This window comes from Streptomyces sp. NPDC037410 (assembly GCF_055602235.1).
The window spans coordinates 1-108,645 of the sequence record NZ_JBVJWR010000016.1 but is presented as its reverse complement, the minus strand read 5'-3'; the positions used below and the strand labels follow the sequence as shown (position 1 = coordinate 108,645).

Sequence of the window (108,645 nt, the reverse complement as noted above, 5' to 3'; positions counted from 1 at the left end):
ACATCTTCTGGCCGTTGAGGACGTACTCGTCGCCGTCCTTGACGGCCTTCGAGGTGATCGCCGACACGTCCGAGCCGAGGCCCGGCTCCGACATCGAGAAGGCGCCGCGCGTCTCGCCGGCCGCCATCCGCGGAAGGAAGTACTCCTTCTGCTCCTGGGTGCCGTGCTGCTTGAGCATGTACGCCACGATGAAGTGGGTGTTGATGATGCCGGAGACCGACATCCAGCCGCGGGCGATCTCCTCCACGCACAGCGCGTAGGTGAGCAGCGACTCGCCCAGGCCCCCGTACTCCTCGGGGATCATCAGGCCGAAGACGCCGAGCTCCTTGAGCCCGTCGACGATCTGCTGCGGGTACTCGTCGCGGTGCTCGAGCTCCGTCGCGACCGGGATGATCTCCTTGTCGACGAAGTCCCGGACGGTGGCGAGGATCTCCTGCTGGACATCGGTCAGACCGTGGGTCTGGGCGAGTCGCGCCATGGCTTACTTCTCCGACTTCTTGGAAGGCTCGATGAGCTCGGGGCGGCCGGGCTGCTCGCCGCCGCGCGCGTCGATGTACTCGGCGGTCGGGACCATCACCTTGCGGCGGAAGACGCACACCAGGGTGCCGTCCTGCTTGTAGCCCTTGGTCTCGACGTAGACGATGCCGCGGTCGGTCTTGGACTTCGACGGGGTCTTGTCGAGGACCGTCGTCTCGCCGTAGATCGTGTCGCCGTGGAAGGTCGGCGCCACGTGCCGCAGCGACTCGATCTCCAGGTTGGCGATGGCCTTGCCGGAGACGTCCGGCACGGACATGCCGAGCAGCAGCGAGTAGATGTAGTTGCCGACCACCACGTTCCGCTTGAAGTCGGTCGTGTTCTCCGCGTAGTTCACGTCCATGTGCAGCGGGTGGTGGTTCATCGTGAGCAGACAGAAGAGGTGGTCGTCGTACTCGGTGACCGTCTTTCCGGGCCAGTGCTTGTAGACGGCACCGACTTCGAACTCTTCGTAGGTACGGCCGAACTGCATCGGACTCAGGCCTCCGGGATCTCGAACTTGCTGGTGCGCTGCATGCCGGCGGCGCGGCCCTTGCCGGAGATGACCAGGGCCATCTTGCGGGAGGCCTCGTCGATCATCTCGTCGCCGAGCATCGCGGAGCCCTTCTTCCCGCCGGCCTCGGACGTGTAGTAGTCGTACGCGTCGAGGATCAGCTCGGCGTGGTCGTAGTCCTCCTGCGAGGGCGAGAAGATCTCGTTCGCGGCGGCGACCTGGTCCGGGTGGAGCACCCACTTGCCGTCGAAGCCCAGGGCCGCGGCGCGCTGCGCGACCGCCTTGTAGCCCTCCTGGTTGCGGATCTGCAGGTAGGGGCCGTCGATCGCCTGGAGGTTGTTGGCGCGGGCCGCCATCAGGATGCTCATCAGGATGTGGTGGTACGCGTCCGCCGGGTAGCCGGGCGGCTGCTCGCCGACGACGAGGGACTTCATGTTGATGGAGGCCATGAAGTCGGCCGGGCCGAAGATGATCGTCTCGACGCGCTGGGAGGCCTGCGCGATCGCGTTGACGTTGGTCAGGCCCTGGGCGTTCTCGATCTGCGCCTCGATGCCGATCTTGCCGACCTCGAAGCCCATGGTCTTCTCGATCTGCGTGAGCAGCAGGTCGAGGGCGACGATCTGCTGGGCGTCCTGGACCTTCGGCAGCATGATGCAGTCGAGGTTCTGGCCGGCGCCCTCGACGACCGTGACGACGTCACGGTAGGTCCAGTGGGTCGTCCAGTCGTTGACGCGGACCACGCGGGTCTTGCCGGTCCAGTCGCCCTCGTTCAGGAACTTCACGATGGTGTGCCGGGCCTCGGGCTTGGCCAGCGGGGCGCACGCGTCCTCCAGGTCGAGGAAGACCTGGTCGGCGGCGAGGCCCTGGGCCTTCTCGAGGAAGCGCGGGTTGGAGCCGGGGACCGCCAGGCAGGAGCGGCGGGGGCGGAGCCGGTTCACAGGGCTGGTCATGCGAGGACCTCCGTACTTTCCAGGGGGCTGAGCTTGTTCGCTTGCCGGATCTCGTCGACGATACGGCCGATGATCTCCGTGATACCGAAGTCCTTCGGTGTGAAGACGGCGGCGACACCCGCGCGCTTCAGTTCTGCGGCGTCGGCGTTGGGAATGATTCCACCGACGATGACCGGGATGTCGAGGGCGCCCGCCTCACGGAGGCGGTCGAGGACGTCGGGGACCAGCGCGGAGTGCGAGCCGGAGAGGATCGACAGGCCCACGCAGTGCACGTCCTCGGCCAGGGCGGCGTCGACGATCTGCTCGGGGGTCAGCCGGATGCCCTGGTAGACCACCTCGAAACCGGCGTCACGCGCGCGTACGGCGATCTGCTCGGCCCCGTTGGAGTGCCCGTCAAGGCCCGGCTTGCCGACGAGCAGCCGCAGCCGCCCGACGTTCATGTCCTCGGCGGTCCTGGCCACCTTCTCGCGGACCAGGGCGAGCGGCGTGCCCGCCTCGGCCGTCACGGCCACCGGGGCGGAGGAGACGCCGGTCGGGGCGCGGAACTCGCCGAACACCTCGCGCAGGGCCCCGGCCCACTCGCCGGTGGTGACCCCGGCGCGGGCGCACTCCAGGGTGGCCTCCATGAGGTTCTCCGTGCCCTTGGCGGCCTCCTTGAGGCGCTCCAGGGCCTTGCAGGGCCGCGGGTGGTTGAACGGCGGCTGGTAGCGGTGGTCGCGCCAGGTCTTCATCGAGCCGACGACCCGTGCCTCGACGGCCGGGTCGACCGTCATGATCGCCGTGTCCAGGTCGGCCGTGAGGGGGTTCTCCTCGGTCGACTGGAAGATGTTGACGCCGACGATCTTGTCCTCGCCGGCCTCGATCCGGGCGCGCCGGTCGGCGTGCGAGGAGACCAGCTGCGACTTGAGGTAGCCGGACTCGACGGCGGCCATCGCGCCGCCCATCTCCTGGATCCGGTCGATCTCGGCGAGGCACTCCTCGACGAGGGCGTCCACCTTGGCCTCGATGACGTGCGAGCCGGCGAAGATGTCCTCGTACTCCAGGAGGTCGGACTCGTGGGCGAGCACCTGCTGGATGCGCAGCGACCACTGCTGGTCCCAGGGCCGGGGGAGGCCGAGGGCCTCGTTCCAGGCCGGGAGCTGCACGGCACGCGCGCGGGCGTCCTTGGAGAGGGTGACGGCCAGCATCTCCAGGACGATCCGCTGGACGTTGTTCTCCGGCTGGGCCTCTGTCAGGCCGAGGGAGTTGACCTGGACGCCGTAGCGGAAGCGCCGCTGCTTGGCGTCCTCGATGCCGTACCGCTCAAGGGTGATCTTGTCCCAGATGCGGCCGAAGGCGCGCATCTTGCACATCTCCTCGATGAAGCGGACGCCCGCGTTCACGAAGAAGGAGATGCGGGCCACGACCTCGCCGAAGCGGTCCTCGGGGACCTGGCCGGAGTCGCGGACCGAGTCGAGGACCGCGATCGCGGTGGCCATCGCGTACGAGATCTCCTGGACCGGCGTGGCCCCGGCCTCCTGCAGGTGGTAGCTGCAGATGTTGATCGGGTTCCACTTCGGGATGTGGTTGACCGTGTACGCGATCATGTCCGTCGTGAGGCGGAGCGAGGGGCCGGGCGGGAAGACGTGCGTCCCGCGCGACAGGTACTCCTTCACGATGTCGTTCTGGGTGGTGCCCTGGAGCTTGGTGATGTCCGCACCCTGCTCCTCGGCGGCCACCTGGTAGAGCGCCAGCAGCCACATGGCGGTGGCGTTGATGGTCATCGAGGTGTTCATCTGCTCCAGGGGGATGTCCTGGAACAGCCGGCGCATGTCACCGAGGTGCGAGACGGGGACGCCGACCCGGCCGACCTCGCCGCGGGCGAGGATGTGGTCGGGGTCGTACCCGGTCTGCGTCGGCAGGTCGAACGCGACCGAGAGGCCGGTCTGACCCTTGGCGAGGTTGCGCCGGTACAGCTCGTTGGACGCCTCGGCGGTCGAATGACCCGCGTACGTCCGCATGAGCCACGGCCGGTCCTTCTGGCGCTCTGTCATCTTCGGGACCTCAGATGTTCCGGAAGCGGTTGATGGCGTCGATGTGCTGGGCCCGGAGCTCCGGGTTGCTGACGCCCAGGCCCTCCTGCGGGGCGAGCGCGAGGACGCCGACCTTGCCCTGGTGGAGGTTGCGGTGGACGTCGTACGCGGCCTGGCCGGTCTCCTCCAGGGAGTAGACCTTCGACAGCGTCGGGTGGATCTTGCCCTTGGCGACCAGGCGGTTGGCCTCCCAGGCCTCGCGGTAGTTGGCGAAGTGCGAGCCGATGATCCGCTTCAGCGACATCCACAGGTAGCGGTTGTCGTACTCGTGGTTGTAGCCGGACGTGGACGCGCAGGTGACGATCGTGCCGCCCTTGCGGGTGACGTACACCGAGGCGCCGAAGGTCTCGCGGCCCGGGTGCTCGAAGACGATGTCCACGTCCTCGCCGCCGGTCAGCTCACGGATCCTGGAGCCGAACCGCTTCCACTCGCGCGGGTCCTGGTTGTTCTCGTCCTTCCAGAACCTGTAGCCCTCGGCGTTGCGGTCGATGACCGCCTCGGCGCCCATGGCCCGGCAGATGTCGGCCTTCTCGGGGGAGGAGACGACACAGATCGGGTTGGCGCCGCCGGCCAGGGCGAACTGCGTGGCGTACGAGCCGAGTCCGCCGCTCGCGCCCCAGATGAGGACGTTGTCGCCCTGCTTCATGCCGGCGCCGTTGCGGGAGACCAGCTGGCGGTAGGCGGTGGAGTTGACGAGGCCGGGGGCCGCCGCCTCCTCCCAGCTGAGGTGGCCGGGCTTCGGCATCAGCTGGTTGGACTTGACGAGCGCGATCTCGGCGAGGCCGCCGAAGTTGGTCTCGAAGCCCCAGATGCGCTGCTCGGGGTCGAGCATCGTGTCGTTGTGGCCGTCGGAGGACTCCAGCTCGACCGAGAGGCAGTGCGCGACGACCTCGTCGCCGGGCTTCCAGGCGTTGACGCCCGGGCCGGTGCGCAGGACGACGCCCGAGAGGTCGGAGCCGATGATGTGGTGCGGCAGGTCGTGGCGCCTGGTCAGCTCGGAGAGGCGGCCGTAGCGCTCCAGGAACGCGAAGGTCGACACCGGCTCGAAGATCGAGGACCAGACCGAGTTGTAGTTCACCGAGCTGGCCATGACGGCGACCAGGGCCTCACCGGGACCGAGCTCGGGGAGGGCGACCTCGTCCAGGTGGAGCGACTTGCGGGGGTCCTTGTCGCGGCTGGCGAGGCCGACGAACATCTCCTGCTCGTCCTTGTGGACGGTGATGGCCCGGTACGAGTCGGGCAGGGGGATGTTCGCGAAGTCGGCGGACGTGGCGTCCGGCGACTGGATCGCGGCCAGGATTTCCTTCACGGGTTGCCTCCGGCGGTGAGCGTCCTGAGGGAGGGACGCCTGAGGGTTACGGCGGGACGTGCTGCTGTGGAGGTGTGCCGTCGGTTCGGCTCGGTGGTGCGGTGGCGGCGCTGTGTGGTGGAGCGCGGGGTGCCTGTGACGCAGGCGTCCGGGCGCACCGGCCGTCGGCTGGTGGGGACAGCCGGAGCACGAGGTGTGTTCTCTGCGCTCCGGCCGCCCGGACAACATCAACGTATGGCACGCCGTGTCACCTGACAAGGCACTGCGTGCCAACAATTTCACTCAGATGCAATCTGCCCGTCACGGATGAGCGATGATCGATCGAAATGGCGGCTGAGCTGCGGGAACGCACAGAGGGCCGCCCCCGGAAATCCGGGGACGGCCCTCCTCGTCGAGCGTGTCAGGCGCCCTTGAGCGCCTGCTGGATGGTCCGCATGACCTCGTCGAGCGGAGCGTCCGTACGCGCCACGGCGACCACCACGTCGCCCGTCGTGGACGCGGTCGCGGCGGCCGGCGGCTCCGGGGCGGCCGACTCCGCCGGTACGGCGGCGGTGCCGCTCCCGGCGGGCACCGGGCGGGCGCCTATGCCCGAGCCGAAGGTCTCCCGGACGATCGCGAAGGCGTGGTCGAGCTGGGCCTCCACGTCACCCTGACCGCCCGCCCGCAGCCAGCGGCGCAGCACGTGGTTGTGGGCGGTGACCACCGCCGACGCGGCCACCTCGGCGAGCAGCGGGTCGTCGTTGCCGTCGTGGTGGTCCCGCTCGTCGAAGTGCCCGAGGAGGTAGCGGGTGAACAGCCGCTCGTAACGGGCGACCGAGGCGATCTCCCGCTCCCGCAGGGTCGGCACCTCACGGGTGAGCCGGTAGCGCTCCACCGAGACCGCGGGGGACCCCGCGTACATCTTCATGACTTCCTTGATGCCCCGGCACACCGTGTCGAGCGGGTGCTCGTGCGGCGGCGCGGCGTTCAGCACCGCCTCCGCCCGCACGAGGGTGTCGTCGTGGTCAGGGAAGATCGCCTCTTCCTTGGACCGGAAATGCCGGAAGAACGTCCGCCGCGCGACCCCGGCCGTGGCCGCGATCTCGTCGACGGTGGTCGCCTCGTACCCCTTGGTCGCGAAGAGCTCCATCGCGGCCGCGGCGAGCTCCCGGCGCATCTTGAGCCGCTGTGCGGCGGCACGGGTGCCCGCCGCGCTCTCCGGAGCGTCGGACGGGGACGTGGCACGGGGTGTCTTCGCGGCCTTGGGCATGGTCCGAACGTACTGCATCGGAGGTGGAGTGTGCCCAGGTGGGGGCGGGGAGGCCCCCGGGGCACCGGCGGTGCCCGGGGGACTCAGCAGTCCGCCCCAGCCGGCGGTGCGGGACTCAGCGTCGGGCATATTCGCGGAAGCCGCGACCCGTCTTGCGGCCCAGGCAGCCGGCCGCCACCAGGTGCTCCAGGAGCGGGGCCGGGGCGAGGCCCGGGTCGCGGAACTCGCGGTGCAGCACCTGCTCGATCGCGAGCGAGACGTCCAGACCGACCACGTCGAGCAGCTCGAACGGGCCCATCGGGTAGCCGCCGCCGAGCTTCATGGCCGCGTCGATGTCGTCCAGGGTCGCGTAGTGCTCCTGGACCATCTTGATCGCGTTGTTCAGGTACGGGAAGAGCAGCGCGTTCACGATGAAGCCGGCGCGGTCGCCGCAGTCCACCGGGTGCTTCCTGATCTTCGCGGTCACCTCGCGGACGGTGGCGTGGACGTCGTCGCCGGTCAGGACCGTGCGGACGATCTCGACCAGCTTCATCGCCGGCGCCGGGTTGAAGAAGTGCATCCCGATGACGTCCTGCGGGCGCGTGGTGGCGCGGGCGCAGGCGATGACCGGCAGCGAGGAGGTCGTGGTGGCGAGCACCGCGCCCGGCTTGCAGATCTTGTCGAGCCGCCCGAACAGCTCCTGCTTGACCGCCAGGTCCTCGGCGACCGCCTCGACGGCCAGGTCGACCTCGGCGAAGGCTTCGAGCGAGCCGGCCGGGGTGATCAGGGCGAGCGTCTCGTCGCGCGCCTCGCCCGTCATCCGGCCCTTGTCGACCGAGCGGGCCAGGGACTTGGCGATCCGGGCCTTCGCGGCGTCCGCCTTCTCCTGGGAGCGGGCGGCGAGCACCACCGCGTACCCGGCCTTCGCGAAGACCTCGGCGATGCCGGAGGCCATCGTGCCCGAGCCGGCGACGCCGACCGAGCGGACCTCGCGGCCGCTGCCGGCCTCGGCGGAGGCGAGCGGGGTCAGCGCGTCGCGCGCCACCTCGCCCGAGCCGGGCGCCTCGTACGTGTAGAAGCCGCGGCCCGCCTTGCGGCCGGTCAGACCGGCCTCGCTGAGCTGCTTGAGGATCGGGGCCGGGGCGTGCAGCCGGTCGTGCGAGGCCGCGTACATGGCCTCCAGGACCGTACGGGCGGTGTCGACACCGATCAGGTCGAGCAGCGCCAGCGGGCCCATCGGCAGGCCGCAGCCCAGCTTCATCGCCGCGTCGATGTCCTCGCGGGAGGCGTACTTGGCCTCGTACATGGCCGCGGCCTGGTTCAGGTAGCCGAAGAGCAGCCCGTCCGCGATGAAGCCGGCCCGGTCGCCGACCGCCACCGGCTCCTTGCCGAGGTCCTGGGCGAGCCGCGTGACGGCGTCCACGGCCTTCGGGTCGGTCAGCACGGAGGAGACCACCTCGACCAGCCTCATGGCCTGGACCGGGGCGAAGAAGTGCAGGCCGAGGACCCGCTGGGGGTGCGCCGAGTCGGCGGCGAGCCGGGTCACGGACAGGGCGTTCGTGCCGGTGGCCAGGATCGCGTCCGGCCGGACGATCCCGTCCAGGGCCCGGAAGACCTCCTGCTTCGCCTCGTACGACTCGGGCACGACCTCGATCACGAGGTCGGCGTCGGCGGCCGCCTGGAGGTCGGAGAAGGTACGGAAGCGGGCGAGGACGTCCTGCCGCTCCTCCTCGGTGATCCGCTCACGGGCCACCGCGCGGGCGGTGGAGGCCTCCAGGGCGGCGACGGCCTGGGCGGCCGCGGCGTCGTTGATGTCGATGCCGATGACCTCACGGCCGGCCCGGGCGAGGACATCGGCGATACCCGTGCCCATGGTGCCGAGACCGACGACGGCGATGGTGGAGAGAGGGGTGTCCATCAGGGGACTCCAGAGGAAGAGTGACGACTGAGGCCAGTGCGCGCGCGAAAGGCGCGGGAAAGTGCGGGGGCTGTGCGTGGAAAAGAGGGCGGTGCCCTGAAGAGAGGTGAGACGGACTCTGTCCCGGAGTCACGTCGAAACTGCCGAACCGACCAGCGAACACAACGGCTGCGTCACCAGGCCGTTGTGGAAAGCGCGGGTGGTGCCCGCTCACCTGAGACTAACCGGCCGGTAACGAGCGCGCCAGTCCCGGGAAGTTGGGAAAGTGTGATCTGGATCGCGGATAGGGTTCGGATTCATGGAAATCTCCGAGGACCCGGAATTCTGCTCGATGATCGATCGATTGCGGGACGAGATCGAGAATGACACCGGAGAAGTCGCGGCGGCATTCACGGAACTCTCGGAACGCGCCGCGACAGGGGATCGCGAGGAACTGCACCGCGTCCTCACCGCGCCCGGACAGCCGCTCTGGGCCCGGGAGATCGCCGCCTACGCGCTCGGCGTCGCCGGCGACCCCCGGGCCTTCGAGGCCCTCGTGCTCCTCCTCAACCACCGCGACCCGGAGCGCTGCGTCACCGCCGCCCACGCCCTGGTCCGGCTCGGCGACCCGCGCACCGCGCGCGCGGCCGCCGCCCTCGCCACCAACGAACTCCGCGTCGCCTACGCCCTGCTGCCCGTGCGGCTGCTCGCCGAGCTCCGCGCCCCCGAGTCCGCGCCGGCCCTGATCACCGTCCTCGGACGGCGACTTCGGGCCGACGACCCGCACTGGCGCGTCGGCCTCGCCTGCGTCGAGGGCCTCGGCACCCTGGGGGACGCCCGGGCCCGCCCCGCCCTGGAGGCGGCCCTTCCGCACCCCCGGCTCGGCGCCGCGGCCCGGACGTCACTTCAGCGACTCGACACCCACTGACGTGGGACGCCGGCGGGCCGGAACCAGCGTCCCGACCGCCGCGAGAACGGCCGGGAGCGCCGCCACGGCGAAGCACACCGACAGCGGCAGCCGCCCGACCAGGAGACCCGCACCGGCCGTCGCCGCCGTCGTGCCCGCGTTGAACGCGGTGTTGACCCAGGCGCCGGCCCGGGTGCGCCTCTCCTCCCCGGCGGCCTCGTCGGCCAGGAGATAGGCGCTGGTGAGCGCCGGCGCCACGAAGAGACCGCCGAGCGCCACCCAGCCGACCAGCGCGTACGGATGCGGGGAGAGCCCCGCCACCGCAAGCACCGCACCGAGGGCGAGCGCGAGCACCGACAGGCGCACGGCCGTGGGCATCCGCCACGGCACCGCGCCGTACACGAGGCCGCCGACCGCGCTGCCCGCCGAGAGCGCCGCCGCCGCCCACGGCACCGCCCCGGGGCGGTGGTGTGCGTCGGCGAACGCGATCACCAGGAGTTCGACGGCGCCCAGGCACATGCCGACCCCGGCCGCCACGGCCACCGCCTTCAGCAGCCCGGTTCCGGGCCCGCCGCGCCGGCCCTCGACCGACTCCGTCGTCCCGGCCTCCTGCTTTCCAGGCTTCTGCGTCCCGGTCTCCTGCGTCCCGGGCTTCTGCTTTCCGGCCCCGTCCCGCACCACCGGTGAGGTGACGAGCGCGAGCGTGCCCGTCAGGACGAGCCCGGCGCTCACCGCGAGCCCGGCCGGCGCCGAGGCGTACCGCACGAGCAGACCCACCAGCAACGGGCCCGTGACGAAGAGGAGTTCCTCCGCCACCGTGTCCAGGCTGTACGCGCGCCGCAGCAGGTCGCGGTCGGTCAGCATCCCGCTCCACAGCGCCCGCGACACCGGGCCGAGCGGCGGGGGCAGCGCCCCCGCGGCGGCGGCCAGGACCACGAGGGCGACCGGCGGGGTCGAGGGCCGGGCCGTCGCCACCGCGAGCACGACGAGCAGCAGCGCGGACCCGGCGGCCAGGGGTACGAGCGCGCGGCGCGGCCCGAAGCGGTCGACCAGGGCGGCACGCGCGGGCGACAGCAGGACACCGGTCAGCCCGAACACGGCCATGACCGTGCCGGCCGCGGCGTACGAACCGGTGGCGTCCTTGACGGAGAGGACCAGGGAGAGCGGGGCGACGCCGTAGCACAGCCGCCCCAGGAGGGCCGCACCGAAGGTTCGGCGGGCGTGCGGGGTCCGCAGCACCGCGGCGTACGTGGGCGCGGGGGAGTGGACAGGGGAGATCACGGACATGACGGAGTTCCTCGGAAGAGGCGCCGGGCAGCGGCCTGCGGCGCCTGGGTGTGCGGGGACGGCGGGACACCGGGCCCGGCTGGGCACGGTCGTCGGATCGCCGACTCCTACGCACGGAAGAGGAACATGCGCGTCAACGTAGCAGACGGAGCTCCGCACCGGCCTCGCCGTGGGCCGCGGCCGCCTGCTCCGGTATCAGCGCGAACGCCTCGATCTCCACGAGCAGTTCCGGCCGGACCAGGGCCGACACCTGGACCGCAGAGCTCGCCGGCAGCGGCGCGCCCGCGAAGTGGGCGTCCCGCGCGTCCCGCACGGCCGGGAGGTGGGCCACGTCCGTGACGAAGTACGTCAGCTTCACCACGTCCCCGAAGCCCGCGCCGGCCGCCGCGAGGCAGCGCTCCAGGTTCGCGAAGACCTGGTGGGCCTGGGCCGCCGCGTCGCCCTCCCCGACCACGGCGCCGGAGGCGTCCAGGGCGCACTGCCCGGATATCGCGACGAACCGGCCCGTGCCCCACACGACGTGGCTGTACTGGGGGCTGGGTGCGAGGCCGTCGGGCGCGGGCACGTGGGTGAGGTGGCTCGTCATGTCCCACATCCTCGCGCACCCCACTGACAGTGCCCGCGACCCCTTGCGGGGCGCGGGCACTGCGGGACTTCCAGGTGATCAGCGCGCGTGGCCGAGGAGCCCGTGGAGGGCGACGCCGACCGGTTCCGCGCGCAGGGCGCCGGCCCGCTTGCCGGCCTTCTCCGGGGTCGTCGGCGCCGCCGCGGTCACCGGCTCGGGCTCGGGCTCGGGGAGCGCGGCGCAGACCGCGTCCACCTCGGTGTCGCCCTCGCCGCGCGGGACCTTGCCCGTGGCCAGGTAGGCGGCCAGGTGCTCGTCGAGGCAGTCGTTCCCGCCGAGGGTGATCCCGTGGTTCCCGCCGCCCTCCTCGACGACGAGGCTGGAGCCGCGCATCAGGCGGTGCAGGGCGACCCCGCCCTCGTACGGCGTGGCCGCGTCGTCGGTGGCCTGGAAGATGAGGACCGGCGGCACCTGGTCGTTGGTGAGGTCCGGCGGGGTCAGGGAGTCCACCGGCCAGAAGGCGCAGGGCGCGTTGTACCAGGCGTTGTTCCAGGTCGAGAACGGCGCCTTCGCGTGCACGTCCCAGTTGTCCTTGCGCCACACGTTCCAGTCGCGGGGCCAGGCCGCGTCCCGGCACTGCACGCTCGTGTAGACCGAGTAGCCGTTGTCGGCGGCCGCGTCGGCCTCCCCGTACCGCTCGTAGGCCTCCTTCAGCGGCACCGGGTCCGCGTCGTTGACGTACGCGGCGAAGGCGCTCGCCAGGCGGGGCCAGTAGCCGTTGTAGTACCCGCCGGGCAGGAAGGTGTCCTCCAGCTCGGCGGGGCCGACCTCGCCGCCGGCCGGGGTCGTGCGCAGCGCGTCGCGCATCCGGTACCAGGAGGCCTCGACCGCCGCCGGGTCGGTGCCCAGCTTGTACACGGCGTTCTGCTTGGCCACCCAGGCCATGAAGTCCTTGTGGCGGTTGTCGAAGGCGTAGTCCTGCGCGATGTTGTCCTCGTACCAGACGCCGTGCGGGTTGACGACGGAGTCGAGCGCCATCCGCCGCACCCGGTCCGGGTACAGGCGCGCGTAGACGGAGCCCAGGTAGGTGCCGTACGAGTAGCCGAGGTAGTTGATCTTCGGTGCGCCGAGCGCCTGGCGGATCGCGTCGAGGTCCCGGGCGGTGCTCACGGTGTCGATGTACGGCAGCACGTCCGCGTACTTCGTGCCGCAGGCCTCGGCGAAGGACTGCGCCCGCTCGACGGCCGCCCGCTCGGCCGCCGCCCCGGTCGGCACCGAGTCCGGCCGCACCGGCTTGAAGTGGCCGGGCTCGCAGTCGAGCGCGGGCTCGCTCTTGCCGACCCCGCGCGGGTCGAAGCCGATCACGTCGTACTCGGCGGCCACCTTCGGGGGCAGCGAGGCCGCCACGTACCCGGCCATGCCGCGCCCGCTGCCGCCGGGCCCGCCCGGGTTCACGAGCAGCGGGCCCTGGAAGGCCTTCGCGGTGTGCGGGACGCGGGTGAGGGCCAGGGTGATCTTCCGCCCGGCCGGGTCGTCGTGGTTGAGCGGCACCTTCAGGGTGGCGCACTGGAGCGTGGGGTACGCCTTCGTGGTGCAGTCGCTCCAGGCGAGCCGGGGGAGCGGTCGGGGGGTCGGTTCGCCGGCTTCTGCGGGGGCGGCGGGCAGGACGGTGACCGTCCCGGCGACCAGCGCTCCAGCGGCGATCAGCATTCCTGCGCGTGGGGTCATAGGGCGTTTGTGTCCCGAACCGGCGCCGAGGGGACCGGTTTCGGCGAGAGTTGACCCGAACGGAGGCGGATCCGACGGCGCGTCAGGCGACCGGTCCGATCATCGGACCGGTCGGATCAGAGGAGGGTGAGCTGCTCCGGGGCGGCCGCCGCGGCGGGCTCCTCCGGTACGGGGATCCGGCGCGCCGCGCCCCGGTGGGCGGGTCCGATGCCGAACTCGGCCGCCAGCTCGTGCACCTGACGGGTGATCCGGCGCTGGTACCAGGTCGGCGCGTAGGCCCCGTCCGCGTACATCCGCTCGTACCGCCCCACCAGGCCCGGGTGGTGCGCGCGCAGCCAGGCCATGAACCACTCGCGGGCGCCCGGCCGCAGGTGCAGCACGAGCGGGGTGACCGAGCTCGCGCCGGCCTCGGCGATCGCGCGGACGGTCGCGCGCAGCTGTTCGGGCCGGTCGCCGAGGAAGGGCACCACGGGTGCCATCAGGACCCCACAGTCGATGCCGTGCTCGCCGAGGGTGCGGACGACGTCGAGGCGGCGCTGCGGTGAGGGGGTGCCGGGCTCGATCGTCCGCCAGAGCTCCTGGTCGGTGAAGCCGACGGAGACGGAGATGCCGACCTCGGTGACCCGGGCGGCCTGGGTGAGGAGCTCCAGGTCGCGCAGGATCAGGGTGCCCTTGGTGAGGATCGAGAAGGGGTTCGCCCGGTCCCGCAGCGCCGTGAGGATGCCCGGCATGAGGCGGTAGCGGCCCTCGGCGCGCTGGTAGCAGTCGACGTTGGTGCCCATGGCGATGTGAGCGCCCTGCCAGCGGGCGGAGGCGAGCTGCCGGGCGAGCAGCTCCGGGGCGTTGATCTTGACGACGATCTGGGAGTCGAAGCCGAGGCCGGTGTCGAGGTCGAGATAGCTGTGGGTCTTTCTCGCGAAGCAGTAGACACACGCGTGCGTGCAGCCCCGGTACGGGTTGACCGTCCACTCGAACGGCATCCGGGAGGCGCCGGGCACCCGGTTCAGGATCGAGCGGGCCCGGACCTCGTGGAAGGTGATGCCCCGGAACTCGGGGGTGTCGAAGGTGCGGGTGGTGACCGCTTCCGTGCCGAACAGGGCGATGTCGGCGGGGGCGGCAGGGGTGTCGCCCAGATTGTCCCAGCGCATGGACGCCTCCTCGATGGCTCTGCCTCGACCGTTCGCTCAGAATAGAACACCTGTTCCCTTGATCGTCGCAACCCGGATTTCGCCCCCCGCAGCCCACGTGGTTCGCTTGGCCCACACCCCCTGAGGAATCACGAGCTGGAGGAAGTCAATGGCGCAGGTCGAGGCCACCACGGAACGGATCATCGCCGCGGACGCGGAGACGGTGTTCGACGCGCTGGCCGACTACAGCGGCACGCGCGCGAAGCTGCTCCCCGAGCACTTCAGCGAGTACGAGGTGCGCGAGGGCGGCGACGGCGAGGGCACCCTCGTCCACTGGAAGCTCCAGGCCACCAGCAAGCGCGTCCGCGACTGCCTCCTGGAGGTCAGCGAGCCCACCGACGGCCGGCTCGTCGAGAAGGACCGCAACTCCTCCATGGTCACCACCTGGACCGTGACCCCCGCCGGCGAGGGCAAGTCCCGCGCCGTCGTCACCACCGTCTGGAACGGCGCCGGCGGCATCGGCGGCTTCTTCGAGCGGACCTTCGCGCCCAAGGGCCTCGGCCGCATCTACGACGCCGTCCTCGCCAAGCTGGCCGACGAGGTCGAGAAGTAACGCCCGGAGCGTTCACCGATTCGAGTGGATCGCCCGCACCCCCGTACCGGCGCCCCCGCGCGCCGGGGGGCGCGGGCCTTCTCGTAAACGCGCTGATGAGCGACCCAAGTGCGCCGTCGCGCAGGGACGTTCATCCCCCGGATCGCCACCGTCCTCCCGTACCGCCCGACTTGCTCCCCCTTCGGGTGCAATGCGAAGAATGGCGCGGCGCAGACGCCGTGACGAGGGGAGCAGACACGTGGGTGCGATCACGATCGTGAAAGGCCTTGAGGGGGACGCGGATCCGCTCGCCCCGGACGGGCCGGCCACCGACCTCGCCCCACCGCCCGAGCCGGGACCCGCCGCGCTCGACCCCCGCCGCGTCCGGCTCGTCTTCTGCGGCCTCATGCTCGCGCTGCTCCTCGCCGCGCTGGAGCAGATGATCGTCGCCACCGCCCTGCCGAAGATCGTCGGCGAGCTCCACGGCCTGGACCGGATGTCCTGGGCGATCACCGCCTACCTGCTGACCTCCACCATCGGCCTGCCGGTCTACGGAAAGCTCGGCGACCTCCTCGGCCGCAAGGGCGTCTTCCTCTTCGCCATCGTCGTCTTCGTCATCGGCTCCGGCCTCGCCGGCTGGTCCCGCACGATGGACCAGCTCATCGCCTTCCGGGCGGTCCAGGGCATCGGTGCCGGCGGTCTCATGATCGGCGTCCAGGCGATCATCGCCGACATCGTCCCCGCCCGGGAACGCGGCCGGTACATGGGACTCATCGGCGCCGCCTTCGGCCTCGCCTCCGTCGCCGGACCCCTGCTCGGCGGCTTCTTCGCCGACCACGTCTCCTGGCGCTGGTGCTTCTACTTCAACGTGCCCTTCGGGCTCCTCACCCTCGCCGTCGTCGCCGCCGTCCTCAAGCTCCCGAAACCCACCGCACGCGCGCGCCTGGACGTCCTCGGCGCCCTGCTCCTCGCAGCCGCCTCCACCTGCCTGGTCCTGCTGACGAGCTGGGGCGGCACCGAGTACGCCTGGGACTCCCGGGTCATCCTCGCCCTCGCCGCGGGAGCCGGCGGCGCGGCCGCGCTCTTCCTGGTCGTCGAGCACTTCGCGCCCGAACCGCTCATCCCGCTCCGGCTGTTCCGCGACTCCGTCTTCACCGTCACCGCCCTCGTCGGCGCCGTCATCGGCATCGCGCTCTTCGGCGCCGCCAGCTACCTCCCCAGCTTCCTGCAGATGGTCGAGGGCGCCAGCGCCACCGAGTCCGGCCTGCTGATGCTGCCCCTCATGGGCGGCATCGTCATCGCCTCCGTCGTCTCAGGACAGCTGATCAGCCGCACCGGCCACTACAAGATCTACCCGGTGACCGGCGCGGCCGTCTCCGCCCTCGGCATGTGGCTGCTCTCCCGCATGGACACCGACACCCCGCGCCTCCAGCACAGCCTCTGGCAGGCCGTCCTCGGCACCGGCATCGGCCTCGTCATGCCGGTCCTCGTGCTTGCCGTGCAGAACTCCGTACGCCCCGCCGACCTCGGCACCGCCACCAGCGCCCACAACTACTTCCGGCAGATCGGCGGCAGCGTCGGCGCCGCCGTCTTCGGCACCCTCTTCGCCTCCCGGCTCGACGACGCCCTGAGCGACCGGCTCGCGGGCGTCCTCGCCCAGGGCGGCGCCACGCGACCGCCGTCGGCCGAGTCGATCACCCCGGGGACCGTCCGCACCCTGCCGCCGGCCCTGCGCGACGCGTACGTGCAGGCGTACGCGGACGCGATGCCGCGGATCTTCCTCTACCTCGTGCCGGTCCTCGTGCTCGGCCTCGTCCTCGCCTTCTTCCTCAAGGAGAAACCGCTGGTGACCCACACTCCCGCCACCGAGGCCCCCACCACCCCCCTCCCGCATGCCCGCCACGCGGCCACCGCCCCGGCCGCCGCCCCCGCGCCGCCGCACTCCGGGGTGCCCGTCTGCGGCACCGTCCAGCACCACGACGGCAGCCGCGTCCCCCGGGCCGCGCTCACCCTCATCGACGTCCAGGGCCGGCAGATCGGCCGCGGCGCCAGCGGCGAGGACGGCCGCTACGCCCTGAGCGTCCCCGGCGGCGGCGCGTACGTCCTGATCGCCGCGGCCGGCGGGCACCAGCCGCAGGCCGTCTCCGTCACCGTCGGCGACCGGCCCGTGGAGCTCGACGTGGTCCTCGGCGGCGCCGGGCGGCTCGCGGGCAGCGTCGTCACCGCCGACGGCACGCCCGTACGGGACGCGGCCGTCACCCTCACCGACGTACGCGGCGAGGTCGTCGCCTCCACCCGCAGCGGACGCGAGGGCGGCTACGTCATCGGCGAACTGGTCGCGGGCGAGTACACGCTCGCCGCCAGCGCCCCCGCCTTCCGGCCCGCCGCGCTCCCCGTGAGCGTCCAGGCCTCCCGCGAGACCCGCCAGGACATCGAACTGGCCGGCGGCGCGGTGCTCCGCGGCACCGTGCGGGCCGGGGGAGGGCGCCCCGTGGAGGACGCCCGGGTCACCCTCCTCGACGCCGCGGGCAACGTCGTCGACACCCTCACCACCGGCGCCGACGGCACCTTCCGCTTCATCGACCTGTCCTCCGGCGAGTACACGGTCATCGCCGCCGGGTACCCGCCCGTCGCCACCGTCCTCCAGGTGGCCGGCGGCGGCCGCACCGAGCGCGACCTCCAGCTCGGCCACGAGGACTGAGCCTTCCGCCGTCAGGAGGAGGCGGTCGTCGTCGCCCTGCGCAGCGCGCTGATGCAGGTGCCGATCGCCTCCTGGAGGGCTTCGAGGCGCTGGAGCATGTCCTCCTCGTAGATGTCCTCTTCCATCACCTCGTCGAGCGTCAGCTCCTCGAAGACCTTCGTCGCCTTCTGCAGGCTGCTGTAGAACTTCGTCCGCCGCTCCTGGACGCGCAGTGCCGGGTCCTCCTCGACCGCCTTGGCGACCAGGCCCTTCACCGTGTCGTAGGCCTCGCCGGCCCACTCGCCCGCCTCCTCCGAGTCGTCGAGCTCGTCGAGGAGCGACAGGTGCCGCTCGGCCTCGGCCCGCAGCTCGGCCGGCGCCTCCACGGTCTGCCCGGCGGGGGTCCTGATCTGGCCGTTCTCGACGATCTGCCGCACGTACCCGATGCGGTCGGCCGCCTTCGCCTCGTTCGCCACCGCCTTCTTCAGGTCGTCGGTACGGGCGAAGGCGCGGGCCATCTCGGTCTGCAGCGCCGGATCGTCCTTCATCCGGTCGAGCAGCGCCCCGCGCGCGGCCTCCGCCGTCCCCGGGTCGGCGAGGATCGCCGCCCGCAGCGCCGTCGGGTTCTCCGCGACCTCCAGGGCCTTCGTCGGCCGGATGCCCTCGGCCTCGGCCGCCGCGCTGATCGCCTGGCCGCGCACGGAGGACGCGCTGTTGCGGGAGGTGTAGTACGAGAGCCAGACGTCCGCGTCCGGCAGCTCGATGTCCTCGCCCGGGACCAGGACCTCGAACTGCGGGACCAGGCCGTCGTCGGCCGCCATGTCCCAGGCCTTGTAGTAGCGCATGACCCGCTCGGGCGAGCACCCGGCGAGTTCCGCGAAGGCCTTCGCGGAGACCTTCGTCGCGGCCGTCCCCTCGGCGGGCTGCCCGCCGGGCCGGACGCTCCGGGCCACCTTCAGCGCGAAGGCCCAGCCGCCGGTCCGCGCGTAGACCCCGAAGTCGCGGGCGTCACGGACGACGACGGGGGCGTGATCGCGACCGTCGTGGGCGTCGGAGCCGTCCGTGTCCTGGGAGTCCTGAGGGTCCTGGGCGACCGGGGAGCCCTGGGCGTCCCGCGTGTCCTGGGGCTCCTGCGTGTCCCGCGGCTCGGGGTCCGACGGCTCCCAGAACTCCGGCTCCTCCGCCATGACGGGCCCCGCGAGGTCGGTGGCGACCACGGGCTCGGACTCGACGGGCGCGGATTCGGACGGGGTCATGGCGATGGTCACCGAGAGCTCTCCGGAAGGTCGACGAGGACAACTGCGACAGACAGCCTATACGCACCTGTTGGCGATGTTTCGTCCGTTTCGGAAACCGCCGATCGGGTGGTGTGCCCGGCTGCCACTGGTCCACTCCAACGGTGGTTATCCACAGGGGTGGTGGGGCTGCCGGGCGGCGCGTACGGTGCCAGGCATGAAGATCCTCATCAGCGCCGACATGGAGGGCGCGACCGGTGTGACCTGGCCCGCCGACGTGCTGCCCGGCACGCCCCAGTGGGAGCGGTGCCGCGCGATGTTCACGTCCGACGTGAACGCCGCCGTGCTCGGCTTCTTCGACGGCGGCGCGGACGAGGTCCTCATCAACGAGGCGCACTGGTCCATGCGCAATCTGCTCCTGGAGCGGCTCGACGAGCGCGCCGAGATGCTCACCGGCAAGCACAAGTCGCTCTCGATGGTCGAGGGCGTGCAGCACGGGGACGTCGACGGCATCGCCTTCGTCGGCTACCACACCGGCGCGGGCACCGAGGGTGTCCTGGCGCACACGTATCTCGCCAACTCGATCACCGGGGTCTGGCTCAACGGCGAGCGGGCGAGCGAGGGCCTGCTCAACGCCCATGTGGTCGCGGAGTACGGCGTGCCCGTCGTCCTCGTCACCGGCGACGACCTGACCTGCGAGGACGCCCTCGGCTACGCGCCCGAGGCGCCCAAGGTCGCCGTCAAGGACCACGTCTCCCGGTACGCGGCGGTGTGCCGCACCCCGGCGCGGACCGCCGCCGACATCCGCGCCGCCGCGAAGACCGGTGCCGCGCTCGCCGTCCGGCACGATCCGGTCCGGGGCGGCCCCTTCACCGTGGAGCTGGAGTTCGACGCCGAGCACCTGGGCGCCGCCGCCACGGTGGTTCCCGGCGTGGCGCGGAGCGGCGAGCGGCGCGTCGCGTACACCAGCGAGACGATGTACGAGGCAATTCGCACGTTCAAGGCGGTCACGACCATCGTCTCGGCCGCGGTGGAGGAGCAGTATGGCTGAGGAGGTCCGCGGCCCGGACACGACGGCGCTCGACGAGGTGGTCACCTTCACCTCCGAGCTCATCCGCATCGACACCACCAACCGGGGCGGCGGCGACTGCCGCGAGCGCCCGGCCGCCGAGTACGTCGCCGAGCGGCTCGCCGACGCCGGCATCGAACCCACCCTCCTGGAGCGGACCCCCGGCCGCACCAACGTCGTGGCGCGGATCCCCGGCACCGACCCCTCGGCCGAGGCGCTCCTCGTCCACGGCCACCTGGACGTGGTGCCCGCCGACCCCGCCGAATGGAGCGTCCACCCCTTCTCCGGCGAGGTCCGCGACGGGGTCGTGTGGGGGCGCGGTGCCGTCGACATGAAGAACATGGACGCGATGGTCCTGGCCGTGGTGCGCTCCTGGGCCCGCCAGGGCATCCGGCCCCGCCGCGACATCGTCCTCGCCTACACCGCCGACGAGGAGGCCAGCGCCGAGGACGGCTCCGGCTTCCTCGCCGACCGGCACGCGGCCCTCTTCGAGGGGTGTACGGAGGGCATCAGCGAGTCCGGCGCCTTCAGCTTCCACCCCGAGCCGCGCATGACCCTGTACCCGATCGCGGCGGGGGAGCGGGGCACCGCCTGGCTCAAGCTCACCGCCCACGGCCGCGCCGGCCACGGCTCCAAGGTGAACGAGGAGAACGCGGTCACCCGCCTCGCCACCGCCGTCGCCCGGATCGGCACCCACACCTGGCCGGTCCGCCTCACCGCGACCGTCCGCGCCGCCCTCAGGGAACTCGCCGCGCTGTACGGCATCGACGTCGACACGCACGCCCCCGACCTCGACGTCGACCTCCTCCTCCACAAGCTCGGCCCCGCCGCCGCGCTCGTCGCGCCGACCGTCCGCAACAGCGCCAACCCGACGATGCTGGAGGCCGGCTACAAGGTCAACGTCATCCCGGGCCAGGCCGTCGCCTACATCGACGGGCGGATGCTGCCGGGCGCCGAGGAGGAGTTCGCCGCGACCATGGACCAGCTCACCGGCCCGGACGTGGACTGGGAGTTCCACCACCGGGAGGTGCCCCTGGAGGCCCCGGTCGACTCGCCGACCTTCGCCAAGCTGCGCGCCGCCGTCGAGCGCTTCGACCCGGCCGGGCACGTCGTGCCGTTCACCATGTCCGGCGGCACCGACGCCAAGCAGTTCTCCCGGCTCGGCATCACCGGGTACGGCTTCTCGCCGCTCCGACTGCCCCCGGACCTCGACTACGGAGCGCTCTTCCACGGCGTCGACGAGCGGGTCCCGGTGGACGCCCTGCACTTCGGCGTCCGCGTGCTCGACCACTATCTGAAGTCCGCGTAGGACCACTGCGAGGGACAGAGGGGGACCGGACCCATGACAGGGGGAGACGAGATGGACACGACCACGGCCGGGTACGGCAGCTGGCCGTCGCCCGTGGACGCCGCGCTCGCCGCGGCGCACGACGGACGGCCCGACTTCCTCGGCGCCGTCGGCGACGAGCTCTGGTGGACCGCGCCCCGCCCCGCCGAGGGCGGCCGCCGCGCCCTCGTCCGGCGGCGCGCCGACGGCACCGAGGAGAGCCTGCTGCCCGCCCCGTGGAACGTGCGGAGCCGCGTGATCGAGTACGGCGGGCAGCCCTGGGCGGCCGTCCCGCGCCCGGCGGACGGACCGCTCGCCGTCTTCTGCCACTTCCCCGACCAGCGGCTCTACGCCTACGAACCCGACGCCGCCCCCGGCGCGGAGCCGCGGCCGCTCACCCCCCTCTCCGCCGTCGGCGGCGGACTGCGCTGGGTGGACCCGGTGATCCACCCGGAGCGGGGCGAGGTGTGGTGCGTCCTGGAGGAGTTCACCGGCCCCGCGCCCACCGACGTCCGCCGCGTCCTCGCCGCCGTCCCCCTCGACGGCTCGGCCGCCGAGGACCGTGCCGCCGTCCGTGAACTCTCCGACGGACGCCACCGGTTCGTGACCGGACCCCGGCTCTCCCCGGACGGCCGCCGGGCGGCCTGGATCGCCTGGGACCACCCCCGGATGCCCTGGGACGGCACCGAGGTCCAGCTCGCCGACGTCACCCCCGACGGCACCTTCCGCGAGGCCAGGACCGTCGCCGGCGGGACCGCCGAGTCGATCCCGCAGATCGACTGGGACGCGGCCGGGAGGCTGCTCCTCGTCAGCGACCGCACCGGCTGGTGGAACCTCTACCGCGCGGAGGCCACCCCCGACGGGGGCCTCACCGAACCGGAGGCGCTCTGCCCGCGCGCCGAGGAGTTCGGCGGACCGCTCTGGCAGATCGGGCTCCGCTGGTTCACGCCCCTGGAGAACGGGCTGATCGCCGTCGTCCACGGCAGAGGGTCCCCCTCCCTCGGGATCCTCGACCCCGAGCGCCGCGAGCTCGTCGACGCCGGCGGACACCGCGTCGAGTGGGCCGCCACCCTCGCCGCACACGGCACCCGGGTCGTCGGCGTCGCCGCAGGACCGCACAGCTCCGCCGAGCTCGTCGAGCTCGACACCTGCACCGGCCGCAGCCGCGTCGTCGGCGCCGCGCACACCGACGCCGTCGACCCCGCCTACCTCCCCGAGCCCCGCGTCCGCACCTTCACCGGCCCCGGCGGGCGGGAGATCCACGCACAGGTCTTCCCACCCCACCACCCCCGGTTCACCGGGCCCGCGGGCGAACTGCCGCCCTATGTGATCTGGGCCCACGGCGGGCCCACCGGGCGCGCACCGCTCGTCCTCGACCTGGGGATCGCCTACTTCACCACGCGGGGCATCGGCGTCGCCGAGGTCGACTACGGCGGCTCCACCGGCTACGGCCGGGAGTACCGGGAGCGGCTGCGCGAGCAGTGGGGCGTCGTCGACGTCGAGGACTGCGCCGCCGTCGCGCGAGCGCTCGCCGCCGAGGGCACCGCCGACCCCGCCCGGCTCGCCGTGCGCGGCGGCAGCGCGGGCGGCTGGACGACCGCCGCTTCCCTCGTCTCCACCGACGTGTACGCCTGCGGCACGATCATCTACCCCGTCCTCGACCTGCGGAGCTGGGCCACCGACGAGACCCACGACTTCGAGTCCCAGTACCTCCACGGACTGATCGGACCGCTCGACGAGGTGCCCGCCCGCTACAAGGAACGCTCGCCGATCGAGCACATCGACCGCGTCACGGCGCCGTTCCTGCTGCTCCAGGGCCTCGACGACGTCATCTGCCCGCCCGTCCAGGCCGAGCGCCTCCTCGCCCGCGCGGCCGGCCTGGGCGTCCCGCACGCCTACCTCGCCTTCGAGGGAGAGGGGCACGGCTTCCGCAGGGCCGACACCATGATCCAGGCCCTGGAGGCCGAACTCGCCCTGTACGTACGGACCTTCGGCATCGACCGTACGGACGTACCGGACCTGGAGTACCGCACATGACCCCGGTGAGCCCTCTGACCAGGGCCGAACGGCTCGCGCCCGGGGCACGGGTCGCCGTCGTCGCCCCCAGCGGACCCGTTCCCGGGGAACGGCTCACGGCGGGGCTCGACATCCTGCGCGGCTGGGGCCTGGAACCGGTGGTCGCCCCGCACGTCCTGGACACCCACCCCACGATCGGCCACCTCGCCGGCGCGGACCGGGCCCGGGCCCGCGACCTCACCGAGGCCTGGTGCGACCCCACGGTCTCCGCCGTGCTCTGCGCCCGCGGCGGCTTCGGGGCCCAGCGCATGGTCGACCTGGTCGACTGGCAGGCGATACGGGAGGCCGGGCCCAAGGCCTTCGTCGGCTACAGCGACGTCACCGCCCTGCACGAGGCCTTCGCCGTCCGCGCCGGCTTCGCCACCCTGCACGGACCGATGGTCGCGGCCGGCACGTTCCTGTCGGACCCGCGCACCCAGGAGTCGCTGCGGGCCACCCTCTTCGAGCCCGGGACCGTCCTGACGCTCGGCCTGGACACGGGACGCGCCCTGGTGCCGGGCCGCGCCCGGGGCGTGACGCTCGGCGGCTGCGCCAGCCTCCTCGCCACCGACCTCGGCACCCCGCACGGGCGGACCTCGGCGCGCGGCGGGCTGCTGCTCCTGGAGGACGTGGGGGAGGAGCCGTACCGCCTCGACCGCATCCTCACCCAACTGCTGCGCTCCGGCCTGCTCGACGGGGTCGCGGGCATCGGCCTCGGCTCCTGGGAGGAGTGCGGTCCGTACGAGGAGGTGCGGGCGGTGCTCGCCGACCGGCTCGGCGGCCTCGGGGTGCCGGTGGTGGAGGAGATGGGCTTCGGGCACAGCGCGACCGCGCTCACCCTGCCGCTCGGCCTGCCGGCCGTACTGGACGCGGACGCGGGGACGCTGACGCTGGAGGAACCGGCCCTGCACTGACGGGGCCCGGGCCCGGCTCCAGCACGTCAGGCCCGAGTGCTGACCGGGACCGGGCCCCGACGCGGAGCGTCCGGCTGTGACGACCGCGCCCCCGTCCCCAGGGAGGTGGGGGCGGGGGCGCGGTCGTGGGCCGGGGCGGCTAGCTCGCCGTCGCCTCGGCCGCGTCGACGGCCGGGGACCGGTCCTCCGCCTCCGACGGCCGCGACACGACCCGTTCGAGGGCGGCGTACGCGACCACCGCGACGACCAGGCCGGTGACCGCGTCGGACAGCTGCGGCGCCCACCAGTGGGCGGCACCGCCGGCCGCCGCGCCGGCCGCCCAGGCCGCGAAGGCCGTCGGACGGACCGCCACGGTGGGACGCCGGTCCATCGCGCCCCGGCCGCCGCGGGCGAAGAACATGTCGGCGATGAGCACGCCGCCGAGCGGCGGCACGAACACGCTCAGGATGACCAGCCAGCTCAGGAAGTGGTTCCAGACGCCCGCGAGCGCGGCCACCGTACCGATGACACCGAGGACGATCGTCATCAGGCGCATCGTCGTGCCGGTCAGGTGCGACCAGCCCAGGGCGCCGTTGTACAGGCAGTGGCTGCACACGGAACCGAGGTTGACGAAGACGAAGACGGCCGCGATCACGTTCAGGACCCCGGAGTTCTCGCCGGTCAGGATCGGCAGGAAGTCGCCGCCCGACGTGCCGGCCGAGGCGATGGCGCCCGCGGCGACGACCAGACCACCGGTGATCTGGGCGACGAGGCTCGCGACCGGGAACGCGCTGACGGTCGCGAGGACGGCCTGCCGGCCGTTCTTCGACCAGCGGGTGAAGTCCGCGGTCATCGTGCCCGAGTCGGCGAACGTCGCCATGATCGTGGAGACGGCGGCACCGAAGGTGAGCGCGGACGCGCCGCCGACGCCCTCGTACGAGAACACGGCACCCAGATCGTGGTCACGGGCCACGATGACCAGGGCGATGACACCGGCGATGACGAACAGCGGCGCGGCGACCGCGCCGAGCCACGACAGCGCCTTGATGCCCAGGTAGGTCAGGCCTATGAAGCCCAGACCCGCGAGCACGGTGACGAGCTGCTCGTGCCAGCCGAACGACGCGTGCAGCGTCGCACCGGTGGCACCGGTGTTGAACGCGAACCAGCCGACCACGATCGTGGCCAGGAACGCGGAGGCGATGACGTAGCCGCCGCGTCCGAAGGTGCGTGTGGCCTGTAGCGAGAAGCTCTCGCCGGTGGTTCCGGCCCGGTGGCTGAGGATCCCCACGTACAGGAGCATGACGAGGTTGGCCACGAGGATGGCCGCGAGCCCACGCCAGAAGCCCAGCATGGCGACGACCACGCCGCCGGGGATGGCGTTGGTCAGGATCATCGGGAATCCGAACCAGACGGCCGAGACCGTCAGGAGCGACTTCCGGCGTTCGGCCGGTACCGGGCTGTGCTCGAACTCGTCGTCGAGTTCCCGGTCCGCGGACGTGTCCGCTTCCGCGGCGGAGCGGTGAGTTTTCATCGTGAGTGGGCTTCCGGGCGGGCGCTCTCGCGCGTCAGGAGGAGGAGCCGCCGAACGCGTCGGCGAGGGCGGTGGCAGCCTTGGTGAAGACCTCGGCGGGCGGGTGGGTGATGCCGGCGCCGATCATTCCGATGCCGGCGTCCTTGTGGGCGATGGCCGTGTTGATGATCGGCAGGATCCCGGTGTCGAGGACCTTGCGGACGTCGATGCCGGTGGGCAGGCCCTGGAAGTCGAGGGCCGGGATCGTGACGTTGGGGTTCTGCGCCGTGGTGATCTCGCCCATGTCGCGGGTGTAGCCCATGGCCTCGGCCACGGTGCCGCCGACCAGCGCGACGATGGCGGGCGCCGCCGACATCGCGAAGCCGCCGAAGCCGTACGTCTCGGTGATCGCGCTGTCGCCGATGTCGAGGCCGGAGTCCTCCGGCTTGTAACCGGCGAACATGGGGCCGATCACCTTCTGCGCGGGACCGGTGAACCACTGGCCGGGCAGGCCGGCGACGCGGATGCCGAACTCGACGCCGTTGCGGGCCATCGTGGTGACGATCGTGGAGTCCGCCACGCCGTTGGCGGCGTCGAGCGCGGCCTTGGCCATCGCCATCCACGTCGGTCCCGAGAAGTAGTCGGAGGAGGCGACGAAGTCGAAGACCTCCTTCTTCTGCTCGGTCGTGAAGGAGGACCGCAGCAGACCCGGCGCGAGCGCCTGGAAGAGCAGCAGGGTGCCGGCGCCGTTGCGGTTGTGGCACTCGTCGCCCATGTGGAGCGCCTGGGACAGCAGCAGGCGGAGGTCGACGGGACCGGTGAACTCCACGGCCTCCTTGAGCATCGGGCCGAAGACGTCCCGCATCCAGACCAGGCGGTCGATGACGCTCTGGTCGTTGGCGCCCATCCGCAGGATCTTCGCCATCTGCTCGGACAGGTTGGTGTACGCGGTGTTGCCGTGCGTCTCGTTCTTCACGATGTGCACGTACATCGAGGCGGAGGTGACGCCGGCCATCGAGCCGACCGAGTCCGCCTCGTGACACGGCTTGAAGGTGATCCGTCCGGAGGCGGCGGCCTCGGCGGCCTCGTCGAGGTCCTTCGCCAGGCCCTCGAAGACGATCGCGCCGGTGACGGCGCCCTTCATCGGGCCGTTCATGTCCTCCCAGGCGATGGGCGGGCCCGAGTGGAGGATCGTGGTGGGGGTCATGCCGGGGACGACGTCGAGGGCGCGGCCGAAGCCGATCAGCATCGGGCGGGCGGCCATGATGCGCTCGACGGCCTCGGCGTTGGCGGCCTCGATCCGCGCGGCGAGCTCGGGGCGCTCCAGCGCGTCGAGGGCGCGGGCCGCCTCCGCGTTGCCGCCGCCGGGCGGGGTCCAGTCCAGGGTGGAGACCTTGGCGTCCTGGGCCTTGATGTCGGCGTCGAACATGGCGAGGCCGACGTTGACGACGCTCAGGTCGGAGGCGAACAGCCGGGCGGCCGGGGTGGGTTCGGTGATCTCGGTGCTCATGCCTGTGCCTTCTTCGCGATCTCACGGGCGAACCGGCCCGTCTCGGTGGAGCTGAGGGTGACGGTGACGCCGGCCGCGCGCAGGGCGGCGCTCTGGGCGGCGACGGAGGGGGTGTCCAGGTCGGTGCCGAGGACGTACGCGACGATCTCCAGGTGACGGCCGGCGTCCTTCGCGAGGCGCAGGGCCTCCTCGATGGCGGGGAGGGTGGTGCCGACCGGGTCCTCGTGGGAGCCGAAGCCGAGGACGAAGTCCATGACGATCGCGGCGACCTCGGGGTCCTTGGCCTCCTCGACGATGCGTTCGATGCGCAGGGCCGGGTCGATCATCGGGTGCGGACGGCCGTTGGTGAAGTCGTCGTCGCCGAAGTCGAGGAAGGTGTGGCCGCGCGAGGCGGAGCCGGCCGGGAGGCGGAAGTCGGCGTTCTTCTGGATGTTGGACCAGACGTCGAGCCCGGCGTCGCGCACGGCGTACATGGTCTCGTCGCAGAGGGTGCCGCCGCAGAACAGGCCGCGCACGTACGTCTGGCCCTCGGCGAGGCGGGAGACGACCGCCTCGGCGGCGGCCTCGGCGTCGAACTCCTCGACGGAGGAGCCTTCGACGCCGGCGAGCTCGACGGCCTTGCGGGCGGCCTGGAGGCTGCCGGCGGCGAAGTGGCCGCCCGCGGCGGTGACCGCCTCCTCGGAGCCGTCGATGAACCAGACGACGACCGGCTTGCCCGCGGCGGCGACCTCGGCGAGGACCTTCTTCTCGACGGAGGCGGCCGGCGGCTTGGAGACGAGGACGATGACGTCGGTGGCCGGGTCGGCGGCGAGCGCGCGGATGCCGTCGACCATCATGATGCCGCCGACCTGCTCGGAGAGGTCCCGGCCGCCGGTGCCGATGAGCTGCGAGATGCCGCCGCCCAGGGCGTGGACGCGGACGGAGACCTCCTGCGAGCCGGTGCCGGAGGCGGCGACGATGCCGATCGAGCCCGGGCGGACCTTGTTGCCGAAGCAGAGCGCGATGTTGTTGACGATCGCGGTGCCGCAGTCCGGGCCCATCATGAACAGGCCCTTGTCGTGGGCGAGGTTCTTGAGCGCGATCTCGTCCTCGACGGTGACGTTGTCGCTGAACATCATCACGTGCAGGCCGCTTTCGAGGGCCTTGCGGGCCTCCCGGGCGGCGTAGGCGCCGTTGACGGCGATGACCGCGAGGTTGGCGCCGTCGATGCCCGCGGCGGCGGAGGCGATGGTCCGGTAGGTGACCTCGCCGCCGTCGGCGGAGGCGGGAGCCTTGCGGGTGAGGAGGTCCTCGATCTCCGCGAGGAGCGCCCCGGTGTCGGCGCCGTCCTCCGCCACCAGGACGATCATGAGGTCGCCGCTCTCGGCGGCCCGCAGCTCGTCGGTGAGCAGGCCGAGGTTCTCCAGCACCCCCTTGTTCATCTCGGTGCCCATGGCGGTGAACGCCTGGTCCACCCCGTCCAGGCCGTTGGCCTTGGTCGAGACGGACATGAGGGACACGGAGTCGAAATAGGTGTTCTTCCGTACGACTGCTGTGATGCTCACAGCGGACCTCGCAGTTCTTCTTCCAGACGGAGCCCGGCCACGAGGCCGGACAGGGTGTCGCCGCCCGAGGTGTGGCCGATCGCCAGCACCTTCCGGACGGGAACGTTCAGGTCCCGCGCCGGGCGGCGTTCCGCCAGCAGACGCAGGAGGTCGAGGAGTTCGGCCCTGGCCCGGCCGTCGGCCGCCTCGCGCACCGTGGCGAGACCGAGGTCCGTGGTGCGGCGGCCGTGCCCGGCCAGGACGTCCCGCAGGACGGGCGGGAAGCCGGCGAGCCGACTGCCCGGCAGGGCGGCGAGCAGGGCGAGTCCGGTGAGGAAGTCGTCGCCGGCGGGGGTCAGTCCGGGGCCCAGGCCGAGCAGGGCGAGGACGCCGCGCCGTGTCAGGTCGGCGTCGTCGGCCCGTACGCCCGCGACGAGCGTCGTACGCCCGTCGTCGAGGGCGCGGGCGACGGCGGCCTCCATCGGCCCGGCGCCGGGGGCCGCGCCGAGCATGCCGCCGGGTGGTCCGTACGCGTGGCAGAGCCGGTCGAGGAGGGTGGCGGCGGCCGCGAGTTCGCCGGGCGGGAGGACGGTGAGGGAGGGTATGACGGGGTGCCACGGGCGGGCTCCCGCGGTGCTGACGCGGAGCGGGGGGCGGGGGTGCGGACGGTCGAGGGTGACGCTCCCGTGCCCGAAGGCGACGCTCCGGCCGGCCTCGACGCCCTGCCCCGCCCAGGCGGCGAGGCCGGTGACCAGGGTCCGGGGCGCGTCACCGCCGTCGCGTGCGGCGAGGGCGATGAGCATGCCGTCCGGGGTCAGCAGGTTGACCACCCGGGCGAAGACCGAGTGGACGGAACCGGCGCCGGAAAGCCCCCGCAGGCGGTCGAGCAGCAGGGCGTCGCCGGATCGGGTACGGAGATGCTCGGGCGCCCTGGCGACGCCGGGCGGCAGGGCGTCGCCGGGCCGCGACCGGGGGTCGCCGAGTGTCCGGGCGTCGGCGGACCGTGGCCGGGCATCGCCGGGCGTCCGGGCGTCGCCGGCATGGCTGTGGCACCTCACCGTGCTCTCCTCGTCGCCGTACGTCGGTGACCGCTCCGGCCCCCTTCCGGTCATCCAATATTGGTATACCATTCTGGGTCTCATAAGCGAACACAAGCACCGCAAGGGAAATCGCATGCGCATCGTCGTCGCTCTCGGAGGAAACGCACTCGCCCGCCGCGGGGAGCCGATGACGGCCGACCGCCTGCGCGCCAACGTCCGGGGCGCCTGCCAGGCCCTGGCCGGTCTGGCGCGCGAGCACGAGGTCGTCATCACCCACGGCAACGGCCCCCAGGTCGGCCTCCTCGCCCTCCAGAACCTCGCCTACCAGGACGTCGCGGCCTACCCGCTGGACATCCTCGGCGCGGAGACCCAGGGCATGATCGGCTACGTCATCCAGCAGGAGCTCTCCAACGCCCTGGCCGGCGAGCGCGAGGTTGCGGCCGTCCTCACCACGACCGAGGTCGACGAGGCCGACCCGGCCTTCGAGCGCCCCACCAAGCTGATCGGCCCCACCTACTCGGCGCAGGACGCCGCCGAGGCCGCGGCCGAGTACCGCTGGACGATCGCCCGTGACGGCGGCGCGTTCCGCCGGGTCGTCCCGTCGCCCGAGCCGCTGCGCATCATGCAGGCGCCGCTGGTCAGCACGCTCCTGGACAACGGCACCCTGGTGGTCTGCGTGGGCGGCGGCGGTGTGCCGGTGCGCACCGACTCCAAGGGCCGCCAGATCGGCATGCAGGCCGTCGTCGACAAGGACGCGGCGAGCGCGGCGCTCGCCGCCGACCTGAAGGCGGACATGCTGATCATGCTCACGGACGGCGACTTCGTGAGCCAGAACTGGGGCACCCCCGAGCAGCGGGACATCCTCACCGCCTCCCCGGAGGGTCTGGCCGAGCTCGCCTTCGCCGAGGGCTCGATGAAGCCCAAGGTCGACGCCGCCATCCGCGTCGCCCGGGCCGGCGGCCGCACCCTCATCGGCCCCCTGGAGCGCCTCGACGACCTGATGGAGCGCCGCGTCGGCACGGAGATCCGCGCCGACGTGCCCGGCGGTGTGGTGTACGTGGGGGAGTGACGGCCGACAGCGCGGGCGGGGCGCTCATTCGGTATACCGTTTGATCATGAGCCGCGGCGCCGGGTCCCTACTCCGCGGCCGTCCTGCGCTGGTGCGCGGCGACCTCTTCGCGGCTCGTCTCCAGGTGGCGCAGGGCCATCTCCTCGACGCGCTCCACGTCCCGCGCCTCGATCGCCCGGTAGAGCTCCGCGTGCTCCTCGGCGACGACGGAGAGGTCGTCGTGCTGCGCGAGCAGCCAGCGCATCCGGCTGCGCAGCGTCGCGTTGAGCTCGTTGAGCAGGGTGTTGTCGGCCAGTTCCGTGACGGTCTCGTGGAAGTCGGCGGCCGCCCGGCGGGCGGCCTGGCCGTCGCCACCGGCGGCCGCCGCCAGCTCGGCGTCGAGGTCGGCGCGGAGCTTGGCGAGCCCCGCCCGGGTGCGGCGCTGCGCGGCGAGCCGGAAGCCGAGGATCTCCAGGGCGGACCGCACCTCGCCGAGGTCCGCGATGTCGGACGCCGTGAACTCGCGGACCACCGCCCAGGTGCGCGGGCGCGGCGTGACCAGGCCCTCCGCGACCAGGTCCCGCAGGGCGTCGCGGACGGGCAGCCGGCTCACGTCGAGCTCGGCCGCGATCTCGCGCTCCACCAGCCTGCTGCCGGGGGCCCGGGTCCCGTCGATGATCTGATCGCGCAGCGTGCGCGTCACCCGCTCCGATTCGGGTCTGAATTCCTCAGCGCCTGTCATGCCGCCATTCTCCCATCGAGGGCCGGGCGGTGATCCGCGGGACCCGGCGGTGGGTGCGGACGGAAGCCGGGCGAACTCGACCTCACCGATCCCGAGGGGAGTTACGTCGGGCAGCGCGTCCTCGCCTGGTACCGGCGCTCAGCCAGAAGCTGTACCTCTCCGGCGACGGCGAGCTCGTCGACAACCGTGCGGACGTCGTCCGCGGCTCCCGCACGTACAGCAACCGGCTGATCCCGGCGAGCCATTCGGAATCCTCGCTCGCCGGGACGATCGGGCTCCCCGCCAGGAGGGCAGGATCGGTCAGAGCGCCGCGTACCCCGGGCGGACGACCTCGCCGATCAGCCGCTGTCGCTCCGGCAGCGGCAGGAAGGCGGCCTCCAGGGCGGCGACCGTGAACTCCTCGAAGACCTCGGGGCCGTACCCGAACGCGTCCGCCATGTGCTGGAACTCCTCGCTCATGGTGGTGCCGGAGACCAGCCGGTTGTCGGTGTTCAGCGTGATGCGGAAGCCGAGGCGGCGCAGCTCGTCGATCGGGTGCGAGGCGTAGTCCTTCGCGGCGCCCGTCTGGAGGTTGGAGGTCGGGCAGACCTCCAGGGCGATGCGGTTGTCCCGGACGTACGAGGCGAGCCGGCCCAGCGTCCCGTCCTCGGCGATGTCGTCCGTGATCCGCACGCCGTGGCCGATCCGCTCGGTGCCGCAGACCTGCACGGCCTCGTGGATCGACTCCGCGCCGACGGCCTCGCCGGCGTGGATCGTGTAGTGGCAGTTCTCCCGCTTCAGGTGCTGGAAGGCGGGGAGGTGGCGGGCCGGCGGGTTGCCGATCTCGCCGCCGGCTATGTCGAAGCCCGCCACACCGTTGTCCCGGTGCGCGACCGTGAGCTCCGCGATCTCCAGGGAGCGGTCGGTGTGGCGCATGCCGGTGAGCAGCGTGCGGACGGTGATCCGGCCGCCCGCGCGGCGCTCGCCCTCGCGGAAGCCGTCGTTCACCGCCTCGACGACCTCGTCGAGGGTGAGACCGCCCTCCAGGTGCTGCTCGGGGGCGTAACGGATCTCGGCGTACACGACGCCGTCCGCGGCGAGGTCCTCGGCGCACTCGGCCGCGATGCGCGCGAGCGCCTCGCGGGTCTGCATGACCGCGCAGGTGTGGGCGAAGGTCTCCAGGTAGCGCTCCAGCGAACCGGAGTCGGCGGCGTCCCGGAACCAGACCGCGAGCTCGGCCGGGTCCTCGGTCGGCAGCGCGGTGTAGCCGCACTCCTGCGCCAGCTCGACGATGGTCGCGGGGCGCAGCCCGCCGTCGAGGTGGTCGTGGAGGACGGCCTTGGGGGCCCGGCGGATCCACTCGGAGACGGTGGCGGCGGCGGGCGTGGCAGGGTTGTCAGACAAGTGCATGGCGGGGAAGTGTACGCCACGGGCGAGGCGGGTGCTGTGACGGCCGCGACAGGGGGCCGGGCCCAGGGGTGGGGGTCGGGGGGCCTTGACCGCGCGGGGCGCGGGAAGGCCCACCGGCGGCGGGCCGGGCCCGGGTGTCTCCGCACGGTGCCTTGGGCGACTGCCGGGCGGTGCGTGTTCGCGGTCCGGGTTTCCGGGCGGCTCGCGGCCCGGGGCTTGGCGGGGAAGTCTCCCCCGGGCGCTCGCCGCGACTGCCCGGCGGCCGTGGTCCCGAGCCGGGCTCCCGGGGCGTCGCCGCGACTGCTCGGCGGCCGTAGTCCCGGGCCGGGCTCACGGGGCCCCGCTTCCCGTGCCCGGCGCGACTGCGCCCGCCCCTCAGTGCGACTGCAGCACCGGCAGCGGGACCGTGCCCGTCGGGAGCATGTGCTTGGCCGCCAGGACCGGGGTCTCGCCGACCCGGACGACCTGGGTGATCAGGACCGCGGGCGTGTCCGCCGGGCGGTCCAGCTGCTCGCCGCGCCGCCGTCCGAGCAGCGTCGCCGTGATGCCGCTGTGCGCGTTCAGCGCCGTCTCCCGCGAGGCCCCGACCAGGACCGCGAGCATCGAGACCGCGGCCCCCGCGCCCGTCTCCGCCGCCCGCAGGGCCCGCGCGAACTCCGGGTGCACCCGGTCGAGCAGCCCGTCGGGCGCCGCCCACTCGTGGCTCAGGGCCGCCGTCGTGCCCTCCCCGGTGAGCAGCGACTCCCAGAACCGCAGCTCGGCCCGGGCCGGCGCGAGGAGGTGCTGGGTGGTGAAGTCGGTCGGCTCCTCGACGGTCCTGAGCAGCGCCCGCACCCGCAGCGGCGCGCCCGCGCCGATCAGCTCCTCCAGCGGCTGGACGTGCTCGAAGCCGCGCCGGGGCGGGCGGTCGTTGACCGTACGGCCCACCCCGCGCCGTACCGTGAGGACTCCGTCCTCCTGGAGCAGCAGCAGCGCCTCCCGCAGGGCCGGCCGGCTGACGCCCAGCTCGGCGGCGAGCTTCGGCTCGGAGGGGAGCGTGGAGCCCGGCGGGTAGGTGCCGTCGTGGACGGCGTCCGCGATCCGCTCGTAGAGCGCCACGACCGGTCGCCGCCGCTGTCCGCTGACCGCCACGGCCCCTCCTCGTCTCGTCCCCGGCCGGTTCTTCGCCGGTCCTCGCACCACGGTAGTCGGCCCACGTTGTCTGACAAGTCACCCGTATGGCCCTGCTCGCCGTCACGGGGAGGCCCCGCGCGTCCCATTCTGGTCCCACGGCTGTGGCCGGGTACGACCGACGGCACACGATGCAGGAGAGGGGCCGGGCATGAGTCCCAAGGAGACGCCACGGACATCGGGCGGGGGCACGTCCCGGCTGGCCGGAGCCTTCACCCCGGGGCGGATCGCGATGCTCGCGGTCGCCGTCCTCACCCTGGTCTTCATCTTCGAGAACACCCGTGAGGTCAGGATCCGCCTGCTGATCCCCGAGGTCACGATGCCGCTGTACGTGGCGCTGCTCGTGACCGCCGTCCTCGGCGCCGCCTGCGGCTACTACGTCGCCGCCCGGAGGCGGAAGTGAGGCGGGCCACCGCCGTCGGCGTCGGCGCGCTCCTGGCGCTCGCGGCCGTCGCCGCCTCCTCGGCGGAGGACGCCGCCGCACCCGGCGACGAGGCGGGCACACGGCCGATGCCGGATTTCCTCGGCCGGGGCCTGTGGCGGGTCTTCACCCACCTGGACCGCCGGACCCGGCTCGATGTCCACGACGTGAGCGGCCGCGACCGGCGGGTGCTCTGGCCGCCGCGCTGGGAGGTCTGCACCCAGTACCCGGCGCCGGGCACGGCCCTCGACCGGCGCACCACGGTCATGATCGGAGTCGTACGGAAGGGAGAGACCTGCCCGCCCCGCGTCCGCGACGCCCGCCGCTGAGCGCTGCCGCGCGGGTGCGGGACGGTGCGGGGTCGTGGCCGTGGCCGTACGAGCCCGTGCCGCGCCCGTCCCGCTGAGCGCTGCAGCGCCGCTGCGGCGCGGGGCCGTGGCGGGGGCCGTAGAAGTGGCCGTGCCCGCGCTCGTACGAGCCCGTCCCGCGCCCGTACGGTGCACGAAGGACGCTCTGTCGCCGTACGGGCCCGTGCCCGGCCCGCACGGGCCCGCGCACCGCCTAGCCTGGCCCCATGTCCGACGATCACGGTACGTACCTCGCCGCCGGGCCCCGCGTGGGCCTGCGCCCCTTCTCCCCGGACGACGCCGAGGAGTTCACCGCCCGCGCCCGCGAGAGCCGGGAGCTCCACCGGCCCTGGCTCTTCCCGCCGTGCACGACCGAGGCGTACGAGGCGTACGCGGCCGCGCTGATCGGCAATCCGGAGCGCGCGGGCTTCCTGGTGTGCGAGCGCGCCGACGGCGGCGCGCTCGCCGGCTTCGTCAACATCAACAACATCGTCCGCGGCGCCTTCCGCAGCGGCGCCCTCGGCTACGGCGCCTTCGCGCACGCCGCCGGACGCGGACTGCTCACCGAGGCCCTCGGGCTGGTCCTCGACCACGCCTTCGGGCCCCTGGAGCTGCACCGCCTGGAGGCGAACATCCAGCCCGGGAACACCGCCTCCCGCGCCCTCGTCCGCCGCCTCGGCTTCCGCCTGGAGGGCTTCTCGCCCGCGATGCTGCACATCGACGGGGCCTGGCGGGACCACGAACGCTGGGCGATCACGGCCTCGGACTAGCGCTTGCGGTTGATCTTCATCATGTCGAGGTCCGTCACCGTCGAGCGCAGCGCCTTGTACCCGTGCCCCAGCTCCCCGAGCGCCGTCTCCACCCGGTCCTCGGCGATCGCGCCCGCCATCTCCTCGCCGTCCTCGGCGTCCGAGACGACGACGAGGCGGTACGAGAAGGCCTTCAGCGTCCGGTCGTAGGCCAGCGAGCCCTCCTCCGTGAACTCCATCGCCGCCATCCCGTGGTCGTCCACCTCGGCCAGCAGCCGCGACCGGCTCTCCTCCGACAGACCGTCGAACGTCCCGCGCACGATCACCCGGTAGGTGTGCTGCGTACCCATTCCTCGTACTCCCTGTGCCCTGCCCGCCGACCGCCACGGCGGCGGTCCGACCTTGCACACTACGGCGACGCGCAGCGTCCCCGCCGGGAATATCCGGGCCGCCGCCCGCGGGTCCTTTGCCGAAGCCTGACGTGGAGAGCCCCTGGTCAGGACCGGCTCCGGCGTGTTCCATGGATCGATGACGACCGTACGACGTGCCGTACTGACGCTGCCCGCAGCCCCGTTGGGCCCGGACAACCCTCTCCCCGCACTGCGGGCCCCCGCCGGCGCCGGGGCCCACGCGGTCGACGCGCGGACCCTCGCGGCGCTCCCGCGCGACATGGCCCGGGGCCTCGGACGGGCGCCCCTGCGCAGCCTGCTCCCCGCCCCCGTGCGCGACGGCTACGGCCGCGACCGCACCCCCGCGGACCTCGACACGATCGTGATCGAGAACGACCGGCTCCGGGTGACCGTCCTGCCCGGCCTCGGCGGCCGCGTCCACTCCCTGCACCACAAGCCCACCGGACGCGAACTCCTCTACCGCAACCCGGTCCTCCAGCCCGCCGCCTTCGCCCTCAACGGCGCCTGGTTCTCCGGCGGCATCGAGTGGAACATCGGGGCCACCGGCCACACCACCCTCTCCTGCTCGCCCCTCCACGCGGCGACCGTCCGCGCCCCCGACGGCGGCCCGATGCTCCGCCTCTGGGAGTGGGAGCGCCTGCGCGACCTGCCCTTCCAGGTGGACCTGTGGCTGCCGGAGGGCTCCGACTTCCTGTACGTCGGCGTCCGCGTCCGCAACCCCCACGAGCGGACCGCCCCCACCTACTGGTGGTCCAACACCGCCGTCCCCGAGGAGCGCAGGGTCCTCGCGCCCGCCGACGCGGCCTGGCACCACGGCTACGACCGCGGCCTGAACCGCCTCCCCGTGCCCGTCACCGAGGACGGCACCGACCGCTCGTACCCGCTGAACGGCGCCCACGCCGCGGACTACTTCTACGACCTGCCGGACGGGCAGCGCCGCTGGATCGCCGCGCTCGACGCCGACGGCCACGGACTCGTCCAGACCTCCACCGACGCGCTGCGCGGCCGCAAGCTCTTCCTGTGGGGCACCGAGCGCGGCGGCCGCCGCTGGCAGGAGTGGCTGACCGAACCCGGCACCCCCGGCTACGCCGAGATCCAGGCCGGACTGGCCCGCACCCAGCTGGAGCACCTGGAGCTCGCGGCCGGAGGGGAGTTCAGCTGGCTGGAGGCGTACGGGCCGCTCGCCGCCGACCCCGCCGCGGCGCTCGGCGACGACTGGGCGGCGGCCCGCGCGGACGTCGAGCACCGCCTGGAGGCGGCACTGCCGCGCGCCGCGGTCGACGCGGCGTACACCGCCTGGCGGGAGGGCGCCGCGGACACCGAACCGGAGACCCTCCTCGCGGCCGGCTCCGGCTGGGGAGCGCTCGAAGTCCTGCGCGGGGGACACGCGTTGCCCGGTACGCCCTTCCCCGAGTCGACGCTCGGCCCCGACCAGGAACCCTGGCGGGAGCTCCTGCGCACCGGTGTCCTGCCGCCCCCGGCGAAGGGCGCGGGACCCGGCGCGCCGCTGGTCGCCGCCCCCTGGCGGGACATGCTGGAGACCGCCCCCGCCGACCCCTCCACCGAGTACCACCTCGGCATCGCCCAGTGGCACGCCGGAGACCGCGCCCAGGCGGTACGGAGCTGGGAGCGCGGACTCCACCGGGCCGAGGTGCGCTGGCCCCTGCTGTACTGCCTGGCCGTCGCCGACCGGGAGGACGGGCACCCGCGGCGGGCCGCCGAGCGGTTCGCGGAGGCCCTGACCGACCACGAGGACCACGACGGGGGAGAGCCGGTGACCGCCGCGCTCGGACGCGAGGCCGTGGAAGCCCTGCTCGCCACGGGCCGGCCGGGCCCCGCCCGGGAGCTGTGGGCGCGGCTGCCCGGCGAGGTCCGGGGGAGGGGCGCCTTCCGCCTCCTGGAGATCCGGATCCTGCTCGCCGAGGGCCGGGCGGGCGAGGCCCGCGCCGTCTTCGACGAGGGCTTCGAGGTCGCGGACCTGCGCGAGGGCGCGGAGGTCCTCGGCGAGCTCTGGGCGGAGCTCACCGACGAACCCCTGCCGGACGCCTACGAGTTCAGGATGCGCCCGCACTGATAATGATGCGGGGAGCGGGGGCGGTCAGGACACCCGGCACAGGATCTCGCCGTGCGGGACCATGAACCAGGCGTCCTCCTGCGCGCCCCACTCCCGCCAGGCCTCCGCGGTCGCCGCCAGTTCGGCGGCGGTCGCGTGGCCGCCGTCCACGGCCAGTCCGGCGTAGCCGGAGGCGGTCGTACGGTCCGCCCACAGGCCGCTCCACCAGTCGCGCTCCTCCGGGGTGGCGAAGCACCAGGTGGCGGCCGTCGTCGTGATCTCGGTGAAGCCGGCCTGCCGGGCCCAGGAGAACAGCCGCCGTCCCGCGTCCGGTTCGCCGCCGTTGGCGCGCGCGACCCGGTGGTAGAGGTCCAGCCACCCGTCCAGAGCGGGCCGTTCGGGGTACCAGGTGAAGGCCCCGTAGTCGCTGTCGCGTGCCGCGACGACACCGCCGGGCCGGCACACCCGGCGCATCTCGCGCAGCGCCCGGACCGGGTCGCCGACGTGCTGCAGCATCTGGTGGGCGTGCACGACGTCGAAGGAGTCGTCGGGGAAGTCCAGGGCGTGGACGTCGGCGACGGCGAACTCGACGTTGTCCAGGCCGCGTTCGGCGGCGACCGCGCGGGCCTTCGTCAGGACGTCCTCGGCCGCGTCGACCGCGGTCACCCGGCCCGGAGCGACCAGCGCGGCCAGGTCGGCGGTGATGGTGCCGGGCCCGCAGCCCACGTCCAGGACGTCCAGGCCCTTGCGCAGTTCGGGCAGCAGGTAGGCCGCGGAGTTGGCGGCGGTCCGCCAGCTGTGCGAGCGCAGGACCGACTCGTGGTGGCCGTGGGTGTAGACGGCGGAGGCGTGCGTCATCGAAGCGACTCCCTCGGTGTGGGTGCGTGCCTCCACCGTACGCAGGTATGTCGCATGATGAGACCAGCGTCTTGAGATGTGGACATCGGTCAGGTCAACAGATCGCGCCGGTACCGGAGTTCCTCCAGAACCCGGCCGCCCGTCCCCTCCCACACCGCCGTCCCGTCCGGCCGCCACCCGGCCGCCTCGTAGAACCTCCGCCCCCGCGCGTTCCCCGCGAACACCCACAGGGACGCCGCCCGGAACCCGGCCGCGACGAGCGCCTCGGTCGTCGCCGACATCAGCGCCCGCCCGACGCCCGCGCCCCAGACCTCCGGCAGGACGTACAGTGCCGCCAGCTCGGCCGTGCCGTCCGGGCAGGGCCGGAAACAGGAGAACGCGACCACCCGCCCGTCGTCCCCCGTCGCCACGAGGACCGTGGGCCGGCCCGGGGCCGCGAGACGGTCGCGCCACACCGAGGCGCGCTCCTCCGTGTCGAGAGCGTCGAGGTACGGGTCGGGGACCAGGCCGCGGTAGGCGGCCCGCCAGGACAGGACGTGCGCGACGGCTAGGGCCGCGGCGTCCTCGGGAAGCGCTTCACGTATCGACATGCCGCATTCTGGCCCCGGCGGCACCCCGGACACCCCTGGATATCGGCGGACTCCGCCGACCTGACGAACCCTCGTATGACAGCACCGTGAACAGACGCTCCGGAGCGCCCCCGCCGCCCTAGGGTGAGCCCGTCGACCGCCTTCCCGCCTGCCGAGGAGTCCCGTGCCGTACTCGCCCGCGCCCGCCCGTCGCTCCCTGCTCAAGCTGCTCGCGGCGGGCCCCGCGGTCTCCGCGCTCGGCGGGCTCGCCGCCGTCGCTCCCGCGTACGCTGGTCCCATGGACGTCGTGGCGGATGCCGCGCCCGGCATCGTCAAAGCCCTCCCGCCGGAGTACTTCACGGTCCGCGGGACGAACGCCGAGGCCCGCTACGAGACCTTCGCGGACACCGGCCTCCTCACCCCCGCCGAGCGCTTCTTCGTCCGCAACCACACCTCCACCCCCGTCGTCGACGCCGCCGACTGGCGGCTGACGCTCTGGGGCGACGGACTCCACGGCCGCAGCCCCGTCCACTTCACCTACGGGCAGCTGCGCGACCTGCCCTCCGTCACCCGGACGGCCCTGATGGAGTGCGCCGGAAACGGCCGCAGCCTCTACGCCACCCAGCAGGGCCGGCCGGTCACCGGCACCCCCTGGACCCTCGGTGCCGTCGGAGCGGCCCGCTGGCGCGGCGTCCGCCTCGCCGACGTGCTCCGGCTCGCCGGGATCGCCCACGACGCCGTCGACCTCCAGCCGCGCGGCCTGGACGACCCGTACGTCTCCGGCGGCGTCGACTACGGCCGGGTCCGCCGCCCGCTGCCGGTCGCCAAGGCGCTCGACGACGTGATCCTCGCGTACGAGATGAACGGAGAGCCGCTCCCGTACGACCACGGCCACCCGGTCCGGCTCGTCGTGCCCTCCTGGGTCGGCATCGCCTCCATCAAGTGGCTCGGCGACATCGAGGTCTCCACCAGGCCGCTCAGCTCGCCCTGGTCCACCGAGTGGTACCGCCTCTTCGGTGACGCCTATCCCGCCGGCGGGAGCGCCCCGGTCAGCCGCCAGACCCTCAAGTCCGCCTACCAGCTGCCCTTCGGCGCCACCCTCGAAGCCGACAGCCCGCACACGCTCACCGGCCGCGCCTGGTCCGCCCTCGCCCCCGTGCGGACCGTGGAGGTCTCCACCGACGGCGGCGCCCACTGGCGCCACGCCCGGCTCCACGACACCCCGCGCCGCGACGGCTGGGTCCGCTGGAGCGTGCCATGGCGCCCGCACGCCGCCGGACAGGTCACGCTGCTCTCCCGTACCACCGACGCCGCCGGGAACACGCAGCCCGACCAGGCCGTGCACAACACCCAGGGGTACCTCTTCAACGCCGTCGTGCGTCACCCGGTCACCGTCGTCTGAAGGGGCGAAAACCGCCGAACCTTCGTATAAAGGGCACGGGGGTGCCCGCCCGGCGCCCCCGTGCTCAGGAGGTACGGGAGATGCCGCAGACGGCTCCGGAAGGCCGCGGCCCGGTGCGCGACGGACCGCGGCACACGGCTCCGGAAGGCCGCGGCCCCGTGCGCTACGGGCCTCCCGCACCCGACACGGGCCTCGACACCGGCCTCCCCGTGCTGCCCGGACTCGCCGGGCTCCTCGCCGCCGCTGCCGGGCGCACCGCCCCCGAGCCGCCCGGCGGCGGGCCCGTCCTGCGCGAGGCCGCCGCCGGCTACTGGTGGCGCCGCGGCCTGCGGACCCACCCCGAGGACGTGGTGGCCGCCCCCGGCGCCCCCGCCCTCCTCCTGGCCCTGATCGCCGCCCACGGCGGCGATCTCCTGCTGCCCCGCCCCTGCCCCGCCTGGTGGACCCCGCAGGCCCGGCTCCTCGGCCGCCCGGCGTACCACGTGCCCACGTCCGCCGAGGCCGGCGGCGTCCCCGACCCGTACGCCCTCCTGGAGACCGTCCGGCGGATCCGGGCCGAGGGTGGCGACCCCCGGGTCCTGCTGCTCTCCGTCGCCGACGACCCCACCGCCACCGTCGCCCCGCCCGAACTCGTCCGCGAGGCCTGCGAGGCCGCCGTCGCCGAGGGCCTCCACGTCGTCAGCGACGAGACCTGGCGCGACACCCTCCACGACCCGGGCGGCACGGTGCTGCTCAGCCCCGCCGAGATGTGCCCCGCCGACGTCACCGTCCTCGTCGACCTCGGCGGCGCCCTCACCCCCGCCGCCTGGCCCTGCGCCGTCGCCCGCTTCCCGCCCACCGACCCGTCCCGCGCCGACCGCTGGACCGACCCCAGGGCCCGCGTCCTCGACGTGCTCACCGCCCTCGGCGCCCTCGTCCCCGGGCCCGTGGCCCCCGCCATGGCGCACGCCCTCGACGAACCCGGGGACGTCACCGCACGGGCCCGGCGCGCCGCCACCACCCACGGGCGGCTCGCCGGCGCCGCGCACCGCGCCGTCCTCGCCGCCGGAGCCCTGGCCCGGCCCCCGCAGGCCGGCCGCCACCTCTACGCCGACCTCGGGCCGCTGCGCGCCGGGCTCGCCGCCCGGGGCGTCACCGACTCCCTGGAGCTGGAGAGCCACCTCACCGCGCGGCTCGGCGCCCCGGTGACCGGCGGCCACCGCTTCGGCGACGAACTCGGCGCGCTGCGCGTCCGGTTCGGCACCGGCATGTTCCTGGGCACCGGCGAGGAGGAGCGGGCCGAGGCCCTCGGGGCGGCCGATCCGGTGGAACTGCCCCATGTGGCCCGCGCGTTGGAGGACTTCGGAGGGGCCCTGGAGGAACTGCGGTGACGGCGACGAGGGTTCCGGTGGTGTCGGAGAGGGCGGCCTCCGTCGGGCGCCGACGTCCCGCGACCGCCACGCCCCCTCCCCGTCGCGCCGAGCCCGAGCGGAACGGAGCCCGCAGATGACCGAACGGACGGCACCGCCCGCACGGACCGGAGACACCGCGGCCCCGGCCCCGCACCCGGCCCAGGCCCCGCACCCGGCCGCGCACCCGGCCCCCGCCCCGCACCCGGGCCAGGCCGCGCCACCCTCGGCCCCGGCCGGACCCGCCCCGGCCCCCGCCCCGCCCCCGGGCCAGGCCGCGCCACCCTCGGCCCCGGCCGGACCCGCCCCGGCCCCGCACCACCCCGGCCAGGCCCCGGCACCCGCCCCCGTCCTCCAGCCCCTCGGCCGGCTGCGCCACGACTGGCCCCGGACCTTCGCCGACCGGCTCACCGCGCCCCTGCCCGGTGTCCGGGCCCTGGCGCGGTTCGCCCGCGAGGGAGCCGTGCGCCCCCGCCCCGAAGGGCTCCGGGACATCCCGCTGCTGCCCTTCGAGCCCGGTCCGCTGCCGCCCGCCGGGCCCGACACGCTCGCCGTCACCTGGGCCGGGCACGCCAGCTGGATCCTGCGCGTCGGCGGACTCACCGTCCTCACCGACCCGGTCTGGTCCCGCCGCATCTTCGGCACCCCGGCCCGGCTCACCCCCGTCGGGGTCCGCTGGGAGGACCTCCCGCGCGTCGACGCCGTCGTCATCAGCCACAACCACTTCGACCACCTCGACGGCCCCACCCTCAAGCGGCTGCCCCGGCACACCCCGGTCTTCGTCCCCGCCGGACTCGGCCGCTGGTTCACCCGCCGCCGGTTCAGCCGGGTCACCGAGCTCGACTGGTGGGAGGCCGCCGAACTCGACGGCGTCCGCTTCGACTTCGTCCCCGCCCACCACTGGTCCAAGCGCACCCTCCTGGACACCTGCCGCTCCCTGTGGGGCGGCTGGATGCTCACCGACCGCACCGGGCACCGGATCCACTTCGCCGGGGACACGGGATACGGCCACTGGTTCGCCGAGATCGGCCGCCGCTACCCCGGCATCGACCTGGCGCTGCTGCCGATCGGCGCGTACGACCCCCGCTGGTGGCTCAGCGACGTCCACACCGACCCGGAGGAGGCGGTCCGCGCCCACCAGGACCTCGGCGCGCGCCGGATGGCGCCCATGCACTGGGCGACCTTCGTGCTCTCCGCCGAGCCCGTCCTCGAACCCCTCACCCGGGTCAGGGCCGCCTGGGAGAAGGCCGGTCTGCCCCGCGAGGACCTGTGGGACCTTGCGGTCGGCGGCTCACGGGTGCTCGTGCCCTGACGGGACCTCAGGGCCCGTCCTCCGGATCCGCCGCCACAGTGCCGGGACCGCGCTGATCAGTACCGTCAGGCCCACCGCCGCGACCACTCCCTGCCAGGGCTCGGGGAAGAGCGAGCCGCCCAGGATCCCGATCAGCTGGTACGTCGCCGCCCACGCCAGGCACGCCGCCGCGTCCCCCCGGACGAAGCGGCGCAGCGGCATCTCGGCGAGCAGGCACGCCAGCATCACCGGGATCCGCCCCGCCGGTACGAGCCGGGACAGCACGAGCACCGACACCTGGTGGGTGTCGAGCCGCTCCTGGGCGTGAACGAGCCGGTCGGGCGTCACCCGGGAGCGCAGCGCCGCGAGCCACCGGGAGCCGTTGCGGGAACGGACCCCGCGCTGCCCGAGCCAGTACAGCGCGGTGTCGCCGAGCAGCGCGGCGGACGCCGCGACCAGGAAGACGTAGAGCAGCGAGAACGGCGAGGAGTGGTGGAAGGCGACCACCGCCGCCGAGCTGACGATCGCGCCCGTCGGCACGACCGGCACCAGCGCGCCGAGCGCCACGAGCAGGAACAGCGAGGGATAGCCGACCGCCTGCTGCGTCGACTCCGGCGGCAGCTCGCGCACCGCCGTGACGAGCCCGGTGAATCCGAGGGTCACCGCGCGACCTCCGGCCGCACCCGGTCGCCGTGGCCGAGGAGGTGGACCGCCACCTTCGGCGCGAGCCGGGCCGCGTGCCGTACGAACTCGTCGCCCGGCGCGTGGAACTCGTGCGGCCGGACCGCGTCGAGCCCGATCGGCCAGTACGTGCCGAAGTGCACCGGCACCGCCGCCGCCGGCGAGAGCGCGGCGAGCGCCTGGGCCGCCCGCCCCGCGTCGAGGTGGCCGTGCCCGAGGTACGGCCCCCAGCCGCCGACCGGCAGCAGGGCCACGTCCACGGGGCCCACCGCGTCCGCCATGCCGTCGAAAAGGCCGGTGTCCCCGGCGAAGTACGTCCGGGCCTCGCCCTCGACGACGTACCCGAGGGCGGGGGAGCGGTGCGGCCCGACCGGCATCCGCCGCCCGTCGTGGAGCGCCGGGACGGCCCGTACCGTCACGCCCTCCACCGTCACCGCGTCACCCGGCTCCACCTCGGTCAGCCGCAGCCCGTTCCTGTCGAGCCGGCGAAGCCCCGGTACGGCGGCGGCCGCGCCGCGCGGCACGAGGACCCGCGTCCCCGGCGGGAGCTGGGCGAGCGAGGGGAGGTGGAGGTGGTCGGCGTGCAGGTGCGAGACGAGGACGGCCTCGGCCAGGGCGGCCTCGGGCGGCGGCAGGGCGCCGCGCCGCCGGCGCAGATGGGCGAGCCGCCGGGCGAACAGCGGATCGGTGAGGAAGCGGACCCCGGAGTCCTCGACCGTGCAGGTCGCGTGACCCCACCAGGTGACCTCCACCGGCATGCCGCCCTTCTGCTGTCCGTCTCGTCAGACGTCTGTCGTAACGAGGGTAAATGTCCGGAGCGTGCTCCGGAGGATGTTCGGGCGTCACCTTCCGGCAGTAGGGTCTGGCCATGGACGACGTTCGGGTGGCGGCGATCGCCAGCCTCACCCCGCTCGAAGAGCTGGACAGCGACCCCTTCCTTGTCGACACGCGCGGTCAGCACGCGGTGTGCGCCCGCTGGGCCGTCGACCAGGGGTACGTGCTCGCCCGTCAGCTGTTCTGCTACGGAATCCGCCCGGACGACGCGGCGCTCTGGGCCGACGTGGAGGCAGGGACGGTGGACCTCTTCGTGGCCCCCAACGAGCGGGTCCTCGCCCGCGCGTTGACCTCCGTGCCGGGCTTCCGCGCCGAGTGCGAGCGGCGCGGGGTGCGGGTGGAGACCGTCGGACTTGACGAACCCCCGTACGACACGGCGGCCAGAGCGGGGGTGCACCGGCGGCTTTCGATGCCCACGGCCGGGTACGACGGCTCCTGAGGCTCCTTGCCCCGAGGTCCTGACGGGCCCGTTGTGCCACGCTTGAGGCAGGTAACGGGCGAAAGGTGAAGCGCGCGTGGGTGAGGGGCGATGGGGTGGCGCCGACCGCTGGCGGTCCGCGGGCAGGACACTGGCGCGCGTGCTCGTGGTCTGGGCGGTGTCCACGCTCACGATGCTCGTCCTCGCCGGGCTGCTGCCCGACTTCCAGCTCCAGTCCGCCGACGGCGACAGCTTCACGCGGACCGCCCTCACCGCCGCCACGGCCGCCGGCGCGTTCGGTCTGCTCGGGGCGCTCGTGTGGCCGGTGATCGTGCGGGCACTGCTGCTCGTCCCGGCACTCGTCCTCGGCCTGCTCGTCTTCTTCCTCAACGGCTCGCTGCTGCTCATCGCGCTATGGGTGATCCCCGACGGGCGCGGCGCCGCCGCCCCCGAGACCGCCGTCGTGGTCGCCGCCGTCATGTCCGCCGTCGCCTCCGCCACCTCCACGGCCCTCGCCGTCCGCGACGACGACGCCTACCGGCGCCGGCTCTACCGGCTCACCGGCCGCACCCGCCCCCGCGACCCCGGCGACTCGGCGGGGGCCGTGCCCGGCACGGTCTTCCTCCAGCTCGACGGCGTCGGCCACCACGTGCTGCGCGGCGCCGTCGCCGACGGCCTCATGCCGACCGTCGCGGCCTGGCTGGACGCCGGCCACCGGCTCACCCCCTGGCGCACCGACTGGTCGAGCCAGACCGGCGCCAGCCAGCTCGGCATCCTGCACGGCTCCAACGAGGACGTGCCCGCCTTCCGCTGGTACGAGAAGGACACCGGCCGGCTCATGGTGTCGAACCGTCCGGCGAGCGCCGTCGAGCTCCAGCGCCGGGCCGTGCTCCGCACCGGGGACGGCGGTCTCCTCACGGTCGACGGCGCCTCCCGGGGCAACCTGTTCAGCGGCGGCGCCGACCAGCTCGCCCTGGTCCTGTCGATGGCGGCCCGGCGCGGCCGCCGCAACCGCTCCCGGGCCGGCTACTTCGCCTACTTCTCCGACCCGGCCAACGCCGTCCGCACCGCGGGCTCGCTCGTCGCCGAGTGCGTCCGGGAGATGTACCAGTCGACGCGGGCGCGGCTGCGCGGGGAGACCCCGAGGGTCTCGCGCGGCGGCACGTACCCCTTCGTCCGCGCCTTCGCGACGGTCGTCGAGAGGGACGTCGTGGTCTCCGCCGTCATGGGCGACATGCTGGCCGGGCGGACCGCCGTCTACGCGGACCTCGTCGCGTACGACGAGGTGGCGCACCACTCGGGACCGCACGGCCGGGACACGGACCAGGTCCTGGCGCGCCTCGACCGGGCGATCGCGCTCATCGCCACGGTCGCCGAGCACGCCCCGCGTCCGTACCGGATCGTGCTGCTCTCCGACCACGGGCAGAGCCCCGGCGAGACGTTCGAGTCGGCGTACGGTCTGTCGCTCAAGGACCTCGTACGGGCCGGGTGCGGGCTGCCGGTGCCGCGGCGGGTGCGGCGCACGCGTAGCGGGTCGGAGGCGCGGGACGCGGCCAGGGACGCGCTGCGCAGCGCGCTGCACCGGCCGGTGGACGAGAGCGGCGAGACGGCGCGGGAGCTGCCCGCCCGGCCTTCGGAGCCCGTGGTCCTGGCCTCCGGCAACCTCGCTCTCGTCTCCTTCCCCGACGCGCGCCACCGGATGACCCGCGAGGAGATCGACCGGCGCCATCCGGCGCTCCTGCGGACCCTCGCGCACCATCCGGGCGTCGGCTTCGTGCTCGTGGCGAGCGCCGAGCACGGCTCGGTGGTGCTCGCCCGCGACGGGGTGGAGGTGCCGGTCGCCGAGCTCGCGGACGACGGACCGCTCGCGGTCTTCGGGCGGGGCGCGGCGGCGGCCGTGCGGCGCACGGACGGCTTCCCGCACGTCGCGGACATCATGGTCAACTCCATGTACGACCCGGCGACGGGAACCGTGCACGCCTTCGAGGAGCAGATCGGCTCGCACGGCGGCCTCGGCGGCGAGCAGTCGCACGCCTTCCTGCTGTCGCCGCCGGACCTGTCGCCGCCGGTCGGCGCGGGGGAGGAGCTGGTCGGGGCGGAGCGGGTGCACCGGGTGCTGCGGCGCTGGCTGCGCGAGTCCTCGGGCCCTCAGGTGCCGATCGGTCCGGGGGTGTCGGTGGAGATTTCCCCGTCCGCACGCGAAACGGAATCAATTCTTCCGGTCGAGGGGCCGGTCGCGCCGGACAAAAACCACTGATTTGGACGCCTGTTCGTCACTACCGGACGATGGTCCGGATTTGTACGACGGAAGGCGCACCACCCCATGAGCACGGCCACCACAACTCCACAGCGCGAGCCCGGGACGGACACCGCACCCGCCGACCGGCACACCCGCCGCTTCGGCCTCCCGATCGCGACCGCCCTGGTCATGGGCAACATCATCGGCGGCGGCATCTTCCTGCTGCCCGCCTCCGTCGCCCCGTACGGCACCGTCAGCCTCGTCGCCTTCGGCGTCCTCACCCTCGGTGCGATCGCCCTCGCCCTCGTCTTCGGCCGGCTCGCCCACCGCCTGCCGCAGACCGGCGGACCGTACGTCTACGCCCGCGCCGCCTTCGGCGACTTCGCCGGCTTCCTGGCGGCCTGGAGCTACTGGATCACCGCCTGGGTCTCCAACGCGGCCCTCGCCGTCGCCGCCGTCGGCTACCTCGACGTGGTCGTCCCCATCCACGCATCCAAGGCCGCCACCATCGCCGCCGCCCTGGCCTTCCAGTGGCTGCCCGCCCTCGCCAACCTGGCCGGCACCCGCTACGTCGGCGCGGTCCAGATCGTCGCGACCGTGCTCAAGTTCGTCCCGCTGATCCTGGTCGCCGTCGGCGGACTCTTCTTCTTCGACAGCGCCAACCTCGGGCCCTTCCACCCCGGCGAGGGCGGCACGCTCGGCGCGGTCTCCGCCTCCGCCGCGATCCTGCTCTTCAGCTACCTCGGCGTCGAGTCCGCCGCCGTCAGCGCCGGCGAGGTCCGCGACCCGCGCCGCAACGTCGGCCGCGCCACCGTCCTCGGCACCCTCGGCGCCGCCGCCGTCTACCTCCTCGGCACCCTCTCCGTCTTCGGCACCGTCCCGCACGACAAGCTGGTCACCTCCACCGCGCCCTTCTCCGACGCCACGAACGCCATGTTCGGCGGCTCCTGGGGCGGCACCGCCGTCGCCTGCATGGCGATGGTCTCCATCCTCGGCGCCCTCAACGGCTGGACGCTGCTCAGCGCCCAGGCCCCCTACGCCGCCGCCCGCGACGGGCTCTTCCCGAAGGTCTTCACGGTCAAGCGGCGCGGTGTGCCGACGGCCGGCGTCCTCGTCACCGTCGTCCTCGCCTCGCTCCTGACGGTCTACAACTACACGGCCGGCACACAGGGCGTCTTCGAGATCCTCGTCCTCGTCACCACCTTCACCGCCACCGTGCCCTACCTGCTCTCCACCGCCGCCCAGATCTACTTCCTGCTGTCCGGGCAGTCCGAGAAGGTCTCCCGCGCCCGGCTCGCCCGCGACGCCGTCCTCGCCCTCGCCGCCTTCGGCTTCTCCCTCTGGCTGGTCGCCGGTTCGGGCTACGCGGCCGTCTACCAGGGCGTCCTGTTCCTCTTCGCCGGCGTCCTCGTGTACGCCTGGATGGCGGCCCGCAAGCAGCGCGCCGCCGCGGCCGCGGAATGACCGCCGGGGCGGTGAATCCGACGCCCTGACGTAGGCCGCCCGGGCGGATCACGGGCCGGGGGCGCGTGCGCGTCCCCCGGCGGGGCAGTACGGATCACCGTGAGCCCCGCCCACCAGTCGCCCGCCGCGCCCGCCACCCCGGCGGGGCGCCGGGCGCGCCCGGACCGGGGCCGTCACCGGTGGATCGCGCTCCTGCTCGTCCTCGCCGCGCTGTTCGGCGCCGGGGCCGCCGGTGCGCTCCCCGTCGCAGAGACGCGCCCCGCGGCCGCCGCCGCCCCGGCCTCCGACCCGGGCGGCGAGACCCACGACCACGGCGCCACCGAGGCCGGACTCCCGGACCGGGCCCGACGCCCGGGCACGGGCCTCCGTCCCGCCGGGCCCGGCCCCCGGCCCCAGGGCCACCGCCGGAATCCGGCACCCGCCCCCGACCCCTCCCCTGTCCCCGCCCCGCGCGGCGACGCGCTCCGGTGCGTGGTGATGCGCTGCTGAGAGGCCCCCGCCTCCCCGCAGTCCAGCGACATCACCCCCGCACCACGAGGAGCTTCGCCATGCCCGTCGACCCGTACGCCGTCCTCCAGGCGCTGCTGCGCGCCGAGGCCTCCCGCGCCCGGCGCGCCGAGCGCACCGCCCCCGAGCCCGCCGCACCGGCACCGGCCCGGACGCCCGAGCCGACCGCCCGCCGGGAGGACCCGGTCCACCACGAGGACCCCCTGCACTGACCACCGGCACCGGCCTCCCGGAGCCCGCCTCCGGGAGGCCGGGTCAGAACGGCGCAGGCATCGGCTGTGCGCGCCCGCTCAAGCCGCTCCCGCAGCCGGCCCCGTCAGGCCGCCTCCGCCACGTCGATCGTCCGCGCGCCCCGCCTCGTGTGCAGCCCCACGAGCAGCGCCGCCGTCCCGGCGAGGGACGTGAGCGCCACCAGGGCCGGGACGAGGCCGACCAGCGGGCCCGCCGCCAGGCAGCACGCCCCGCCCACGGCCAGGGCGGTCGGCCGCCGCCCGGACGTGCGCAGCACGATCGCGGCGCCGCCCAGCAGATAGACGCCGACGCCCCCGGTCAGGGACCAGGCCACGACACCGTGCAGCGGCTCCGCGAGGCCGTAGTGGGCGGTGTCGGCGACCTGCTGGAGGACCTTCTTCATCCCGAGCGCGGTGAGCACGATCCCGGCGACCAGGGGCAGGTGCAGGAACGTGTACACGTCCCGGGCGAACCGGGTGCGGTCGTCGCCGTCGAGCGCGAAGAGACGGTGCTCGGCGGACTCGCCCAGCTGCCGGAAGTACAGCCGCCACAGCCCGGCCGAGAGCAGCAGCCCGGCGGCCGAGGCGCCGAGCACGGCGTACGAGAGGTGGAAGCCGGCGACGCCGACGCCCATCGCCACGATGGACTCACCGAGCGCGATGATCACGATCAGACCGTGCCGCTCGGCGAAGTGCCCGGGGGAGTTGACCCGCCAGCCGGAGGCACCGGTGACGTAGATCCCGCCGTAGTCGACGGCCACCGCCCCCAGCCACCACAGGAGTTGGGCCCGGCCGTCGTAGGCGCAGCCGATCAGCAGCAGCACGAGCGGCGGCAGCACGGACGACAGGGCCGTCCGCCGCAGGGTGACCCGCAGCGCGGCGTCGCCCGGGCTGGAGAGCCAGTACGAGGTCAGGTGCAGGATCCGCACCGCGCCGTAGCAGAGCACGAACACCAGAGGCGCCGGGAGCCCGGCCGCCGGGTCCGCGAAGACCTCGGGCACGGCGATGGACACGATCAGGACGACGGCCATCACGGTGACGAGGACGCCGAACACGGCGCCGGAATCGGCCCGTACGACATTGCCCAGCCAGGCGAAGGCGCACCAGCACCACCACAGCAGCGCGAGGACCACCATCGCGCCGACCGTCCGCACCGGCGAGGGCGCGGCCGCCATCAGGGCGGTGACCTGGGTGATCGCGTACACGAACACCAGGTCGAAGAAGAGCTCCGCGGGCGTCACCTTGTGATCGTCCCCGGTGGCCACCATGGCCCGTTCCCTGTTCCACGCCATCCGTGTTCTCCCCCTTCGGGGCACCGGTTCCGGCCACCCCGGCGGGAAGACTACTCACCCCGGGGGAACGGGCGACACGGCCGCCCGGAGAACGGCATCACCCCGGGCGTGACCTCGCGCATTACCCGGCAGGTAATCGACCCCCCGCCCGCCGCCCGGCATGCTCATGAACACCGGAACCCGGGCGGCGCACTCCGCTCGGGCTCCGGGCCCACCACCAGCGCGAACGTCCCCTTCGGAGGGTGATCCACCATGTCCCAGGCCCTGCACCGATCTTTGAGGATCGCCCGCACCACCCGCCCCCAGTCCGCGGTGCGCCGTTTCCTCGCCCTCGACGCCGTCGTCACCGGGGCCAACGGGATCGCCTACCTCGCCGCCTCCGGCCCCCTCGGCGAACTCCTCGGCGTCGACGCGGGACTCCTCCTCGAACTGGGCGTCTTCCTCACCGCGTTCGCCGCCGGCGTCGCCTGGCTCGCGAGCCGTCCACAGCCCCCGGCGCTCGCCGTGAAGGCCGTCGTCGACGCCAACGTCCTCTGGGCCGTCCTCAGCGTCGTCGCCCTCGTCGCCTGGCTGGAGCCGACCACCGCCGGCCTGGTGTGGACCCCGATGCAGGCGGCCACCGTCGCCGGCTTCGCCGCACTCCAGTGGGCGGCGCTCAGGGCGACTGCGCGGTGAGCGACCGGAGGTACGCGACCGTCTCCGGGTCGGCCGGGAGGAACGTCTCGATGGCCAGCTCGGCGACGGTCACGTCCATCGGCGTGTTGAACGTCGAGATCGACGACACGAACGACAGCACACGCCCGTCGTGCTCGATCCGCAGCGGCAGCGCGAAGTACGGGTACGGCTCCGCGTCCGGCCGGTCCTCCGGATCGATCCGCTCCGGCAGCGGATAGCCCGCCACCTCCTCGTACAGCTCGCGCAGCGCCTCCGAACGGGCCAGCGCGATCTGACGGTCCATCTGAGCCAGGAGGTGGCCCCGCCATTCCCGCAGGTTCCGGATCCGGGGCGCCAGGCCCTCCGGGTGCAGGGTGAGCCGCATCGCGTTCATCGGCGGGGTCAGCAGGTGCTCCGGAAGCCCGGCGAGCAGCAGCCCGATCCCCCGGTTGGCCGCCACCACCGTGTACGTGCCGTCCACCACCAGGGCCGGGTACGGCTCGTACCCGTCGAGCAACTGCTGGATGCCCCAGCGCAGCGTCTCCAGGCGCGGCGCGTCCAGCGGCGACTCCGCGTACCGGGGCGCGTATCCCGCCGCGAGCAACAGCGCGTTCCGCTCGCGCACCGGCACGTCCAGGTGCTCGGCGAGCTTCAGGACCATCTCCTCGCTCGGCCGGGAGCGGCCCGTCTCCACGAACGAGATGTGCCGCGCCGAGGAGTCCGCGCGCAGCGCGAGCTCCAGCTGGCTCAGCCGCCGCTGCTCACGCCACCCGCGCAGGAGCGGCCCTACCCCCGTGTCGCTCACGACAGTTGTCATGGCCAGACGGTATCCCAGAGGTGGACCTCGGGTAGTTTCTCCCCGGGGCCGCTGTCCGTCACCCCGTCACCCCGCACCACCGACCGGAGGGAGCAGCGCCGTGTCCACACAGCCGCTGTCGCAGAAGGAGATCGAGGACCGCCTCAGGGAGCTGCCCGGCTGGTCCGTGGACGCCGACCGGCTCACCCGGACCTACCGGCTCGGCGACCACTTCGCGGCGACCGCGCTCGTCGTCCACGTGGCCCAGATCCAGCAGGAGCTGAACCACCACTCCGACCTCACCCTCGGCTACAACACGGTGACCCTCGCCGTGAACACCCACGACGCCGGCGGCGCCGTCACCGAGAAGGACTTCGAACTCGCCGACCGCGTCGAGCAGATCGCCCCCGGCCACGGCGCGACCTGACGGCATTACGATCACGGGCATGGCGGATACCGTGCTCGACTACGAGGCAGAGGCAGCGCACTACGACCGGACCCGCGGCGGGGAGCCCAGGGCCGAGGCGGCCGCCGAGGCCGTCCTGCGGCTCGTCCCGCCCGGCGCCCGCACCCTGCTCGACCTCGCCTGCGGCACCGGCCTCGTCACCGAACGCCTCACCCGGCCCGGCCTGCGCGTGTACGGCGCCGACGCCGCCCACGCCATGGTGCGGGTCGCCGCCGACCGGGCGCCCGGCCGCGCCGTACGCGCCGACGCCCGCCGGCTGCCGCTGCCCGACGGGTCCCTGGACGCCGTCGCCGCCGTCTGGCTGCTGCACCTCGTCCCCTTCGCGGCGGACGTCGTCGCCGAGGCGGCCCGGGTCCTGCGCCCCGGCGGCGTCCTCGTCGTCACCGTCGACAAGGACGCCGCCCATGACGTCGGCAGCGACATCGACGCGATCCTCCGCCCGCACCGCTCGGCCGGCACGGCCTCCGACCGGGCCGACCTGATCACGGCCTGCGCGGCCGCCCACGGTCTCGACCCCGCCCCCGGCACCCGCTTCACCGGCCACGGACAGGGCAGCAGCCCGCGCGACACCGTCCGGAAGCTGTGCTCCGGCTACTTCGCCTCCTGGTTCGACGGCGACCCGGCGACCACCGAGACGCTCGCCGCCGCCCTGACCGCCCTCCCGGACCAGGACCGCCCCCGAGCCGACCCCCGTTACCGGCTCGCGAGCTTCGTCAGGCGCGGCTGAACCCGTCACGCCCCCGGTCCGCCCCACGCCCCCGCCGCGAAGGCGGCGAAGGAGCGCGGCTCGCGGCCCAGGACCCGCTTCACGCCGTCCGTCGCCGAGGCGTTGTGGCCGTCGAGGAGTGTGCAGAACAGGGCCGCGAGCCACTGCGCCTCGCCGGCCGGGAGCCCGAACCCGGCGAGCAGTCGCGCGTACTCCTTCCGTCTCAGGCCCTGTTCGAAGCCCTACGCTTGCGCACCATGGACGCACTCGCCGGACTCCTCGACGGGCCACGCGCCAAGGGCGCCTTCCTGCTCCGCATGATCATGGAGCCGCCGTGGTCCGTGCGCATCGAGGACGAGGCCCCGATCTGCCTCATGTGCGTCACCGACGGCGAGGCCTGGATCGTCCCCGACACCGGCGCACCCGTCCTGCTGCGCCCGGGCGACGTCGCCATCGCCCGCGGCCCCGAGCCGTACACCGTCGCCCACCGCCCCGACGCCCCGCCCCACGCCAGGATCGGCCCCGACGGCGGCTGCACCACCCTCTCCGGGGAGCCGCTCGCCCAGTCCATGCGCCTCGGCGTCCGCACCTGGGGCAACGCCCCCGACGGCGGCACCACGGTCCTCGTCGGCACCTACCTGATGGACGGCGAGGTCGGCCGCAGGCTCCTCGACGCCCTGCCGGGCCTGGTGCACCTGCCCGCCGACGTGTGGAACTGCCCGCTCATGCCCTTCCTCGACGAGGAGATCTCCCGCGACGAACCCGGCCAGAGCGTCGTCCTCGACCGGGTCCTCGACCTGCTGCTCATCGCCGCCGTCCGCGCCTGGTTCTCCCGGCCGGGCGCCGAGGCCCCCGCCTGGTACCGCGCGATGGGCGACCCCGTGGTCGGCCGGGCGCTCCGGCTGCTCCAGAACGACCCCGCCCACCCGTGGACCGTCGCCTCCCTCGCCGCGAAGTCGGGTGTGTCCCGGGCCGCGCTCGCCCGCCGCTTCACCGAGCTCGTCGGGGAGCCCCCGATGGCGTACCTCACCGGCTGGCGGCTCGCGCTCGCCGCGGACCTGCTCCGCGGCACGGACGCCACGGTCGAGTCCGTCGCCCGGCAGGTCGGCTACAGCGGCGCGTTCGCCCTGAGCGCCGCCTTCAAGCGCGTACGGGGCGTCAGCCCGCAGGAACACCGGGGCCGCGGCTGACGGGCCGCCTGGTCGGGCGGCCGGCTCTGTCGCCGGAACCGTTGCCGGGCCCGCCGCAACCGCCGCCGGGCCTGTTGCCGGACCGGCAACATTTCTCGCGTTCGCGGCCGCCCCGTCGCACCCTGGTGCCATGAGCCAGCATCACGCGTCCCACCACGGCCACCAGCACGGCACCGGTCACGGTCACGGCCCTCACGACCACACCCACCTCGACTGGAGCGAGATGGCTCCGCTCCTGGAGCGGCAGGCCGAGATCGCGAGCCCCGCCTACGCGGAGGCCGCCGCGTGGCTCGGCACCCTCGCGCCGGCGCAGGGCGTCCGCCGGATCCTCGACGTCGGCAGCGGTCCCGGCGTGGTGACCAGCCTGCTCGCCGATGCGTTCCCGGCCGCCGAGGCCGTCGCCGTCGACGGCGCCCCCGAACTCCTCGCCCTGGCCCGGGCCCGCGCCGACGCCCGCAACCTCGGCGCACGGGTCTCCACCCGCCACGCCGAACTCCCCGAGGCGATCGGCACCCTGGGGCGGGCCGACCTCGTCTGGGCGGGCAACTCCCTGCACCACATGGGCGACCAGAGCGCCGCGCTCGCCGAGTTCGCCGGCATCCTGAACCCCGGCGGGCTCCTCGTCCTCGTCGAGGGCGGGCTGCCCCGGCGGCACCTGCCCCAGAACATCGGGATCGGCAGGCCCGGCCTTGAGGCACGGCTCGACGCCGCCCACGCCGACTGGTTCGGCGAGATGCGCGCCGAGCTGCCCGGGGCCAAGGACGAGCCGGACGACTGGCGGGCGCTGCTCACCGGCGCCGGCCTCACCCCGGCCGGCACCCGCACGTTCCTCGTGGACGTCCCCGCGCCCGTGTCCCCGGCCGTCCGGGAACTGGCCCTCGCCCACTACGAGCGTCTGCGGGACGGCCTGGCCGCGCGGCTCGACGCCGACGACAAGGAGACCCTCGACCGGCTGCTCGACCCGGCCGACGCACTGTCCCTGCACCACCGCACGGACCTGTTCCACCTCACTGCCCACACCGTGCACACCGCCCGCAAGGGCTGAGCCCGCACCCGGCCCGGGTCAGGACACCGGCTCCAGCCGCCACCACTGGAACGGCGAGTCGGTGTCCTCCCACTGCCGGACGTTCCCCCCGTCCTCCTTCGTCTCGTCGGCGACCTCCAGGAACAGCCCGCTGATGAAGCTCACCAGGGCCACCGTCCCCGGCGACTGGAGGTCCTGCTCGATGATCCACTCCTGCGCGCCGAAGTTGTTGGCCCTCCACTGCTGGATGCCGGCGCCGTTCTCCGTGGACGCGTTCACCACGTCGAGCCGCTTGCCACTGGCCGCGTTGACCAGGTGGTAGAGCCCGCCGCCGTTCGGCACGGGCGTGATGTGCCAGTGCTGCCCGGGAGTTCCGCTCTCCGTGCCCTGCTGCGCCTTCGCGCCGCTGCGGCTCGACCCCTGGTACACCTCCAGGAGCAGCCCGCTCGCCACGTTCCGCACCCGGTAGAGGCCCGCCTCCACGGGCTCCGGGGCACCGCTCACCGTACCGACTCCTTCTCCTCGCCGGGCAGTTGCACCGCGCGGCCGTCACCGCCGCGCGCAGCCCCCAGGGACCGTCTCCGACTCTACGTCCCGGGTACGACAACGGCCCCGGCCGCCGCCCGCGCCCGGCGCACCGGCTGGCACGATGGGCCGGTGACCGATCCCGATCTCCGTACCCTGCTCGACGACCCCGCCGAGGTCCTGCGCCATGACCGCGCCGAGCTCCGTGCCCGCCTCGCCGCCCTGCCGGACGATCACGGCGGCGTCGGCCGCGAGGTGTTCACCCAGGCCGAGGCGGTGTTCGGGAGCGCCCCGGCGACCTCCGCCGAGTTCGCCTCCTGGCTGCACTTCGCCGCGACCGTCCTCGGCCACCGCGAGTACGCCGAGCGCGTGGCGGCCGCCGAACCCGGGCTGCCGTGGCGGACGGTGTGGGCCTGGTGGCGTCCGGTCGGCGCGCACGAGGCCGCGCCGAACCTCAGCGGAGACCGCTCCGCCGAGGTGTACGAGGCCGGGGGCGTCCCGCTCCTCAAGGTCTGGGCCCTGTGGTGCGAGGACACCTGGTTCGACCTGGCCACCGGCACGCCCCGGCCCGCCCCCGCCGAGGACACGGCCGAACCGTACGAGGAGAGCGAGCCGGACGGACCCTGGCTGTTCGACGGCGACGACGAGTCCTGGGCGCTGCGGAGCCCCGATGCCTGGGAGGAGCCGATCCCGCTGGACGGCGGCCGCTACGTCTTCCTCGACGCGCGCGGAGTGGCCGTCGTGGAGCAGAACGACACGGCCCTCGCCGACTGGCCGACGGGCGGCGCCGATTCCTCCGAACCGGCACCGGCGGACGGCGGGCCGTGGTTCCGGCCGGGCACGAGGAACGCGGACGGGCCGCTCACGGCGGCCCGGCTCGACGGGGTCTTCGGCCCCTCCGGGGTCCTCCGCGTCCCGGCGACCGACCAGCCCGCCGCCCTCACGCACGCACCGACCAGGACGCTGCTCGCCGAGGCCGGACTGCCCCGCCACTGGGCGGCCGGCGTCACGTCCTTCGCGCTCGCCGACGAGCCGCTGGGCCCGGGCCCCGGGGGCCTGCTGCGGGTCGGCGCGTTCGACCTCGGCTACTGCGATCCCGGGGAGGTCTTCGTCCACCCCGGGACCGGTGCCGTCTCCCTGCGCCAGCCGGACGGCAGCCACGGCCCCGGCGGCGACGCCGTCTTCCCGCTCGTCCGCGACCTGGAGTCCTTCGTCCGGTTCCTGGAGGGCGTCCGCCGTCACATGGGCGCCTGCTGGGACCCGTACCCGGGGGAGGAGGGCGTGAAGGACTTCCTCCGGGCGATGGAGGCCGTCGACGCCGAGGCCCTGGCCGAGGGCGCGCCCGGCGCCGAGGTCTGGGAGCACCTCTTCGCCTCGATCACCGAACTCGGCGTGGACGGCTACTGAGCCGGGGGACCGCCGGGGCGCCGCGACGGGCGGCGGCCGAGGCGCGACGTACGGCTAGCGCCGCGACGTACGCCTGCCGAGCCGGCGCGCCGCCGCAGCGGTGCGTCGGCCCCACCCCCTCCGTGTCCTTCAGGCGCCGACGTTGAACTCCGCGGGGTTCGGGCCCAGGCGGCGGCTCTCGTCGAGGGCGGCGATGGCCGCCAGGTCCTCGGCGTCCAGCTCGAAGCCGAAGACGTCGATGTTCTCGCGGATGCGCGAGGGGGTGACCGACTTCGGGATCACCACGTTCCCCAGCTGGAGGTGCCAGCGCAGCACCACCTGCGCCGGGGTCCTGCCGTGCTTGCGGCCGATCGCGACGATCGCCGGGACCTCCAGGAGGCCCTTGCCGGAGCCGAGCGGCGACCACGCCTCGGTCGCGATGCCGTACCGCTCGTGCACCTCGCGCGACTCCGGCTGGGTGAGCTGCGGGTGCAGCTCGATCTGGTTGACGGCGGGCACGACCGAGGTCTCGCCGATCAGCCGCTCCAGGTGCTCCGGGAGGAAGTTGGAGACGCCGATCGCCTTGGCGCGCCCGTCCGCGAGGATCTTCTCGAAGGCCCGGTACGTGTCGACGTACGCGTCCTTCGCCGGCACCGGCCAGTGGATCAGGTAGAGGTCGACGTAGTCGAGGCCCAGCTTGTCGAGGGACTCGTCGAAGGCGCGCAGCGTCGAGTCGTGGCCCTGCTCGCTGTTCCACAGCTTCGTGGTGATGAACAGCTCCTCGCGGGCGATCCCCGAGGCGGCGACGGCACGGCCGGTGCCCCGCTCGTTGCCGTAGATCGCGGCGGTGTCGATGGAGCGGTACCCGGCCTCCAGGGCCGTCGTCACGGCGGCCGTCGCCTCGTCGTCCGGCACCTGCCAGACACCGAAGCCCAGCTGCGGCATGTGCACGCCGTTGTTCAGGATGACCGAGGGAACGATGCTGTCCGTGCTCACGTGGGATGGATCCTTACGTCGTCGTCACTGGCTGTACGGAGGTACTCCCACCGTCAACGACCACGGGCCGTTCCGCATTCCAACCGGCCGGTCAGCCGTACAGCGCCTCGACCTCCGCCGCGTACGCCCGCTCGATCGCCTTCCGCTTCAGCTTCAGCGACGGGGTGAGCAGCCCGTGCTCCTCGCTGAACGGATGCGCCAGGATCCGGAACGTCCGGATCGACTCGGCCTGCGAGACCAGCGTGTTCGCCGCCACCACCCCGCGCCGGATCTCCGTTTCCAGGGCCGGGTCGCGCACCAGCTCGGCCGGGGAGAGCGGCGCCCGCCCCTGCATCGCAAGCCAGTGCTCGACCGCCTCCTGATCGACCGTCACGAGGGCGGCGATGTACGGCCGGTCGTTGCCGACCACGATGCACTGGGAGATCAGCGGATGCGCCCGCACCCGCTCCTCCAGGGCGGTGGGGGAGACGCTCTTGCCGCCCGAGGTCACCAGGATCTCCTTCTTCCGCCCGGTGATCGTCAGATAGCCGTCCGCGTCGAGGGCGCCGAGGTCCCCGGTGGCCAGCCAGCCGTCGTTGAGGACGGCGGCCGTCGCCTCCGGGGCGTTCAGATAACCGGAGAAGACCTGGCCGCCGTGCAGCCACACCTCGCCGTCCTCCGCGATGTGGACCGTCGTCCCCGGGACCGGCTGGCCCACCGTGCCGTACTTCGTCCGCCCGGGCGGGTTCGCCGTGGCGGCCGCCGAGGACTCCGTCAGGCCGTACCCCTCGAAGACCGTGATCCCCGCGCCCGCGAAGAACAGCCCCTGGCGGCGGTCCATGGCCGAGCCGCCCGACATCGCGTGCCGCACCCGCCCGCCCAGGGCCGCGCGCACCTTGACGTAGACCGTCTTCTCGAAGAACTGGTGCTGCACGCGCAGCGCCGCCGACGGCCCCGGACCGGTCCCGAAGGCCTTCTGCTCCAGCGCCTCCGCGTAGGCGACGGCCACCTCGACGGCCTTGTCGAAGGGGCCGGCCTTCCCTTCGCCCTCCGCCTTGCGGCGGGCCGCGTGGAAGACCTTCTCGAAGACGTACGGCACGGCCAGGACGAAACTCGGCCGGAACGCCACCAGGTCGGGGAGCAGCTCGGCCGCCGCCATCACCGGCTGGTGCCCCAGCTTCACCCCGCCGCGGACCGCCGCGACCTCCACCATGCGCCCGAAGACGTGCGCGAGCGGCAGGAACAGCAGCGTCGAGGCCTGCTCGTCGGGCCGCGAGCGGAACACCGGCTCCCAGCGGCCCATCACCATGTCCGTCTCGAACATCAGGTTCGCGTGGGTGATCACACAGCCCTTGGGGCGGCCGGTCGTCCCCGAGGTGTAGATGACCGTCGCGATCGTCTCCGGGGTCACCGCCCGCCGGTGCCGGTGCAGGACCTCCTCGTCGATCCCCTCGCCCGCCGCCGTCAGCTCGCCCACCGCGCCCGCGTCCAGCTGCCACAGCCGCTGGAGCCGGGGGAGCCGGTCGATCACCGAGCCGATCGTCATCGCGTGGTCCTCGTGCTCCACGACGCAGGCGGTGACCTCGGCGTCGTGCAGCATCCAGTAGACCTGCTCGGCGGAGGAGGTCGGATAGACCGGCACGGGCTGGGCGCCCAGCGTCCACAGCGCGAAGTCGAACAGCGTCCACTCGTACCGGGTCCTGGCCATGATCGCGACCCGGTCGCCGAACCGCACGCCCTCCGCGACCAGCCCCTTCGCGAGGCCCACGACCTCGTCCCGGAACCGCGCGGCGGTCACGTCGTGCCACTGCCCGTCCGGGCCCTTCCGGCCGAAGGCGATCCGGTCCGGGTCGGCGAGGGCGTGGTCGAACACGGCGTCCGCCAGACCGCCGACCTGAGGCGCCGCCTCGACGGGCGGCACGGTGAACTCGCGCACTGACCTGCTCCTCGACGGCTCGGTGGCTGGAAAAGCCCGTTGTCGCGCTCCGTACGGCGCGGGTGACGGTACCCCACCCGACCGGCCGGTGGGAGGTCCTTCACCAAGCCGCGACATTCCGTGTTCGTACAGGTCAGGGCAGGTGAGGCGGCCAAGTGGAGGGGATCACGGGGCGGTTACTGACCGGCCAGTAGGCCCTCCGGGAGCGAATCTCCACGGAATCTGTACCGACCACTCACGCCCCCGCCCCCGAAGCACCGGGCCGGCGCCTTCTCGCCACCCACCGGGTTCGCCGGGTCGCCCCCGCTCAGCGCGGCCGGTGCTGAGCCCCGGCCTCCCCGCTCAGCGCGGCCGGTGCAGTCGGTCGCCGCCCGCCAGGATCGCCTCCGCGAGGGCGTCCGCCGCCTCCTGGGTCTCCCCGCCCCGGCGCCCCTTGCGCAGTACGAAGCCCACGTCCCCGAGCTCCGGGAGCCCCGCGCGGACCGGCACCGGGACGAGCCCCGGCGGCACCAGGCCCCGCGTGTGCGCCATCACCCCGAGCCCCGCCCGGGCCGCCGCCACGTTCGCGCTCAGGCTGGAACTCGTACAGGCGATCCGCCACGCCCTCCCCTGCGCCTCCAGGGCCTCGAGCGCCCGCGCCCGGGTGATCCCCGGCGGCGGGTACAGGATCAGCGGCACCGGCCGCTCCGGATCGAGCCGCAGCCCCGGCGCGCCGATCCAGATGAGCGTGTCCTCCCAGACGAGCCGGCCCTCGCTCTCGGCCCCGCGCCGCTTGGCCAGGATCAGATCGAGCCGGCCGGCCGCGAGCCGGGCCTGGAGCGTCCCGGACAGCTCGACCGTCAGCTCCAGGTCGACCTCGGGGTGCTCGCGCCGGAAGGACTCCAGGATCTCCGGCAGCCGGGTCGTCACGAAGTCCTCGGACGCCCCGAACCGCAGCCGCCCCCGCAGCCGCGTCCCGCCGAAGAAGGCCGCCGCCCGCTCGTGGGCCTGGAGGATCGTGCGGGCGAAACCGAGCATCGCCTCGCCGTCCTCCGTCAGCTCCACGCGGTGCGTGTCCCGGGCGAACAGCGGACGGCCCGTCGCCTCCTCCAGGCGCCGCACGTGCTGGCTGACGGTCGACTGGCGAAGGCCGAGGCGGTCCGCTGCCCGCGTGAAGCTCAGCGTCTGGGCCACGGCGAGGAAGGTGCGCAGCTGGGTGGGCTCGTACACCCCTCGACGTTATCGCGGAACACGATGACAGTCAGAGTGCTGTACGGGATTCCCGATCACCGGCCGGTGGAGCAGGATGGACGTGCGCGACCCCCCAGCAGAGCAGTGGAGCCCATGACCCCCCGTACGCCCGGCCGCACCGCGCGCCGCCCCCTTCGCCCGCCGTCCCGGATACCCGTCGACGGGTACGTCCTCGCGCTGCTCGGCACGGTCGCCCTCGCCGCGCTCCTCCCCGCCTCCGGGGCCGCCGCGACCTTCACGGAAGGCGCGTCGACCGGGGCCGTCGCCCTCCTCTTCTTCCTCTACGGGGCCCGGCTCTCCACCAGCGAGGCGCTCGACGGCCTCCGGCACTGGCGGCTCCACCTCACCGTCCTCGGCGCCACCTTCCTGCTCTTCCCGCTCCTCGGCCTCGCCGCGCGCGGCCTCGTCCCCGCGGTCCTCACCCCCCAGCTCTACGGCGGCCTCCTCTTCCTCTGCCTGGTGCCGTCCACCATCCAGTCCTCCATCGCGTTCACCTCGATCGCCCGGGGCAACGTGCCCGCCGCGATCTGCGCGGGCTCGTTCTCCTCGCTCGCCGGCATCGTCCTCACCCCGCTGCTCGCCGCACTGCTCCTCGGCGACAGCGCGGGCGGCCTGTCCGCCGACGCGCTCCTGAAGATCGTGCTCCAGCTCCTCGTGCCGTTCCTGGCCGGGCAGTTCCTGCGCCGCTGGGTCGGAGGGCTCCTCCTCCGCCACAAGAAGGTCCTCGGGTACGTCGACCGGGGATCGATCCTCCTCGTCGTCTACACCGCCTTCAGCCAGGGCATGGTCGCCGGCATCTGGCACCTCGTGACCCCCGCCCGGCTCGGTCTGCTGCTCGCCGTCGAGGCCGTGCTCCTCGCGGTGATGCTGGCCGTGACCTGGTACGGGGCCGGGCGCCTCGGCTTCGACCGGGCCGACCGGATCGCGATCCAGTTCGCCGGCTCCAAGAAGAGCCTCGCGGCCGGGCTGCCGATGGCGAGCGTCCTCTTCGGCCCGCAGGCCTCCCTCGCGGTGCTCCCGCTGATGCTCTTCCACCAGATGCAGCTGATGGTCTGCGCGGTCATCGCCAAGCGCCGCGCCGCCGACCAGGAGCCGACGGACGAGCCCACGGCATCGGAAGCCGTACGCGCATCAGTGGCCCCGACACCGGGCGATGCGTGACGCTGCCCCCCTACGCCCCCTCCGTCGGCCGGATCACACCCTCGGCCCGCCCGCGATGATCAACCGGGCCGCTACGGTGCTCCCATGCCCGCTCACGATCTGCCCGCACTCGATCCCGGCAGCACCGCACTCGTCCTCGTCGACCTGATGGAACGCATCGTCGCGCTGCCCCTCGCCCCCCGCCCCGGCACCGACGTCCTCGCCGCCTCCGCCCGGCTCGCCGACACCTTCCGGGCCGCCGGCGCGCCCGTCGTCCACATCCGGGTCGAGCGGCCGAACGTCGACACCCAGCCGCCCGGCAGCGAGCTCGTCCCCGACCTCGTCCGCGACGGCGACCCGGTCGTCGTCAAGCGCACCATCGGCGGCTTCCAGGACACCGGACTCCACGAGCTGCTCGCCGGACTCGGCGCCACCACCCTGGTCCTCGGCGGCATCGCCACCAACCTCGGCGTCGAGTCCACCGCGCGCGCCGCCTGCGACCTGGGCTACGACCTCGTCTTCGCCGAGGACGCCATGGCCGCCCTCACCGCCGACGAGCACCGGGCCTCCGTCGACCTCGACTTCCCGCGCCTCGGCACGGTCGCCCCCGTCCCCGCGATCACCCTGGACGGCCCCGAGTGACCCGGGTGCCGATACGGTACGGGGCCCGCCCCTGCTCCCTGGTCGTCTGCCGCGGCTGCTGCTGCGGCGACGACCGCAAGAACCCCGGCACCGACCACGCCGGGCAGCTCGCCCGCCTCCGCGAGGCCGCCGCGGCGTCCGGCGGCCGCCTGGCCGTCCGTACGAGCGACTGCCTCGGCCCCTGCGCACAGGCGAACGTCGTCGTGGTCCAGCCCTCCACCGAGGGCCGGCGGCGCGGCGGGCGCGCGGCCTGGGTCGGCTTCACCCTGGACGAGGACTGCCTCGACGACATCCTCGCCTGGACGGCCGCGGGCGGCCCCGGCATCGCCCCGCCGCCGGCCACCCTCACCCTCCAGATGATCGACCCGCCGAAGAACTGAGGACGGCCCCACGGCCACGGAACCGAGAGTGGCTATACGGCGATCCGGTGCTCGCCCGCGTACACGTTCATGTCCGGCCCGCGCAGGAAGCCGACCAGGGTCAGGCCCGTCTCGGCGGCCAGGTCCACGGCGAGCGAGGACGGCGCGGACACCGCGGCGAGCACCGGGATCCCCGCCATCACGGCCTTCTGCGCCAGCTCGAACGAGGCCCGCCCCGACACGAGCAGCACCGCCCGCTCCAGCGGCAGCAGTCCCTCCCGCAGCGCACGTCCGACCAGCTTGTCCACGGCGTTGTGCCGGCCCACGTCCTCCTTGACGTCGAGCAGCTCGCCGTCCTCCGTGAACAGCGCCGCCGCGTGCAGCCCGCCTGTCGACTCGAAGACCTTCTGCGCCGCGCGCAGCCGCTCCGGGAGCAGGGAAAGCAGTTCGGGGGCGATCCGCAGCGGGGGAGTGTCGGCGATCGGGAAGCGGGCCGTGGTGCGGACCGCGTCCAGGCTGGCCTTGCCGCACAGCCCGCACGAGGACGTCGTGTAGACGTTGCGCTCAAGCGAGATGTCCGGGACCTTCACGCCGGGGGCCAGCTGCACGTCCACCACGTTGTACGTGTTCCGGCCGTCCTCCGTGGCCCCCGCGCAGTACACGATGTTCCGCACGTCCGAGGCCGCCGCCAGGACGCCCTCGCTCACCAGGAACCCCGCCGCGAGTGCGAAGTCGTCGCCCGGCGTGCGCATGGTGATCGCGATCGGGCGTCCGTTCAGCCGGATCTCCAGCGGCTCCTCCGCCACCAGGGTGTCGGGCCGGGTGTTGACCGCACCGCCCCGGATCCGCAGGACACGCCGTCGCTCGGTGACCCGTCCCATCGTGACGCACTCGATTCTCTCCGCGGGGAAGGCCGGGAAGGCCCTGACGGCCCCCATTCTCCGTCACACTCCTCCGCCGAACGCACGTCCGGGGCCGGGCGGGGGAGCCGTGCCCCGCCCGGGGCCTTGTCACGGTCGGCCAAGCGATACGGGGGAATGTTGGTGGTTTACGTCACCCGTTACTGATCAGTCGCTGACAACACTGGGACATCCTGCCGGACGAACGAACCACCTAGGGGGTCCCGAGAATGACGGGCACTCGCATTGCCGCGCTCGGGCACTACCAGCCCGCCAAGGTGCTGACCAACCACGACCTGGCCGAGCTGGTCGACACGAGCGACGAATGGATCCTCAGCCGGGTCGGCATCCGCACCCGGCACGTCGCCGGGCCCGACGAGCCCGTCGACGAGCTCGCCGCCCACGCGGCCGGCAAGGCCCTCGCCCACGCCGGCCTCACCCCCGGCGACATCGACCTCGTCCTCGTCGCCACCTCCACCGCGATCGACCGCTCGCCCAACACCGCCGCCCGGGTCGCCGCCCGCCTCGGCATGGGCTCGCCCGCCACCATGGACCTCAACGTGGTCTGCGCCGGCTTCACCCACGCGCTCGCCACCGCCGACCACGCGGTCCGGGCCGGGGCGGCCCGCCGCGCCCTCGTCATCGGCGCCGACAAGATGACCGAGATCACCGACTGGACCGACCGCACCACCTGCGTCCTCACGGGTGACGGGGCCGGCGCCGCGATCGTCGAGGCGGTGGAGACCGACGAGGGCGCCATCGGCCCGGTCCTGTGGGGCTCGGTCCCGGAGATGGGCAACGCCGTCCGCATCGAGGGCACCCCGCCCCGCTTCGCCCAGGAGGGCCAGTCGGTCTACCGCTGGGCCACCCAGCAGCTGCCCGCGCTCGCCCGGAAGACCTGCGAGCGCTCCGGCATCACCCCCGAGGACCTCGCGGGCGTCGTCCTCCACCAGGCCAACCTGCGGATCATCGAGCCGCTCGCCGCGAAGATCGGCGCCGTCAACGCCGTCGTCGCCCGTGACGTCGTCGACTCCGGCAACACCTCGGCCGCCTCCATCCCGCTCGCCCTGTCCAAGCTGGTCGAACGCGGCGAACTCACCTCCGGCGCCCCGGTCCTCCTCTTCGGCTTCGGCGGCAACCTCTCGTACGCCGGACAGGTCATCCGCGTCCCGTAGTCCTCGGGGCCGCCGTGCCCCGTTCGGCGGAGCCCCCGTGGCGGCGCGCCGGGGGCGGACCTAGCTTCGATCGCGGTGGGGGTCGTCCCCTTCCGGACGCGGAATCGCTCCGCGTCCGGGCCCTCGCCCGATCTGGAGGACCGCCATGCGCGCGATACGTGCCGCTTCCGCCGCCCTGCTCAGCGCCGTCGCCGTCGTGTCGGTCGCGCCCCTGGCCCTGGCCGACGACGGCAACCACGACATCACGTCGTTCGGCTTCTCCGTCACCCCCGCGACGATCGCCCCCGGCGGCACCGTCACCCTGACGTCCGACGGCTGCGAAGTGCCCTCCGTGACCGTCACCTCGACCGTGTTCGAGACCGTGACCCTCAACGAGGGCCGCCCCGGCACCGCGACCGTGGACGTCGACGCCAAGGCCGGCAGCCAGGTCGAGATCACCTTCGACTGCAAGGGCGAGCGCGGCACCACCCCGCTCACCATCGCCGGCGGTGACACCGGCGGGAACACCGGGCACGACACCGGCACGACGCACACCGGAGCCGTCAAGGGCGTGAAGGCCGGCTACGGCACCGCCGCCTCCGGCGCGGCTACAGAGGGGCTCGGCGCCACCGAGGTGGTCACGGGCGTCCTGCTCATCGCCGGAGCACTCGGCGCCGCCGTCGTGCTCACCCGCCGCCGCGCCGACGGCCGCGCCTGAAACGGCCCCTCCGCCCCGGTGTGACGAGGTCCGGGGCGGAGGGGCGCCAACACGTGCGGAACACGGAGGAGGGAGGGCGGGCGTGGGGCGGTCGGACGGCACGGGCGGCGCGCGGGACACCGAACGCCCACGGGACACCGGCGGCGGCCACGGCACCGGTACCGGACGGCGTGGTGCCTGGGGCGTCATCGCCGTCGTCCTCCTCATCGGCGTGCACCTCGTGCGCGGCGGTACGGGGGCGTCCGGGGCCGACGGCCCGCCGCAGCCCCTCGCCGCGGCCGCCCCCGACGGGACCCGCGCCGGACTCGCCGCGCTCGCCCCCGTGCCCGTACCGGCCCCGCTGCCCGCCTCGCCCCCGGTGCGGGTCCGCGTCCCCGCCGTCCGCATCGACGCGCCGGTCACCGAGGTCGGGCTGGACGCCGACGGCTGGATCGAGGCCCCGTCGCCCGAGGACGACCGGCTCGCGGGCTGGTTCACCGGCGCGGTCACGCCCGGCGAGCGCGGCACGGCCGTCGTCGTCGGCCATGTCGACACCCCGAACGGCCGGGCCGTCTTCTACGACCTCGGCGCCCTCGCCAAGGGCCACCGCGTCGAGATCGTCCGCCGCGACGGCACGACCGCCGTCTTCGCGGTGTACGGGGTCGAGGTCGTCCCCAAGGAGGGCTTCCCCGCCGAGCGGGTCTACGGCGACGCCGGGGTCCCCGAACTGCGGCTGATCACCTGCGGCGGCACCTTCACCGAGGAGGGCGGCTACGCGGGCAACGTGGTGGTCTCGGCCCGTCTGGCCGAAGTGCGCCGACCGCCCACGACCTGACGGATTCCGGCCAGGGGATTGGCCTGGACCGCGCCGCGGTCGTCAGGGTGGCAGCACGGAGCCGGCGTCGGGGGGCGCCGGGCTCCCACCCACTGACCACGGGAAACGCTGGTGAAAGGCGCCTCGAACGCCTGGTACAGTTATCTCTGTCGCCGCGGGGGAAACCCCGGAACGACAATCACCTGGTCCGGGTGGCGGAATGGCAGACGCGCTAGCTTGAGGTGCTAGTGCCCTTTATCGGGCGTGGGGGTTCAAGTCCCCCCTCGGACACCACGGAAAGTGCCGGTCGATCTCGAATCGACCGGCACTTCTCGTTTTCCTCCCGGAAAGCATCGCCCGAGGTCACAGCCACAAGCGACGCTTATCCTGGCTGAATGAACGAGAATCTTCCCCCTTGCCCCGAGTGCTCCTGCGAGTACACGTACGAGATGAACGGTCTGGTCGTGTGCCCGGAATGCGCCCACGAATGGGTCCCCTCCGAGGCGGCCGCTGCCGACGCCCCCGGTGAGCGTGTCATCAAGGATGCCGTCGGCAACGTCCTGAACGACGGCGACACCGTGACCGTCGTGAAGGCCCTCAAGGTCAAGGGCAACCCCTCCGGCATCAAGGCCGGCACCAAGGTCCGCAACATCCGCCTCGTCGACGGCGTGGACGGCCACGACATCGACTGCCGCATCGACGGCTTCGGCGCCATGCAGCTCAAGTCGAGCGTGGTCAAGAAGGCCTGACCGCCGCGAGGCCGCACGGTCACGGGCGTGCGGCCTCACCCAGTGCTTTTCCGCGCCACCACCAGCCTGCAGTGCGGGCTGCCGTCCTCCCGGCGGCCCAGGGCCTCGACCGGGACGAGGGAGACGCCGAAGCCCGACTCCTCCAGGCGGGCGCGGACGTCCGCGAGGCGGAAGGTGCGGTAGTACATGACGAACGACGGGCGCCAGACGGCGTTCCTGACGCGCATCGCCGCGTCGAAGCCCCACAGGGTCCAGTAGAGCCGGGAGCCGACCGGTGGCGGGGCGGGGAGCGGGAAGGCGAAGGTGCCGCCCGGGCGCAAGGCGGCGTGGACCTGCGCGAAGAGGGTGCGCTGGTCGTCCGGGAGGAAGTGGCCGAAGGCGCCGAAGCTGACCGCCAGGTCGAAGGCCGGCGCGAAGGGGAGGGCCAGGGCGTCGGCACGGACCAGGTCGGCGGTCGGGTGGGCGCCGCGGGCCCGGGCCAGCATGCCCGTACTGAAGTCGACGCCCGTGATCCGGCCCGCGCAGACCGAGCGGAGGACGCCGAGACCGGCGCCGGTGCCGCAGCAGACGTCGAGGCCGGAATCGAAGGGGCCGAGGGTCTCCAGGGTGTCGGCGACGGCGCCGAGGAGACGGTCGGAGGTGCGGAAGGGGGTCGCGTCGAACTTGGTCGCGAGCAGGTCGTAGCCGTGCTCGACCGAGGAGAGGGCCTGGACGGTCAGCTCGCGGAGGCTGGGACCCTGCGGGGTGAACATGGCACCGAGCCTAGGGCGTCGGGGCCCGTGCTCGTCAGAGCGTCGTGGTCACCGGCGGGGCCGACCAGGACGGTGCGATGCCCGTCAGCTGGCAGACGAGGAGGTAGAGGGGGATCGGCGGCGTGTAGGGGGAGGTGCCGTCGGGGTGGTGGATGAGGCGCGGGCCGCGGTCCGGGATCTCGGCGCCGCGCGCGTAGCAGGCGGGCAGCGGCCAGGTGACGTCGTGGTCGGAGCCGGCGGGGACGAGCCACCACCACCAGTCGGAGTCGGCGTACACGCAGCCCTTGGCCGGGAGCCGGGAGAGGATCTTGAAGCCGAAGCGGGCGGGGACGCCGACGGCGTCGCAGCCGAGGCCCGTGTGCAGCCCGACGGGCACGGTGAGGCGGGTGGCGCCGAGCCCGTGCGCGCCCCGGGCGGAGTCCGGTGGGCGGCGCGGGGCCGGTACGGAGGCTTCGAGCGGCCGGAAGGCACGCGGGAGGATGCGGATCGACCTCAGCACGGTTCCCCCATGCCGTGGGCGAGTTCCGCCCAGACGACCTGCGCCGTGCCGAGGCCCGTGCGGTCGGCGCCCCAGGCGGTGCAGAGCGCGTCGACGATGAGGAGTCCGCGGCCGCGTTCCTCCTCGCCGCAGTCGCGTATCCGCGGTCCGGCGGGGCCGCCCTCGTCGCGTACGGCTATGCGCAGGGTGTCCTCGCCCTCGCGGAGTTCGCAGACGACGCGGGCGCTCGCGGTGTGCACGACGGCGTTGGTGACGAGTTCGGAGACGACGAGGGCGACGGTGTCGCGTATCTGGGGGCCGCAGCCCCAGAGGATGAGCCGCTCCTCCGCGAGCCTGCGGGCGCGGGCGACGGAGGAGGTGAGGGCCGGGAGCTCGAAGGCGAAACGGCGGACGGGATCGGTGTGCTGCGGTGGGCGCTGGGCCATGACCCGAGGGGCTGCAGGGCTCATGAGACCTGAGGGCTGCGCGTTACCAGAAGCCACGACCGGTTCCTCACAACAGTGGGCAGGACTGCCGTACGGCGCTGTCGCCGTGGCGCGGTGGCGCACGGCGGCAGCGTGTACTGGTTCACCGGAACACTGTCCTCCTGCTTCGGACACTTGGCAAGGGGCACTCTGAAAATTGCAGAGTGCCGTGTTCTCTCTGGCCGGGCTTCATGGCACACTCGTCGAAACAGCGCGTCGGGGAGGTCTGAAGTGAGCGAGCCGCGGTCCGCCCCGACAGTGGGACAGGTCGTCCTCGGAAAGCGTCTGCAGGACCTGCGCGAGCGGGCCGGCATGAAGCGGGAGGAGGCCGCGAAGATCCTCCGGGTGGCCCCGGCCACCGTCCGGCGGATGGAGACCGCCGAGGTCGCGCTGAAGATTCCGTACGTACAGCTCCTGTTGAAGGAGTACGGGATCACGGACTCCGAGGCGGAGGGCTTCGTCGCCCTCGCGGAGGAGGCCAACCTCCCCGGCTGGTGGCAGCGGTTCCACGACGTGCTGCCCGGCTGGTTCTCCATGTACGTCAGCCTGGAGGGGGCGGCGAGCCTCATCCGCGCCTATGAACCCCAGTTCGTCCCCGGTCTGCTCCAGACCGAGGGGTACGCCCGCGCCATTCTGCGCAGCGGGGCGGTCGGCGGCGGCGACGACGCCGCCCGGGAAGAGGACATCGCTCGGCATGTAGCCCTGCGGATGGAGCGCCAGTCCCTGCTGACCAGGGACGACGCCCCCAAGCTCTGGGTGATCATGGACGAGACGGTGTTCCGCCGGCCGGTCGGTGACGGGCCCGAGGTGATGCGCGACCAGCTCGACCGGCTGCTCGAAGCGTCCGAGCTGCCGAACGTCACCCTGCAGATCGCGGAGTTCGCGACCGGCCACCATCCGGGCACCTACGGGCCGTTCGTCCTCTTCCGCTTCGCCATGCCCGAACTCCCGGACATGGTCTACAGCGAGTACCTGACCGGCGCCGTCTATCTCGACGCGCGTCCCGAGGTGGCGTCCCACCTGGAGGTCATGGACCGCATGGCGGCGCAGGCCGCGACTGCACAACGCACGAAGGAGATTCTCCGGAATCTCCGCAAGGAGCTGTGAATGGATCGCATATACAACGGCATGCCCGCCGCAGAGCTCGGTGCCGAGGGTTGGCACAAGCCCTGGAGCGGCGGGAACGGGGGCAACTGCGTGGAGGCCATGAAGCTGGCCGACGGCAGAGTCGCCGTGCGACAGTCCGCAGACCCTGAAGGACCAGCGCTCATCTACACCCACGGGGAGATCGCCGCTTTCATCCAGGGCGCGAAATCAGGTCAGGCTGACTTTCTGCTGACCTGAACCTTCCGCCTCACCCCTACCATCGCGTAACTCTTGTTTCAGTGCCACCCGTTCATCCCGACCAGGAGAGCCGATGACCCAGGAACCCGCATCCGTACGGATCGACACCAGCAAGCCGCATCCGGCGCGCATGTACGACTGGTTCCTGGGCGGCAAGGACAACTACCCGGTCGACGAGGCGATGGCCCGTCAGCTCCTCACCGTCGACGCCCGGGGCCGCGACATGGCCCGCGTCAACCGGGCCTTCATGCACCGCGCCATCCGCTGGCTCAGCGCCCACGGCGTCCGCCAGTACCTGGACGTCGGCACGGGCATCCCGACCGAGCCCAACCTGCACCAGATCGCGCAGGAGGCCGCGCCGGAGTCCCGCATCGTCTACTGCGACAACGACCCGATCGTGCTCGCGCACGCGGCCGCCCTGCTGCGCTCGACCCCGGAAGGGGCCACCGAGTACATCCAGGCGGACGCCCGCGAGCCCGAGGTCATCCTCGAAAGGGCCGGAAAGGTCCTTGACTTCGACCAGCCCATCGCGCTGTCGATGCTCGCCCTGCTGCACTTCGTGGGGGACGAGGACGGCGCGTACGAACTGGTCTCCAAGATCGTCGACAAGCTCGCGCCGGGCAGCTATCTCGTCCTCTCCCACGTCACCGGGGACTTCGACCCCGAGGGCGCGGCGAAGGCGGCCGCCATGTACAAGGCGCGCGGGCTGACCCTGCGGCCCCGCTCGCGCGACGAGCTGGCCGCGTTCTTCGACGGCCTCGAGTTCGTCGAGCCCGGGGTCTCGCTCACCGCCGAATGGCACCCGGAGCTGGGCGAGCCCGTCCCGGTCCAGGGCGACGACCCCATCCCGGGGTGGGCCGCGGTGGCCCGCAAGCCCTGACCCCGAGCAGGACTACGACAAGGGGGCCCGCCGACGGGCCCCCTTCGTGCTACCGCTGCACCAGCGTCACCAGGAAGCTCCGCGCCGGGCCGACGTTGCCGGCCGCGTCGATCGTGCGGTACTCGACGGTGTGCGTGCCGTAGTCCGGGGTGGCGTCGTCCCACGGCACCGCCCGGCTCCGGCCCAGCTTCCCGTACACGAGGTCGTCGATCACCGTGCCGCCCGGCGAGAAGCGGAACGGCGCGTCGGCGTCCGTCGGCCAGCCGTAGTACGTGTACCAGCCGTCGCCGTCGACCCGGAACTGGCTCACCACGGCGCCCTCCCGGTCGTCCCGCGCGGTCAGCCGCATCGTGAACGCCCCGTCGTAGACGTACTCCACCGGCCGCCCGGGACGCCGTACCGTCCGCAGCGGCTCGGACAGCTCGTACGCGGCCGTCGCCGGGCGCGCGTCCACCGTCCAGCTCACCTCCTCGTCCGTGCCCGCGAGACGGGCCGTGAGCGTGTGCGTCCCGGGCGCGACCCGCAGCGCCCGCAGGTCCAGATCACGGTCATCGCGGCCGTACGTCGCGACCGGCCGCCCGTCCAGACGCCAGTGCACGGCGGGCGTGCCGTCCACCGCGTGCGTGGTGTCCGCGTGGACGACGCTCCGGGCGCCGACGGGGGACCCGGTCGGGGTGGACCCGGTGAACGAGGGAACCTCCGGACCCCGCACGGTGGTCAGCGAGGGGTCCACCGTCCAGCTGACGGTCCGGGTGAGCGCCGCCGAGGCGCGGACCGCCGGGTCGCGGACGAAGGGCGTCGGGTCGGTGACCGTCGCCGTCAGGGTGTGCGTACCGGGGGAGACCCGCTGCCCGCGCAGGTCGACGGTGCGGGCGCCCCGGGTGTCGAGCGTCCGCCCGTCCAGCCTCCAGGTCACGGCGAGCGCGCCGCCCACCGGGTGCAGGGTGTCCACCCACACCGTGCGGTCCGCCCCGATCGGCGCCGCGTCCGGGGTGTGGTCCTGGACCAGGTCCACCTTCGCCGAGATCGCCCGCACCATCACCTCGCGCTCCACCTGGTCGAAGGCGTAGCCGAGGGTCTTCATCAGGGAGTGCCGGCTCGGGCGCCAGACGCCCTTCGTGCTGTACATCCCGCCCTCGTGGCGGCCGATGACCCCGCCCGACTCGCTCTCCTCGCCGAGCCAGCGCCACCACTTGGCCCGCTGCTCCCGCATCTGCTCCTCCGTCAGGAGGGTGTGGTGGGCCGAGGAGGGTTCGGGTCCTTCGTAGGCCTCGCCGGGGACGCCGCGCGCGTAGTAGTCGTACTCGTCCTGGAGGCCGCCGAGCGAATGGCCTATCTCGTGCGGGGTGATGAGCGAGGAGAGCGCGTTGCCGCCGGAGGCCGTGGCGTAACTCCCGCCCGCGCCGCCGTAGGTGTCGCTGTGCGCGAGGGCGACGATCTGGCGGTTGGCGCGGCTGGTGCCGGGGACGAGGTCGGCGAGCGCGCCGGCCTTCCGGCTGTCGACGGTCAGCAGCCGCTGCACGCTGTCCGGATTGCAGCCGCCCCAGAAGCCCATGTCGAGCGCCGTGTCACGGGCGGGCGCGGTGAGGCCCGGGTCGCAGTCCACGCCGGACTCGGCGGAGGGGACCTCCACCGCCCACACGTTGACGTACGAGCGGTAGGAGGCGAAGGGCTCGATGCTCCACAGGGTGTTCAGATGCCGTTCGAGGTCCGCCCGGAAGGCCGGCATCTCCGCAGCGGTGTAGCCGTCGCCCATGAACACCAGGTTGAACCGCTTGTCGGCGGGCCCGGTGGTCTGCACGGGGACGACGACCGGCCCCTCGCCGGACGTGGGTGTCTCGGCCGCCGCCTGTGTGGTTCCCACCAGGCCGGCGGCCAGCAGACAGACCGCGGCGAACCGGGCCACGGCACGCCGAACTCCCTTGCGCTGTGAGGTCATGGGGCGCGAGCCTAGGCCGCGCCCCCGACCTCGTAAAGGTGTTCGTCAGCCGTCCGTTCGCCGGCCGGTCATCTCAGTGTCGCAGCCAGGCCAGGCCCGGGTGCTTCGCCGTGTAGCCCTCCACCAGACGGCGGGCGACCGCCACCGAGTCCACCAGGGGGTGCAGTGCGAAGGCCTTGACGGCCGTCGCCCGCGAGCCGCTCTCCACCGCCGCGAGGACCTCGCGCTCCACCGCCTTCACCGCGGTCACCAGAGCGACGGCGTGGTACGGCAGCGGGGCCACCGACACCGGGTGGGCGCCGTTCGCGTCCACGAAGCACGGCACCTCGATCACCGCGTCCGCGTCGAGCACGGACAGCGTCGAGCCGTTGCGCACGTTGAGGATCAGCGTGGTCCGCTCGTCCCGGGCGATCGCCCGCATCAGCGCGAGCGCCACCTTCTCGTAGCCGCCCGACTCCAGGTCCTCCTCGTCGCGCTCCCCGATCCCGGCGGCCTCCCGGTTCGCGGCCATGTAGGTGGCCTCGCGGTCCGCGAGCGTGCGGTGCCAGGCGTCGAGGGCCGGGGTGCCGGGCTTGGCCATCTCCTCGTAGAACGCGCCCTGCTGGTCCCGCAGATACGCCCCGCGCGTCCGCTCGGCCGTCCGGTAGGCGTGCACCGCCTCCCGGTTGAAGTAGTAGTAGTGCAGGTACTCGTTGGGGATCGCGCCGAGCGAGCGCAGCCATTCCGGGCCGAAGAGCCGGCCCTCCTCGAACGAGCCCAGCGCCTCCTCGTCGGCGAGCAGCCGCGGCAGCACGTCCTGTCCGCCGACCCGCAGCCCCCGGAGCCAGCCCAGGTGGTTGAGGCCCACGTAGTCGATCCAGGCCTCGTCCGGGTTCGCGCCCAGGATCCGGGCGACCCGGCGGCCGAGGCCCACGGGGGAGTCGCAGATGCCGACGACCCGGTCCCCGAGCACCCGGGACATCGCCTCCGTGACCAGGCCGGCCGGGTTGGTGAAGTTGATGACCCAGGCGTCGGGGGCGAGTTCGGCGATCCTCCCGGCGATCCGTACGGCCACGGGCACGGTCCGCAGGCCGTACGCGATGCCGCCCGCGCCCACCGTCTCCTGGCCGAGCACGCCCTCGGCGAGCGCGATCCGCTCGTCGGCCGCCCTGCCCTCAAGACCGCCGACCCGGATCGCCGAGAACACGAAGTCCGCCCCGCGCAGCGCCTCGTCCAGATCCGTCGTCGCCGTCACCGCCGGCGCGTCCGGCACGCCCTCCGCCTGATCGGCGAGGACCCGCGCGATGGCCGAGAGCCGCCCCTCGTCGAGGTCGTACAGGGTGACGTGCGTGACCCGCCCCTCGGCCTGGTCGCCGAGCAGGGCGCCGTACACCAGCGGCACCCGGAATCCGCCGCCTCCGAGAATCGTCAGTTTCATGCTCGTACGCTACTGGGACGAGTGCTCTGAGCAGCGGGATTCCAGGAGGTCGTCCACGAAGGCGTCCGCATGCCGGGCGCCACCGCGCCCCGCCGGGTGGGGGACAATGGCGCCATGTCCCGACGCAAGACCCGCCCCCGCACCTCCCCGGCCGCCGCCGCGCCCGCCGTGACCGCGGCCTCGCCCTGCCCCTGCGGACTCGACGCCGCGTACGGCGCGTGCTGCGGCCGGTTCCACTCGGGCACCGCCGGCACGGCGCCCACCGCCGAGCTCCTCATGCGCTCCCGCTACAGCGCCTTCGTCGTCCGCGACGAGGCGTACCTGCTGCGCACCTGGGCGCCGGAGACGCGGCCGGGCGAGGTCGACTTCGACCCGGGGATGCGGTGGGCCGGCCTGGAGATCGAAGGGGCCACCGACGGCACCGCCTTCCACCGGGACGGCACCGTCACCTTCACCGCCCGCTACGTCCACGGCGGCGAGGCCGGCGCCCTGCACGAGCGGAGCCGGTTCGCCCGCCACGAGGGCGCGTGGGTGTACGTGGACGGCGACTTCGTCGACTGAGCTCAGCGCGCGCCCGCCGGCACCGGTTCCCTCGGGAGCCCCTGCGCGAGGTCCTCGGCCACGATCTTCTTGGCGATGGCGTCCGTCGCCACCCGCAGCTCGGGCCCGCTGGGTCGGCCCCGCTCCTTCTCGACCTGGTCGGACAGCCAGTCGCCCCAGGCGTGGGTGATGACCTCCGCCTCCCGCTTGCCCGCCGTGGTGTGGGAGAGCAGGTTGCCGTCGCGGGTCAGGAAGCCCTCGTCGACCATCCGGTCGAAGACCGGGAGCAGCACCTCCGGCGGCACCCGGCGGCCGGCCGAGATCAGGCCCAGGCTGGCGTGCCCGACGGTCCGGGTGAAGAGCTCGACCTGCATGACCGCCCAGGCCCCGGCGAAGTCGAGCCGGGTGTCGGAGCCGATGACGATCCGGCGGGCCGTGTCCAGGTCCTGGCGGCGCAGGATGCGGCCGACGGAGAGTTCGAGGAGCTTCTCCGAGTCGCCGGACATGGTGGGGGAGCCGAAGCCCTCGCCCATGTCGGGGGCGGCGGAGCGGGCCGAGTCGCGCAGCTCCACCTGCTTGAGGAAGAGGGCGACGACGAAGCCGACGGCCGCGACCGGCACCGTCCAGAGGAAGACGGTGTGCAGGGTGTCGGCGTAGGCCTGGACGATCGGCTCCGCGATCCGGTCCGGGAGCCGGTGCAGGCCGGCCGGGTTCTGGGCGGCCTGCGCGATTCCGGCCGGGTTCACGCCGAGGCTCCTGGCGATGGTGCCGGCCTCGACGAGCCCCGAGGCGAGGTTGGGCTTGAGGGAGTTGGTGTAGATCGTGCCGAAGACGGCGGTGCCGAAGGAGCTGCCGAGGGTGCGGAAGAAGGTGACGCCGGAGGTGGCGGTGCCGAGGTCGGCGTAGTCGACGGTGTTCTGCACGGCGATGGTCAGGACCTGCATGCACAGGCCGATCCCGGCGCCGAGGACGAACATGTACAGCGACTCGAGCCCGGTGCCGCTGCTCGGTCCCATCAGCGAGAGCAGGTAGAGGCCGATGCCCATCACCAGACAGCCGACGATCGGGAAGACCCGGTAGCGGCCGGTCTTGCTGACGTAGTTGCCGCTGAAGATGGAGGCGATGAGCAGGCCGACGACCATGGGCAGGGTGCGGATGCCGGACATGGTCGCCGACTCCCCGTCGACGTACTGCAGATAGGTCGGCAGGAAGGTCATCGCGCCGAGCATGGCGAAGCCGACGACGAAGCTGAGCACGGAGCAGACGGTGAAGACCGGGTTGCGGAACAGGCGCATGGGCAGCATGGGTTCGGGCGCCCGGGTCTCGACCCAGCAGAACAGGCCCAGGGCGACGAGGCCGCCCACGAAGAGCCCGATGATGACCCCGGAGCTCCAGGCGTACTCGTTGCCGCCCCAACTGGTCGCCAGGATCAGGGCGCTGGAGCCCACGGCGACGAGCGCGATGCCGGCGTAGTCGATGACCGGCCGGCTCGCCGAGCGCACCGAGGGGATCGTCCGGGCGGCCGCGATGACGACGAGGATCGCGATGGGGACGTTGACGTAGAAGGCCCAGCGCCAGCTGAGGTGGTCGGTGAACAGGCCGCCGAGGAGCGGTCCGATGACGGTCGAGACACCGAACACGGCGCCGATCGCGCCCTGGTACTTGCCGCGTTCGCGCAGCGGGATCACATCGGCGATGAGCGCCATCGAGGTGACCATCAGGCCGCCGGCGCCGACGCCCTGGAGACCGCGCCAGACGATGAGCAGCGTCATGTTGGTGGCGAGTCCGCAGAGGAACGAGCCGGTGATGAAGACGACCGCGGAGATCTGGAAGATCACCTTGCGGCCGAAGAGGTCGCCGAACTTGCCGACGAGGACGGTCGCGACCGTCTCCGCGAGCAGGTAGGAGGTGACCACCCACGACATGTGGGCGGCGCCGCCGAGGTCCGAGACGATCGTGGGCAGGGCGGTGCCGACGATCGTCTGGTCGAGGGCGGCGAGGAGGACGCCCAGCATGATCGTGCCGAAGACGATGTTGCGGCGGCGGCTGTCGAGCACGGGTGGCTCGGTGGCGGCCGAGGGCGCGGGCGCTGCGTCGCTGGTCGTGGTCACTCTCGCAGCGTCACACCGCCACGGCCCTCACGCATCCGGGGGACGGCCGGACAGGTGCCCTGCGTCAGGGGGTGACGGGCAGTCGGGGGTGGTGCTTGGCGAGGATCTTGTTGGCCCGGGCGAGGGCGGCCAGCGCGTGCTCGCGGTCCGCCCGGTCCTCCGCGCAGAGCGGTCCCCGGAAGCGGTACACCTCGCGCGCCGCGCAGTCCGCGTCGACCTCGGCCTGGAGCACGTGCAGCGGCAGGCAGGCGCCGATCATCGCGGCCACGCTGTCGGGGATCGGGACGGGAACGAGGCGCGAGGGCGAGGTGATCACGGGTCAGTCCTAGTCGGTCCGGGGAGGGTAAGGAAGGGTCTCCTCTCCAATACGTACCGGATCGGCGTCCGGGTTCCGGCACGGCGATGTCGCGGCCGGGCAACGGCCGGGCGCGCCCGGGGGAGGCCGCGCGGGCCCCGGGGGAGCGGACCGGGCGCGGGCGCGGGCCGGCGCCGGACGCGTTCCCGCAGGTACGGGGCCGGGCACCGATCGTCGCCTTGCGCACGGTCCTTGCGTATCGCTCGGACGTTCGCCGAACGCACGGTCGGTCCGAGGTGTCGCGGGCGGGTCGTGCGGCCGTCGAATGTGTGGCATCTCACGTTGCGGCGCGCCGGTTTCCCGGATCGCGCTTTCCACGGCTACGTGAGGATCTCGGCCAGGTCGTACGAGACGGGCTCCTCCAGCTGCCCGTAGCCGCAGGACTCCGGCGTCCGGTCCGGGCGCCACCGCTTGAACTGCGCGGTGTGGCGGAAGCGGTCGCCCTCCATGTGGTCGTAGCCGACCTCGCAGACCCGCTCCGGCCGCAGCGCCACCCACGACAGGTCCTTCTTGCCCGACCAGCGGCTCGGCGCGCCCGGCAGCCGCGCCCCCTCGTGCGCCGCCTCGTCCGTCCAGGCCGCCCACGGGTGTCCGTCCGGCGGGTCCATCCGGAGCGGCTCGAGATCCTCGACGAGCTCGGCGCGGCGGGCGGCGGTGAAGGCCGCGCACACGCCGACGTGCTGGAGGACGCCGCGGTCGTCGTACAGACCGAGCAGCAGCGAGCCGACCACCGGACCGCTCTTGTGGAAGCGGTATCCGGCCACGACGACATCGGCCGTCCGCTCGTGCTTGATCTTGTACATGAGGCGGGCGTCCGGCCGGTACGGCAGATCGAGCGGTTTGGCGATCACCCCGTCGAGCCCGGCGCCCTCGTACTGCTCGAACCACCGCTCCGCGACCGCCGGGTCCCGGGTCGCCGGCGCCAGGTGGACCGGCGCGTCGACCCCGTCGAGGAGGCGCTCCAGTGCGGCTCGGCGCTCGCTGAGCGGGGTGTCGAGCAGGGACTCGTCCCCGAGGGCGAGCAGGTCGAAGGCGATGAACCGGGCCGGGGTGGTCTCGGCGAGCATGCGGACCCGGGAGTCGGCCGGATGGATCCGCTCGGAGAGCCGGTCGAAGTCGAGGCGACCGTCGTGCTCGATGACGATCTCCCCGTCGACGACGCAGCGCTCCGGCAGCCGGGCGGAGAGGGCCCCGGCCAGCTCGGGGAAGTAACGGGTGAGCGGCTTGCCCGTACGGCTGCCGATGACGAGCTCCGGCCCGTCCCGGTGCACGATCGCACGGAAGCCGTCCCACTTCGCCTCGTACTGCATCCCGGGCGGGATCCGCTTCACGGACTTGGCGAGCATCGGTTTCACGGGCGGCATCACCGGAAGATCCATTGCTCTCCACCTGCCCTTACGCCTGTGAGTGACCGTGAATCCTCGTGGTACCGGCCGAGTCGGTCACCATCTTCCGCCACGCGCGCGACCACGGCACGGCGAGCGCTGCACGGGCTCACCTGATGCCCTGCCTGGCGTGGCAGGCCGTCCAGCGGGGGGTGGGCAGGGTGCCGGACGCATGCCCGACACCCGCTCAAGGGGGTCTACCAGTCCACGGCCGTGATGCTGAAGCTCTGGTCGGCGCCGTAGTGGCACGACCACAGCCGCGCGGGAGCGCCCGCCTGCTGGCTCCAGCCGCCGATCTCCAGGCACTTGCCGCTGTGGACGTTCACGTAGTAGTACTCGCCGACGGGCAGGTTCGTCGAGGAGTAGCGGTGCCACTTCTGGTTGGCGCCACCGGTGCAGGGCCACTGGCGAACGGCCGCGCCGTTCGCCGTGCTCCGGTCCTCTGCAGTCAAAAAGGGAGGAATCCGGCGACCGGCCGGAAGATGATCATGATCGCACAGGTTGACGGCCAACGGACGTCGCGAGCGGCCCACTTGGGCCATGACGTAAGGCGCGCCGTCCCGGCTTGGCGGAACTGATTCCTCCTCTTGATATTCGGCGCCCATGGGGTTTTTGTCCGGTATGCGGAAATGGTCGGCGAGCCCTAGGCTGACCCGCATGGCAGGCAAGGCGGCAGCGGTGGAGCTCGAGGTCGGCGACCGGACCGTGCGGGTCTCCAACCCCGACAAGGTGTACTTCCCTGAACCCGGCTACACCAAGATGGACCTGGTCCAGTACTACCTGGCCGTGGGCGACGGCGTCACCCGCGCCCTGCGGAACCGCCCCACCACCCTGGAGCGCTACCCCGACGGGGTGACCGGCGAGTCCTTCTTCCAGAAGCGCGCCCCCAAGTACCTCCCGGACTGGATCCCGACGGCCCACATCACCTTCCCCAGCGGCCGGTCGGCCGACGAGATGTGCCCCACCGAGCCGGCCGCCGTGCTCTGGGCGGCCAACCTCGGCGCCGTCACCTTCCACCCCTGGCCGGTACGCCGGGACGACACCGACCACCCCGACGAACTGCGCATCGACCTCGACCCGCAGCCCGGCACGGACTACAGCGACGCCGTCCGCGCCGCCCACGAGCTGCGCGCGGTCCTGGACGAGCACGGGCTGCGCGGCTGGCCGAAGACCTCGGGCGGCCGGGGCCTCCACGTCTTCGTGCCGATCGCTCCCGAATGGACGTTCACCCAGGTCAGACGGGCGGCGATCGCCTGCGGCCGGGAGCTGGAGCGGCGGATGCCGGACCGGGTCACGATCAAGTGGTGGAAGGAGGAGCGCGGCGAGCGGATCTTCGTCGACTACAACCAGACGGCCCGGGACCGCACGATCGCTTCCGCCTACTCCGTACGCCCCCGGCCGCACGCCCCCGTCTCGGCGCCGCTGCGGTGGGAGGAGATCGACGAGGCCGTGCCGAGGGACTTCGACATCAGGACGATGCCGGCGCGGTACGCGGAGGTCGGCGACGTCCACGCGGACATGGACGACGAGCGGTTCAGCCTGGAGTCGCTGCTCGAACTGGCCCGGCGGGACGAGGCGGAACACGGTCTCGGCGACCTGCCGTACCCGCCGGAGTACCCGAAGATGCCGGGCGAGCCGAAGCGGGTGCAGCCGAGCCGGGCGAAGAAGGAGAAGGAACCGGAGGAGAAGTAGCGGGGACCTGGTCGGCGAAGACGGCGACGGAGGCCCGGACGGCCGGCGGCCCCGGAGGCTGTCCGGCCCGCTCGCCCGGCTCCCGGCGCTCCGCCGGGGCGAGCAGCAGCACCTCGAGGGCACGCGCGCAGGCCCGCGCCTGCGCCAGGTACCAGTCGAGGCGCGCGTCGGTGATCAGCCAGGAGGCTCCCCGGACCGAGAGCGCGAACCTCGCGTGCCCCGCCCGCCCCAGGACCGGCACGGCCAGCGCCCGGACCGCGTGGGCCGGTTCGCCGTCGTCGAGGGCGAACCCCGCTTCCCGTACGCGCGCCGACTCGGCGGTGAGAGGGGCGGGTTCCTCGTCCGCCCGCGGCCACGCGAGCAGCACCTTCCCGAGCGCCGTCGAGTGCAGCGGCCGGCGCAGGCCCACCCTCGGGGTCACCGTGCCGCCCGCCACGATCACCGCGTGCGGGCCGCTGCGCAGCGCCAAGTCGGCGGTCGTGCCCGTCCGTTCGGCGAGATCGGCCAGCTCGGGCCCCGCCCGGTGCAGCCCCCGCTGGTGGTACGAGAGCCGGCCCAGCTCGGTCATCGCCGGGCCGAGCCGGTAGCGCGCGGTCCTGGCGTCCTGCTCCAGGAAGCCCGCGCCGAGCAGGGTGCGGGCGAGCCGGTGCGCCGTGGAGGTGGACAGCCCGAGCCGGCGCGCGAGGTCGGAGGCGCTCAGGTCGGGCCCGTTGTCGTGGAAACAGTGCAGCACGTCCAGTGCGCGGCGGACCGCCTGGGCGCCCGCCGGGGGCCGCCCGGTGCCGGCCTCGGTCGTCATGGGGTTCGCTCCCCGTGGGTGATCATGCTCCCACGCTCCCACATGGCGGGAGCCGGATCAGACCCCGGACGAGGACGGAAACACACCGTTCATACGCGCTTCCGGCCGGCCGGGAACGCCGCACCGGGCGCGATGTATGCGCCATTGATCGAACGTTGATGGCGCGTTTACGGCCCCTGGGCAGGCTGTCGGTCATGGATACCGACGTGCTGACCGCCCCCGACCTCTCCTGGCGTGAGAACGCCCTGTGCGCCCAGGCGGGCCCGGAGTTCTTCTTCCCGGCCCCCGGTTCGTCGACGCGCGAGGCGAAGCAGCTGTGCGGGGCGTGCGAGGGGCGCCTCGCGTGTCTGGAGTACGCCCTGGCCCACGACGAGCGGTTCGGGGTGTGGGGCGGGCTCTCCGAGAAGGAGCGCGGGCGGCTCAAGCGGCAGAGCCGCTGAACCGCCCGGCCGCCCCGGTGGGCGGCTCAGCCGGCCGCGCGCGCGGCCATCCGGGCCTTGCGGGCCGCGAGCTTCTCGTCGAACTTGCTCGCCTCGCTGTCCAGACCGTTCATGTAGAGCCCCAGCTCCTCCTGGGCGCGCAGGCCGTCCGGGCCGAGGCCCTCGATCTGGAGGACCTTGAGGAAGCGCAGGACGGGCTGGAGGACGTCGTCGTGGTGGATGCGCATGTTGTAGATCTCGCCGATCGCCATCTGCGCGGCCGCCCGCTCGAAGCCCGGCATGCCGTGTCCGGGCATCCGGAAGTTGACGACGACGTCCCGCACGGCCTGCATGGTCAGGTCGGGGGCGATCTCGAAGGCCGCGCCCAGCAGGTTGCGGTAGAAGATCATGTGCAGGTTCTCGTCGAGCGCGATGCGGCTGAGCATCCGGTCGCAGACCGGGTCGCCGGACTGGTGGCCGGTGTTGCGGTGCGAGATGCGGGTGGCGAGCTCCTGGAAGGCCACGTACGCGACGGAGTGCAGCATCGAGTGCCGGTTGTCGGACTCGAAGCCCTCGCTCATGTGCGCCATCCGGAACTGCTCCAGCTTGTCCGGGTCGACGGCGCGCGAGGCGAGCAGGTAGTCGCGCATCACGATGCCGTGCCGGCCCTCCTCGGCGGTCCAGCGGTGCACCCAGGTGCCCCAGGCGCCGTCGCGGCCGAAGAGGCTGGCGATCTCGTGGTGGTAGCTCGGGAGGTTGTCCTCGGTGAGCAGGTTGACGACGAGGGCGATCTTGCCGATGTCGGTGACCTTGGACTGCGACGGCTCCCAGGCCTCGCCGTCCTCGAAGAAGCCGGGGAAGTTCCGGGCGTCGGACCACGGCACGTACTCGTGCGGCATCCAGTCCTTGGTGACCTTGAGGTGCCGGTTGAGCTCCTTCTCCACGACCTCTTCGAGCGCGTAGAGCAGCCGTGCGTCGGTCCACCCTGCCGAGCTGCCGAGGGAGGGAGAGGTGAGCGTCACGGGGAACTCCTGGGGACGGAGAAGGGCATACGGGCATACCTACGGATTCGTAGGTTACGAGACCGTAGGTTAAGCCTCCGTAAGGCGTCGGCCAAGCCCGTCCCGGCGATGTCCGGTTACGTTCCGTTATGCGCGCAGCTCCGGAGGGGTGCCGGAGACGCAGGTCACGTCCTGTCCGGCGTCCGCCGGTCAAGCGGCCGACTACGCAGCGCAGATGCCCGGCGCCTCGGAGCGAGTGATCGGCGGCTCAGAGCAGATGGTCCGCCGCCCCGGCCTTCACGGCCGGGATGAGCGCCCGCGGCGGCGCGCGAGCCGGGCCTCCAGGCCGGGTCCCGGCAGTGCGGGGACGGCGGTGTCGAAGACCGCCCTGGCGTGCTCCTCGGTCTGCCGGAGGCCCGGGACGTGGGTGGTGACGGAGGTCTCCAACTCCCAGGCGTGGAACTCCGGTTCGGCAAGGTCGAGGGGGGCGGGCGGGAGCGGCCCGCGGTGCTCCTCCCACCAGCCCCGGTCCCGCTCGCAGTTCGAGGCGCCGCGGATCGTCCTCTACGACCAGCACCCGGCCCGATCACGCCGTGCTCGGGGCCGTCCCCCTGATCTCCTCCGGCGTCGTCGGCCGCAGCTCGCCGTCGAGCAGCAGCCAGCGGGTGATCCCCAGCGACTCCAGGAACGCCACGTCGTGGCTCGCCACGATCAGCGCCCCCTCGTACGCGTCGAGCGCCGCCGTCAGCTTCCGCACCGACGCCATGTCCAGGTTGTTCGTCGGCTCGTCCAGCATCAGCAGCTGCGGAGCCGGCTCCGCGAGGAGCAGCGCCGCGAGCGTCGCCCGGAAACGCTCCCCGCCCGACAGGGTGCCGACCGGCTGATCCGCCCGCGCCCCACGGAACAGGAACCGCGCGAGCCGGGCCCTGATCGTGTTCGCCGTCGCCTCGGGTGCGAAGCGGGCCACGTTCTCCACCACGCTCAGCCCGTCGTCGAGCACGTCGAGCCGCTGCGGCAGGAAGCGCAGCGGCACCCGCGGGTCCGTCTCGCCCGCCAGCGGCTCCAGCTCCCCGGCGATGGTCCGGAGCAGCGTCGTCTTCCCGGCGCCGTTCCGCCCGACCAGGGCGATCCGCTCCGGACCGCGCAGCTCGAACGCGCCCTCGACCCGCGCCCCGTAGCGCAGCTCCAGGTCCCGCAGGTGCAGGACCTCGCGGCCCGGCGGCACCGAGGTGAGCGGCAGCTCGACCCGGATCTCGTCGTCGTCCCGTACCGCCTCCACCGCCGCGTCGAGCCGCTCCCGCGCCTCCGAGAGGCGCTCCATGTGCAGTGTCTTCTGCTTGCCGGCCGTGACCTGCGCGTCCCTCTTGTTGCTGTTGGCGACGAGCTTCGACGCGACCTTGTTCTCGAAGCTCTTCTGCCCGTACCGCCTCCGGCGCGCCGACTTCGTCTGGGCGTCGGAGAGTTCGCGCTTCTGACGCTGCACGTCGGCCTCGGCGACCCGCACCATCCGCTCAGCGGCCTCCTGTTCGGCGGCGAGCGCCGTCTCGTACGCGGACCAGTTGCCGCCGTACCAGGCGACCTCGCCGTCGCGCAGGTCGGCGATCTGGTCGACGCGCTCCAGGAGTTCCCGGTCGTGGCTGACCACGACCAGGACCCCGGACCACTTCTCCACCGCCTCGTACAGCCGGGCGCGGGCGTGCAGGTCCAGGTTGTTGGTGGGCTCGTCGAGCAGTAGTACGTCGGGCCGGGCGAGCAGCAGCGCGGCGAGGCGCAGCAGCACGGACTCGCCGCCCGAGATCTCGCCCACGGTCCGGTCCAGGCCGACGTGGTCGAGTCCGAGCTGGTCGAGGACGGCCCGGGCCCGCTCCTCCATGTCCCAGTCGTCGCCGATCGCGGTGAAGTGCTCCTCCGCGGGGTCGCCCGCCTCGATGGCGTGCAGGGCGGCCCGCTTGCCTGCGATGCCGAGGATCTCGTCGACCCGCCGCGAGGTGTCCAGGACCAGGTTCTGCGGGAGGTAGCCGAGCTCGCCGGTGACCTTGACGGTGCCTTCCAGCGGGGTGAGTTCGCCCGCGAGCAGCTTGAGGAGGGTGGACTTGCCGGAGCCGTTGAGCCCGACGAGCCCGGTACGGCCAGGACCGACCGTCAGCCGGAAGTCGTCGAGGACCTCGGTGCCGTCGGGCCAGGAGAAGGAGACGGAGGAACAGGTGAGGAAGGTGGGGTGATGCGCCATGGAGGCTCCCGGTCGCGTGGGTGTGGAAAGGGGGCAACGCGAGAGACACCGGGGCGCGGGCAGTGTGGAGAACGGCTCGTACGCCGAGGTCGAGAACGGCACACGCGGCACAGGGGGCACGCGCGGCTCGGTGTCTCGCAACCTCAGACGAGCAACGTCCTTCTCCGATCGGGTGACGACAAGGTCAGGAACGACCGTACGCCCCCGGCGGAAGGAGCGGCAAACGATTTGACGTCACGGGCGCTCGCGGAGCAGCTCCGCGAGGTCCTGGTCCCAGTCCAGGTACTGGTGCTCGCGGCCCGCCGGCACCAGGTGCTGCGAGCGCTCCAGGAAGCGGCGCAGCTCGGAGGTCCGCACATGGACCATGGCGACGCCCTCCGGGGCGTGGAACTCGACCACCGTGCGGTCGAACCCGTACGGACGCAGGCGCACGTCCCCGACCCCGGCCGGGCGCTCGACCCCCTGGACGAGTAGCTCGCGCGCGAAGGCCCAGGAGACCTCGACGCCCTCCAGGGTGGCCGGCGGCGGGAACGCCATGCTCACGGCGTACGGATCACCGCGGTCGTACCGCAGGGTGGCGGGGACGGTCTCCATCCGGGGCGCGGACGCGACCAGACGGGCCTGCACGGCCTGCTCGATGACGGCGGACAAGACCGGCTCCTCTCACGCGGGCTTCGGATCCTGTGCGTCTCCCCGACACCAGGGCACCTGACACCCCTCAAGACGATCGGGAAGACCGGAACGTGCACTCCGGTACGACGTGAGTTGTGTCACCGGTTCTCTGGAACGGTTTCCCGGGTCGTCCGGCGCGAGGGTGTTCGTGGGCTGATGCCGGCGGGCGTGCGTGCGCGTACGGCGGGGGTCGGTGGGCGTCTGCGGGTCGGGTGGGCTCGATGCGCGCACGTGGCCGGGCTGGTCGTCACCGGTTCTCGGCAACGTCGTCGTCCGGTTCCGCGCAGGGGCCCGAGTGGTCGCAGTACGGCTGGTTCCCGGAGGCGCCGCAGCCGCAGAGCATCACCCGGGTCTCGTGCCGGTCGCCGTGGGCGCCCGTCACGAGGAGGTCGCCGCGCACCACCAGCTGGCCGGCGGGCGTGCGGCGGACCGTGGTGGGGGAGTCCGGCGGCTCGGCGACGGCGTCCTCGGGGCGGTGGTGGTACTGGAGCGCCCCGGAGGGGCAGCGCCGGACGACCTCCGCGACCCGGGCGGCGTCGGCGGCGTCGGGCAGCACCCACGGGCGCCGGGACAGGTCGAAGACCTCCGGCAGGCCGTGGACGCACTCCGCCGCGTGCAGACAGCGGCGCGGCTCGAACGTGACGGTGATGCCCTCGCCCTCGTACTCCTTGAGGCGGGGCCGTTCCTCCGTCGTCCCTTCACCGTCCGTCATGGGACCCAGCCTAGGAACGCCGGGCCGAGGACGCACCCTGGACGCCGACGGGCCCGGGGCACTAGCTTCCGGCGCCATGACGTCCATGGGGAAGACGAGACGAACGATGTCGGTGGGGCTGATCGGGGCGGCGCTCGCGCTGACCCTGGCCGCCCCGGCGCGGGCCGGGGAGACCCCCACGGCCGCGGCCGGCTGGCAGCTCACACCGACCGGCACCGACGCCCGCTTCCGGGGGCTCGCGCCGGTCGACCGGAGGACCGCGTGGGCCGCGGGCTCGAAGGGCACGGTCCTGCGCACCACCGACGGCGGGCGCAGCTGGCGGAACGTGTCGCCGGCCGGCGCGGGCGACCTGGAGTTCCGTGATGTCGAGGCCTTCGACGCCCGCCGGGCCGTCGTCCTCGCCATCGGGGAGGGCGAGGCCTCCCGCGTGCTGCGCACCGAGGACGGCGGGGCCACCTGGACCGAGTCCTTCCGCAACACCGACGCGCGGGCCTTCTACGACTGCATGACCTTCTTCGACCACCGGCACGGCCTCGCCCTGAGCGACCCGGTCGACGGGAAGTACCGCATCCTCTCCACCCGCGACGGCGGCCGCTCCTGGGAGGTCGTGCCGAGCGCGGGGATGCCGGACGCGCTCCCCGGCGAGGCGGGCTTCGCCGCGAGCGGCCAGTGCCTCGTGTCGGCAGGACCCCGGGACGTGTGGCTCGCCACGGGCGGCGGCGCCACCGCGCGCGTGCTCCACTCCGCCGACCGGGGGCTGACCTGGACGGCCACGGACACCCCGATCCCGGCCGGCGACCCGGCCCGCGGCGTCTTCGGGCTCGCCTTCCGCGACCGTACGCACGGCATCGCCGTCGGCGGCGACTACCGCAAGGACCAGCCGTCCCCGAGCGCCGGCGCGGTCAGCACCGACGGCGGACGCACCTGGAACCCCTCGGCCACCCCGCCGCCCGCCTACCGCTCCGGCGTCGCCTGGCTCCCGCACGGCAAGGCGGCCGCGCTCGCCGTCGGCCCGACCGGCACCGACCTCACCACCGACGGCGGACGCACCTGGCGCACGGTCGACACCGGCTCGTACGACACGGTCGACTGCGCCCCGGACGGCTCCTGCTGGGCCTCCGGCGAGAAGGGCCGCATCGCGGTTCTCGCCACCAAGCACTAGCGAGGACTAGGAGGGCAAGTCCTCCCGGTACGCGGCGATCCCCTCGGCCGTCTTGGTCGCGTAGAACTCCGTGATCCGGTACGCGCAGACGCCCTCGACGCTGAACGGGTCGGCCGCCGTGATCTTCTCGATCTCCGCGCGGTCGACCCCGGCGGCCAGGATGATCCCGCCGTCCCGCGGGTTCTTCCGGCCCGACGCCAGGAACACGCCGGCGGCGTACTGCGCGTCCAGCCACTCGACGTGCGCGGTGAGCAGCGCGTCCACCCGCTCGATCGGCGCGGTGTAGGTCAATTCGAGTATGAACATGATCGCCAGGCTACCCGCGCCGACCGGCGGCCGTTCGGCGTACGACCGGGTCCCACGTGTCGCCGGCGGCCTGCCGATCCACCACCACGGCGCCCCGATCGCCGGCATCGGCGTGGTCGGAGCGCCGAGCGGGCTGACGGACGAGGCCTTCGGCGCGGCGGGCATCGCGGCCATCAGCCTCTGACCCCGCCCACGCACCCCGGAGGCCCGCCCCGGACAGGCCCTAGGGTGGGCCCCATCATGACGATCATCGGGATTCCGGCGGGCTGGCCCGCCGACGAGGCCACCGCGCGGGACGTGCAGCGGGAGTTGCGGGGGCGGCTCCTGCTCGGGGAGAGCGGGCCGCCGCCGGGGGAGGGGCACGTCACCGGGCTCGACGTGGCGTACGACGACGAGCGCGACCTCGTCGCCGCCGCGGCCGTCGTGCTCGACGCGCGCACCCTGGACGTGGTGGAGGAGGCCACGGCCGTCGGCCGGGTCTCCTTCCCGTACGTCCCCGGGCTCCTCGCCTTCCGCGAGATCCCCACCGTGCTCGCCGCGCTCGACGCCCTGAGCGCCGACCCGGGCCTCCTGGTCTGCGACGGCTACGGCCTCGCCCACCCGCGCCGCTTCGGCCTCGCCAGCCACCTCGGGGTCCTCACCGGTCGGCCGTCCATCGGCGTCGCCAAGAACCCCTTCACCTTCACGTACGAGCAACCCGGCGGTGAGCGCGGCGACTTCACCCCGCTCCTCGCCGACGGGGAGGAGGTCGGCCGGGCCCTGCGCACCCAGGCCGGAGTCAAGCCCGTGTACGTCTCCGTGGGCCACCGTGTCTCCCTCGACAACGCCTGCGCCCACACCCTGCTCCTCTCCCCGCGCTACCGGGTGCCCGAGACCACCCGTCACGCCGACTCCCTCTGCCGCAGAGCACTCAAGGAGGCGCAGGGATCACCCGGGTCACCCCGGACCGTCTGAGTACCCCGGGTAAGTACCTGTACGGATACCCGTTGTCGTACCCCCACGGCAGAGTGGTGCCCATGACAGCTCGCGTACCCGCAACCCGTGGTCTCACCGCCGCACTTGCCGTCGCCGGGGCCTGTGCCCTCGCCTGGGCCTGCGCCATCCTGTACGTCATCGCGGAATGGACGCTGGGATGATCGGGCGTCTGCGCTGCATCGTTCTCGACTGCCCCGACGCCCGCGAACTGGCCCTTTTCTACCAGGGGTTGCTCGGCGGCGAGGTCGAGTGCCCCGACCCGGAGCTCGCCGTCGGCGAAGGCTCCGCCGTGCTGTGCGACGCGGGCGGCCCGGCGCTCGCCTTCCAGAGCGTGGCCGACCACCGTCCGCCCGTCTGGGGCGCGCCCGAGCAGCAGTTCCACCTGGACGTACGGGTCGGGGACCCGGCCGCCGCCCACGCGGCCGTGCTCGCGCTCGGCGCCACCCCGCTCGACGGGGGCGAGGCGCCCACCTGGCGCGTCTACGCCGACCCGGCGGGCCACTTCTTCCGCCTCGTCGCCCGCTGAGCCCGCGCCCCGGGGCGGGAACGGCCGTCGGCCGCCGGCCGTTGGGCGGGCATGGTGATGATGGTGAGCCTGATGGTCACGGCGGTGATCGTCCTGATCCCGTTCCTGTTGGCCGCCGCCCGGCACACGGTGCTGCGGACCGGCCGGCCGAAGTGGGTGCGCCGCGCCCTCGCCGCCCGCGCCAGGGAAGGCGCGGACGGAGCGGGTGTCAGCGTCACCGACGAGCTGCTCTCGTTCCTGAATCCCGGCAAACGCGTCCAGATCGAGCGCCGCCAGGAGGAGCGCCTCGTGCGCCACGACGTCCAGGACGGCGCCCCGCCCCGCATGGGCTTCGACCTGGACAGGGGGACCGCCGTGATCCGAACCGGCGGCGAAAGGCCCTAACCGCGGTGCGCGACCCGGAAGCGGATGCCCGCCGCGCGCAGGCGGTCGGTCAGGGCGTCGCCCATCGCGACGGCCGTCGTGACCTGGCCCGCGGTCTTCGGCAGGTCGTCGAAGGCGAGGCACAGGGCGGACTCGGCGAGCATCTTCGCCGTCTCGTCGTAGCCGGGGTCGCCGCCCGAGACCTCGGTGAAGACCCGCCGTCCGCCGCCCTCGCCGACGAACCGGACCGAGAACCAGCTGCGGGCGCGCCGCTCGGCCGACGGACCCTGGCCCGCCGCGTAACGCTCCATCAGCCAGGCGCGCACCGGCGGGAGTTGGGCGGCCGCGACGCTCGCACCGATGGCGGCGGTGCCTCCGAGGGCCATCGGGAGGGTCTTCACGGAGGCGTAGTGCCGGTAGCGGAAGTCCGGTCCGTACCGTTCGAGGGCGGCGGCCGAGCGGGCCACGACCTGCGGGTCGAGCGTCGGCAGCGGCAGCGCCCAGGTCCCCGTCTCCCGGCTGAACCTCGGCCCGGCGAGCGGCGCGCGGGCCCGGCGGCCCACCTGGCGCGGCTCGTGCAGCCGCCGCTCGTGCGCCGCCCGCAGGATCTCCCGGCCCCGGCCGAACGCGGTGAGCGCCGAGGCGAACGTGCCGCCGGAGAAGGCCGCCCCGGCCCGGACGAAGCCGTCGACGCGCAGCGGCACGTCCTCGGGCAGCTGCCGGACCGTGAAGTACACGCCCAGGTCGTGCGGGACGGAGTCGAAGCCGCAGGCGTGCACGATCCGGGCGCCGGTCTCTTGGGCGCGCGCGTCGTGCCGTACGAACATGAGGTCCACGAACTCGGCCTCGCCCGTCAGGTCGAGGTAGTCCGTGCCCGCCTCCGCGCAGGCCGCGACCAGGCCCTCGCCGTGCCAGACGTACGGTCCGACCGTGGTCGCCACCACCCGCGCGGACTCGGCGAGTGCGCGCAGCGAGCCGGGATCGGCCGAGTCGGCGACGAGCAGTGGCAGGGCGGCGAGCCGCGGCCGCCCGGCGGCCAGCCGGTCCCGCAGCGCCTCCAGCCTGCCGAGGCTGCGCCCGGCGAGCGCCCAGCGGCAGTCCTCCGGGGCGTGCTCGGCCAGATACTCCGCGGTGAGCTCGCCCACGAAGCCCGTCGCCCCGAAGAGGACCACGTCGTACGGTCTGGCTCCGCGCTCGTGCCCCACGCCCGCCCCTGTCTCCATCAAGACCCTCATCTCGGCCGTACCGCGCCGCCGCGCGCGGTTGTCGTCGGCGGAGGATAGCGGAACCGGGGCGGGCTCCCGTCCCGGAGCCCGCCCCGCGCAATTTCCAAGCGCTTGCTCGGCCGGGGGGCTTGTGCCGAGTGGAACACGTTCCTAGCATCTCCGGTGTTACATCATTGGTGTCACATACTCCTGGGGGCTCGATGAGCACGACGCACACCGCCCGGAACGGCCCGCTCACGGGCGTGCGCGTGGTCGAACTCGCCGGGATCGGCCCCGGCCCCTTCGCCACGATGCTCCTCGCCGACCTCGGCGCCGACGTCGTCCGCGTCGACCGCCCCGGCGGCGCCGGGATCGGCATCGACCCCGCCCGCGACCTCACCAACCGCAACAAGCGCTCCGTCCTCGTCGACCTCAAGGCCGAGGACGGCCCCGCCACCGTGCTCGACCTCGTCGAGCGGGCCGACATCCTCGTCGAGGGCTACCGGCCCGGCGTCGCCGAACGCCTCGGCGTCGGCCCCGAGGCCTGCCTCGCCCGCAACCCGCGCCTCGTCTACGGCCGGATGACCGGCTGGGGCCAGGACGGGCCGCTCGCCCCGACCGCCGGACACGACATCGGGTACATCGCGATCACCGGCGCGCTCGGCATGATCGGCCCCGACCCGGACGGCCCGCCCACCATCCCCGCCAACCTCGTCGGCGACTACGCGGGCGGCTCCCTCTACCTCGTCATCGGCGTCCTCGCCGCCCTCCAGCACGCCCGGACGCACGGCGAGGGCCAGGTCGTCGACGCCGCCATCGTCGACGGCACCGCACACCTCACCACCATGATCCACGCCATGCTCGCGGCGGGCGGCTGGCAGGACCGCAGGGGCGTGAACCTGCTCGACGGCGGCTGCCCCTTCTACGGCGTGTACGAGACCTCCGACGGCGGCCACATGGCGGTCGGCGCCCTGGAGGAACGGTTCTACGAGGAGTTCGCCCGCCTCCTCGGCCTCGCCGACGCCGGCTCCCTCCGCCACGACCTCGCCCGCTGGCCCGAACTGCGCAAGGCCGTCGCCGACCGCTTCCGGAGCCGTACCCGCGAGGAGTGGACGGCCGTCTTCGACGGCTCCGACGCCTGCGTCGCCCCCGTCCTCTCGATGCGTGAGGCCCCGGGCCACCCGCATCTGGCCGCCCGCGCCACCTTCGCCGAGCGGGACGGCATCGCCCAGCCCGCCCCCGCACCCCGCTTCTCCGTCACCCCCGGCACCCTCCGCAGGGGCCCCGCCCTGCCCGGTGCCGACACCGCAGAGGTCGCCCGCGACTGGGCCGTACCCGCCCTGAACACCCAGGAGCCCGAAGCATGAAGCGCCAGCTCTACACCGAGGACCACGAGGCCTTCCGCGCGGTCGTCCGCACCTTCCTGGAGAAGGAGGTGCTGCCCCACTACGAGCAGTGGGAGAAGGACGGCATCGTCTCCCGCGAGGCCTGGCTCGCCGCCGGCCGGCAGGGCCTCCTCGGCCTCGCCGTCGAGGAGGAGCTCGGCGGTGGCGGCAACCCCGACTTCCGGTACGCCTCCGTCCTCGCCGAGGAGTTCACCAAGGCGGCCGCCCCCGGACTCGCCATCGGCCTGCACAACGACATCATCGGCCCCTACCTCACCAAGCTCGCCACCGACGAGCAGCGCCGCCGCTGGCTGCCCGGCTTCTGCTCCGGCGAGATCGTCACCGCCATCGCGATGACCGAGCCCGGCGCCGGCTCCGACCTCCAGGGCATCCGCACCACCGCCGAGGACCACGGCGACCACTGGATCCTCAACGGCTCCAAGACCTTCATCTCCAACGGCATCCTCGCCGACCTGGTGATCGTCGTCGCGAAGACCACCCCCGAGGGCGGCGCCCACGGCCTCTCCCTCCTCGTCGTCGAGCGCGGCATGGAGGGCTTCGAGCGCGGCCGGAACCTCGACAAGATCGGCCAGAAGTCCCAGGACACCGCCGAACTCTTCTTCAAGGACGTCCGCGTCCCCAAGGAGAACCTGCTCGGCGAGCTCAACGGAGCCTTCGTCCACCTCATGACCAACCTCGCCCAGGAGCGCCTGGCCATCGCCGTCGCGGGCATCGCCGGAGCCGAGCACCTCCTGGAGCTCACCACCCGCTACGTCAAGGAGCGCGAGGCCTTCGGCCGGCCGCTCGCCAAGCTCCAGCACGTGCGCTTCGAGATCGCGGAGATGGCGACCGAGTGCGCCGTCACCCGCACGTTCGTGGACCGCTGCATCGCCGAGCACGCCGACCCGACCGGCCTCGGCCTCGACCCCGTCAACGCCTCCATGGCCAAGTGGTGGGCGACCGAGCTCCAGAAGCGGGTCGCCGACCGCTGTCTGCAACTGCACGGCGGATACGGCTACATGAGCGAATTCCCGGTCGCCCGCGCCTTCACCGACGGCCGGATCCAGACCATCTACGGCGGGACGACGGAGATCATGAAGGAGATCATCGGCCGTTCCCTGCTGGGCTGACCACCGACCTCACCGCTGGTCGAACACCCTCACCGCTCGTCGACAAACCCTCATCGCGAAAGGCTTACCGTGAGCACCGAAGCGTACGTGTACGACGCGATCCGCACCCCGCGCGGACGCGGCAAGGCCAACGGCTCCCTGCACGGCACCAAGCCCATCGACCTGGTCGTCGGCCTGATCCGGGAGATCCAGGCCCGCAACCCCGGACTCGACCCGGCCGCCATCGACGACATCGTCCTCGGCGTCGTCGGCCCGGTCGGCGACCAGGGCTCCGACATCGCCCGGATCGCCGCCATCGCCGCCGGCCTGCCCGACACCGTCGCCGGCGTCCAGGAGAACCGCTTCTGCGCCTCCGGCCTCGAAGCGGTCAACATGGCCGCGATGAAGGTCCGCTCCGGCTGGGAGGACCTCGTCCTCGCCGGCGGCGTCGAGTCCATGTCCCGCGTGCCGATGGCCTCCGACGGCGGCGCCTGGTTCGCCGACCCGATGACCAACATGGAGACCAACTTCGTCCCCCAGGGCATCGGCGCCGACCTCATCGCCACCCTGGAGGGCTTCAGCCGCCGGGACGTCGACGAGTTCGCCGCCCTCTCCCAGGAGCGCGCCGCCGCCGCCGTCAAGGACGGCCGCTTCGCCCGCTCGGTCGTCCCCGTCAAGGACCGCGCCGGACTCACCGTCCTCGACCACGACGAGTTCATCCGCCCCGGCACCACCGCCGACACCCTCGCCCGCCTCAAGCCCTCCTTCGCCGACATCGGCGAACTCGGCGGCTTCGACGCGGTCGCGCTGCAGAAGTACCACTGGGTCGAGGAGATCAACCACGTCCACCACGCTGGCAACTCCTCCGGCATCGTCGACGGCGCCTCGCTCCTCGCCGTCGGCTCCAAGGAGGTCGGCGAGCGGTACGGGCTCACGCCGCGCGCCCGGATCGTCTCCGCCGCCGTCTCCGGCTCCGAGCCGACCATCATGCTCACCGGCCCCGCCCCGGCCACCCGCAAGGCCCTGGCCAAGGCCGGCCTCACCATCGACGACATCGACCTCGTCGAGATCAACGAGGCCTTCGCCGCCGTCGTCCTGCGCTTCGTCAAGGACATGGGCATCTCCCTGGACAAGGTCAACGTCAACGGCGGCGCCATCGCCCTCGGCCACCCGCTCGGCGCCACCGGCGGCATGATCCTCGGCACCCTCGTCGACGAACTGGAGCGCCAGGACAAGCGCTACGGCCTCGCCACCCTCTGCGTGGGCGGCGGCATGGGCATCGCCACCGTCGTCGAGCGCGTCTGACGTCCCGTCCGCACCCCATACTCACGGAGAAGCAGCAGACATGAGCGAGAGCACCACCATCCGCTGGGAGCAGGACGAGACCGGGATCGTCACCCTCGTCCTCGACGACCCCAACCAGTCCGCCAACACCATGAACCAGGCCTTCCGGGCCTCGATCAAGGCGATCGCCGACCGCGTGGAGGCCGAGAAGGACTCCATCCGCGGCATCATCTACACCTCCGCCAAGAAGACCTTCTTCGCGGGCGGCGACCTCAAGGACATGATCAAGGCGGGCCCCGAGCACGCCCAGGACATCTTCGACTCCGCCATCGAGATCAAGAACGCGCTCCGCCGCATCGAGACCCTCGGCAAGCCGGTCGTCGCCGCCGTCAACGGCGCCGCGCTCGGCGGCGGCTACGAGATCGCCCTCGCCTCCCACCACCGCGTCGCCCTCGACGCCCCCGGCTCCAAGATCGGCCTGCCCGAGGTCACCCTCGGCCTGCTGCCCGGCGGTGGCGGCGTCGCCCGCACCGTACGCCTCATGGGCATCACCGACGCCCTCCTCAAGGTGCTGCTCCAGGGCACCCAGTACGCCCCGAAGCGCGCCCTGGACAGCGGCCTCGTCCACGAGGTCGCCGCCACCGCCGAGGAGATGATGGCCAAGGCCATCGCCTTCATCGACGCGCACCCGGAGTCCCACCAGCCCTGGGACGTCCCGGGCTACCGCATCCCCGGCGGCACCCCGTCGAACCCGAAGTTCGCCGCCAACCTGCCGGCCTTCCCGGCCAACCTGCGCAAGCAGCTCAACGGCGCGCCCTACCCGGCCCCGAAGGCCATCATGGCCGCCGCCGTCGAGGGCTCCCAGGTCGACTTCGAGACCGCGCTCACCATCGAGAGCCGCTACTTCACCGAGCTGGTCATCGGCCAGACCGCGAAGAACATGATCCAGGCGTTCTTCTTCGACCTCCAGGCGGTCAACTCGGGCGCGAGCCGCCCGAAGGGCGTCGAGAAGCGCCAGGTCCGCAAGGTCGCCGTCCTCGGCGCCGGCATGATGGGCGCCGGCATCGCGTACTCCTGCGCCCGCGCCGGCATCGGGGTCGTCCTCAAGGACGTCTCCGCCGAGTCCGCCGCGAAGGGCAAGGCGTACTCCGAGAAGCTCTGCGCCAAGGCCGTCTCCCGCGGCCGCACCACCCAGGAGAAGGCCGACGCCCTCCTCGCCCGCATCACGCCCACCGCCGAGGCGGCGGACCTGGCCGGCTGCGACGCGGTCATCGAGGCGGTCTTCGAGGACACGTCGCTCAAGCACAAGGTCTTCCAGGAGATCCAGCACGTCGTCGCCCCCGACGCGCTGCTCTGCTCCAACACCTCCACCCTCCCGATCTCGGTCCTCGCCGAGGGCGTCGAGCGCCAGACCGACTTCATCGGCCTGCACTTCTTCTCGCCCGTCGACAAGATGCCGCTCGTCGAGATCATCAAGGGCGAGCGGACCGGCGACGAGGCGCTCGCCCGCGCCTTCGACCTGGTCCGCCAGATCAACAAGACGCCGATCGTCGTCAACGACTCGCGCGGCTTCTTCACCTCCCGGGTGATCGGCCACTTCATCAACGAAGGCGTCGCCATGGTCGGCGAGGGCATCGAGCCCGCCTCGATCGAGCAGGCCGCCGCCCAGGCCGGCTACCCGGCGAAGGTCCTCTCCCTCATGGACGAGCTGACCCTCACCCTCCCGCGCAAGATCCGCAACGAGACGAAGAAGGCGATCGAGGAGGCCGGCGGCACCTGGATCAGCCACCCGGGCGAGGCCGTCATCGACCGCATGGTCGACGAGTTCGGCCGCCCCGGCCGCAGCGGCGGCGCGGGCTTCTACGAGTACGGCGAGGACGGCAAGCGCGGCAAGCTCTGGCCGGGCCTGCGCGAGCACTTCGCCAAGCCGGGGTACGAGATCCCGTTCCGCGACATGCAGGAGCGGATGCTGTTCTCGGAGGCCCTGGACACCGTCCGGCTCTTGGAGGAGGGCGTCCTGACCTCGGTCGCCGACGCCAACATCGGCTCCATCATGGGCATCGGCTTCCCGGCCTGGACCGGCGGCATCCTCCAGTACGTCAACGGCTACGAGGGCGGTGTCGCCGGCTTCGTCGCGCGCGCCCGCGAGCTGGCGGCGACGTACGGCGAGCGCTTCGAGCCCCCGGCCCTCCTGGTGGAGAAGGCGGACCGCGGAGAGGTCTTCACCGACTCCTGAAGGCCGTCCTGAGCTCCTCGCTCAAGGACCGCTGAAACGCGGTGAGGAGGGCCTGGACCACCATCGGCTGCATGTGCGCCGAGAGCGACTTCATCGCGCTCAGGTGGTCCGGGTCCTCCCCGCTCTCCCGGTACGGGCTCCACACCTCGTCCCGGAAGAGCCGGGACAACTCCTGGGCGGCCGCGCGCGCGTGCTCCAGGAGCACGGTCCGGGAAGCCAGGATCGTCTCGTGCTCGATGGGCACGTCGAGCAGCTCGACCCCGAGCCGCAGCAGCGCACCGTCGAGCCGGTACGTGTCCTCCTCCTCGGTCCGGTCGAGCACACCCATCGCGGCGAGCCGGTCCACGTCCCGCCCGGCCAGCGCCCGCCCGGCCCGCCGCTCAAGGTCGCGCAGGGTGATCGTCTCGGCGGACTCGGGCGCCCACGAGGCCACGAGGGCCCGGTGGATGGCGAGGTCCTGCGCGCTGAGGTCCTCCGGCAACTGCTCCAGGTACCGCTCGATCGCGGCCAGCGTCATCCCCTGACGCTGCAACTCCTCGATCAGCGCGAGCCGCGACAGATGATCGGCCCCGTAGTGCCCCACCCGCCGCGCCCCGATGACGGGCGGCGGCAGCAGCCCCCGCGTCCCGTAGAACCGCACGGTCCGCACGGTGACCCCGGCCCGCGCGGCCAGCTCGTCCACGGTGTACACGGGCCCCTGCGCCTTGCTCGCCTGCTCCATGGTTGAACAGTATTGCTGTCGCACCACTCGTGTAAAAGCCCCGGAGCCACCGCTCTCACGGGGCGGGGGTCAGTGCGGCGTCGACCGCGGTGTAGGTCACGCCGTAGTCGGCCAGGGCCTCCGCGACGACCCCGCTGGTCGTGGTGAGGGCCAGGAGCAGGTGCTCGTCCCCGATCTCCCGGTCCTTGCGGGCCAACGCCATGCGGAGCGACTTCTCCAGGACGTTCTTCGCCTCGCGGGAGAAGGTGCGGCGGCCCGACCACCAGCCGGCGTCCTTGCGGTCGCCCGCCAGTGCGCCCGCGCCATGGGTCTCCTCGACGCGCTCGACGATCGCGCCGACGTCGATGCCGAGGTCCGCGAGGGCCTCCGCGTCCGCCCGGGAAAGCCCGGCCCGGCGCCGCGCTTCGGAGAGCGCGGTGATCAGGGACGGCCGCCGCTCCGGCGGGCACAGCCGTCCGAGCACCGCCGCCGCGCGGGTGTCGTCCCGGTCGAGCAGGGCCAGCAGCAGGTGCTCGGGCGTGACGGCCGCCGAGCCGCCGCGTTCCGCGTGCTCGGCGGCCCCCTTCACCACGGCACGTGCGGCCTTCGTGAACCGTTCGAACATCACTGCCTCCCGTACTTCTTGTGGACGGCCTGCCGGCTGACACCCAGCTCGGTCGCGATCTCCTGCCATGACCAGCCCTGGTTGCGCGCACCGCGCACCTGGACGGCCTCCAGCTGTTCCAGCAGTCGCCGCAGCGCGGACACGGCCCGCAGCCCCACCCGGGGGTCGCGGTCGCCGGCCCGTGCGGCGAGATCGGTCGCATCGGTCATGCTGTCAATCTAGGTTGACAGTCGACCGCATGTCAACCAGGGTTGACATGCGGTCGACTGTCAGTGCCGTCTCCTACGGTGACTCCATGACCGCGATCGAATACGTACGAGGCGACGCCACGGCACCCCACGGGAAGGGCGTCAAGGTCGTCGCGCACGTCTGCAACGACCTCGGGGGCTGGGGCAAGGGCTTCGTCCTGGCGATCTCCCGCCGCTGGCCGGAACCGGAAGCGGCCTTCCGCCGCTGGCACCGCGAGCGCGCGAAGAACGACTTCGGCCTGGGCGCGGCCCAGTTCGTCCAGGTCGAGCCGTACGTCTGGGTGGCCAACCTGGTGGGCCAGCGGGGGATACGGACGGGCCGGAGCTCCGGCGTGCCCGTGCGCTACGAGGCGATCGACGCCGCCCTCGCCCTCCTTGCGGACAGGGCGGCCGAACTCGGTGCGTCCGTGCACATGCCCCGCATCGGCTGCGGCCTCGCCGGCGGCTCCTGGGACCGCGTGGAGCCCTTGGTCCGGGGGCGGCTGACGGCGCGGGGGATACCGGTCACCGTGTACGACTTCGGTGGGTAACGGGCGGCGGGGCGGGGTGTCGTAGGAGCGTTCGGGTGGGCGGGCTAGAGTCGGCGGCTGTTCGCGTCGGGGGAAAGGGAACAGGGGATTCAGATGTACGTGCAACTCAGGGAGACCGCCGACGAGTTGGCCCGGGTCCTGTGGCGGGAGCACACCGTCTACCGGGAGCGGGGCGGCGGTGTGGTGATCCGGGGCGAGCATGTGCGCCGCTGGATCAGTCTCGCGCCGACCGGGGGCAAGGACCGGGCCCTGCTGCGGGCCGGGCGGATCCTGGACGGGGGGACGACCGCCCCGGCCCGTACGGAGGTGGTCGTCGACCTGTCGGCCGGGACGGCGGAGCTCGCGACCGTCTGCCGCCGGCTGCTCGCCGACGTCGCCGCGGGCGCCGAGCCGCCCCGGCCCGCGCAGACGGGGCGGGCCCGCGCCGGAAAGCGCGAGAAGCCGGGGCGCGCGGCTCGTGCCGCCCGCCCCGGCCGCCGCCCCCGCAGGGAGCGGCACACCAGCCCCGGTTCCTGGTTCGTCCTGCTCTGCGTGGCCGGGGTGATCGGTGTCTGGCTGTACAGCCTCTTCGGGAGCTACCCGTACTAGTAGGCCGTCACGGGGTAGTGGTCGGAGAGGTTGGTGTACGTGTACTGCGTGCCCCAGCTGGAGACCGTCCACGGCGCGGTCTGCTCCAGGACCACGTTGTTGGTCCAGCCGGCGGGGCGGGCGTTCCCGACCCGGTAGAGGACGTAGTCGAGGTCCTCGCGCGGGTCGGTCGGGTAGCGGTACGAGGCGATCGAGTTCAGCTGCGTGTCGAAGGAGTACGGGTGGCCGGTGCGGGCGTCGGCCCCGACCAGGCCCGCGTCGGCGAGCATCGTGCCGTACTCGGGCGTGTGCGAGTCGACGTTCATGTCACCGGCGACGATGACCTGCTCGTTCGCCGGGATGTTCTTGGCGTCGAGGAACGCGTCGATGGCCTTGAACTGGCGGCTGCGCATCTGCGCCGCCTCGCCCGCCGAGCAGCCCGGGTCGGTCGAGTTCGCGTGCGTGCCGACGACGTGGACGAGGCTGCCGTTCACGTTCAGGACGATGTAGGCGAAGCCCTTGTTCGCGTACCAGTCGGCGCCGCAGGCGTCCTTGTAGACGTACTGCTCCTTGCGGACGATCGGCCACTTGCTGAGGATCGTCACCCCGCCGTCCTCGGGCGTGGTCGAGGAGTAGGCCCCGCCGGTCGCGTCCCAGCCGGTCCTGCTGCGGCCGACGACGGGGGTCTGGTACGGGTACTGGGCGGAGGCGTTCGCCTTGAGGGCGTCCGAGGCGGAGTTGTCGAAGGTCTCCTGGAGCACGACGACGTCCTGCCCCTGGAAGAACGGCGCGGCGGGGATCGCCTTGGCCCGGTGGTCCTGGCCCCAGTTCGGGTACAGGGTCTTCGACATCAGGAACGTGTTGTACGTGAGCACCTTCAGCCGCGGGGCCTCGGTGGTCGCGGCGGACGCGCCCGGGGCGGCCGTCACCAGGGTGGCGGCGGCGAGTGCGAGCGAAAGGGCGGCGCCGGGGGCGCGGCGGAGCGCGGCGAACGACACGTGAACTCCCATGAATGCGTGGGGGGTTGGACTGGCGCCGCACATACAATCAGCCACGGTTACCTTCCGGTAGCCTTTGGGTGCCGGGAATCTTGCCGGGCTCGCAAGATCGCACCAACTCTCCTCAGCCACGGGTGCGGCCCGGAACGTGTGAGGATGAGGGGATGGACCGTGTGAAGCCGCTCGACCGTGCCCCGGCCGGTCAGGACCCCGCCCCGCCGCCCGTCGGCGGAGTGCTGTGGAGCGTCGCGGGGGACGTCCGGGCGCTGCTCATGCTGCCCGCCGCCCTCACCCTCCAGGTCGCCCACCCCGCGGTCGGCGCCGGCGTCGACGACCACTCCGTCTTCCGCACCGACCCCTGGGGCCGCGGCGAGCGCTCCCTGCGCTCGCTCCAGCTGTGGATCTACGGAGGCGAGGAGGCCGCCGCGGAGGGCCGCCGGCTGCGGGAGCTGCACCGGACCATCCAGGGCACGGACGCCCACGGCCGCCGCTACCACGCCCTCACCCCGGCCTACTACGCGTGGGTGCACGCCACCGGCTTCCCGATCTACCGGCACGGGCTCCGCCTGCTCGCCCGCCCGCTCACCGAGGCGCAGGAACGGCAGCTGTACGCCGAGTGGCTCCAGGTCGGCCGGATCCTCGGCATCCACGACCGGGACATGCCGCAGACGATCGAGGCGTTCTGGCCGTACTACCGGACGGTGCTCGCCGAGGAGATCGAGGCGACCACAGTCGTACGGGAGCTGCTCGACACCGATCTGCCGCTGTCCGCCCCGGACCGGGGCCCGCTGCCGCTCCGGCTCGGCCTGCGTCTCCTCTGGCCGGTCCTGCGCCGCCCCTTCCTGCGGCTGCGCGCGTTCCTCACGGTCGGTCTGATGCCGCCGGACGCCCGGGAGGCCATCGGCCTGGACTGGACGGACGCGCAGGAGCGCACCCTGCGCCGGTTCGCCCGCGTCGTCCGCGCCGTGGTCCCGGCCCTCCCGGAGCGCCTGCGCTACCTCCCCCTGGCCCGAAAGGCCCGCGAGACCGCCCGCCGCGCCCAGCGCTGACGAACGGCCTCGCGGGACCGGAGCCCTCCGGGGTCAGCGACCCGCGTGGTTCCCGGGCGCCTCGTTCTCGTGGAGCGTGTTCGTCGCCGCGATCTTCTTCCACGACTTCGGCTGCACGGGCTTCGCCGGCTGCGTCGCCTTCGCGGCGGTGCGGGCCGACGGCGCCGCCGTGGGGGCGGTCGCCGGGGCGGACGGCTTCGACGGCTGGTACAGCCAGGTGTCGAAGAGCTCGGTCAGCGGCTTGCCGGAGACCCGCTCCGCGTAGCGGACGAAGTCCGAGACGTGCGCGTTGCCGTAGGCGTTCTCCTGCGGCCAGCCCTTGAGGATCGCGAAGAAGGTCTCGTCGCCGACCTCGTCGCGCAGCGCCTGGAGCGCCAGCGCGCCCCGGTCGTAGACGGCGCTGTGGAACTGGTTGTCGGCGCCCGGGTCACCCGGCTTCACCGTCCAGAACGGGTCGTCGGCCGCCCGCGTGGCGTACACGTAGTCCGCCAGCTCCTGGGCCGTGCCCTCGCCCTCCTTCTCCGACCACAGCCACTGGCTGTAGCGGGCGAAGCCCTCGTTGACCCAGATGTCCTTCCAGTCCTTGACGGACACGCTGTCGCCGTACCACTGGTGCGCCAGCTCGTGGACGACCACCGACACGTTCGAGCCGTTGGCGAACAGCTTCGGGCTGTAGAACGGACGGGTCTGCGTCTCCAGGGCGAAACCGCTGGTCACGTTCGGCACGTAGCCGCCGAGGGCGTTGAAGGGGTACGGCCCGAAGACCGACTCCAGCCACTCCGCCACCTCGGTCGTGCGCTCGACCGAGGCGCGCGCCGCGCCCGCGTTGTCGCCGAGGTCCTGGCTGTACGCGTTGACGACGGGCAGCCCGTTCGCCGTCCTGTCCGTCGTGATGTCGAACTTGCCGACGGCGAGCGTCGCCAGGTACGTCGCCTGCGGCTTGTTGGAGCGCCAGTTGTAGCGGGTCCAGCCGAGCCGCGAGGACTGCGACTGCAGCACGCCGTTGCTGATGGCCTGGGTGCCGTCCGGCACGAGCACCGAGACGTCGAAGGTGGCCTTGTCCAGCGGGTGGTCGTTGGACGGGAACCACCAGACGGCCGAGTCGGGCTCCTGCGCGGCGACGCCGCCGTCCGGGGTGCGGGCCCAGGCCGACCAGCCGTCGATCTTGAACTCGGAGGGCTTGCCCGCGTAGCGGACGACCACCGTGATCGGCGTGTTCTTCGCGAGCGGGGACGCCGGGGTGACCTCAAGCTCGTGGTCGCCCGAGGTGGCGAACTTCGCCGGGCGGCCGTTCACCCGGATCTCGCCGGCCTTCAGACCGAGGTCGAGGTTGAAGCGGGACAGGTCCTGCGTGGTGGTGGCGAGGATCGTCGCCGTGCCCTCCAGGAGGTCCGTCGCCGGCTGGTACTTCAGGCGCAGGTCGTAGTGGGAGACGTCGTAGCCGCCGTTGCCGCTGGCGGGGTAGTAGGAGTCGCCGATGCCCGGGGCGCCGACCTTGAAGTCGGCCGCCGATGCCGGGATCGCCAGCAGCAGGGAGGCCGCGAGGGCGCTCGGAACGATGATTCTGCGGTGCACAGGTGCTCCCCAAGTCATAAGAAACGTAAGACGCACAGGTGGTCGTCGGTCCTTAGATCGGACCTTATTCAGCCCCCCGACGCACCGTCACGTCCAGAGGACCTGCCGTCACACGATCGCCATTCGGCCGACATGAACCCGTCCGCCACCCGAATGACCCGGAATCCCCCCTGAATCCCTCCGGCACTCTTTTGCCCGGGAGTTGACCGGGGTACGTTCCGGCGCATGCCGATGCGAATGCGGAGAACCCGCGGAGCCCGACTCTCGTACGGAACCCTCGCGTCCGCGGCCACGGCCGCCCTGTTCGCCACCCTGGTCACCCCCGCCGGCGCCCAGCCGGAGCCCGTTCCGGACGCCCCGCGCGCGTCACGGCCGGCCTACTCGTACGCCGACGCGGTCCGCGAGTCCGTCTGGGTCGACACCGGCCTCGACGGCGACGGGGACGGGCGCGCCGACCGGGTCGCCGTCGACATCGTGCGCCCCCGCGAGCCCGCGGAAGCCGGCCGGAGGATCCCGGTCATCATGGACGCCAGCCCGTACTACGCCTGCTGCGGGCGCGGCAACGAGAGCCAGAAGAAGACCTACGACGCCGACGGCGACCCCGTCCAGCTGCCGCTCTTCTACGACAACTACTTCGTCCCGCGCGGCTACGCCTTCGTCGCTGTCGACCTCGCCGGCACCAACCGCTCCGACGGCTGCGACGACGTCGGCGGCCGCTCCGACATCCAGTCCGCGAAGGCCGTCGTCGACTGGCTGGGCGGCCGCGCCCGCGGCTACACCTCCCGTACCGGTGGGACCCCGGCCCGCGCCACCGCCTGGAGTACCGGGAACGTCGGCATGATCGGCAAGAGCTGGGACGGCACCATCGCCAACGGCGTCGCCGCCACCGGCGTCGAAGGGCTGAAAACGATCGTTCCGATCGGTGCGATCTCCTCCTGGTACGACTACTTCCACTCCCAGGGCGCCCCGCTCTACGACGCCAACCCGAGCTGGCTCTCCGCGTACGTGAACAGCCCCGAGGCGCAGGGCCGTTGCGGCGCCGTCCAGGACCGGATCACCTCCGGCACCCCGTACAGCGCCGACTGGACTCCGGCCTGGACCGAGCGCGACCACGTGAAGGACGCCGGCAAGGTCAGGGCCAGCGTCTTCGTCGTCCACGGACAGCAGGACCTCACCGTCCGCACCAAGCAGTTCGGCCAGTGGTGGGACGCCCTCGCCGCCCACGGCGTCGAGCGGAAGATCTGGCTCTCCCAGACCGGCCACGTCGACCCCTTCGACTTCCGGCGCGCCGACTGGGTCCGCACCCTGCACCGCTGGTTCGACCACTACCTCCTCGGCTACGACAACGGCGTCGACCGCGAGCCCGTCGCCGACATCGAGCGCGCCCCGGACGTCTGGACCACCGACCGGCAGTGGCCGCCGGGCACCACGGCGACCACCACCCTGCGCCCCGCCCCCGGCGCCGCCTCAGGACCGGGCGTCCTCGGACGCGCGTCCGCCGCTCCCGGCTCCACGGCGGCCTTCACCGACGACCCGGCCCTGGGCGAGCTGGACTGGGCCGCGCGGATCGACGACCCGACCCCCGGGAAGGCCGGGTTCGTGACCCGTCCGCTCTCCCGTGACCTGCGGATCTCCGGCTCCTCGAAGGTGACGGTCACCGCGGCGCCCACCACCTCCACCGCGTACCTCTCCGCCGTCCTCGTGGACCTCGGGCCGGCCACGATCCGGGACTACGCGGCGGCCGGCGAGGGCATCAGCACGCTCACCGACCGCACCTGCTGGGGCGCGAGCACGCCGGGCGACAGCGCCTGCTTCAAGGAGACCGCCGCCCGGACGGCGGACGTCGCGTACACGGTCGTCAGCCGGGGCTGGGCCGACCTCGGCACCTGGGCCGACCCGGGCCGGGAGCGCCCGCTGACCCCCGGAAGGGCGTACACCCTCACTCTCGACCTCGCCCCGACCGACCACGTCGTCCCGGCCGGCCACCGGCTTGCCCTGATCGTCGGCGGCACCGACAAGGACCTCATCGATCCTCCGTCGACCACCCCGACGCTCACCCTCGACCTCGCCCGCACCTGGGCGAAGCTGCCCTTCGTCGGCGGTGCCGGGGCGTTCGACCGGGCGACGGCCGGAGCGGCCCCGGCCGTTCCGGCGCCCACCGCGGCGCCTTCCCTGAGTGGTCCCGTCGCGCCGGTCTCCGTCACCGGACCGCGCCTGCCCGGGGAGGCCCGATGAACCCCCTCATCCGGGAGCGGAGTTCCCGGCGGGCGCTCGCCCTCGCGGTCGGCGCCGCCGCTCTCGCCCTGCCGCTCGTCACCGTCCCCGCGAAGGCGGCGGACAGCGCGCCCGCGCAGGCCCTCCCGCGCACCGGCTTCGAGGAGAGCGGGGGCGGCCGGTGGACGACCGGGGCCGAGGAGACGGAGTTCCTCGCGGCGGTCGACCGGGGCAGCGACCGGGTGTCGCTGCGCCCGATCGGCACCACCGGACAGGGCCGCCCCCTCCGGCTCGCCACCCTCGGAACGGGCAGCACGACCGTGCTGCTCGTCTGCAGCCAGCACGGCGACGAGCCGGCGGGCCGGGAGACCTGCCTGAGCACGGTGCGCGACCTCGCGTACGCCCAGGACAAGGAGGCCCGGCGCTTTCTCGCCCGCACCACCCTCCTCGTCGTCCCGACCGCGAACCCCGACGGCCGGGAGGCCGACACCCGCGGCAACGGCGACGGCATCGACGTCAACCGCGACCACCTCGCCCTGCGGACCGCCGAGGCGCGCGCGATCGCCGCCGTCATCCGCGACCGGCGGCCGTCGCTCGTCTACGACCTCCACGAGTACGGGGCCACCCCCCGCTACTACGACAAGGACCTGCTCGCCCTCTGGCCCCGCAGCCTCGACGCCGACCCGCACGTCCACGACGAGTCCCGGACGCTCTCGGAGTCCTACGTCCGGCCCGCCGCCGGGCTCGTCGGGTACAGCAGCGGCATCTACGGCATCTGGACCGACCCCCTCACCGGCGAGCCGGTCAAGCAGGTCGCGGGGGACGGCCAGGAGCGGATCCTGCGCAACACGGCCGGCATCAAGCACTCCGCCGGGCTCCTCGTCGAGACCCGGGTGGACGCCTTCGACCAGGCCGAGAAGGACGATCCGGCCCTGAACCGGCGCCGCCGCGTCGCCACCCAGCACGCCGCCCTGCGCGGGGCCTTCGCCTATCTGGACGAGCGGCGCGGTCCGCTCACGGCGGCCACCGCCCTCGCCCGGCGCACCGGGTTCGCCGACCGGGGTCCGGTCTACCTCGGCGGCGCCGACAACGACCCGGCCGAGCCGGCGGAGATCCTCGCCGACCCGCCCTGCGGCTACCGCCTGGACGCCGCCCAGTACGCCGAGGCGGGCGACGAACTCGCCCTGCACGGCGTGACCGTACGGGCGGAGGGCGCCGGGGTGTTCGTGCCCCTGCGCCAGTCGCAGCGCGCGCTCGTCCCGCTGCTCCTGGACGCGCGCGCGACCTATCACCTCGTCAGTGGGAGTCCTGTGGAGAGGTGTTGACGATCGGGTGACCCCGGCCGGGCCTGGCGTGATTCCGACGTTTGCCGAGGTAAAGTTACCAACCGGTACTGACCATACCTCGAACGGGCTGCCGAAGCCCTGAAGTTGGAGAACCACCATGCACCACACCAAGCCCGCACGCCGTACCCTCACGGCCCTGCTCGCCACGACGCTGCTCGCCGGGGGCGTGCTGTTCGGCCAGACGGTGACCGCCGAGCCGGCCGCCGCCAAGCCCATCACCTGCAACGTCAAGGCGCTGCGGGCGGAGGCCCAGCAGGAGCGCGAGCGGGCCGCCCGGCTCAAGAAGGACCGCGCCCCGGAAGAGGCCCGCAAGGCCCTCGCCCACGCCGACGCCCTGGAGCGCCGCGCCAAGCAGTGCGCCGACGCGGACAGCAACAGCAAGCCGCCGCTCTGGGGCTAGGACCTGTCTGACAATTCCCGTCGGGTCCGGCCCGCCCGGCACGCACGCTCGCCGCACGGCCGAAACGCCCAAGTAGCTCCGCTACGAGGGCGCCCCGGCCGCACGCCGATCGCACGCACCGAACGACCCGGCCTGATCCGACGCGAATTGTCAGACAGGCCCTAGCTTGATCTTTAACATCTGGGCCGTTGGTCAGCTGCTGAACCGGGCCGAGGTGACCTCAGGCTGCGTGGGACCATTTCGGCATGCGCCTGGT

At 73.2% G+C, this 108,645-nt stretch carries 107 protein-coding genes, 1 tRNA gene and 3 pseudogenes (1 of these 111 only partly in view); 57 read left to right on the top strand and 54 right to left on the bottom strand.

Features of this window, described 5'->3' with window-relative positions; genetic code table 11:
• The 7 genes from ACZ7HT_RS25540 to ACZ7HT_RS25510 all read right to left on the bottom strand — a co-directional run.
• Positions 1-478, bottom strand: partial view of an acyl-CoA dehydrogenase family protein gene (locus ACZ7HT_RS25540; RefSeq protein WP_017236794.1) — the 5' portion only. It extends 728 nt beyond the left edge of the window; 478 of the gene's 1,206 nt are visible here — the first part of the coding sequence; its start codon is at positions 476-478; its stop codon lies off the left edge, out of view.
• Between the two features lie 3 nt (positions 479-481).
• Positions 482-1,006 carry a MaoC family dehydratase gene (locus ACZ7HT_RS25535; RefSeq protein ID WP_116158043.1) on the bottom strand — a complete coding sequence of 175 codons (525 nt, stop codon included), beginning with the start codon at positions 1,004-1,006 and terminating at the stop codon, positions 482-484.
• Between the two features lie 5 nt (positions 1,007-1,011).
• Positions 1,012-1,977 (bottom strand): HpcH/HpaI aldolase/citrate lyase family protein, encoded by a 966-nt coding sequence (locus tag ACZ7HT_RS25530; protein ID WP_015037486.1) that lies wholly within the window; start codon positions 1,975-1,977, stop codon positions 1,012-1,014.
• Positions 1,974-4,010 carry a protein meaA gene (locus ACZ7HT_RS25525; RefSeq protein WP_471170118.1) on the bottom strand — a complete coding sequence of 679 codons (2,037 nt, stop codon included), beginning with the start codon at positions 4,008-4,010 and terminating at the stop codon, positions 1,974-1,976. The genes ACZ7HT_RS25530 and ACZ7HT_RS25525 overlap by 4 nt, the downstream gene beginning before the upstream one ends.
• A 10-nt stretch (positions 4,011-4,020) precedes the next feature.
• A complete protein-coding gene (gene ccrA / locus ACZ7HT_RS25520) occupies positions 4,021-5,358 on the bottom strand; it encodes a crotonyl-CoA carboxylase/reductase (RefSeq protein ID WP_471170115.1) in 1,338 nt (445 codons plus the stop codon).
• Positions 5,359-5,758: 400 nt separating this feature from the next.
• On the bottom strand, positions 5,759-6,607 hold the full coding sequence (locus tag ACZ7HT_RS25515) for a TetR family transcriptional regulator (protein ID WP_471170112.1): 849 nt from the start codon (positions 6,605-6,607) through the stop codon (positions 5,759-5,761).
• A 115-nt stretch (positions 6,608-6,722) separates the two neighbouring features.
• A complete protein-coding gene (locus ACZ7HT_RS25510) occupies positions 6,723-8,504 on the bottom strand; it encodes a 3-hydroxyacyl-CoA dehydrogenase family protein (protein ID WP_471170109.1) in 1,782 nt (593 codons plus the stop codon).
• Between the two features lie 298 nt (positions 8,505-8,802).
• Between ACZ7HT_RS25510 and ACZ7HT_RS25505 the strand changes: the two genes are divergently transcribed.
• Positions 8,803-9,411, top strand: coding sequence for a HEAT repeat domain-containing protein (locus tag ACZ7HT_RS25505; protein WP_471170106.1), 609 nt, complete (start codon positions 8,803-8,805; stop codon positions 9,409-9,411).
• On the opposite strand, the gene ACZ7HT_RS25500 is transcribed toward ACZ7HT_RS25505, so the two are convergent.
• The 4 genes from ACZ7HT_RS25500 to ACZ7HT_RS25485 form a co-directional block, all read right to left on the bottom strand.
• The gene (locus ACZ7HT_RS25500; protein ID WP_471170103.1) at positions 9,385-10,677 is read right to left on the bottom strand and encodes an MFS transporter; all 1,293 of its coding nucleotides are present in this window, start codon (positions 10,675-10,677) and stop codon (positions 9,385-9,387) included. The two genes, ACZ7HT_RS25505 and ACZ7HT_RS25500, sit on opposite strands and share 27 nt — an antisense overlap.
• Positions 10,678-10,810: 133 nt before the next feature.
• The gene (locus ACZ7HT_RS25495) at positions 10,811-11,263 is read right to left on the bottom strand and encodes a RidA family protein (protein WP_471170100.1); all 453 of its coding nucleotides are present in this window, start codon (positions 11,261-11,263) and stop codon (positions 10,811-10,813) included.
• A gap of 78 nt (positions 11,264-11,341) precedes the next feature.
• Positions 11,342-12,970, bottom strand: coding sequence for an alpha/beta hydrolase (locus ACZ7HT_RS25490; protein ID WP_471170097.1), 1,629 nt, complete (start codon positions 12,968-12,970; stop codon positions 11,342-11,344).
• 116 nt (positions 12,971-13,086) lie between these two features.
• The gene (locus tag ACZ7HT_RS25485) at positions 13,087-14,118 is read right to left on the bottom strand and encodes an Rv2578c family radical SAM protein (RefSeq protein WP_471170094.1); all 1,032 of its coding nucleotides are present in this window, start codon (positions 14,116-14,118) and stop codon (positions 13,087-13,089) included.
• A gap of 148 nt (positions 14,119-14,266) precedes the next feature.
• On the opposite strand from ACZ7HT_RS25485, the gene ACZ7HT_RS25480 reads away from it, so the two are divergent.
• Positions 14,267-14,710 carry an SRPBCC family protein gene (locus ACZ7HT_RS25480; protein WP_471170091.1) on the top strand — a complete coding sequence of 148 codons (444 nt, stop codon included), beginning with the start codon at positions 14,267-14,269 and terminating at the stop codon, positions 14,708-14,710.
• A 238-nt stretch (positions 14,711-14,948) separates the two neighbouring features.
• Positions 14,949-17,390 (top strand): MFS transporter, encoded by a 2,442-nt coding sequence (locus ACZ7HT_RS25475; protein WP_471170088.1) that lies wholly within the window; start codon positions 14,949-14,951, stop codon positions 17,388-17,390.
• Positions 17,391-17,401: 11 nt separating this feature from the next.
• Here the strand turns inward: ACZ7HT_RS25475 and ACZ7HT_RS25470 are convergent, their stop codons facing one another.
• Positions 17,402-18,637, bottom strand: coding sequence for a hypothetical protein (locus tag ACZ7HT_RS25470; protein WP_471170085.1), 1,236 nt, complete (start codon positions 18,635-18,637; stop codon positions 17,402-17,404).
• Between the two features lie 184 nt (positions 18,638-18,821).
• Between ACZ7HT_RS25470 and ACZ7HT_RS25465 the strand changes: the two genes are divergently transcribed.
• The 4 genes from ACZ7HT_RS25465 to ACZ7HT_RS25450 are packed head-to-tail and all read left to right on the top strand — an operon-like array spanning position 18,822 to position 23,969.
• Entirely contained in the window at positions 18,822-19,655 is an 834-nt protein-coding gene (locus ACZ7HT_RS25465) for a M55 family metallopeptidase (protein WP_471170082.1), read from the top strand.
• On the top strand, positions 19,648-20,982 hold the full coding sequence (locus ACZ7HT_RS25460) for a M20/M25/M40 family metallo-hydrolase (RefSeq protein WP_471170079.1): 1,335 nt from the start codon (positions 19,648-19,650) through the stop codon (positions 20,980-20,982). Before ACZ7HT_RS25465 ends, ACZ7HT_RS25460 begins: the two co-directional genes overlap by 8 nt.
• 33 nt (positions 20,983-21,015) lie before the next feature.
• A complete protein-coding gene (locus tag ACZ7HT_RS25455; protein WP_471170076.1) occupies positions 21,016-23,037 on the top strand; it encodes a S9 family peptidase in 2,022 nt (673 codons plus the stop codon).
• Positions 23,034-23,969: a S66 peptidase family protein gene (locus tag ACZ7HT_RS25450; RefSeq protein ID WP_471170073.1), complete on the top strand. Its 936-nt coding sequence runs from the start codon at positions 23,034-23,036 to the stop codon at positions 23,967-23,969. The genes ACZ7HT_RS25455 and ACZ7HT_RS25450 overlap by 4 nt, the downstream gene beginning before the upstream one ends.
• 139 nt (positions 23,970-24,108) lie before the next feature.
• On the opposite strand, the gene ACZ7HT_RS25445 is transcribed toward ACZ7HT_RS25450, so the two are convergent.
• The 4 genes from ACZ7HT_RS25445 to ACZ7HT_RS25430 are packed head-to-tail and all read right to left on the bottom strand — an operon-like array spanning position 24,109 to position 29,603.
• Complete coding sequence (locus ACZ7HT_RS25445; RefSeq protein WP_471170070.1) at positions 24,109-25,479, bottom strand: cytosine permease; 1,371 nt, start codon at positions 25,477-25,479, stop codon at positions 24,109-24,111.
• Positions 25,480-25,513: 34 nt separating this feature from the next.
• Positions 25,514-26,968 (bottom strand): YlbE family protein, encoded by a 1,455-nt coding sequence (locus ACZ7HT_RS25440; RefSeq protein WP_471170067.1) that lies wholly within the window; start codon positions 26,966-26,968, stop codon positions 25,514-25,516.
• Entirely contained in the window at positions 26,965-28,512 is a 1,548-nt protein-coding gene (gene fdrA, locus ACZ7HT_RS25435) for an acyl-CoA synthetase FdrA (RefSeq protein ID WP_471170064.1), read from the bottom strand. The genes ACZ7HT_RS25440 and fdrA overlap by 4 nt, the downstream gene beginning before the upstream one ends.
• The gene (locus ACZ7HT_RS25430; RefSeq protein ID WP_471170061.1) at positions 28,509-29,603 is read right to left on the bottom strand and encodes an oxamate carbamoyltransferase subunit AllH family protein; all 1,095 of its coding nucleotides are present in this window, start codon (positions 29,601-29,603) and stop codon (positions 28,509-28,511) included. Before ACZ7HT_RS25430 ends, fdrA begins: the two co-directional genes overlap by 4 nt.
• A gap of 61 nt (positions 29,604-29,664) precedes the next feature.
• On the opposite strand from ACZ7HT_RS25430, the gene ACZ7HT_RS25425 reads away from it, so the two are divergent.
• Positions 29,665-30,600 carry a carbamate kinase gene (locus ACZ7HT_RS25425; protein ID WP_471170058.1) on the top strand — a complete coding sequence of 312 codons (936 nt, stop codon included), beginning with the start codon at positions 29,665-29,667 and terminating at the stop codon, positions 30,598-30,600.
• Between the two features lie 67 nt (positions 30,601-30,667).
• Here ACZ7HT_RS25425 and ACZ7HT_RS25420 read toward each other — a convergent pair whose 3' ends face one another.
• Positions 30,668-31,321 carry a GntR family transcriptional regulator gene (locus ACZ7HT_RS25420; RefSeq protein ID WP_471170055.1) on the bottom strand — a complete coding sequence of 218 codons (654 nt, stop codon included), beginning with the start codon at positions 31,319-31,321 and terminating at the stop codon, positions 30,668-30,670.
• Positions 31,322-31,366: 45 nt separating this feature from the next.
• On the opposite strand from ACZ7HT_RS25420, the pseudogene ACZ7HT_RS25415 reads away from it, so the two are divergent.
• A pseudogene (locus ACZ7HT_RS25415) lies at positions 31,367-31,602 on the top strand (peptidase S15); the annotation flags it as partial.
• A 19-nt stretch (positions 31,603-31,621) separates the two neighbouring features.
• Here ACZ7HT_RS25415 and ACZ7HT_RS25410 read toward each other — a convergent pair.
• Positions 31,622-32,710: an adenosine deaminase gene (locus tag ACZ7HT_RS25410; protein ID WP_471170052.1), complete on the bottom strand. Its 1,089-nt coding sequence runs from the start codon at positions 32,708-32,710 to the stop codon at positions 31,622-31,624.
• 375 nt (positions 32,711-33,085) lie between these two features.
• Entirely contained in the window at positions 33,086-33,841 is a 756-nt protein-coding gene (locus ACZ7HT_RS25405) for a GntR family transcriptional regulator (RefSeq protein ID WP_471170049.1), read from the bottom strand.
• Between the two features lie 190 nt (positions 33,842-34,031).
• Here ACZ7HT_RS25405 and ACZ7HT_RS25400 point away from each other — a divergent pair, with 190 nt between their 5' ends.
• From ACZ7HT_RS25400 to ACZ7HT_RS25390, 3 genes are all read left to right on the top strand, one after another.
• Complete coding sequence (locus ACZ7HT_RS25400) at positions 34,032-34,283, top strand: LapA family protein (protein ID WP_471170046.1); 252 nt, start codon at positions 34,032-34,034, stop codon at positions 34,281-34,283.
• Complete coding sequence (locus ACZ7HT_RS25395) at positions 34,280-34,630, top strand: hypothetical protein (protein ID WP_471170043.1); 351 nt, start codon at positions 34,280-34,282, stop codon at positions 34,628-34,630. The genes ACZ7HT_RS25400 and ACZ7HT_RS25395 overlap by 4 nt, the downstream gene beginning before the upstream one ends.
• A gap of 245 nt (positions 34,631-34,875) precedes the next feature.
• The gene (locus tag ACZ7HT_RS25390; RefSeq protein WP_471170040.1) at positions 34,876-35,418 is read left to right on the top strand and encodes a GNAT family N-acetyltransferase; all 543 of its coding nucleotides are present in this window, start codon (positions 34,876-34,878) and stop codon (positions 35,416-35,418) included.
• On the opposite strand, the gene ACZ7HT_RS25385 is transcribed toward ACZ7HT_RS25390, so the two are convergent.
• Entirely contained in the window at positions 35,415-35,747 is a 333-nt protein-coding gene (locus ACZ7HT_RS25385; protein ID WP_471170037.1) for a DUF6204 family protein, read from the bottom strand. The two genes, ACZ7HT_RS25390 and ACZ7HT_RS25385, sit on opposite strands and share 4 nt — an antisense overlap.
• A gap of 178 nt (positions 35,748-35,925) precedes the next feature.
• Between ACZ7HT_RS25385 and ACZ7HT_RS25380 the strand changes: the two genes are divergently transcribed.
• On the top strand, positions 35,926-37,881 hold the full coding sequence (locus tag ACZ7HT_RS25380; protein ID WP_471170033.1) for a DUF5107 domain-containing protein: 1,956 nt from the start codon (positions 35,926-35,928) through the stop codon (positions 37,879-37,881).
• Positions 37,882-37,905: 24 nt separating this feature from the next.
• Here the strand turns inward: ACZ7HT_RS25380 and ACZ7HT_RS25375 are convergent, their stop codons facing one another.
• On the bottom strand, positions 37,906-38,718 hold the full coding sequence (locus tag ACZ7HT_RS25375) for a methyltransferase domain-containing protein (RefSeq protein WP_471170030.1): 813 nt from the start codon (positions 38,716-38,718) through the stop codon (positions 37,906-37,908).
• Between the two features lie 89 nt (positions 38,719-38,807).
• The gene (locus ACZ7HT_RS25370; RefSeq protein WP_471170027.1) at positions 38,808-39,308 is read right to left on the bottom strand and encodes a GNAT family N-acetyltransferase; all 501 of its coding nucleotides are present in this window, start codon (positions 39,306-39,308) and stop codon (positions 38,808-38,810) included.
• A gap of 163 nt (positions 39,309-39,471) precedes the next feature.
• On the opposite strand from ACZ7HT_RS25370, the gene ACZ7HT_RS25365 reads away from it, so the two are divergent.
• From ACZ7HT_RS25365 to ACZ7HT_RS25355, 3 genes are all read left to right on the top strand, one after another.
• Positions 39,472-40,689, top strand: a complete 1,218-nt coding sequence (locus tag ACZ7HT_RS25365; protein ID WP_471170024.1) for a sulfite oxidase — start codon at positions 39,472-39,474, stop codon at positions 40,687-40,689.
• An 80-nt stretch (positions 40,690-40,769) separates the two neighbouring features.
• Entirely contained in the window at positions 40,770-42,059 is a 1,290-nt protein-coding gene (locus tag ACZ7HT_RS25360) for an aminotransferase class I/II-fold pyridoxal phosphate-dependent enzyme (protein WP_471170021.1), read from the top strand.
• Positions 42,060-42,174: 115 nt separating this feature from the next.
• Complete coding sequence (locus tag ACZ7HT_RS25355; RefSeq protein ID WP_471170018.1) at positions 42,175-43,389, top strand: MBL fold metallo-hydrolase; 1,215 nt, start codon at positions 42,175-42,177, stop codon at positions 43,387-43,389.
• Here ACZ7HT_RS25355 and ACZ7HT_RS25350 read toward each other — a convergent pair.
• Together ACZ7HT_RS25350 and ACZ7HT_RS25345 are read right to left on the bottom strand one after the other, a co-directional pair.
• Complete coding sequence (locus ACZ7HT_RS25350) at positions 43,369-44,031, bottom strand: DedA family protein (RefSeq protein ID WP_471170015.1); 663 nt, start codon at positions 44,029-44,031, stop codon at positions 43,369-43,371. The genes ACZ7HT_RS25355 and ACZ7HT_RS25350 overlap by 21 nt on opposite strands.
• Complete coding sequence (locus ACZ7HT_RS25345; protein WP_471170012.1) at positions 44,028-44,807, bottom strand: MBL fold metallo-hydrolase; 780 nt, start codon at positions 44,805-44,807, stop codon at positions 44,028-44,030. Before ACZ7HT_RS25345 ends, ACZ7HT_RS25350 begins: the two co-directional genes overlap by 4 nt.
• Before the next feature lie 110 nt (positions 44,808-44,917).
• On the opposite strand from ACZ7HT_RS25345, the gene ACZ7HT_RS25340 reads away from it, so the two are divergent.
• From ACZ7HT_RS25340 to ACZ7HT_RS25320, 5 genes are all read left to right on the top strand, one after another.
• Complete coding sequence (locus ACZ7HT_RS25340; RefSeq protein ID WP_471170009.1) at positions 44,918-45,322, top strand: hypothetical protein; 405 nt, start codon at positions 44,918-44,920, stop codon at positions 45,320-45,322.
• A 76-nt stretch (positions 45,323-45,398) separates the two neighbouring features.
• The gene (locus ACZ7HT_RS25335) at positions 45,399-47,558 is read left to right on the top strand and encodes a phage holin family protein (protein WP_471170006.1); all 2,160 of its coding nucleotides are present in this window, start codon (positions 45,399-45,401) and stop codon (positions 47,556-47,558) included.
• A 66-nt stretch (positions 47,559-47,624) separates the two neighbouring features.
• A complete protein-coding gene (locus ACZ7HT_RS25330; RefSeq protein WP_471170003.1) occupies positions 47,625-49,004 on the top strand; it encodes an amino acid permease in 1,380 nt (459 codons plus the stop codon).
• A gap of 99 nt (positions 49,005-49,103) precedes the next feature.
• Complete coding sequence (locus ACZ7HT_RS25325; RefSeq protein WP_471170000.1) at positions 49,104-49,493, top strand: hypothetical protein; 390 nt, start codon at positions 49,104-49,106, stop codon at positions 49,491-49,493.
• Positions 49,494-49,552: 59 nt separating this feature from the next.
• Positions 49,553-49,723, top strand: coding sequence for a hypothetical protein (locus ACZ7HT_RS25320; RefSeq protein WP_471169997.1), 171 nt, complete (start codon positions 49,553-49,555; stop codon positions 49,721-49,723).
• A gap of 104 nt (positions 49,724-49,827) precedes the next feature.
• On the opposite strand, the gene ACZ7HT_RS25315 is transcribed toward ACZ7HT_RS25320, so the two are convergent.
• The gene (locus ACZ7HT_RS25315; RefSeq protein WP_471169994.1) at positions 49,828-51,033 is read right to left on the bottom strand and encodes a low temperature requirement protein A; all 1,206 of its coding nucleotides are present in this window, start codon (positions 51,031-51,033) and stop codon (positions 49,828-49,830) included.
• Positions 51,034-51,285: 252 nt separating this feature from the next.
• Here ACZ7HT_RS25315 and ACZ7HT_RS25310 point away from each other — a divergent pair, with 252 nt between their 5' ends.
• Positions 51,286-51,708, top strand: a complete 423-nt coding sequence (locus tag ACZ7HT_RS25310) for a hypothetical protein (RefSeq protein ID WP_471169991.1) — start codon at positions 51,286-51,288, stop codon at positions 51,706-51,708.
• Here the strand turns inward: ACZ7HT_RS25310 and ACZ7HT_RS25305 are convergent.
• The gene (locus tag ACZ7HT_RS25305; protein WP_471169988.1) at positions 51,689-52,504 is read right to left on the bottom strand and encodes a helix-turn-helix domain-containing protein; all 816 of its coding nucleotides are present in this window, start codon (positions 52,502-52,504) and stop codon (positions 51,689-51,691) included. The two genes, ACZ7HT_RS25310 and ACZ7HT_RS25305, sit on opposite strands and share 20 nt — an antisense overlap.
• 100 nt (positions 52,505-52,604) lie before the next feature.
• Between ACZ7HT_RS25305 and ACZ7HT_RS25300 the strand changes: the two genes are divergently transcribed.
• Entirely contained in the window at positions 52,605-52,910 is a 306-nt protein-coding gene (locus tag ACZ7HT_RS25300; protein WP_471169985.1) for a 4a-hydroxytetrahydrobiopterin dehydratase, read from the top strand.
• 31 nt (positions 52,911-52,941) lie between these two features.
• The gene (locus ACZ7HT_RS25295) at positions 52,942-53,676 is read left to right on the top strand and encodes a class I SAM-dependent methyltransferase (protein WP_471170346.1); all 735 of its coding nucleotides are present in this window, start codon (positions 52,942-52,944) and stop codon (positions 53,674-53,676) included.
• Positions 53,677-53,681: 5 nt separating this feature from the next.
• Here ACZ7HT_RS25295 and ACZ7HT_RS25290 read toward each other — a convergent pair.
• A pseudogene (locus ACZ7HT_RS25290) lies at positions 53,682-53,870 on the bottom strand (NmrA family transcriptional regulator); the annotation flags it as partial.
• A gap of 42 nt (positions 53,871-53,912) precedes the next feature.
• Here ACZ7HT_RS25290 and ACZ7HT_RS25285 point away from each other — a divergent pair.
• Both ACZ7HT_RS25285 and ACZ7HT_RS25280 read left to right on the top strand, forming a co-directional pair.
• On the top strand, positions 53,913-54,845 hold the full coding sequence (locus ACZ7HT_RS25285; RefSeq protein WP_471169982.1) for an AraC family transcriptional regulator: 933 nt from the start codon (positions 53,913-53,915) through the stop codon (positions 54,843-54,845).
• 130 nt (positions 54,846-54,975) lie between these two features.
• Positions 54,976-55,890, top strand: a complete 915-nt coding sequence (locus ACZ7HT_RS25280; RefSeq protein WP_471169979.1) for a class I SAM-dependent methyltransferase — start codon at positions 54,976-54,978, stop codon at positions 55,888-55,890.
• Positions 55,891-55,908: 18 nt separating this feature from the next.
• Here the strand turns inward: ACZ7HT_RS25280 and ACZ7HT_RS25275 are convergent, their stop codons facing one another.
• Positions 55,909-56,373, bottom strand: coding sequence for an RICIN domain-containing protein (locus tag ACZ7HT_RS25275; protein WP_471169976.1), 465 nt, complete (start codon positions 56,371-56,373; stop codon positions 55,909-55,911).
• A 153-nt stretch (positions 56,374-56,526) separates the two neighbouring features.
• Between ACZ7HT_RS25275 and ACZ7HT_RS25270 the strand changes: the two genes are divergently transcribed.
• Entirely contained in the window at positions 56,527-57,801 is a 1,275-nt protein-coding gene (locus ACZ7HT_RS25270) for an SUKH-4 family immunity protein (RefSeq protein WP_471169973.1), read from the top strand.
• 129 nt (positions 57,802-57,930) lie between these two features.
• On the opposite strand, the gene ACZ7HT_RS25265 is transcribed toward ACZ7HT_RS25270, so the two are convergent.
• From ACZ7HT_RS25265 to ACZ7HT_RS25255, 3 genes are all read right to left on the bottom strand, one after another.
• Positions 57,931-58,725 (bottom strand): aldo/keto reductase, encoded by a 795-nt coding sequence (locus tag ACZ7HT_RS25265; protein ID WP_471170343.1) that lies wholly within the window; start codon positions 58,723-58,725, stop codon positions 57,931-57,933.
• A gap of 142 nt (positions 58,726-58,867) precedes the next feature.
• On the bottom strand, positions 58,868-60,691 hold the full coding sequence (locus ACZ7HT_RS25260; protein WP_471169971.1) for an AMP-dependent synthetase/ligase: 1,824 nt from the start codon (positions 60,689-60,691) through the stop codon (positions 58,868-58,870).
• Positions 60,692-61,033: 342 nt separating this feature from the next.
• Positions 61,034-61,900, bottom strand: a complete 867-nt coding sequence (locus tag ACZ7HT_RS25255; protein WP_471169969.1) for a LysR substrate-binding domain-containing protein — start codon at positions 61,898-61,900, stop codon at positions 61,034-61,036.
• Positions 61,901-62,014: 114 nt separating this feature from the next.
• On the opposite strand from ACZ7HT_RS25255, the gene ACZ7HT_RS25250 reads away from it, so the two are divergent.
• The 3 genes from ACZ7HT_RS25250 (at position 62,015) to ACZ7HT_RS25240 (ending at position 64,083) form a co-directional block, all read left to right on the top strand.
• Positions 62,015-63,082 (top strand): bile acid:sodium symporter family protein, encoded by a 1,068-nt coding sequence (locus tag ACZ7HT_RS25250; protein ID WP_471169966.1) that lies wholly within the window; start codon positions 62,015-62,017, stop codon positions 63,080-63,082.
• 84 nt (positions 63,083-63,166) lie between these two features.
• Positions 63,167-63,703 carry an isochorismatase family protein gene (locus ACZ7HT_RS25245; protein ID WP_471169963.1) on the top strand — a complete coding sequence of 179 codons (537 nt, stop codon included), beginning with the start codon at positions 63,167-63,169 and terminating at the stop codon, positions 63,701-63,703.
• Positions 63,700-64,083, top strand: coding sequence for a (2Fe-2S) ferredoxin domain-containing protein (locus ACZ7HT_RS25240; RefSeq protein WP_471169960.1), 384 nt, complete (start codon positions 63,700-63,702; stop codon positions 64,081-64,083). Before ACZ7HT_RS25245 ends, ACZ7HT_RS25240 begins: the two co-directional genes overlap by 4 nt.
• 32 nt (positions 64,084-64,115) lie before the next feature.
• On the opposite strand, the gene fdhD is transcribed toward ACZ7HT_RS25240, so the two are convergent.
• Positions 64,116-64,943, bottom strand: coding sequence for a formate dehydrogenase accessory sulfurtransferase FdhD (gene fdhD / locus ACZ7HT_RS25235; protein WP_471170340.1), 828 nt, complete (start codon positions 64,941-64,943; stop codon positions 64,116-64,118).
• A 248-nt stretch (positions 64,944-65,191) separates the two neighbouring features.
• On the opposite strand from fdhD, the gene ACZ7HT_RS25230 reads away from it, so the two are divergent.
• From ACZ7HT_RS25230 to ACZ7HT_RS25210, 5 genes are all read left to right on the top strand, one after another.
• Positions 65,192-66,136, top strand: a complete 945-nt coding sequence (locus tag ACZ7HT_RS25230) for a beta-ketoacyl-ACP synthase III (protein ID WP_471169958.1) — start codon at positions 65,192-65,194, stop codon at positions 66,134-66,136.
• Between the two features lie 145 nt (positions 66,137-66,281).
• Complete coding sequence (locus tag ACZ7HT_RS25225; RefSeq protein ID WP_471169955.1) at positions 66,282-66,833, top strand: hypothetical protein; 552 nt, start codon at positions 66,282-66,284, stop codon at positions 66,831-66,833.
• A gap of 82 nt (positions 66,834-66,915) precedes the next feature.
• The gene (locus ACZ7HT_RS25220; RefSeq protein WP_471169953.1) at positions 66,916-67,647 is read left to right on the top strand and encodes a class F sortase; all 732 of its coding nucleotides are present in this window, start codon (positions 66,916-66,918) and stop codon (positions 67,645-67,647) included.
• Between the two features lie 185 nt (positions 67,648-67,832).
• Positions 67,833-67,920, top strand: a tRNA-Leu gene (locus ACZ7HT_RS25215).
• A gap of 101 nt (positions 67,921-68,021) precedes the next feature.
• On the top strand, positions 68,022-68,375 hold the full coding sequence (locus tag ACZ7HT_RS25210; RefSeq protein WP_471169950.1) for a zinc ribbon domain-containing protein YjdM: 354 nt from the start codon (positions 68,022-68,024) through the stop codon (positions 68,373-68,375).
• Between the two features lie 35 nt (positions 68,376-68,410).
• Here ACZ7HT_RS25210 and ACZ7HT_RS25205 read toward each other — a convergent pair whose 3' ends face one another.
• Genes ACZ7HT_RS25205 through ACZ7HT_RS25195 form a run of 3 tightly spaced genes read right to left on the bottom strand, consistent with a single transcriptional unit; the run spans position 68,411 to position 70,051 of the window.
• Positions 68,411-69,127, bottom strand: coding sequence for a class I SAM-dependent methyltransferase (locus ACZ7HT_RS25205; protein WP_471169947.1), 717 nt, complete (start codon positions 69,125-69,127; stop codon positions 68,411-68,413).
• Between the two features lie 34 nt (positions 69,128-69,161).
• Complete coding sequence (locus ACZ7HT_RS25200; RefSeq protein ID WP_471169945.1) at positions 69,162-69,626, bottom strand: hypothetical protein; 465 nt, start codon at positions 69,624-69,626, stop codon at positions 69,162-69,164.
• A complete protein-coding gene (locus tag ACZ7HT_RS25195) occupies positions 69,620-70,051 on the bottom strand; it encodes an ATP-binding protein (protein ID WP_471169942.1) in 432 nt (143 codons plus the stop codon). Before ACZ7HT_RS25195 ends, ACZ7HT_RS25200 begins: the two co-directional genes overlap by 7 nt.
• Before the next feature lie 270 nt (positions 70,052-70,321).
• Between ACZ7HT_RS25195 and ACZ7HT_RS25190 the strand changes: the two genes are divergently transcribed.
• The 3 genes from ACZ7HT_RS25190 (at position 70,322) to ACZ7HT_RS25180 (ending at position 72,314) form a co-directional block, all read left to right on the top strand.
• Complete coding sequence (locus ACZ7HT_RS25190; protein WP_471169939.1) at positions 70,322-71,197, top strand: helix-turn-helix domain-containing protein; 876 nt, start codon at positions 70,322-70,324, stop codon at positions 71,195-71,197.
• The gene (locus ACZ7HT_RS25185; RefSeq protein ID WP_015037566.1) at positions 71,198-71,434 is read left to right on the top strand and encodes a DUF397 domain-containing protein; all 237 of its coding nucleotides are present in this window, start codon (positions 71,198-71,200) and stop codon (positions 71,432-71,434) included. It begins immediately after the preceding gene.
• A gap of 73 nt (positions 71,435-71,507) precedes the next feature.
• Positions 71,508-72,314, top strand: a complete 807-nt coding sequence (locus tag ACZ7HT_RS25180; protein WP_352029510.1) for an SAM-dependent methyltransferase — start codon at positions 71,508-71,510, stop codon at positions 72,312-72,314.
• 49 nt (positions 72,315-72,363) lie between these two features.
• On the opposite strand, the gene ACZ7HT_RS25175 is transcribed toward ACZ7HT_RS25180, so the two are convergent.
• The gene (locus ACZ7HT_RS25175) at positions 72,364-74,253 is read right to left on the bottom strand and encodes a M64 family metallopeptidase (RefSeq protein ID WP_471169936.1); all 1,890 of its coding nucleotides are present in this window, start codon (positions 74,251-74,253) and stop codon (positions 72,364-72,366) included.
• A gap of 73 nt (positions 74,254-74,326) precedes the next feature.
• Positions 74,327-75,670 (bottom strand): 6-phospho-beta-glucosidase, encoded by a 1,344-nt coding sequence (locus ACZ7HT_RS25170; RefSeq protein WP_471169933.1) that lies wholly within the window; start codon positions 75,668-75,670, stop codon positions 74,327-74,329.
• A gap of 114 nt (positions 75,671-75,784) precedes the next feature.
• Between ACZ7HT_RS25170 and ACZ7HT_RS25165 the strand changes: the two genes are divergently transcribed.
• Positions 75,785-76,231, top strand: a complete 447-nt coding sequence (locus ACZ7HT_RS25165; protein ID WP_471169931.1) for a YchJ family protein — start codon at positions 75,785-75,787, stop codon at positions 76,229-76,231.
• A gap of 2 nt (positions 76,232-76,233) precedes the next feature.
• Here the strand turns inward: ACZ7HT_RS25165 and ACZ7HT_RS25160 are convergent, their stop codons facing one another.
• From ACZ7HT_RS25160 to ACZ7HT_RS25145, 4 genes are all read right to left on the bottom strand, one after another.
• Positions 76,234-78,321 carry an MDR family MFS transporter gene (locus ACZ7HT_RS25160; RefSeq protein ID WP_471169928.1) on the bottom strand — a complete coding sequence of 696 codons (2,088 nt, stop codon included), beginning with the start codon at positions 78,319-78,321 and terminating at the stop codon, positions 76,234-76,236.
• A gap of 64 nt (positions 78,322-78,385) precedes the next feature.
• On the bottom strand, positions 78,386-78,580 hold the full coding sequence (locus ACZ7HT_RS25155) for a hypothetical protein (protein ID WP_221518607.1): 195 nt from the start codon (positions 78,578-78,580) through the stop codon (positions 78,386-78,388).
• 416 nt (positions 78,581-78,996) lie between these two features.
• Positions 78,997-80,055 (bottom strand): ATP-dependent DNA ligase, encoded by a 1,059-nt coding sequence (locus ACZ7HT_RS25150; protein ID WP_471169925.1) that lies wholly within the window; start codon positions 80,053-80,055, stop codon positions 78,997-78,999.
• Between the two features lie 203 nt (positions 80,056-80,258).
• The gene (locus ACZ7HT_RS25145) at positions 80,259-80,513 is read right to left on the bottom strand and encodes an RICIN domain-containing protein (RefSeq protein WP_471169923.1); all 255 of its coding nucleotides are present in this window, start codon (positions 80,511-80,513) and stop codon (positions 80,259-80,261) included.
• 205 nt (positions 80,514-80,718) lie between these two features.
• On the opposite strand from ACZ7HT_RS25145, the gene ligD reads away from it, so the two are divergent.
• Positions 80,719-81,753, top strand: coding sequence for a non-homologous end-joining DNA ligase (ligD, locus tag ACZ7HT_RS25140; RefSeq protein ID WP_471169921.1), 1,035 nt, complete (start codon positions 80,719-80,721; stop codon positions 81,751-81,753).
• Between the two features lie 76 nt (positions 81,754-81,829).
• Here ligD and ACZ7HT_RS25135 read toward each other — a convergent pair.
• A pseudogene (locus ACZ7HT_RS25135) lies at positions 81,830-82,552 on the bottom strand (IclR family transcriptional regulator); the annotation flags it as partial.
• Positions 82,553-82,746: 194 nt separating this feature from the next.
• Here ACZ7HT_RS25135 and ACZ7HT_RS25130 point away from each other — a divergent pair.
• Positions 82,747-82,992 carry a WhiB family transcriptional regulator gene (locus tag ACZ7HT_RS25130; RefSeq protein ID WP_352026574.1) on the top strand — a complete coding sequence of 82 codons (246 nt, stop codon included), beginning with the start codon at positions 82,747-82,749 and terminating at the stop codon, positions 82,990-82,992.
• A gap of 26 nt (positions 82,993-83,018) precedes the next feature.
• On the opposite strand, the gene ACZ7HT_RS25125 is transcribed toward ACZ7HT_RS25130, so the two are convergent.
• The 5 genes from ACZ7HT_RS25125 to ACZ7HT_RS25105 all read right to left on the bottom strand — a co-directional run bounded on the left by ACZ7HT_RS25125 (position 83,019) and on the right by ACZ7HT_RS25105 (position 87,586).
• Positions 83,019-83,993, bottom strand: a complete 975-nt coding sequence (locus ACZ7HT_RS25125) for an acyl-ACP desaturase (protein WP_471169918.1) — start codon at positions 83,991-83,993, stop codon at positions 83,019-83,021.
• A gap of 276 nt (positions 83,994-84,269) precedes the next feature.
• On the bottom strand, positions 84,270-84,530 hold the full coding sequence (locus ACZ7HT_RS25120; protein ID WP_471170337.1) for a Scr1 family TA system antitoxin-like transcriptional regulator: 261 nt from the start codon (positions 84,528-84,530) through the stop codon (positions 84,270-84,272).
• 28 nt (positions 84,531-84,558) lie between these two features.
• The gene (locus ACZ7HT_RS25115) at positions 84,559-86,202 is read right to left on the bottom strand and encodes an ABC-F family ATP-binding cassette domain-containing protein (RefSeq protein ID WP_471169916.1); all 1,644 of its coding nucleotides are present in this window, start codon (positions 86,200-86,202) and stop codon (positions 84,559-84,561) included.
• 234 nt (positions 86,203-86,436) lie between these two features.
• Entirely contained in the window at positions 86,437-86,853 is a 417-nt protein-coding gene (gene ssgD, locus ACZ7HT_RS25110) for a spore wall synthesis regulator SsgD (RefSeq protein WP_359516049.1), read from the bottom strand.
• A gap of 268 nt (positions 86,854-87,121) precedes the next feature.
• Positions 87,122-87,586: a (4Fe-4S)-binding protein gene (locus tag ACZ7HT_RS25105; protein ID WP_471169913.1), complete on the bottom strand. Its 465-nt coding sequence runs from the start codon at positions 87,584-87,586 to the stop codon at positions 87,122-87,124.
• A gap of 76 nt (positions 87,587-87,662) precedes the next feature.
• On the opposite strand from ACZ7HT_RS25105, the gene ACZ7HT_RS25100 reads away from it, so the two are divergent.
• Entirely contained in the window at positions 87,663-88,748 is a 1,086-nt protein-coding gene (locus ACZ7HT_RS25100) for a WD40/YVTN/BNR-like repeat-containing protein (protein WP_471169910.1), read from the top strand.
• 6 nt (positions 88,749-88,754) lie between these two features.
• On the opposite strand, the gene ACZ7HT_RS25095 is transcribed toward ACZ7HT_RS25100, so the two are convergent.
• Complete coding sequence (locus ACZ7HT_RS25095) at positions 88,755-89,054, bottom strand: YciI family protein (RefSeq protein WP_471169907.1); 300 nt, start codon at positions 89,052-89,054, stop codon at positions 88,755-88,757.
• Here ACZ7HT_RS25095 and ACZ7HT_RS25090 point away from each other — a divergent pair.
• The 5 genes from ACZ7HT_RS25090 to ACZ7HT_RS25070 all read left to right on the top strand — a co-directional run bounded on the left by ACZ7HT_RS25090 (position 89,053) and on the right by ACZ7HT_RS25070 (position 90,939).
• Complete coding sequence (locus ACZ7HT_RS25090) at positions 89,053-89,238, top strand: heme-binding protein (RefSeq protein WP_471169905.1); 186 nt, start codon at positions 89,053-89,055, stop codon at positions 89,236-89,238. The two genes, ACZ7HT_RS25095 and ACZ7HT_RS25090, sit on opposite strands and share 2 nt — an antisense overlap.
• 56 nt (positions 89,239-89,294) lie before the next feature.
• Positions 89,295-90,008, top strand: a complete 714-nt coding sequence (locus ACZ7HT_RS25085; protein ID WP_471169903.1) for an endonuclease V — start codon at positions 89,295-89,297, stop codon at positions 90,006-90,008.
• A gap of 62 nt (positions 90,009-90,070) precedes the next feature.
• Positions 90,071-90,190, top strand: coding sequence for a morphogenic membrane protein MmpA (mmpA, locus tag ACZ7HT_RS25080; protein WP_471169900.1), 120 nt, complete (start codon positions 90,071-90,073; stop codon positions 90,188-90,190).
• Positions 90,187-90,555 carry a VOC family protein gene (locus ACZ7HT_RS25075; RefSeq protein WP_471169897.1) on the top strand — a complete coding sequence of 123 codons (369 nt, stop codon included), beginning with the start codon at positions 90,187-90,189 and terminating at the stop codon, positions 90,553-90,555. Before mmpA ends, ACZ7HT_RS25075 begins: the two co-directional genes overlap by 4 nt.
• Before the next feature lie 72 nt (positions 90,556-90,627).
• Positions 90,628-90,939, top strand: coding sequence for a DUF6191 domain-containing protein (locus ACZ7HT_RS25070; protein ID WP_471170334.1), 312 nt, complete (start codon positions 90,628-90,630; stop codon positions 90,937-90,939).
• On the opposite strand, the gene ACZ7HT_RS25065 is transcribed toward ACZ7HT_RS25070, so the two are convergent.
• On the bottom strand, positions 90,936-92,141 hold the full coding sequence (locus ACZ7HT_RS25065) for a saccharopine dehydrogenase family protein (protein WP_471169894.1): 1,206 nt from the start codon (positions 92,139-92,141) through the stop codon (positions 90,936-90,938). The genes ACZ7HT_RS25070 and ACZ7HT_RS25065 overlap by 4 nt on opposite strands.
• Positions 92,142-92,344: 203 nt before the next feature.
• Here ACZ7HT_RS25065 and ACZ7HT_RS25060 point away from each other — a divergent pair, with 203 nt between their 5' ends.
• The 4 genes from ACZ7HT_RS25060 to ACZ7HT_RS25045 all read left to right on the top strand — a co-directional run bounded on the left by ACZ7HT_RS25060 (position 92,345) and on the right by ACZ7HT_RS25045 (position 98,137).
• Positions 92,345-93,490 carry a CaiB/BaiF CoA transferase family protein gene (locus tag ACZ7HT_RS25060; RefSeq protein ID WP_471169892.1) on the top strand — a complete coding sequence of 382 codons (1,146 nt, stop codon included), beginning with the start codon at positions 92,345-92,347 and terminating at the stop codon, positions 93,488-93,490.
• Positions 93,487-94,638, top strand: a complete 1,152-nt coding sequence (locus ACZ7HT_RS25055; RefSeq protein ID WP_471169889.1) for an acyl-CoA dehydrogenase family protein — start codon at positions 93,487-93,489, stop codon at positions 94,636-94,638. Before ACZ7HT_RS25060 ends, ACZ7HT_RS25055 begins: the two co-directional genes overlap by 4 nt.
• A gap of 69 nt (positions 94,639-94,707) precedes the next feature.
• Positions 94,708-95,922: an acetyl-CoA C-acetyltransferase gene (locus ACZ7HT_RS25050; protein WP_471169886.1), complete on the top strand. Its 1,215-nt coding sequence runs from the start codon at positions 94,708-94,710 to the stop codon at positions 95,920-95,922.
• A gap of 40 nt (positions 95,923-95,962) precedes the next feature.
• Positions 95,963-98,137 (top strand): 3-hydroxyacyl-CoA dehydrogenase NAD-binding domain-containing protein, encoded by a 2,175-nt coding sequence (locus ACZ7HT_RS25045; RefSeq protein ID WP_471169884.1) that lies wholly within the window; start codon positions 95,963-95,965, stop codon positions 98,135-98,137.
• Here the strand turns inward: ACZ7HT_RS25045 and ACZ7HT_RS25040 are convergent.
• The 3 genes from ACZ7HT_RS25040 to ACZ7HT_RS25030 are packed head-to-tail and all read right to left on the bottom strand — an operon-like array spanning position 98,124 to position 99,671.
• Positions 98,124-98,858 carry a MerR family transcriptional regulator gene (locus ACZ7HT_RS25040; protein WP_471169882.1) on the bottom strand — a complete coding sequence of 245 codons (735 nt, stop codon included), beginning with the start codon at positions 98,856-98,858 and terminating at the stop codon, positions 98,124-98,126. The two genes, ACZ7HT_RS25045 and ACZ7HT_RS25040, sit on opposite strands and share 14 nt — an antisense overlap.
• A gap of 55 nt (positions 98,859-98,913) precedes the next feature.
• Positions 98,914-99,462 (bottom strand): Clp protease N-terminal domain-containing protein, encoded by a 549-nt coding sequence (locus ACZ7HT_RS25035; protein ID WP_471169880.1) that lies wholly within the window; start codon positions 99,460-99,462, stop codon positions 98,914-98,916.
• A complete protein-coding gene (locus ACZ7HT_RS25030) occupies positions 99,462-99,671 on the bottom strand; it encodes an RNA polymerase sigma factor sigma-70 region 4 domain-containing protein (protein ID WP_093878538.1) in 210 nt (69 codons plus the stop codon). The genes ACZ7HT_RS25035 and ACZ7HT_RS25030 overlap by 1 nt, the downstream gene beginning before the upstream one ends.
• Positions 99,672-99,757: 86 nt before the next feature.
• On the opposite strand from ACZ7HT_RS25030, the gene ACZ7HT_RS25025 reads away from it, so the two are divergent.
• Both ACZ7HT_RS25025 and ACZ7HT_RS25020 read left to right on the top strand, forming a co-directional pair.
• The gene (locus tag ACZ7HT_RS25025) at positions 99,758-100,240 is read left to right on the top strand and encodes a macro domain-containing protein (RefSeq protein WP_471169877.1); all 483 of its coding nucleotides are present in this window, start codon (positions 99,758-99,760) and stop codon (positions 100,238-100,240) included.
• Between the two features lie 93 nt (positions 100,241-100,333).
• Positions 100,334-100,828: a hypothetical protein gene (locus tag ACZ7HT_RS25020; RefSeq protein ID WP_471169874.1), complete on the top strand. Its 495-nt coding sequence runs from the start codon at positions 100,334-100,336 to the stop codon at positions 100,826-100,828.
• On the opposite strand, the gene sph is transcribed toward ACZ7HT_RS25020, so the two are convergent.
• Complete coding sequence (sph, locus tag ACZ7HT_RS25015) at positions 100,825-101,850, bottom strand: sphingomyelin phosphodiesterase (protein WP_471170331.1); 1,026 nt, start codon at positions 101,848-101,850, stop codon at positions 100,825-100,827. The two genes, ACZ7HT_RS25020 and sph, sit on opposite strands and share 4 nt — an antisense overlap.
• 119 nt (positions 101,851-101,969) lie before the next feature.
• Here sph and ACZ7HT_RS25010 point away from each other — a divergent pair, with 119 nt between their 5' ends.
• Positions 101,970-102,854, top strand: coding sequence for an oxygenase MpaB family protein (locus ACZ7HT_RS25010; RefSeq protein WP_471169872.1), 885 nt, complete (start codon positions 101,970-101,972; stop codon positions 102,852-102,854).
• A 33-nt stretch (positions 102,855-102,887) separates the two neighbouring features.
• Here ACZ7HT_RS25010 and ACZ7HT_RS25005 read toward each other — a convergent pair whose 3' ends face one another.
• Positions 102,888-104,429 (bottom strand): M1 family metallopeptidase, encoded by a 1,542-nt coding sequence (locus ACZ7HT_RS25005; protein ID WP_471169869.1) that lies wholly within the window; start codon positions 104,427-104,429, stop codon positions 102,888-102,890.
• Between the two features lie 225 nt (positions 104,430-104,654).
• On the opposite strand from ACZ7HT_RS25005, the gene ACZ7HT_RS25000 reads away from it, so the two are divergent.
• From ACZ7HT_RS25000 to ACZ7HT_RS24990, 3 genes are all read left to right on the top strand, one after another.
• A complete protein-coding gene (locus ACZ7HT_RS25000; protein WP_471169866.1) occupies positions 104,655-106,664 on the top strand; it encodes a Xaa-Pro dipeptidyl-peptidase in 2,010 nt (669 codons plus the stop codon).
• Positions 106,661-107,968, top strand: a complete 1,308-nt coding sequence (locus tag ACZ7HT_RS24995; RefSeq protein ID WP_471169863.1) for a M14 family metallopeptidase — start codon at positions 106,661-106,663, stop codon at positions 107,966-107,968. Before ACZ7HT_RS25000 ends, ACZ7HT_RS24995 begins: the two co-directional genes overlap by 4 nt.
• Before the next feature lie 118 nt (positions 107,969-108,086).
• Positions 108,087-108,389, top strand: coding sequence for a hypothetical protein (locus tag ACZ7HT_RS24990; protein ID WP_471169860.1), 303 nt, complete (start codon positions 108,087-108,089; stop codon positions 108,387-108,389).
• Positions 108,390-108,645: the final 256 nt, after the last annotated feature.

Bases quoted from the DNA above. Each gene is read 5' to 3' on its own strand.
- ACZ7HT_RS25305 (WP_471169988.1), bottom strand. From the start codon at position 52,504: ATGACAACTGTCGTGAGCGACACGGGGGTAGGGCCGCTCCTGCGCGGG.
- ACZ7HT_RS25150 (WP_471169925.1), bottom strand. From the start codon at position 80,055: ATGGATCTTCCGGTGATGCCGCCCGTGAAACCGATGCTCGCCAAGTCC.
- ACZ7HT_RS25245 (WP_471169963.1), top strand. From the start codon at position 63,167: ATGCCCGCTCACGATCTGCCCGCACTCGATCCCGGCAGCACCGCACTC.
- ACZ7HT_RS25060 (WP_471169892.1), top strand. From the start codon at position 92,345: ATGAGCACGACGCACACCGCCCGGAACGGCCCGCTCACGGGCGTGCGC.
- ACZ7HT_RS25400 (WP_471170046.1), top strand. From the start codon at position 34,032: ATGAGTCCCAAGGAGACGCCACGGACATCGGGCGGGGGCACGTCCCGG.
- ACZ7HT_RS25205 (WP_471169947.1), bottom strand. From the start codon at position 69,127: ATGTTCACCCCGCAGGGTCCCAGCCTCCGCGAGCTGACCGTCCAGGCC.
- ACZ7HT_RS25130 (WP_352026574.1), top strand. From the start codon at position 82,747: ATGGATACCGACGTGCTGACCGCCCCCGACCTCTCCTGGCGTGAGAAC.
- ACZ7HT_RS25385 (WP_471170037.1), bottom strand. From the start codon at position 35,747: ATGGGTACGCAGCACACCTACCGGGTGATCGTGCGCGGGACGTTCGAC.
- ACZ7HT_RS25230 (WP_471169958.1), top strand. From the start codon at position 65,192: ATGACGGGCACTCGCATTGCCGCGCTCGGGCACTACCAGCCCGCCAAG.
- ACZ7HT_RS25185 (WP_015037566.1), top strand. From the start codon at position 71,198: ATGGATCGCATATACAACGGCATGCCCGCCGCAGAGCTCGGTGCCGAG.
- ACZ7HT_RS25090 (WP_471169905.1), top strand. From the start codon at position 89,053: ATGATCGCCAGGCTACCCGCGCCGACCGGCGGCCGTTCGGCGTACGAC.
- ACZ7HT_RS25430 (WP_471170061.1), bottom strand. From the start codon at position 29,603: ATGACCGGAAGGGGGCCGGAGCGGTCACCGACGTACGGCGACGAGGAG.
- ACZ7HT_RS25030 (WP_093878538.1), bottom strand. From the start codon at position 99,671: ATGACCGATGCGACCGATCTCGCCGCACGGGCCGGCGACCGCGACCCC.
- ACZ7HT_RS25465 (WP_471170082.1), top strand. From the start codon at position 18,822: ATGAAGATCCTCATCAGCGCCGACATGGAGGGCGCGACCGGTGTGACC.
- ACZ7HT_RS25380 (WP_471170033.1), top strand. From the start codon at position 35,926: ATGACGACCGTACGACGTGCCGTACTGACGCTGCCCGCAGCCCCGTTG.
- ACZ7HT_RS25355 (WP_471170018.1), top strand. From the start codon at position 42,175: ATGACCGAACGGACGGCACCGCCCGCACGGACCGGAGACACCGCGGCC.
- ACZ7HT_RS25175 (WP_471169936.1), bottom strand. From the start codon at position 74,253: ATGACCTCACAGCGCAAGGGAGTTCGGCGTGCCGTGGCCCGGTTCGCC.
- ACZ7HT_RS25445 (WP_471170070.1), bottom strand. From the start codon at position 25,479: ATGAAAACTCACCGCTCCGCCGCGGAAGCGGACACGTCCGCGGACCGG.
- ACZ7HT_RS25065 (WP_471169894.1), bottom strand. From the start codon at position 92,141: ATGGAGACAGGGGCGGGCGTGGGGCACGAGCGCGGAGCCAGACCGTAC.
- ACZ7HT_RS25315 (WP_471169994.1), bottom strand. From the start codon at position 51,033: ATGGCGTGGAACAGGGAACGGGCCATGGTGGCCACCGGGGACGATCAC.
- ACZ7HT_RS25020 (WP_471169874.1), top strand. From the start codon at position 100,334: ATGTACGTGCAACTCAGGGAGACCGCCGACGAGTTGGCCCGGGTCCTG.
- ACZ7HT_RS25095 (WP_471169907.1), bottom strand. From the start codon at position 89,054: ATGTTCATACTCGAATTGACCTACACCGCGCCGATCGAGCGGGTGGAC.
- ACZ7HT_RS25420 (WP_471170055.1), bottom strand. From the start codon at position 31,321: ATGACAGGCGCTGAGGAATTCAGACCCGAATCGGAGCGGGTGACGCGC.
- ACZ7HT_RS25485 (WP_471170094.1), bottom strand. From the start codon at position 14,118: ATGCGCTGGGACAATCTGGGCGACACCCCTGCCGCCCCCGCCGACATC.
- ACZ7HT_RS25505 (WP_471170106.1), top strand. From the start codon at position 8,803: ATGGAAATCTCCGAGGACCCGGAATTCTGCTCGATGATCGATCGATTG.
- ACZ7HT_RS25360 (WP_471170021.1), top strand. From the start codon at position 40,770: ATGCCGCAGACGGCTCCGGAAGGCCGCGGCCCGGTGCGCGACGGACCG.
- ACZ7HT_RS25455 (WP_471170076.1), top strand. From the start codon at position 21,016: ATGACAGGGGGAGACGAGATGGACACGACCACGGCCGGGTACGGCAGC.
- ACZ7HT_RS25450 (WP_471170073.1), top strand. From the start codon at position 23,034: ATGACCCCGGTGAGCCCTCTGACCAGGGCCGAACGGCTCGCGCCCGGG.
- ACZ7HT_RS25100 (WP_471169910.1), top strand. From the start codon at position 87,663: ATGACGTCCATGGGGAAGACGAGACGAACGATGTCGGTGGGGCTGATC.
- ACZ7HT_RS25375 (WP_471170030.1), bottom strand. From the start codon at position 38,718: ATGACGCACGCCTCCGCCGTCTACACCCACGGCCACCACGAGTCGGTC.
- ACZ7HT_RS25105 (WP_471169913.1), bottom strand. From the start codon at position 87,586: ATGACGGACGGTGAAGGGACGACGGAGGAACGGCCCCGCCTCAAGGAG.
- fdhD (WP_471170340.1), bottom strand. From the start codon at position 64,943: ATGGGACGGGTCACCGAGCGACGGCGTGTCCTGCGGATCCGGGGCGGT.
- ACZ7HT_RS25310 (WP_471169991.1), top strand. From the start codon at position 51,286: ATGTCCCAGGCCCTGCACCGATCTTTGAGGATCGCCCGCACCACCCGC.
- ACZ7HT_RS25180 (WP_352029510.1), top strand. From the start codon at position 71,508: ATGACCCAGGAACCCGCATCCGTACGGATCGACACCAGCAAGCCGCAT.
- ACZ7HT_RS25410 (WP_471170052.1), bottom strand. From the start codon at position 32,710: ATGCACTTGTCTGACAACCCTGCCACGCCCGCCGCCGCCACCGTCTCC.
- ACZ7HT_RS25515 (WP_471170112.1), bottom strand. From the start codon at position 6,607: ATGCCCAAGGCCGCGAAGACACCCCGTGCCACGTCCCCGTCCGACGCT.
- ACZ7HT_RS25535 (WP_116158043.1), bottom strand. From the start codon at position 1,006: ATGCAGTTCGGCCGTACCTACGAAGAGTTCGAAGTCGGTGCCGTCTAC.
- ACZ7HT_RS25490 (WP_471170097.1), bottom strand. From the start codon at position 12,970: ATGACCCCACGCGCAGGAATGCTGATCGCCGCTGGAGCGCTGGTCGCC.
- ACZ7HT_RS25440 (WP_471170067.1), bottom strand. From the start codon at position 26,968: ATGAGCACCGAGATCACCGAACCCACCCCGGCCGCCCGGCTGTTCGCC.
- ACZ7HT_RS25510 (WP_471170109.1), bottom strand. From the start codon at position 8,504: ATGGACACCCCTCTCTCCACCATCGCCGTCGTCGGTCTCGGCACCATG.
- mmpA (WP_471169900.1), top strand. From the start codon at position 90,071: ATGACAGCTCGCGTACCCGCAACCCGTGGTCTCACCGCCGCACTTGCC.
- ACZ7HT_RS25210 (WP_471169950.1), top strand. From the start codon at position 68,022: ATGAACGAGAATCTTCCCCCTTGCCCCGAGTGCTCCTGCGAGTACACG.
- ACZ7HT_RS25265 (WP_471170343.1), bottom strand. From the start codon at position 58,725: ATGCCGCAGCTGGGCTTCGGTGTCTGGCAGGTGCCGGACGACGAGGCG.
- ACZ7HT_RS25035 (WP_471169880.1), bottom strand. From the start codon at position 99,462: ATGTTCGAACGGTTCACGAAGGCCGCACGTGCCGTGGTGAAGGGGGCC.
- sph (WP_471170331.1), bottom strand. From the start codon at position 101,850: ATGTGCGGCGCCAGTCCAACCCCCCACGCATTCATGGGAGTTCACGTG.
- ACZ7HT_RS25165 (WP_471169931.1), top strand. From the start codon at position 75,785: ATGTCCCGACGCAAGACCCGCCCCCGCACCTCCCCGGCCGCCGCCGCG.
- ACZ7HT_RS25370 (WP_471170027.1), bottom strand. From the start codon at position 39,308: ATGTCGATACGTGAAGCGCTTCCCGAGGACGCCGCGGCCCTAGCCGTC.
- ACZ7HT_RS25480 (WP_471170091.1), top strand. From the start codon at position 14,267: ATGGCGCAGGTCGAGGCCACCACGGAACGGATCATCGCCGCGGACGCG.
- ACZ7HT_RS25345 (WP_471170012.1), bottom strand. From the start codon at position 44,807: ATGCCGGTGGAGGTCACCTGGTGGGGTCACGCGACCTGCACGGTCGAG.
- ACZ7HT_RS25195 (WP_471169942.1), bottom strand. From the start codon at position 70,051: ATGGCCCAGCGCCCACCGCAGCACACCGATCCCGTCCGCCGTTTCGCC.
- ACZ7HT_RS25285 (WP_471169982.1), top strand. From the start codon at position 53,913: ATGGACGCACTCGCCGGACTCCTCGACGGGCCACGCGCCAAGGGCGCC.
- ACZ7HT_RS25495 (WP_471170100.1), bottom strand. From the start codon at position 11,263: ATGACGAGCCACCTCACCCACGTGCCCGCGCCCGACGGCCTCGCACCC.
- ACZ7HT_RS25085 (WP_471169903.1), top strand. From the start codon at position 89,295: ATGACGATCATCGGGATTCCGGCGGGCTGGCCCGCCGACGAGGCCACC.
- ACZ7HT_RS25330 (WP_471170003.1), top strand. From the start codon at position 47,625: ATGAGCACGGCCACCACAACTCCACAGCGCGAGCCCGGGACGGACACC.
- ACZ7HT_RS25075 (WP_471169897.1), top strand. From the start codon at position 90,187: ATGATCGGGCGTCTGCGCTGCATCGTTCTCGACTGCCCCGACGCCCGC.
- ACZ7HT_RS25025 (WP_471169877.1), top strand. From the start codon at position 99,758: ATGACCGCGATCGAATACGTACGAGGCGACGCCACGGCACCCCACGGG.
- ACZ7HT_RS25280 (WP_471169979.1), top strand. From the start codon at position 54,976: ATGAGCCAGCATCACGCGTCCCACCACGGCCACCAGCACGGCACCGGT.
- ACZ7HT_RS25155 (WP_221518607.1), bottom strand. From the start codon at position 78,580: ATGATCGGCGCCTGCCTGCCGCTGCACGTGCTCCAGGCCGAGGTCGAC.
- ACZ7HT_RS24995 (WP_471169863.1), top strand. From the start codon at position 106,661: ATGAACCCCCTCATCCGGGAGCGGAGTTCCCGGCGGGCGCTCGCCCTC.
- ACZ7HT_RS25425 (WP_471170058.1), top strand. From the start codon at position 29,665: ATGCGCATCGTCGTCGCTCTCGGAGGAAACGCACTCGCCCGCCGCGGG.
- ACZ7HT_RS25250 (WP_471169966.1), top strand. From the start codon at position 62,015: ATGACCCCCCGTACGCCCGGCCGCACCGCGCGCCGCCCCCTTCGCCCG.
- ligD (WP_471169921.1), top strand. From the start codon at position 80,719: ATGGCAGGCAAGGCGGCAGCGGTGGAGCTCGAGGTCGGCGACCGGACC.
- ACZ7HT_RS25390 (WP_471170040.1), top strand. From the start codon at position 34,876: ATGTCCGACGATCACGGTACGTACCTCGCCGCCGGGCCCCGCGTGGGC.
- ACZ7HT_RS25055 (WP_471169889.1), top strand. From the start codon at position 93,487: ATGAAGCGCCAGCTCTACACCGAGGACCACGAGGCCTTCCGCGCGGTC.
- ACZ7HT_RS25225 (WP_471169955.1), top strand. From the start codon at position 66,282: ATGCGCGCGATACGTGCCGCTTCCGCCGCCCTGCTCAGCGCCGTCGCC.
- ACZ7HT_RS25460 (WP_471170079.1), top strand. From the start codon at position 19,648: ATGGCTGAGGAGGTCCGCGGCCCGGACACGACGGCGCTCGACGAGGTG.
- ACZ7HT_RS25115 (WP_471169916.1), bottom strand. From the start codon at position 86,202: ATGGCGCATCACCCCACCTTCCTCACCTGTTCCTCCGTCTCCTTCTCC.
- ACZ7HT_RS25320 (WP_471169997.1), top strand. From the start codon at position 49,553: ATGCCCGTCGACCCGTACGCCGTCCTCCAGGCGCTGCTGCGCGCCGAG.
- ACZ7HT_RS25530 (WP_015037486.1), bottom strand. From the start codon at position 1,977: ATGACCAGCCCTGTGAACCGGCTCCGCCCCCGCCGCTCCTGCCTGGCG.
- ACZ7HT_RS24990 (WP_471169860.1), top strand. From the start codon at position 108,087: ATGCACCACACCAAGCCCGCACGCCGTACCCTCACGGCCCTGCTCGCC.
- ACZ7HT_RS25070 (WP_471170334.1), top strand. From the start codon at position 90,628: ATGGTCACGGCGGTGATCGTCCTGATCCCGTTCCTGTTGGCCGCCGCC.
- ACZ7HT_RS25000 (WP_471169866.1), top strand. From the start codon at position 104,655: ATGCCGATGCGAATGCGGAGAACCCGCGGAGCCCGACTCTCGTACGGA.
- ACZ7HT_RS25045 (WP_471169884.1), top strand. From the start codon at position 95,963: ATGAGCGAGAGCACCACCATCCGCTGGGAGCAGGACGAGACCGGGATC.
- ACZ7HT_RS25170 (WP_471169933.1), bottom strand. From the start codon at position 75,670: ATGAAACTGACGATTCTCGGAGGCGGCGGATTCCGGGTGCCGCTGGTG.
- ACZ7HT_RS25040 (WP_471169882.1), bottom strand. From the start codon at position 98,858: ATGGAGCAGGCGAGCAAGGCGCAGGGGCCCGTGTACACCGTGGACGAG.
- ACZ7HT_RS25340 (WP_471170009.1), top strand. From the start codon at position 44,918: ATGGACGACGTTCGGGTGGCGGCGATCGCCAGCCTCACCCCGCTCGAA.
- ACZ7HT_RS25500 (WP_471170103.1), bottom strand. From the start codon at position 10,677: ATGTCCGTGATCTCCCCTGTCCACTCCCCCGCGCCCACGTACGCCGCG.
- ACZ7HT_RS25525 (WP_471170118.1), bottom strand. From the start codon at position 4,010: ATGACAGAGCGCCAGAAGGACCGGCCGTGGCTCATGCGGACGTACGCG.
- ACZ7HT_RS25010 (WP_471169872.1), top strand. From the start codon at position 101,970: ATGGACCGTGTGAAGCCGCTCGACCGTGCCCCGGCCGGTCAGGACCCC.